116 protein-coding genes and 1 pseudogene (2 of these 117 only partly in view) are annotated in these 115343 nt (G+C 35.7%); 90 read left to right on the forward strand and 27 right to left on the reverse strand.

The features are described 5' to 3' along the window. Nucleotides 1-209: the 5' end (the start) of a M20 peptidase aminoacylase family protein gene (locus M1D66_RS09090; RefSeq protein ID WP_000253677.1), read on the reverse strand. The gene continues 937 nt to the left of window position 1, outside the view; 209 of the gene's 1146 nt are visible here — the first part of the coding sequence; the start codon lies at nt 207-209; the stop codon falls past the left edge of the window. A gap of 139 nt (nt 210-348) precedes the next feature. Continuing rightward, on the reverse strand, nt 349-1257 hold the full coding sequence (locus tag M1D66_RS09095) for an EamA family transporter (RefSeq protein ID WP_000947043.1): 909 nt from the start codon (nt 1255-1257) through the stop codon (nt 349-351). Between the two features lie 322 nt (nt 1258-1579). On the opposite strand from M1D66_RS09095, the gene M1D66_RS09100 reads away from it, so the two are divergent. The 3 genes from M1D66_RS09100 to M1D66_RS09110 all read left to right on the forward strand — a co-directional run bounded on the left by M1D66_RS09100 (nt 1580) and on the right by M1D66_RS09110 (nt 3050). Then, complete coding sequence (locus M1D66_RS09100) at nt 1580-1729, forward strand: peptidase T (protein ID WP_071732505.1); 150 nt, start codon at nt 1580-1582, stop codon at nt 1727-1729. A gap of 16 nt (nt 1730-1745) precedes the next feature. Next, a complete protein-coding gene (gene ccdA / locus M1D66_RS09105; RefSeq protein WP_001152676.1) occupies nt 1746-2453 on the forward strand; it encodes a cytochrome c-type biogenesis protein CcdA in 708 nt (235 codons plus the stop codon). A gap of 90 nt (nt 2454-2543) precedes the next feature. Continuing rightward, on the forward strand, nt 2544-3050 hold the full coding sequence (locus M1D66_RS09110; RefSeq protein WP_001028439.1) for a CcdC family protein: 507 nt from the start codon (nt 2544-2546) through the stop codon (nt 3048-3050). A gap of 70 nt (nt 3051-3120) precedes the next feature. Here the strand turns inward: M1D66_RS09110 and M1D66_RS09115 are convergent, their stop codons facing one another. Together M1D66_RS09115 and M1D66_RS09120 are read right to left on the reverse strand one after the other, a co-directional pair. After that, nucleotides 3121-3552: a DUF2621 domain-containing protein gene (locus tag M1D66_RS09115; RefSeq protein WP_000889373.1), complete on the reverse strand. Its 432-nt coding sequence runs from the start codon at nt 3550-3552 to the stop codon at nt 3121-3123. Between the two features lie 103 nt (nt 3553-3655). Next, nucleotides 3656-3952, reverse strand: a complete 297-nt coding sequence (locus tag M1D66_RS09120; protein WP_000262401.1) for a hypothetical protein — start codon at nt 3950-3952, stop codon at nt 3656-3658. 245 nt (nt 3953-4197) lie between these two features. On the opposite strand from M1D66_RS09120, the gene M1D66_RS09125 reads away from it, so the two are divergent. Together M1D66_RS09125 and M1D66_RS09130 are read left to right on the forward strand one after the other, a co-directional pair. Beyond that, on the forward strand, nt 4198-4785 hold the full coding sequence (locus M1D66_RS09125) for an AAA family ATPase (protein ID WP_041184001.1): 588 nt from the start codon (nt 4198-4200) through the stop codon (nt 4783-4785). Next, nucleotides 4782-5354: a DJ-1/PfpI family protein gene (locus M1D66_RS09130; protein ID WP_000722197.1), complete on the forward strand. Its 573-nt coding sequence runs from the start codon at nt 4782-4784 to the stop codon at nt 5352-5354. The genes M1D66_RS09125 and M1D66_RS09130 overlap by 4 nt, the downstream gene beginning before the upstream one ends. A gap of 13 nt (nt 5355-5367) precedes the next feature. Here the strand turns inward: M1D66_RS09130 and M1D66_RS09135 are convergent, their stop codons facing one another. Further along, a complete protein-coding gene (locus M1D66_RS09135; RefSeq protein WP_000166761.1) occupies nt 5368-6315 on the reverse strand; it encodes a class I SAM-dependent methyltransferase in 948 nt (315 codons plus the stop codon). A gap of 196 nt (nt 6316-6511) precedes the next feature. Here M1D66_RS09135 and hutP point away from each other — a divergent pair, with 196 nt between their 5' ends. From hutP to M1D66_RS09195, 12 genes are all read left to right on the forward strand, one after another. Continuing rightward, nucleotides 6512-6952: a hut operon transcriptional regulator HutP gene (gene hutP, locus M1D66_RS09140; protein ID WP_000926516.1), complete on the forward strand. Its 441-nt coding sequence runs from the start codon at nt 6512-6514 to the stop codon at nt 6950-6952. Nucleotides 6953-7055: 103 nt separating this feature from the next. Next, nucleotides 7056-8573 (forward strand): histidine ammonia-lyase, encoded by a 1518-nt coding sequence (hutH, locus tag M1D66_RS09145; RefSeq protein ID WP_000631872.1) that lies wholly within the window; start codon nt 7056-7058, stop codon nt 8571-8573. A 23-nt stretch (nt 8574-8596) separates the two neighbouring features. Next, on the forward strand, nt 8597-10255 hold the full coding sequence (gene hutU / locus M1D66_RS09150) for a urocanate hydratase (RefSeq protein WP_000416944.1): 1659 nt from the start codon (nt 8597-8599) through the stop codon (nt 10253-10255). Between the two features lie 12 nt (nt 10256-10267). Beyond that, nucleotides 10268-11539, forward strand: a complete 1272-nt coding sequence (gene hutI / locus M1D66_RS09155) for an imidazolonepropionase (protein WP_000887539.1) — start codon at nt 10268-10270, stop codon at nt 11537-11539. After that, a complete protein-coding gene (gene hutG / locus M1D66_RS09160; RefSeq protein ID WP_000399850.1) occupies nt 11518-12489 on the forward strand; it encodes a formimidoylglutamase in 972 nt (323 codons plus the stop codon). The genes hutI and hutG overlap by 22 nt, the downstream gene beginning before the upstream one ends. Before the next feature lie 260 nt (nt 12490-12749). Continuing rightward, nucleotides 12750-13211, forward strand: a complete 462-nt coding sequence (locus M1D66_RS09165) for a CarD family transcriptional regulator (protein ID WP_170317877.1) — start codon at nt 12750-12752, stop codon at nt 13209-13211. A 563-nt stretch (nt 13212-13774) separates the two neighbouring features. After that, nucleotides 13775-14902 (forward strand): alkene reductase, encoded by a 1128-nt coding sequence (locus M1D66_RS09170; RefSeq protein WP_000204581.1) that lies wholly within the window; start codon nt 13775-13777, stop codon nt 14900-14902. A 67-nt stretch (nt 14903-14969) separates the two neighbouring features. Further along, on the forward strand, nt 14970-16544 hold the full coding sequence (locus M1D66_RS09175) for an FMN-binding glutamate synthase family protein (protein WP_000005162.1): 1575 nt from the start codon (nt 14970-14972) through the stop codon (nt 16542-16544). 111 nt (nt 16545-16655) lie between these two features. Next, nucleotides 16656-17144, forward strand: a complete 489-nt coding sequence (locus M1D66_RS09180; protein WP_016111168.1) for a cytochrome c biogenesis protein CcdC — start codon at nt 16656-16658, stop codon at nt 17142-17144. 298 nt (nt 17145-17442) lie between these two features. Further along, nucleotides 17443-18921: a sodium/proline symporter PutP gene (gene putP, locus M1D66_RS09185; protein WP_242555245.1), complete on the forward strand. Its 1479-nt coding sequence runs from the start codon at nt 17443-17445 to the stop codon at nt 18919-18921. A gap of 340 nt (nt 18922-19261) precedes the next feature. Continuing rightward, nucleotides 19262-20200, forward strand: a complete 939-nt coding sequence (locus M1D66_RS09190) for a ring-cleaving dioxygenase (protein WP_242555244.1) — start codon at nt 19262-19264, stop codon at nt 20198-20200. Nucleotides 20201-20224: 24 nt separating this feature from the next. Then, nucleotides 20225-20833 carry an alpha/beta hydrolase gene (locus M1D66_RS09195; protein ID WP_000975486.1) on the forward strand — a complete coding sequence of 203 codons (609 nt, stop codon included), beginning with the start codon at nt 20225-20227 and terminating at the stop codon, nt 20831-20833. Nucleotides 20834-20877: 44 nt separating this feature from the next. On the opposite strand, the gene M1D66_RS09200 is transcribed toward M1D66_RS09195, so the two are convergent. Next, nucleotides 20878-22410 carry a BA3702 family sensor histidine kinase gene (locus M1D66_RS09200; protein WP_000087652.1) on the reverse strand — a complete coding sequence of 511 codons (1533 nt, stop codon included), beginning with the start codon at nt 22408-22410 and terminating at the stop codon, nt 20878-20880. Between the two features lie 237 nt (nt 22411-22647). Here M1D66_RS09200 and M1D66_RS09205 point away from each other — a divergent pair, with 237 nt between their 5' ends. Then, a complete protein-coding gene (locus M1D66_RS09205) occupies nt 22648-23019 on the forward strand; it encodes a VOC family protein (protein WP_000800771.1) in 372 nt (123 codons plus the stop codon). A 19-nt stretch (nt 23020-23038) separates the two neighbouring features. Here the strand turns inward: M1D66_RS09205 and M1D66_RS09210 are convergent, their stop codons facing one another. Next, on the reverse strand, nt 23039-23878 hold the full coding sequence (locus tag M1D66_RS09210; RefSeq protein ID WP_002005544.1) for a YitT family protein: 840 nt from the start codon (nt 23876-23878) through the stop codon (nt 23039-23041). 96 nt (nt 23879-23974) lie between these two features. Here M1D66_RS09210 and M1D66_RS09215 point away from each other — a divergent pair, with 96 nt between their 5' ends. The 3 genes from M1D66_RS09215 to M1D66_RS09225 are packed head-to-tail and all read left to right on the forward strand — an operon-like array spanning nt 23975 to nt 25532. Next, nucleotides 23975-24796 (forward strand): protein phosphatase 2C domain-containing protein, encoded by an 822-nt coding sequence (locus M1D66_RS09215; RefSeq protein WP_041184000.1) that lies wholly within the window; start codon nt 23975-23977, stop codon nt 24794-24796. A gap of 15 nt (nt 24797-24811) precedes the next feature. After that, entirely contained in the window at nt 24812-25264 is a 453-nt protein-coding gene (locus M1D66_RS09220; protein WP_000404002.1) for a peptidoglycan recognition protein family protein, read from the forward strand. Nucleotides 25265-25283: 19 nt separating this feature from the next. Further along, a complete protein-coding gene (locus M1D66_RS09225; RefSeq protein WP_000981065.1) occupies nt 25284-25532 on the forward strand; it encodes a DUF2164 domain-containing protein in 249 nt (82 codons plus the stop codon). A gap of 23 nt (nt 25533-25555) precedes the next feature. On the opposite strand, the gene M1D66_RS09230 is transcribed toward M1D66_RS09225, so the two are convergent. Both M1D66_RS09230 and M1D66_RS09235 read right to left on the reverse strand, forming a co-directional pair. Next, nucleotides 25556-25768, reverse strand: a complete 213-nt coding sequence (locus tag M1D66_RS09230) for a CsbD family protein (RefSeq protein ID WP_000160410.1) — start codon at nt 25766-25768, stop codon at nt 25556-25558. Nucleotides 25769-25939: 171 nt separating this feature from the next. Then, nucleotides 25940-26749: a GNAT family N-acetyltransferase gene (locus tag M1D66_RS09235; protein WP_000214345.1), complete on the reverse strand. Its 810-nt coding sequence runs from the start codon at nt 26747-26749 to the stop codon at nt 25940-25942. 152 nt (nt 26750-26901) lie between these two features. On the opposite strand from M1D66_RS09235, the gene M1D66_RS09240 reads away from it, so the two are divergent. The 7 genes and pseudogenes from M1D66_RS09240 to M1D66_RS09270 all read left to right on the forward strand — a co-directional run bounded on the left by M1D66_RS09240 (nt 26902) and on the right by M1D66_RS09270 (nt 32905). Further along, nucleotides 26902-27105 carry a hypothetical protein gene (locus M1D66_RS09240; RefSeq protein ID WP_000810948.1) on the forward strand — a complete coding sequence of 68 codons (204 nt, stop codon included), beginning with the start codon at nt 26902-26904 and terminating at the stop codon, nt 27103-27105. After that, complete coding sequence (locus M1D66_RS09245) at nt 27102-27662, forward strand: GNAT family N-acetyltransferase (RefSeq protein WP_000582840.1); 561 nt, start codon at nt 27102-27104, stop codon at nt 27660-27662. Before M1D66_RS09240 ends, M1D66_RS09245 begins: the two co-directional genes overlap by 4 nt. Nucleotides 27663-27725: 63 nt before the next feature. Next, nucleotides 27726-27866, forward strand: a pseudogene (locus tag M1D66_RS09250) (helix-turn-helix domain-containing protein); the annotation flags it as partial. 112 nt (nt 27867-27978) lie between these two features. Continuing rightward, on the forward strand, nt 27979-29592 hold the full coding sequence (locus tag M1D66_RS09255) for a long-chain fatty acid--CoA ligase (protein ID WP_000980205.1): 1614 nt from the start codon (nt 27979-27981) through the stop codon (nt 29590-29592). A 123-nt stretch (nt 29593-29715) separates the two neighbouring features. Then, the gene (locus M1D66_RS09260; RefSeq protein ID WP_001093333.1) at nt 29716-30291 is read left to right on the forward strand and encodes a biotin transporter BioY; all 576 of its coding nucleotides are present in this window, start codon (nt 29716-29718) and stop codon (nt 30289-30291) included. Between the two features lie 66 nt (nt 30292-30357). Then, nucleotides 30358-31821 carry an acyl-CoA synthetase gene (locus M1D66_RS09265; protein ID WP_086385065.1) on the forward strand — a complete coding sequence of 488 codons (1464 nt, stop codon included), beginning with the start codon at nt 30358-30360 and terminating at the stop codon, nt 31819-31821. After that, nucleotides 31814-32905: an acetyl-CoA C-acyltransferase gene (locus M1D66_RS09270; protein WP_001078006.1), complete on the forward strand. Its 1092-nt coding sequence runs from the start codon at nt 31814-31816 to the stop codon at nt 32903-32905. Before M1D66_RS09265 ends, M1D66_RS09270 begins: the two co-directional genes overlap by 8 nt. Nucleotides 32906-32913: 8 nt before the next feature. Here M1D66_RS09270 and M1D66_RS09275 read toward each other — a convergent pair whose 3' ends face one another. Then, nucleotides 32914-33495, reverse strand: a complete 582-nt coding sequence (locus M1D66_RS09275) for a DUF6434 domain-containing protein (RefSeq protein WP_001247727.1) — start codon at nt 33493-33495, stop codon at nt 32914-32916. 104 nt (nt 33496-33599) lie between these two features. Between M1D66_RS09275 and M1D66_RS09280 the strand changes: the two genes are divergently transcribed. After that, on the forward strand, nt 33600-34043 hold the full coding sequence (locus M1D66_RS09280; protein WP_000432586.1) for an NUDIX hydrolase: 444 nt from the start codon (nt 33600-33602) through the stop codon (nt 34041-34043). Between the two features lie 44 nt (nt 34044-34087). Here M1D66_RS09280 and M1D66_RS09285 read toward each other — a convergent pair whose 3' ends face one another. After that, entirely contained in the window at nt 34088-35290 is a 1203-nt protein-coding gene (locus M1D66_RS09285; RefSeq protein WP_150987063.1) for an alanyl-tRNA editing protein, read from the reverse strand. Nucleotides 35291-35427: 137 nt separating this feature from the next. Here M1D66_RS09285 and M1D66_RS09290 point away from each other — a divergent pair, with 137 nt between their 5' ends. Beyond that, on the forward strand, nt 35428-35835 hold the full coding sequence (locus tag M1D66_RS09290; protein WP_000965149.1) for a hypothetical protein: 408 nt from the start codon (nt 35428-35430) through the stop codon (nt 35833-35835). 67 nt (nt 35836-35902) lie between these two features. Continuing rightward, nucleotides 35903-37141, forward strand: a complete 1239-nt coding sequence (locus tag M1D66_RS09295) for an MDR family MFS transporter (protein ID WP_000676812.1) — start codon at nt 35903-35905, stop codon at nt 37139-37141. A gap of 48 nt (nt 37142-37189) precedes the next feature. Here the strand turns inward: M1D66_RS09295 and M1D66_RS09300 are convergent, their stop codons facing one another. After that, a complete protein-coding gene (locus M1D66_RS09300) occupies nt 37190-37570 on the reverse strand; it encodes an Hsp20 family protein (protein ID WP_140335660.1) in 381 nt (126 codons plus the stop codon). A 124-nt stretch (nt 37571-37694) separates the two neighbouring features. Continuing rightward, nucleotides 37695-37817 (reverse strand): small acid-soluble spore protein P, encoded by a 123-nt coding sequence (locus tag M1D66_RS09305; RefSeq protein WP_000517649.1) that lies wholly within the window; start codon nt 37815-37817, stop codon nt 37695-37697. A 121-nt stretch (nt 37818-37938) separates the two neighbouring features. Here M1D66_RS09305 and M1D66_RS09310 point away from each other — a divergent pair, with 121 nt between their 5' ends. Then, a complete protein-coding gene (locus M1D66_RS09310) occupies nt 37939-38202 on the forward strand; it encodes a hypothetical protein (RefSeq protein ID WP_001146296.1) in 264 nt (87 codons plus the stop codon). 46 nt (nt 38203-38248) lie between these two features. Next, nucleotides 38249-38974, forward strand: a complete 726-nt coding sequence (pdaB, locus tag M1D66_RS09315) for a polysaccharide deacetylase family sporulation protein PdaB (RefSeq protein ID WP_061665781.1) — start codon at nt 38249-38251, stop codon at nt 38972-38974. A 41-nt stretch (nt 38975-39015) separates the two neighbouring features. Here pdaB and sspO read toward each other — a convergent pair whose 3' ends face one another. Beyond that, nucleotides 39016-39165: an acid-soluble spore protein SspO gene (gene sspO, locus M1D66_RS09320; RefSeq protein ID WP_000518057.1), complete on the reverse strand. Its 150-nt coding sequence runs from the start codon at nt 39163-39165 to the stop codon at nt 39016-39018. Nucleotides 39166-39456: 291 nt separating this feature from the next. Here sspO and acnA point away from each other — a divergent pair, with 291 nt between their 5' ends. Both acnA and M1D66_RS09330 read left to right on the forward strand, forming a co-directional pair. Beyond that, nucleotides 39457-42180 carry an aconitate hydratase AcnA gene (gene acnA / locus M1D66_RS09325; protein ID WP_000238566.1) on the forward strand — a complete coding sequence of 908 codons (2724 nt, stop codon included), beginning with the start codon at nt 39457-39459 and terminating at the stop codon, nt 42178-42180. A gap of 116 nt (nt 42181-42296) precedes the next feature. Next, nucleotides 42297-43955, forward strand: coding sequence for an ABC transporter ATP-binding protein (locus M1D66_RS09330; RefSeq protein WP_000141523.1), 1659 nt, complete (start codon nt 42297-42299; stop codon nt 43953-43955). 84 nt (nt 43956-44039) lie between these two features. Here M1D66_RS09330 and M1D66_RS09335 read toward each other — a convergent pair whose 3' ends face one another. Then, nucleotides 44040-44363 (reverse strand): YmzC family protein, encoded by a 324-nt coding sequence (locus M1D66_RS09335; protein WP_000503810.1) that lies wholly within the window; start codon nt 44361-44363, stop codon nt 44040-44042. A 20-nt stretch (nt 44364-44383) separates the two neighbouring features. Beyond that, nucleotides 44384-44599 (reverse strand): hypothetical protein, encoded by a 216-nt coding sequence (locus M1D66_RS09340; RefSeq protein ID WP_001047912.1) that lies wholly within the window; start codon nt 44597-44599, stop codon nt 44384-44386. Nucleotides 44600-44794: 195 nt separating this feature from the next. Here M1D66_RS09340 and M1D66_RS09345 point away from each other — a divergent pair, with 195 nt between their 5' ends. The 5 genes from M1D66_RS09345 to tlp all read left to right on the forward strand — a co-directional run bounded on the left by M1D66_RS09345 (nt 44795) and on the right by tlp (nt 47191). Then, the gene (locus M1D66_RS09345; RefSeq protein WP_000269084.1) at nt 44795-45370 is read left to right on the forward strand and encodes a redoxin domain-containing protein; all 576 of its coding nucleotides are present in this window, start codon (nt 44795-44797) and stop codon (nt 45368-45370) included. Between the two features lie 115 nt (nt 45371-45485). Beyond that, nucleotides 45486-46433 carry a 3'-5' exonuclease gene (locus tag M1D66_RS09350; protein WP_000528764.1) on the forward strand — a complete coding sequence of 316 codons (948 nt, stop codon included), beginning with the start codon at nt 45486-45488 and terminating at the stop codon, nt 46431-46433. A 139-nt stretch (nt 46434-46572) separates the two neighbouring features. Then, nucleotides 46573-46716, forward strand: coding sequence for an FbpB family small basic protein (locus M1D66_RS09355; protein WP_001254703.1), 144 nt, complete (start codon nt 46573-46575; stop codon nt 46714-46716). A 43-nt stretch (nt 46717-46759) separates the two neighbouring features. Further along, nucleotides 46760-46894: an acid-soluble spore protein SspN gene (sspN, locus tag M1D66_RS09360; protein ID WP_000527987.1), complete on the forward strand. Its 135-nt coding sequence runs from the start codon at nt 46760-46762 to the stop codon at nt 46892-46894. Nucleotides 46895-46993: 99 nt separating this feature from the next. Next, nucleotides 46994-47191, forward strand: a complete 198-nt coding sequence (gene tlp / locus M1D66_RS09365; protein ID WP_001133511.1) for a small acid-soluble spore protein Tlp — start codon at nt 46994-46996, stop codon at nt 47189-47191. 28 nt (nt 47192-47219) lie between these two features. Here the strand turns inward: tlp and M1D66_RS09370 are convergent, their stop codons facing one another. After that, nucleotides 47220-48512, reverse strand: coding sequence for a glycoside hydrolase family 18 protein (locus tag M1D66_RS09370; RefSeq protein WP_000614855.1), 1293 nt, complete (start codon nt 48510-48512; stop codon nt 47220-47222). 111 nt (nt 48513-48623) lie between these two features. On the opposite strand from M1D66_RS09370, the gene M1D66_RS09375 reads away from it, so the two are divergent. After that, a complete protein-coding gene (locus tag M1D66_RS09375; RefSeq protein WP_000495812.1) occupies nt 48624-49043 on the forward strand; it encodes an acyl-CoA thioesterase in 420 nt (139 codons plus the stop codon). Nucleotides 49044-49069: 26 nt separating this feature from the next. Here M1D66_RS09375 and M1D66_RS09380 read toward each other — a convergent pair whose 3' ends face one another. After that, nucleotides 49070-49360 (reverse strand): HesB/YadR/YfhF family protein, encoded by a 291-nt coding sequence (locus M1D66_RS09380; RefSeq protein WP_001054455.1) that lies wholly within the window; start codon nt 49358-49360, stop codon nt 49070-49072. Between the two features lie 108 nt (nt 49361-49468). Further along, nucleotides 49469-50065, reverse strand: a complete 597-nt coding sequence (gene plsY / locus M1D66_RS09385) for a glycerol-3-phosphate 1-O-acyltransferase PlsY (protein WP_000258974.1) — start codon at nt 50063-50065, stop codon at nt 49469-49471. 225 nt (nt 50066-50290) lie between these two features. On the opposite strand from plsY, the gene M1D66_RS09390 reads away from it, so the two are divergent. The 8 genes from M1D66_RS09390 (at nt 50291) to M1D66_RS09425 (ending at nt 61300) form a co-directional block, all read left to right on the forward strand. Beyond that, the gene (locus M1D66_RS09390) at nt 50291-52150 is read left to right on the forward strand and encodes an anaerobic ribonucleoside triphosphate reductase (protein WP_000940068.1); all 1860 of its coding nucleotides are present in this window, start codon (nt 50291-50293) and stop codon (nt 52148-52150) included. Then, nucleotides 52147-52599, forward strand: coding sequence for an anaerobic ribonucleoside-triphosphate reductase activating protein (gene nrdG, locus M1D66_RS09395; RefSeq protein WP_000867076.1), 453 nt, complete (start codon nt 52147-52149; stop codon nt 52597-52599). Before M1D66_RS09390 ends, nrdG begins: the two co-directional genes overlap by 4 nt. Before the next feature lie 18 nt (nt 52600-52617). Further along, entirely contained in the window at nt 52618-53295 is a 678-nt protein-coding gene (locus M1D66_RS09400; protein ID WP_001044679.1) for a response regulator transcription factor, read from the forward strand. A 203-nt stretch (nt 53296-53498) separates the two neighbouring features. Then, nucleotides 53499-54740, forward strand: coding sequence for a S1C family serine protease (locus M1D66_RS09405; RefSeq protein ID WP_000542646.1), 1242 nt, complete (start codon nt 53499-53501; stop codon nt 54738-54740). A 79-nt stretch (nt 54741-54819) separates the two neighbouring features. Next, nucleotides 54820-55233 (forward strand): CoA-binding protein, encoded by a 414-nt coding sequence (locus M1D66_RS09410; RefSeq protein WP_000151390.1) that lies wholly within the window; start codon nt 54820-54822, stop codon nt 55231-55233. 375 nt (nt 55234-55608) lie between these two features. Continuing rightward, nucleotides 55609-57573: a DNA topoisomerase IV subunit B gene (parE, locus tag M1D66_RS09415; protein WP_001062194.1), complete on the forward strand. Its 1965-nt coding sequence runs from the start codon at nt 55609-55611 to the stop codon at nt 57571-57573. Between the two features lies 1 nt (nt 57574). Further along, on the forward strand, nt 57575-59998 hold the full coding sequence (parC, locus tag M1D66_RS09420) for a DNA topoisomerase IV subunit A (RefSeq protein ID WP_001147468.1): 2424 nt from the start codon (nt 57575-57577) through the stop codon (nt 59996-59998). A 270-nt stretch (nt 59999-60268) separates the two neighbouring features. Beyond that, on the forward strand, nt 60269-61300 hold the full coding sequence (locus M1D66_RS09425; protein WP_000719783.1) for an oxidoreductase: 1032 nt from the start codon (nt 60269-60271) through the stop codon (nt 61298-61300). 24 nt (nt 61301-61324) lie between these two features. Here the strand turns inward: M1D66_RS09425 and M1D66_RS09430 are convergent, their stop codons facing one another. Further along, complete coding sequence (locus tag M1D66_RS09430) at nt 61325-61927, reverse strand: TetR/AcrR family transcriptional regulator (protein ID WP_002024578.1); 603 nt, start codon at nt 61925-61927, stop codon at nt 61325-61327. A 155-nt stretch (nt 61928-62082) separates the two neighbouring features. Here M1D66_RS09430 and M1D66_RS09435 point away from each other — a divergent pair, with 155 nt between their 5' ends. From M1D66_RS09435 to M1D66_RS09480, 10 genes are all read left to right on the forward strand, one after another. Then, nucleotides 62083-62976: an ABC transporter ATP-binding protein gene (locus M1D66_RS09435; RefSeq protein WP_000626577.1), complete on the forward strand. Its 894-nt coding sequence runs from the start codon at nt 62083-62085 to the stop codon at nt 62974-62976. Then, nucleotides 62969-63775, forward strand: a complete 807-nt coding sequence (locus M1D66_RS09440) for an ABC transporter permease subunit (RefSeq protein WP_001041419.1) — start codon at nt 62969-62971, stop codon at nt 63773-63775. The genes M1D66_RS09435 and M1D66_RS09440 overlap by 8 nt, the downstream gene beginning before the upstream one ends. A gap of 200 nt (nt 63776-63975) precedes the next feature. Continuing rightward, nucleotides 63976-64509: an RNA polymerase sigma factor gene (locus tag M1D66_RS09445; protein ID WP_000864730.1), complete on the forward strand. Its 534-nt coding sequence runs from the start codon at nt 63976-63978 to the stop codon at nt 64507-64509. 12 nt (nt 64510-64521) lie between these two features. Beyond that, entirely contained in the window at nt 64522-65520 is a 999-nt protein-coding gene (locus tag M1D66_RS09450) for a hypothetical protein (protein ID WP_000368242.1), read from the forward strand. Nucleotides 65521-65537: 17 nt separating this feature from the next. Further along, nucleotides 65538-66575: an LCP family protein gene (locus M1D66_RS09455; RefSeq protein ID WP_000526726.1), complete on the forward strand. Its 1038-nt coding sequence runs from the start codon at nt 65538-65540 to the stop codon at nt 66573-66575. A gap of 204 nt (nt 66576-66779) precedes the next feature. Then, complete coding sequence (locus M1D66_RS09460) at nt 66780-68042, forward strand: dicarboxylate/amino acid:cation symporter (RefSeq protein ID WP_242555243.1); 1263 nt, start codon at nt 66780-66782, stop codon at nt 68040-68042. Between the two features lie 346 nt (nt 68043-68388). Further along, nucleotides 68389-70092: a peptide ABC transporter substrate-binding protein gene (locus M1D66_RS09465; protein ID WP_000730161.1), complete on the forward strand. Its 1704-nt coding sequence runs from the start codon at nt 68389-68391 to the stop codon at nt 70090-70092. A 297-nt stretch (nt 70093-70389) separates the two neighbouring features. Continuing rightward, nucleotides 70390-72105: a peptide ABC transporter substrate-binding protein gene (locus M1D66_RS09470; protein ID WP_061457579.1), complete on the forward strand. Its 1716-nt coding sequence runs from the start codon at nt 70390-70392 to the stop codon at nt 72103-72105. Between the two features lie 441 nt (nt 72106-72546). Continuing rightward, nucleotides 72547-74241, forward strand: a complete 1695-nt coding sequence (locus M1D66_RS09475; RefSeq protein ID WP_000823448.1) for a peptide ABC transporter substrate-binding protein — start codon at nt 72547-72549, stop codon at nt 74239-74241. Nucleotides 74242-74323: 82 nt separating this feature from the next. Continuing rightward, nucleotides 74324-75043, forward strand: coding sequence for a class I SAM-dependent methyltransferase (locus M1D66_RS09480; protein ID WP_144596519.1), 720 nt, complete (start codon nt 74324-74326; stop codon nt 75041-75043). 40 nt (nt 75044-75083) lie between these two features. Here the strand turns inward: M1D66_RS09480 and M1D66_RS09485 are convergent, their stop codons facing one another. After that, nucleotides 75084-75479: a hypothetical protein gene (locus tag M1D66_RS09485; protein ID WP_000555000.1), complete on the reverse strand. Its 396-nt coding sequence runs from the start codon at nt 75477-75479 to the stop codon at nt 75084-75086. 134 nt (nt 75480-75613) lie between these two features. On the opposite strand from M1D66_RS09485, the gene M1D66_RS09490 reads away from it, so the two are divergent. The 6 genes from M1D66_RS09490 to M1D66_RS09515 all read left to right on the forward strand — a co-directional run bounded on the left by M1D66_RS09490 (nt 75614) and on the right by M1D66_RS09515 (nt 84233). Further along, on the forward strand, nt 75614-75949 hold the full coding sequence (locus M1D66_RS09490; protein WP_000842900.1) for a hypothetical protein: 336 nt from the start codon (nt 75614-75616) through the stop codon (nt 75947-75949). Between the two features lie 71 nt (nt 75950-76020). Further along, on the forward strand, nt 76021-76359 hold the full coding sequence (locus M1D66_RS09495) for a VOC family protein (protein WP_000511518.1): 339 nt from the start codon (nt 76021-76023) through the stop codon (nt 76357-76359). A gap of 255 nt (nt 76360-76614) precedes the next feature. Continuing rightward, entirely contained in the window at nt 76615-78711 is a 2097-nt protein-coding gene (locus M1D66_RS09500; RefSeq protein ID WP_000702067.1) for a vWA domain-containing protein, read from the forward strand. Between the two features lie 79 nt (nt 78712-78790). Next, complete coding sequence (locus tag M1D66_RS09505; RefSeq protein ID WP_000175122.1) at nt 78791-82153, forward strand: tubulin-like doman-containing protein; 3363 nt, start codon at nt 78791-78793, stop codon at nt 82151-82153. A gap of 57 nt (nt 82154-82210) precedes the next feature. Further along, nucleotides 82211-82351: a hypothetical protein gene (locus tag M1D66_RS09510; protein ID WP_001116192.1), complete on the forward strand. Its 141-nt coding sequence runs from the start codon at nt 82211-82213 to the stop codon at nt 82349-82351. A gap of 499 nt (nt 82352-82850) precedes the next feature. Next, nucleotides 82851-84233 carry an APC family permease gene (locus M1D66_RS09515; protein WP_000051651.1) on the forward strand — a complete coding sequence of 461 codons (1383 nt, stop codon included), beginning with the start codon at nt 82851-82853 and terminating at the stop codon, nt 84231-84233. 74 nt (nt 84234-84307) lie between these two features. On the opposite strand, the gene gerSC is transcribed toward M1D66_RS09515, so the two are convergent. Genes gerSC through M1D66_RS09530 form a run of 3 tightly spaced genes read right to left on the reverse strand, consistent with a single transcriptional unit; the run spans nt 84308 to nt 88077 of the window. Beyond that, nucleotides 84308-85444, reverse strand: coding sequence for a spore germination protein GerSC (gene gerSC, locus M1D66_RS09520; protein ID WP_242283361.1), 1137 nt, complete (start codon nt 85442-85444; stop codon nt 84308-84310). Next, nucleotides 85445-86542: an endospore germination permease gene (locus tag M1D66_RS09525; protein WP_000166518.1), complete on the reverse strand. Its 1098-nt coding sequence runs from the start codon at nt 86540-86542 to the stop codon at nt 85445-85447. After that, a complete protein-coding gene (locus M1D66_RS09530; RefSeq protein ID WP_000534517.1) occupies nt 86539-88077 on the reverse strand; it encodes a spore germination protein in 1539 nt (512 codons plus the stop codon). The genes M1D66_RS09525 and M1D66_RS09530 overlap by 4 nt, the downstream gene beginning before the upstream one ends. A gap of 366 nt (nt 88078-88443) precedes the next feature. On the opposite strand from M1D66_RS09530, the gene fdhF reads away from it, so the two are divergent. From fdhF to M1D66_RS09615, 17 genes are all read left to right on the forward strand, one after another. After that, nucleotides 88444-91383, forward strand: a complete 2940-nt coding sequence (fdhF, locus tag M1D66_RS09535; protein ID WP_242555242.1) for a formate dehydrogenase subunit alpha — start codon at nt 88444-88446, stop codon at nt 91381-91383. Between the two features lie 12 nt (nt 91384-91395). After that, entirely contained in the window at nt 91396-91878 is a 483-nt protein-coding gene (locus M1D66_RS09540; RefSeq protein WP_000729897.1) for a helical membrane plugin domain-containing protein, read from the forward strand. Nucleotides 91879-91993: 115 nt separating this feature from the next. Continuing rightward, nucleotides 91994-92338 carry a Na-translocating system protein MpsC family protein gene (locus M1D66_RS09545; protein WP_000039582.1) on the forward strand — a complete coding sequence of 115 codons (345 nt, stop codon included), beginning with the start codon at nt 91994-91996 and terminating at the stop codon, nt 92336-92338. Between the two features lie 16 nt (nt 92339-92354). Next, nucleotides 92355-93152 (forward strand): formate dehydrogenase accessory sulfurtransferase FdhD, encoded by a 798-nt coding sequence (gene fdhD / locus M1D66_RS09550; RefSeq protein ID WP_000802688.1) that lies wholly within the window; start codon nt 92355-92357, stop codon nt 93150-93152. Between the two features lie 16 nt (nt 93153-93168). After that, nucleotides 93169-94185, forward strand: coding sequence for a GTP 3',8-cyclase MoaA (moaA, locus tag M1D66_RS09555; protein WP_000844123.1), 1017 nt, complete (start codon nt 93169-93171; stop codon nt 94183-94185). Between the two features lie 191 nt (nt 94186-94376). Then, a complete protein-coding gene (locus M1D66_RS09560; RefSeq protein ID WP_242555241.1) occupies nt 94377-95156 on the forward strand; it encodes a formate channel in 780 nt (259 codons plus the stop codon). A gap of 24 nt (nt 95157-95180) precedes the next feature. After that, entirely contained in the window at nt 95181-96197 is a 1017-nt protein-coding gene (locus tag M1D66_RS09565; protein ID WP_242555240.1) for a molybdopterin-synthase adenylyltransferase MoeB, read from the forward strand. Nucleotides 96198-96214: 17 nt separating this feature from the next. After that, complete coding sequence (locus M1D66_RS09570) at nt 96215-97522, forward strand: molybdopterin molybdotransferase MoeA (RefSeq protein WP_242555239.1); 1308 nt, start codon at nt 96215-96217, stop codon at nt 97520-97522. Next, nucleotides 97503-97967: a molybdopterin synthase catalytic subunit MoaE gene (gene moaE / locus M1D66_RS09575; protein ID WP_000531881.1), complete on the forward strand. Its 465-nt coding sequence runs from the start codon at nt 97503-97505 to the stop codon at nt 97965-97967. Before M1D66_RS09570 ends, moaE begins: the two co-directional genes overlap by 20 nt. 4 nt (nt 97968-97971) lie before the next feature. Then, entirely contained in the window at nt 97972-98208 is a 237-nt protein-coding gene (moaD, locus tag M1D66_RS09580; RefSeq protein WP_000628500.1) for a molybdopterin converting factor subunit 1, read from the forward strand. 72 nt (nt 98209-98280) lie between these two features. After that, nucleotides 98281-99330, forward strand: a complete 1050-nt coding sequence (locus M1D66_RS09585) for a P-loop NTPase (RefSeq protein ID WP_242283374.1) — start codon at nt 98281-98283, stop codon at nt 99328-99330. A gap of 15 nt (nt 99331-99345) precedes the next feature. After that, a complete protein-coding gene (locus M1D66_RS09590; RefSeq protein ID WP_242555238.1) occupies nt 99346-99570 on the forward strand; it encodes a group-specific protein in 225 nt (74 codons plus the stop codon). Between the two features lie 42 nt (nt 99571-99612). Continuing rightward, nucleotides 99613-100011, forward strand: coding sequence for a hypothetical protein (locus M1D66_RS09595; RefSeq protein ID WP_242555237.1), 399 nt, complete (start codon nt 99613-99615; stop codon nt 100009-100011). Between the two features lie 183 nt (nt 100012-100194). Continuing rightward, a complete protein-coding gene (locus M1D66_RS09600; RefSeq protein WP_000871349.1) occupies nt 100195-100443 on the forward strand; it encodes a DUF1294 domain-containing protein in 249 nt (82 codons plus the stop codon). A 92-nt stretch (nt 100444-100535) separates the two neighbouring features. Further along, nucleotides 100536-101477 carry an EamA family transporter RarD gene (gene rarD / locus M1D66_RS09605; protein ID WP_000535539.1) on the forward strand — a complete coding sequence of 314 codons (942 nt, stop codon included), beginning with the start codon at nt 100536-100538 and terminating at the stop codon, nt 101475-101477. Nucleotides 101478-101556: 79 nt separating this feature from the next. Beyond that, nucleotides 101557-101982 carry a divergent PAP2 family protein gene (locus M1D66_RS09610; RefSeq protein WP_000447820.1) on the forward strand — a complete coding sequence of 142 codons (426 nt, stop codon included), beginning with the start codon at nt 101557-101559 and terminating at the stop codon, nt 101980-101982. Nucleotides 101983-102081: 99 nt separating this feature from the next. Then, nucleotides 102082-103935 carry a terpene cyclase/mutase family protein gene (locus tag M1D66_RS09615; RefSeq protein WP_000928143.1) on the forward strand — a complete coding sequence of 618 codons (1854 nt, stop codon included), beginning with the start codon at nt 102082-102084 and terminating at the stop codon, nt 103933-103935. Nucleotides 103936-104008: 73 nt separating this feature from the next. Here M1D66_RS09615 and M1D66_RS09620 read toward each other — a convergent pair whose 3' ends face one another. Further along, nucleotides 104009-104158: a YfhD family protein gene (locus M1D66_RS09620; RefSeq protein WP_001035815.1), complete on the reverse strand. Its 150-nt coding sequence runs from the start codon at nt 104156-104158 to the stop codon at nt 104009-104011. Nucleotides 104159-104290: 132 nt separating this feature from the next. Here M1D66_RS09620 and fabG point away from each other — a divergent pair, with 132 nt between their 5' ends. Further along, complete coding sequence (gene fabG, locus M1D66_RS09625; RefSeq protein ID WP_000395036.1) at nt 104291-105031, forward strand: 3-oxoacyl-ACP reductase FabG; 741 nt, start codon at nt 104291-104293, stop codon at nt 105029-105031. A gap of 50 nt (nt 105032-105081) precedes the next feature. Here fabG and dhaS read toward each other — a convergent pair whose 3' ends face one another. After that, nucleotides 105082-106566 carry an aldehyde dehydrogenase DhaS gene (dhaS, locus tag M1D66_RS09630; protein WP_000080281.1) on the reverse strand — a complete coding sequence of 495 codons (1485 nt, stop codon included), beginning with the start codon at nt 106564-106566 and terminating at the stop codon, nt 105082-105084. Nucleotides 106567-106839: 273 nt separating this feature from the next. Here dhaS and M1D66_RS09635 point away from each other — a divergent pair, with 273 nt between their 5' ends. The 6 genes from M1D66_RS09635 (at nt 106840) to M1D66_RS09660 (ending at nt 113348) form a co-directional block, all read left to right on the forward strand. After that, nucleotides 106840-107118 carry a YhdT family protein gene (locus tag M1D66_RS09635; protein ID WP_000656239.1) on the forward strand — a complete coding sequence of 93 codons (279 nt, stop codon included), beginning with the start codon at nt 106840-106842 and terminating at the stop codon, nt 107116-107118. A 3-nt stretch (nt 107119-107121) separates the two neighbouring features. After that, nucleotides 107122-108555, forward strand: coding sequence for a sodium/pantothenate symporter (gene panF, locus M1D66_RS09640; RefSeq protein ID WP_001104820.1), 1434 nt, complete (start codon nt 107122-107124; stop codon nt 108553-108555). A 123-nt stretch (nt 108556-108678) separates the two neighbouring features. Next, entirely contained in the window at nt 108679-109611 is a 933-nt protein-coding gene (locus M1D66_RS09645; protein ID WP_000756457.1) for a nucleoside hydrolase, read from the forward strand. Nucleotides 109612-109728: 117 nt separating this feature from the next. Beyond that, nucleotides 109729-110838 (forward strand): serine hydrolase, encoded by a 1110-nt coding sequence (locus M1D66_RS09650; RefSeq protein ID WP_000751366.1) that lies wholly within the window; start codon nt 109729-109731, stop codon nt 110836-110838. Between the two features lie 101 nt (nt 110839-110939). Next, nucleotides 110940-112448 carry an argininosuccinate lyase gene (gene argH / locus M1D66_RS09655; RefSeq protein WP_000813987.1) on the forward strand — a complete coding sequence of 503 codons (1509 nt, stop codon included), beginning with the start codon at nt 110940-110942 and terminating at the stop codon, nt 112446-112448. A 66-nt stretch (nt 112449-112514) separates the two neighbouring features. Further along, entirely contained in the window at nt 112515-113348 is an 834-nt protein-coding gene (locus tag M1D66_RS09660; protein ID WP_000615382.1) for a GNAT family N-acetyltransferase, read from the forward strand. Between the two features lie 35 nt (nt 113349-113383). Here the strand turns inward: M1D66_RS09660 and M1D66_RS09665 are convergent, their stop codons facing one another. Then, nucleotides 113384-114133, reverse strand: a complete 750-nt coding sequence (locus M1D66_RS09665; RefSeq protein WP_001271056.1) for a (S)-benzoin forming benzil reductase — start codon at nt 114131-114133, stop codon at nt 113384-113386. 116 nt (nt 114134-114249) lie between these two features. Between M1D66_RS09665 and M1D66_RS09670 the strand changes: the two genes are divergently transcribed. Further along, nucleotides 114250-115343: the beginning of a DUF7507 domain-containing protein gene (locus M1D66_RS09670; protein WP_242555236.1), read on the forward strand. Its footprint extends 6364 nt past the window's final position; the window shows 1094 of its 7458 coding nt (coding positions 1-1094); its start codon is at nt 114250-114252; the stop codon falls past the right edge of the window.

The following is a 115343-nucleotide window of genomic DNA, read 5'->3' on the forward strand; positions in this document are numbered from 1 at the left end:
GCTACAATTGGCCCGTTTTTATTACCAGACACTTCAGCGATAATTCCTGTTTCTAAATTGGAGTCAATGATAGTAATGTTTTTTTCTTCTAACCAATTTTTTATTGCTTTTGTTGTTTCGAACTCTTCATATGATAGTTCTGGATACTCATGTAAATGTCGACGGATGGAAATAAGTTTTTCTTTTAGTTGATTTGAAATAGATACCATGTAGTATGCCTTCTTTCTTCAGCAAAATATTTATCATAAGTATACAACAATAAAAGAGAGGATTCTCAAATGAAAATCCTCTCTCGTTTATCCCGTATTAATGGGCAGTCCGATTGGTTCAACTAATTAAAGTTTCGCTTTATGCTGCGACTTTTTTATGCGTATGATGTTTACGATAACGTCCACGCATTGCGTATGCAATTTGCGGGATTGCAATCCCGATTAAAATAAGTGATACACCGAACCATTGTGAAGATAGTACAGCCTCTTTTAAAACGAATACGGACATAATTGTTGTAACTGGTAGTTCCGCTGCACCAAGAATAGTTGCTAAGCCAGAACCGATTTTTGGAATACCGATTGTAAAGGCAATAGATGGAATTACGATACTAAATGTTCCTAATCCTAAACCGTATTTCCAAAGACCTTGAGAAATGGCACCATTAAAAATAAATGTTGGTGGGAATACAATCATGACTAAAGTTAAAGCACCAGTCATTAAGAGAACACCGCGCGGTAATGAAGGTACTTCAACAGCAACTTTTCCGCTCACGAAAATGTATGTTGCGAATGTAACAGCAGATAATAAACCTAAAATGATCCCAGTCGTATCGAAAGCACCTGCTGATTGTTCAAGTAAACCACTTGATAAAAATGTCCCTACAAGTAAGAAAATAACAGAAATAACTTTTTCTCTTGAAGGTAATGTTTTTGTTGCGACTGCTTCAATGATAATTCCGACCCAAACAAATTGGAATAAAAGAATAATTGCAATAGAAGCTGGTACAGTTTTTAATGAAGCATAATAAAAAATTCCGGTAAAACTTGCAGATGTTCCTGCAACGAATAAAAGTAATGCTTGCTTTAAAGGAACGCGATGTCTAGAAAATAGAAGTGTAATAGCAAGCAAAATAATCCAACCGAACAAATATTGGCTGCCAATTACCTCTCCAAGTGAAAATCCTTCTGCATATGCAAGCTTAACAAAAATAGCTAAAATTCCATAACTACACGCTCCTAATAAAACTAAAAGAGAATAACGAAGCATGAAAAATTCCTCCCATCTATATGAAGTTGTTCCGTATCGAAAATATATAACTAGAGGGAAGTATACAAAATTAGAAATAAAGGGTCAAATGAAAGAAAAGTATGACATTTTATAGAATAATAATAAAAGTATGATATTTATGCATAATCTTGAAATTATTAATAGTAGAAGTATTATAAAATCAACTTTGCATTGTATAGAGTTAGCATTTGAAAAAAATATTTTTTAAACCAATATGTATATAGACGTACTAGTAACGTGCTAATTATTTGAGAAACTATGTTACCTTTGTTATGGTAGTGACAATTAAAGGAGTTTCATAATCCATTTGAGTTTTTTCTATATAATAGAAGGAAATGAAAACGTTTTATTAGAAACTGTGAGGAAGTACGGTTTTTCTTATTGCCACGTTGTAAAAGTGATTTCACGAATTGTTCATAGTATTTTTATGTGTTTTTGTTACAATATTTAGGGAGAGGAGTGGAATGATGCAAGATATTAGTATTTTTTTAGCGTTTGGCGCCGGGTTCTTATCATTTATTTCCCCATGTTGCTTACCGCTTTATCCGGCATTTTTATCGTACATAACAGGTATGTCGGTTTCTGAATTGAAAGAAGAAAATGCAATGCTTCGCAAAAGAAGTATGATACATACAGCGTTTTTCTTACTTGGATTTTCAATTATATTTATTGCAATTGGATTTGGTACAAGTTTTATTGGAGGAATCTTTACTGACTATAAAGATTTAATCAGACAGTTAGGTGGTATATTTATCATCGTGTTCGGCTTAATTATTGTCGGGGTGTTTAAGCCGAAATTTTTAATGCAAGACCGTAAATTTACATTTAAAAATCGTCCAAGTGGCTATTTTGGATCAGTACTAATTGGATTAGCCTTTGCAGCAGGGTGGACGCCATGTACCGGACCAATTCTAGTGTCCGTAATTGGATTAGCAGCAACAAACCCAGAATCAGCAATGATTTACATGATTGCTTACATACTTGGATTTGCTATCCCGTTTTTCGTACTGTCATTCTTTATTACGAAAATGTCTTGGATTAAAAGAAATAGTATGGCCTTCATGAAAGTCGGAGGATATATTATGATTGTTATGGGTGTCTTCCTATACTTTAACTGGATGACGAAAATTATCGTATATTTCTCAAGTTTATTTGGTGGTTTTACCGGTTTTTAGTATTATTCTGCGAAAATGTTGGAAATACTAACGGAAAAGCATATAATGAAAGTATATTTTGCATATAGCCACAAAAAAGGATGAGAAAATATGAACATAGTTCTTTTATCAAGTATCGTTGCTGTTTGTATGGCTGTCGGTGCGATGTTTATTCGTTTAAAAGCAGCTAAGAAACCTGCAACATTGAAAAAAATTATACTTCCGCCATTTTTTATGAGCACGGGAGCATTGATGTATGTTTTTCCTGAATTTCGATTAACTCCAGCGGAAATGTTAGAAGCAATTGGCGTCGGTTTGTTTTTCTCTATTTTTCTTATTAAAACATCTAAATTTGAAATTAGAGGACAAGAGATTTATTTGAAGCGTTCAAAAGCCTTTGTTTTTATATTAATTGGATTACTTGTCGTGCGGATTGTATTTAAAACATACTTAAGCCAATCTCTTGATTTAGGACAACTTAGTGGCATGTTCTTCTTACTGGCGTTCGCGATGATTGTGTCATGGAGAATTGCCATGTACCGTTCCTTTACGAAATTACAAAAGGAAATGGAAAAAGAAGATGGTTTTTATAATGAAAAAGATATGAAGCTAACTTAAAAACTGTATATGTACCAAATAAAAAGACAGCGTCAAAGGCGCTGTCTTTTTTATCGAAAATAATATGAAGTTACTTTGCGAGTAAAGATCGATAGTTAGAATAATCAATCTTTTTTTCTTGTAGTTTTTTAATTAAAAATTTATGATCACGCTTTGGTGTGGCAATGATATATCCTTTAATAATTAAGTCTTGTGTAATTTGAGAGGCATTTTCTTGTAATGCAAGTTCCCCGATTTTTCCAGCAATCTTTGATTTTGCAACATCGCGAAATAGTTCTGGAACAGGACTTACAAGCTCTTCTAACAATTGTTTTTGTTCGTCAGCCCATAAATGTCTCGTTTTATTTATGTAGTGTTCTTCCCAATCCAAAATGGACATGCCGTCTTCTTTTGGTAAACGTTTTAAAAATTTTCTGAACATAAAGTATCCACCGATAGACATAAGCCCTAATAAAATAACCGTCCATAATACAATGAACCAACTGAACCATCCTTCGAGCAAGCATATCCCCCCTTAATGATAGCGGTTTTCTTTTATTCATATTATATACAGTGAGATTCATAGAAAGCAAGAACGCTTGGTCATTTTGACCAAGCGTTATCATTTAAACAAAGTATAGTTGTTCCACATGTAAATTATTATTATCATCTTCTACATATTCAATGATTAATGTGCCAACTTTACGATCTTTATCTTCAGTTGTGAAAATAGAGTAAGAAGTAAAACGTGTTTTTGATAGGCCGCTTATGTGTGTAGGTAAAGAAATGTAGTCGTTATCGCGGAAGAATTCCATCAGTTCAATATCCTCAAATTCTTTTCGGTCAACTTGTTTGTTTGTATAGCGGCGTTGAAGTTGTTTTAAAGATTCATTCCAAGAAATTGCTTTTGTGTCGTATACCATTGTTCTATCTCCTTACTGTATGTAATTATTAAGAACATACGTTCTAATTTAGTATACTCTTTTTATTAGAAAAGGGAAAGCAAAAAATAATGTAAGCTTGGATTTCCAAGCTTACATTATTGATGCGTCCGTCATAATCTCTATTTTTCATTATAAGTTAGATAAGAATAAGAAACAAGATGATATATATAATGTTGAGAGTTTTCAAGATTCTGTATATTATAGGTGTACTAAAGTGTAAGGGAATGAGAGGTGTGACATACGTAATTTCACTGCAAGGGCCGATGGCTAGCGGAAAAACAACATTAGCAAAAAGGTTAGAAAAGAGAGGGTTTCGAGCTATATATGAAAATCCATATCCAATTGTAGAGAAGCGAAAAAAATTGAATTTAGATATGAATTCAAAAGTAGGGTTTATTATGAATCAAAAAATGTTTATGGAAGCAAAAATAAAGGAGTTTCAAAATGTGAAAGATTCAGTCGTAATTTTTGATCGCGGACCAGAAGACATTGAGTTTTTTACACTCTTTTATCCAACGATTATAGGAGAAGAGTGGGATATAGAAACTGAATTGAAAGATGAATTATATAAATTAAGAGAATGCCGTTCGGATGTGATTTTTTACTTAGATGTTACGAAAAAGAATGTATATGATAGAAAAAATAATGATAGAACAAGAAACAGAAGTACATTTGAGGAACAATTTAAATTAGCAGAAACTGAAAAAGACTGGTATAAACAATTTCCTGTAACTTATGTGGACACGAATAGATTAATAGTGGACGATTTAGAGGTATATTTTATGGATTGGTTAAAGGAGAGAGGGCTATGAAAAAAATACTTTTATTTGTATACCCAACATTTGCAGAGTTTGAAATAACAGTAGCGACGGCATTGCTGAAAAATAAATTTGAAATCATTACAGCGGGCTTAACAAAAGAATTGATTATAAGTGAAACAGGTTTGCAAGTGCAGCCACATATAGAAGTAAGTGAAGTACGTGTAGATGAGTATGAGGGGATACTTATTCCAGGTGGAGAAGAAGTACAGTTGGAAGATGCAAAACCTCTTTTTTCAATCATTCGTCAATTTCATGAACAAGAAAAATTAGTGGCGGCAATTTGTGCTGGACCGTATGCGCTAGCAAAAGCAGGGTTATTTAAAGAGATTTCTTATACTGCGACTATAGATTATCAAAAATTCGATTGTTTTCCAGTAGAAAATTTCGTGTATGAAGAAGTTATGCAACACTCAAATATTATTACAGCACAAGGGCATGCATTTGTACCATTTGGAATAGCAATTGCCTCTTATTTTGGAGTGGCAGACGAACATAATACAGATTTTTATTGTGGTAAAGGTAATGTAGTAATGGAGAAACTTTTACGAGAAAACGTGTAAAAGCTAGCAAACGCTAGCTTTTTTCTTTTTTACACCGATAAATTACTAACGTTTTTGGATCGCGCCATATACCGTTATGGAGCGATAATTCCTTGTTGATTTCTTCTGTTAGCCATTCTTTCATCTCGGCTTGAAGATACATATTATCGGGTATATTTAGCGATGGAAACATGCTGGAAATATAGTTTACTATTGGGGTAGCATGATGAAAAACGAGCGCATTATGAATAACTGTTTCTTCAACCGTTGGAAAAGCAGATGCTACTATCTCTTTACCATTTTCTAAACAAAACGGAGAGACTGCTGGTGATGTTTTCGGTAGATCAAATGCGTCAAGCATGTTGTTACACATTTCAACTATACGAGGTAATGAAACTTTAGAATTTGTTGTAGCTAAAAGTGTTCCGCCAGGACGAATGACTTTATAAAAGCCTTGAATTGTTTTTTCAACATCTTTCACATGGTATAACATATGTCTTGCAATTATTAGGTCATAACAATTTGTTTCGAAAGGAAGTTTACTAGCATCCCCTCGTTTCCATTCTATTAAGTTATTTATTTTAACAGCTTCAGCAAGCATAGCTTCGGATTGATCAAACCCGGTTAATGGGCCTTTATGACCATTTGTTTGTAAAAGGGAAAGGAATTTTCCACTAGCGCACCCAACCTCTAATATGTTTTCATCCCCTTGAAGGTGTAAATGTTCAATGACGATCTTATCTAAATCTACGTGTTTTTCTTCGTAATGTGTATGTGTGTCGATGCGTGTTTGTAAATGGTTGCTAACGTTATATTGTCGTTTTACATCATTCATTTTGTCACATTCCACCTTTGTGCAAAATTGTTGGATTGCATGTGTTAATACATCTGTTTTCTTTAAACCTTCGTAATGGAGTGCTGATTCAAACCTTTCAAGTAATTTCTCTTCAATTCGAAAATGAATATCTTTTCGTTTTGTCACTGAAATTTCGCCCCTTTGCATCTGTTAGTGAGACTATAGCACGTCTGGAAATTTTGTGTAAATCATTTGTGTACACAAAATTAGGGGGATGAAAAAAATGTTTGAATATGATTTTAAACTATTGACGATTTAACCGTTTTCATATATTCTTAAATTAAGTAATATTCAAATAATTCAAAAGAAATGAGAGAGTCACATGCTTCTTCAAGGAACACATCGAATTGGTCGTATGGCCATGCTGTTGGCACTTGCGGATGAGAATGAAAGTCCTGTATTATCCATTCCAAAAGGTTGGAAGTATTGTACGGGGAAAGTGGGTTCGATGAATTCGCAAAAGGTTGTCGCAGCAATGGAAACAGCGGCTAAAAGCAACCAAGTTATTGAAACAGACGTTTACAGAGAAACACATGCACTTTATCATGCAATTATGGAAGCTTTGTACGGAGTGACGAGAGGTCAAATTCAGTTAGCAGACGTTCTTCGTACAGTAGGACTTCGTTTTGCGATTGTGCGCGGTACACCATACGACGGGAAAAAAGAAGGCGAATGGGTTGCTGTTGCATTATATGGAACGATTGGTGCACCTGTAAAAGGATCTGAGCATGAGGCGATTGGTTTAGGAATTAATCACATATGATTTGCCCATAGTCTATTAGTTAGAAGGGGGCCTTACTTTTTTAGGACAGAAGTCTGTCTTAAAAAGATAAGGTCCCCTTTTGCCTTTTTAAGGAGGAAAAATGATGATTACGTTAACAGGACATACATTGACAGTTGAAGAAATGAAGAGGTTATTACTGGAAGGAGAAGGTGTAACAGCTTGTCCAACTAGTATGCAAAAGGTAGCGGAGTGCCGTGAAGTAGTTGAGAAAATTGTAGAGGACGGAAAAGTCGTTTACGGTATTACAACTGGATTTGGAAAGTTTAGTGATGTGCTTATCCAAAAAGATGATGTAAAGGCACTTCAACATAATTTAATTCAGTCACATGCATGTGGAATTGGTGATCCATTCCCGGAAGAAGTATCGCGCGGAATGTTAATTTTACGAGCGAACACGATGCTTAAAGGAGTATCAGGCGTAAGGCCGCTCGTTGTAAATATGCTTCTTGAGTTTGTAAATCGTAAAATTCATCCAGTCGTTCCGCAACAAGGTTCACTTGGTGCAAGTGGAGATTTAGCACCTTTATCTCATCTTGCGCTCGTATTATTAGGCGAAGGTGAAGTGTTCTATAAAGGGAAACGCGTTCATGCAATGGTTGCTCTTACAGAAGAAGGGCTTGAGCCAATTGAACTTGAAGCGAAAGAAGGTCTTGCGTTAATTAATGGTACGCAGGCGATGACAGCACAAGGAGTTCTTTCTTATATAGAAGCAGAAGCAACGGCGTATCAAGCTGAACTAATTGCTTCGATGACAATTGAAGGGTTACAAGGCATTATTGATGCATTTGATGAAAATGTTCATAAAGCACGTGGTTATAAAGAGCAAGTGGATGTAGCAAGCAGAATTCGTGACATTCTTCATGATAGTAAGTTAACAACAAAACAAGGAGAACTACGTGTACAGGATGCCTATTCACTTCGTTGTATCCCGCAAGTACACGGTGCTTCTTGGCAAGTTTTGAATTATGTGAAAGAAAAATTAGAAATTGAAATGAACGCCGCAACAGATAATCCGCTAATCTTTGATGGCGGGGAAAAAGTAATTTCAGGTGGTAATTTCCATGGTCAACCGATTGCGTTTGCGATGGACTTCTTAAAAGTAGGAATGGCGGAACTTGCAAACATTTCAGAGCGTCGTATTGAGCGTTTAGTAAATCCGCAGTTAAACGATTTACCACCATTTTTAAGTCCAGAACCAGGACTTCAGTCTGGTGCAATGATTATGCAATATGCTGCAGCGTCGCTAGTTTCTGAAAATAAAACGTTAGCACATCCGGCGAGTGTTGATTCAATCCCGTCATCAGCTAACCAAGAAGATCACGTAAGTATGGGAACAATCGCTTCACGTCATGCACATCAAATTATTCAAAATGTAAGACGTGTTCTTTCAATTGAAATGATTTGTGCGATGCAAGCGGCAGAATATCGCGGAATTGAAAACATGAGTACAGTGACGAAGAGCTTCTACCATCAAGGTCGTCAGCAGGTGCCATCTATTAAAAATGACCGTATATTCTCAACGGATATTGAAAATATTGCGCACTGGTTAAAAACGAATTATTCAATAAAAGAAAGATTAGACGTAAACGCAGCACTATAAAATGAGAAAAGGGAGAGATTGAAATGGAAAAAGTACAACAAACAATTCGCGCGCCAAGAGGTACAGAGTTACAAACGAAAGGGTGGGTGCAAGAAGCTGCACTTCGTATGTTAATGAACAATTTAGATCCGGAAGTTGCTGAAAAACCAGAAGAATTAGTTGTGTATGGCGGAATTGGCCGTGCAGCTCGTAACTGGGAAAGCTATCAGGCGATTGTAGATTCATTAAAAACGTTAGAAAGCGATGAAACGTTACTTGTTCAATCAGGAAAACCAGTTGCTATTTTTAAATCACATGAAGATGCACCTCGCGTTCTGTTAGCGAACTCAAACTTAGTACCAAAATGGGCAAACTGGGATCACTTCCGAGAACTAGAGAAAAAAGGTCTTATGATGTACGGACAAATGACAGCTGGTAGCTGGATTTACATTGGAACACAAGGGATTCTACAAGGAACATATGAAACATTTGGTGAAGCAGCTCGTCAACATTTCGACGGTTCATTAAAAGGTACATTAACACTTACTGCTGGTTTAGGTGGTATGGGTGGTGCACAACCTCTTGCTGTAACGATGAACGGCGGTGTTGTCATTGCTATTGATGTTGATAAGCGCAGCATCGATCGTCGTATTGAAAAGAGATATTGTGACATGTATACAGAATCATTAGAAGAAGCATTAACTGTTGCGAACGAGTATAAAGAGAAGAAAGAACCAATTTCAATTGGCTTGCTAGGAAATGCGGCAGAGATTTTACCAGAACTAGTGAAGCGTGATATTACGCCAGATTTAGTTACAGATCAAACATCTGCTCATGATCCATTAAACGGTTATATTCCAGTAGGTTACACATTAGAAGAAGCAGCGAAACTTCGTGAAAAAGATCCAGAACGTTACGTACAATTATCAAAAGAAAGTATGACAAAACATGTGGAAGCGATGCTTGCGATGCAAGAAAAAGGTGCAATTACATTTGATTATGGAAATAACATTCGCCAAGTTGCTTTCGATGAAGGTTTGAAAAATGCTTTCGATTTCCCAGGATTCGTTCCAGCATTTATTCGTCCATTATTCTGTGAAGGAAAAGGGCCATTCCGCTGGGTAGCACTTTCTGGTGATCCAGAAGATATTTATAAAACAGACGAAGTAATTTTACGTGAGTTCGCTGATAATGAACATTTATGTAACTGGATTCGTATGGCACGTCAACAAGTTGAGTTCCAAGGACTTCCATCACGTATTTGTTGGTTAGGTTACGGTGAGCGTGCGAAATTTGGTCGCATCATTAATGAAATGGTTGCAAATGGTGAATTATCAGCACCGATTGTTATTGGTCGTGACCATTTAGATTGCGGATCAGTAGCATCTCCAAACCGTGAAACAGAAGCGATGAAAGACGGTAGTGATGCAGTAGCTGACTGGCCAATTTTAAATGCATTAATTAATAGTGTAAACGGTGCGAGCTGGGTATCTGTTCACCACGGTGGTGGCGTTGGTATGGGTTATTCACTTCATGCGGGAATGGTTATCGTTGCAGATGGAACAGAAGCAGCAGCAAAACGAATTGAGCGCGTATTAACTTCTGATCCTGGTATGGGTGTTGTTCGTCACGTGGATGCAGGGTATGACTTAGCTGTGGAAACTGCGAAAGAAAAAGGCGTTAACATTCCGATGATGAAATAAGGAGGAGAAAACATGCTGGACACTTTACTAATAAATATCGGTCAATTACTAACAATGGATCAAGAAGATGGCTTGTTAAGACGGGAAGCGATGAACACGCTTCCTGTTATCGAAAACGGTGCGGTTGGAATTGAAAATGGTGTAATTACTTTCGTTGGAACAGCGGAAGAAGCGAAAGGATTACAAGCGAGAGAAGTTATTGATTGCGGCGGGAAAATGGTTTCTCCTGGTCTTGTTGACCCGCATACTCACCTTGTATTTGGTGGATCTCGTGAAAATGAAATCGCACTAAAACTACAAGGAGTTCCGTACTTAGAAATTTTAGAACAAGGCGGAGGCATACTTGCAACTGTAAATGCAACGAAACAGGCGTCGAAAGAAGAACTTGTTCAAAAAGCGAAATTCCATTTAGACCGTATGCTATCTTTCGGAGTTACTACTGTAGAAGCGAAGAGTGGTTATGGATTAGATGATGAGACGGAATGGAAACAATTAGAGGCAACAGCACAATTACAAAAAGAGCATCCAGTCGATTTAGTTTCCACATTTTTAGGTGCTCATGCAGTTCCGAAAGAATATAAAGGTAGATCGAAAGAGTTTTTACAATGGATGTTAGATTTATTACCAGAAATGAAAGAGAAACAATTAGCAGAGTTCGTTGATATTTTCTGTGAAACAGGTGTGTTCTCTGTGGAAGAATCAAAAGAATTTTTATTAAAAGCGAAAGAGCTTGGCTTTGATGTGAAAATTCATGCAGATGAAATCGACCCTCTTGGTGGTGCGGAAGCAGCGGCAGAAATCGGTGCAGCATCAGCGGACCATTTAGTTGGAGCTTCTGATAAAGGGATTGAAATGCTTGCAAACTCGAATACAGTAGCAACATTATTACCAGGAACAACTTTCTATTTAAATAAAGAAAGCTTTGCTCGTGGTCGTAAAATGATTGATGAAGGTGTTGCAGTTGCGTTAGCTACAGACTTTAACCCAGGTAGCTGTCCAACTGAAAATATTCAGCTTATTATGAGCATTGCGATGCTAAAACTGAAAATGACACCAGAAGAAGTTTGGAATGCCGTAACGGTTAACTCATCATATGCTATTAACCGTGGTGATGTAGCTGGGAAAATTAGAGTTGGTCGTAAGGCAGATTTAGTTTTATGGGATGCTTACAATTATGCTTACGTACCGTATCATTACGGCGTAAGTCATGTGAATACAGTATGGAAGAATGGTAATATTGCATATACAAGAGGTGAACAATCGTGGAGCACGGCCACTATTTAAAGAAAAATGCAAAGTTTATTGATCGTGAAGTGACAAAATGGAGTGAGATGATTAAAGATTGGGAGGAAGGCGTAGAAATATTCGGTGCTGCCTTAATTGGAGCACCCCTTTCTAAACCATCTATTAGTCATTCAGGAGCAAGTTTTGCTCCAAAGACAATTCGTGCGATGTTAGATGCATATAGCACATATGCAATTACAGAAAAACACGATATGAAAGAAAGTGTCTTATATGATTGCGGCGATATTACGATGCATGTGACGGATATAAAAGAAAGTCATAAACGAATTGCGGAAACAGTTGGTCATGTAACGAAAGTAAACCCGAACATGATACCAATCGTTCTTGGCGGTGACCACTCGATTAGTTTTCCGAGTATAACAGGTTTTGCAAACAGTAAAGGAAAGGTCGGAATTATTCAATTTGATGCTCATCATGATTTACGTAATTTAGATGATGGAGGCCCGTCAAATGGTACACCATTCCGTAGTTTACTAGAAAATGATGTCATTACAGGGAAACAACTTGTTCAAATTGGAATTCGTAATTTTTCTAATGCACGTGCGTACCATGAATATGCAATAGAGCATGGTGTAACAGTGTATACAATGAAAGACGTACGAGAGCGAGAAATAAAAGATATTATCACGGAAAGTATTGAATTATTAAGAAATCAAGGTGTGACTTCTATTTATATTTCTCTTGATATGGATGTGCTAGACCAAGCGTTTGCACCAGGTTGTCCAGCAATTGGGCCTGGTGGAATGGATAGTACGACTTTACTAGATGCGATTGAATTCCTTGGTAAAGAACCGCTCGTTCAAGGGATGGATATAGTAGAGATTGATCCAACTCTTGATTTCAGAGATATGACGAGTAGAGTAGCAGCGCAAGTGATTATGAGTTTTCTTTTAGCGAGGGAAACGGTTAGTAAGCAAGTTAGTATATAGACGGAAAAGTAGATCTTTATTTATGCCTTAACAAAAACACATCACTACTTAAATGTAGTGATGTGTTTTTGTATTAAAAGAGAATGAATGTGTGTGGAACCGTTAATGGAATTGCGATTTTTATAGTGTATTGTGTAAATTTAATTTCTTGCTTCTGAAGTGTTGACGTGTAAAATAATTTTATGATAAAATAAAAATTTTGATAAAAAACTAAAAGTATGTTAAGCTTGAGAAGGTTACCATATATGGAGGTGGATTATTTGTTTCAAATTGGCGATAACATTGTTTATCCAATGCAGGGAGCAGGTATAATTAAAGCCATAGAAGAGAAGGAAATCTCAGGAGAAAAACAACAGTATTATGTTATAAAAATGTCGGCTAGTAATATGGAACTAATGATTCCAGCAGGGAGAATATTGAATTCGAATATACGTCCAGTTACGGATATAACCGCATTAGCACACATAATGGATATTTTTCAACATGGGGAATCAGATAGATTACTTACATGGAAACAAAGGTATAAATTGAACACTGATAAAATAAAGACGGGTAAAATGCAAGAAGGTGCTGAAGTTGTGCGTGATTTAATGCGTATACAGAAAGAAAAAGCACTTAATGCAAGCGAAAAGAAGATGTTAGATAACGCATATGAATTTTTGATTAGTGAACTGGGATTAATTGAAGGTATCACAGAAAATCAGATAAAAAGCTTTTGTTAAGGTTCATTACAAATAATGTATTATATCCCAAAAAAGATCTTGAATTTTTTGGGAACATAATTATAGAAAATTTATCATTTCAAAGACATTCAACTCTTTCAAACCACTTTTAGAGCATTACCTCTATTGTTATTACTACAACCAAATCCATTTTTATTTGTTAATTTCATTTATGAATGTTCGAAGTTTAATTGAATACTTCGATAAAATAGTTACTTGATTTTTGCAATCCTGATTCACACTGGCACGGACGAGGAGCCGTAAGGATGAAAGAGAGGTAGGGCTTTCATTGTTTTAGGTATATAAGTTATTATTTTTAGAAGAATACTGAACCATTTTTACTTCTATTGATAAGGTGTTTTTTTTATTAAAGAGATAAACGAATTGACAGCCATATATGGTCAACAAAAAAGGTTTCCTCTTAAGGAAACCTTTTTAATATTATTTATAGCATTTTATTTTTTGGATATTCGAATTTTTTATTGCAAAGTCGTAAAAATTGACGTTACTATCTAAAAGTAAGTATGATGCGATTATAGTAAGATTTTTTAGGGGGAAGAAAAATGACAAGTTCAAGTAATAAAGCAGCGAGTATTTATGAAGGAACAAATGTAAATGCTGGGGGATTTTTTGAAAACGTTGAAGAAACAAAGTTGTTTGATCCAATTCAAGTTGGAGCTTGGTCTCTTCGTAATCGTATAGCGATGGCACCGATGACAAGATGCTTTGCAGATAATGAGACTGGAGTAGTTGGTGCGGATGTAGTGGAGTACTACAGAAAACGTGCTGCGGATGGAATTGGACTAATTATTACAGAGGGAATTGTCATTAGTCCGAGAGCAAAAGGAAACCCAGGAGTACCAGGTATTTATACACAAGAGCAAATCGATTCTTGGAAACCTGTTACAGAGGCGGTACATAAAGAAGGTGGGACGATTATTGCTCAAATATGGCATGTTGGGCGTATGAGTCATCATGAAATAATTGGTGGTCAAATGCCACAAGCACCGTCGGCTATCGCTGCAGAGGGAAATGTTCCACGCTTTCGTAAACCGTTTGATACGCCAGAAGCAATGACGTTAGAAGAAATACAAGAAGTGATCGGGCAATACGCACAAGCTGCGAAAAATGCGATCGAAGCTGGATTTGATGGAGTAGAAATTCACGGTGCACACGGATATTTAATCGATCAATTTACGTATGAGTTTGCAAATAAGCGAATAGATAAATATGGCGGTGATTTAAAACAAAGGTTAACGTTTATGAAAGAAGTAACGGCGGCTGTAATAGAAGCTGTTGGAGCTAATAAAACACTTCTTCGTTTCTCTGCTTTCAAAGGTGATAATCCTACTTATATGTGGGAAAACCCTGAGTTTGCAATTGAAACGTTCATAAATATGTTTAAAGAGGTTGGGTTAACGATGATCCATCCTTCAACGATGAATTATACCCAAGAGATTGCTGACGGAAAGAATTTTCATCAACTAGTAAGAAAATATTGGGATGGTACGATTGTTGGGGTTGGTAATTTAAATCCGAAAGAGGCCGAAGAAGCGTTGCAAGAAGGAACGATTGATGTAGCGGCATTCGGAAGACCGTTAATTGCTAATCCAGACTTTGTTCATCGAATTAAACACGCTGAAAGTTTAGTTGAATATGACGCGAAAGAGCATCTTGCTACGTTAGTATGAATAAAGATAAAAGGAGAGCACATCTAGTGTTCTCCTTTTATTATGGAATTTCATAGGGGGAAGCGGGATGAGTGAAACGCTACTCGTTATTATTAGTATATTACTATTTTTAATGTTGCTTTTAATCGTCTTTTTTATCATTACATTTTTTATAAAAAAACGAACACACCATTCTATTTTAAAATTACATCCGTACTTAGGAAGAATGCGCTACTTACTGGAAAAGATAGGGCCTGAATTTCGACAATATTGGTTTGATCATGATACGGATGGAAAGCCTTTCTCACGTTATGATTTTCAAAGTGTTATGTTTTTAGCGAAATATCGCTCTGAAATACTTGGTTTTGGATCAAAACGAGATTTTGAAGCTTCTGGATATTATATTGCTAATACATTATTTCCGATATTAACTGAGGAATTAAGTGTGAATCTCACGCAAGAGCGGGAAGGTAAAAAGTACGTGATTCATAAAGAAGGGTTATTTTCAAGAAGAGAAAAATTGACAGCGGATACAACGAATCTTTGGCTGTACGAAGAAGATGATGCAATTATAGTCGGTGAGAACCGTAAATATCCGTGGAAGCTACATGGCATGTTTGGTGCATCTGCGACTTCTTACGGTGCGATTGGAGAAAATTATATTTTAGCGAGTGGTTTTGGAGCAAAAATGGCAGGCGGATCGTGGATTAATACGGGTGAAGGTGGCGTTATTCCAGAACATTTACATACAGGAGCGAATATCGTTGCGCAAATTGGTCCAGGGTTATTTGGATACCGTGATGAAGACGGTAATTTTTCAATGGGAAAATTCATGGAGAAAGCGAAAGAAAGTAATATTAGAGCATTCGAATTGAAATTTGGGCAAGGTGCTAAAATACGTGGTGGTCATTTAGAGGGGCAAAAAGTAAATGAGAAAATTGCTTCTGTTCGCAACGTCCGAAAGGGAGAGACGATTAATTCACCGAATCGATTTTCATTTTTAAAGAATGCAGCGGATACACTTTGTTTTATTCAACAGTTGCAAGAAAACAGCGGTAAACCAGTTGGAATGAAAATTGTAATTGGTCAGCAGGAGCCTTTGGAAGATTTAATAAAAACAATGAAAGAACTAAACATTTACCCAGATTTTATTACAATCGACGGTTCAGAAGGCGGGTCAGGAGCAACGTATAAATCGATGGCAGATTATATGGGACTGCCGCTTATTCCAGCATTACTTACATTTATTGATACAGCAAACCATTATGGTGTCCGTAACAAGTTTAAAGTATTTGCAGCGGGTAAATTAATCACACCAGATAAAGTGGCGATTGCTTTAGCGATTGGGGCGGATGCTGTAAGTTCAGCCCGTGGGTTTATGATGGCAAGTGGCTGTATTATGGCCCTTCAATGTAATTCTGGTCAATGTCCATCTGGTGTAGCCACGACGAATCCGCATTATCAAAAAGCGTTAGATCCGTATGAGAAGAAGTGGCGAGTCATGAATTATATTATTAGTATGAGATATAGTTTATTTTCATTAGCGGCAGCGGCGGGAGTGAAGAGCCCGCGCCATTTAACTAGAGAGCATATTGTGTTTAAAGACGAGGTGGGGAGAGTAGTTCCTCTTTCGGAATTGTTTCCTATAGTAAATCAAACCTAAAAGTATATTTGATGTGTAAGATTTTTTAGAGGAATAATTATATTTTTGGAAAAATTAGGAGTATAATAGGGGAGTATTTTTGAAAATGACTATTTTTAGGGAGAGATTCACTTGCAGCAAGGTTCGTACAGTATTACAATTTTTTTACTCGTCATAGGGCTCGTTATATTTAGACGCATGCGCTCTATGAATCGACCAATTAATAATAAAGGAAGACGACTACTATTGCCATTATTCTTCTTATTACCAGGTTTTTCTTTATACGCAGCACCGATACAACTTGCTGGTTGGCAAATTGGTATAGCTGCTGGGATCGGACTGTTATTGTCAATTCCACTTATTATTTTAAGTGGGTATGAAGTCAGAGAAGATGGTCAAATTTATGCAAAAAAAAGTATCGCTTTTATTGCTACATTTTTAGTTATCGTTCTTTTACGTGCTTATTTTAGAAGACATTTACAAGGTCTAGATCCAAAGTCAATCGGCATTCTTTTCTACACTCTTGCGGTTTGTTATATAGTACCTTGGCGTATTGGATGCTATATGAAATTTCGTAAAGTATATGTAGAGAAAGCGAAAATTGAGACGTCAATAAGCTAAAAGTCATACATTTGTATGGCTTTTTCTTTTAAAATTTATCGGGTAAACGAATGTAAATAAGGTGTGAAAAAACACTATATAATTTTCTGAATATTTTTTACTTTAAATTCTTGAAAAATCATTGTAATCCACTGGGATAAAGGCGTTTATAAAGGTTTTCACATGTAATGAAAAGTGCTCGTTCACTTGAAAGAACAAAAAATGTTTGTTAAGGTAGGGAACCATGAGCGAAAACAAGAAAATAGAAAAAGTCATTTTTCGAAATTTTGAATGGCTTATGGACTAAGGGAGAGATTTGGTGAAGATTGAAATTATGGTTTCGCTTGCTATTTATATGGCAGGTATGTTGTATATCGGATATTGGTCTTATAAGAAGACATCCGATTTATCAGATTATATGTTAGGCGGGAGGGGACTCGGCCCAGCAGTTACAGCTTTATCAGCTGGTGCTTCTGACATGAGTGGTTGGATGCTAATGGGATTACCTGGTGCGATGTATGCAACAGGATTATCAAGTGTATGGATTGCGATAGGTTTATTGATAGGTGCGTATGCAAACTATTTAATCATTGCCCCGCGTTTACGAACGTATACAGAAGTGGCAAATGATTCAATTACGATTCCAGACTTTTTAGAGAATCGGTTTAAAGATCGTACGAAAATACTTCGTTTTTTCTCCGCTATCGTCATTTTAGTATTTTTCACATTTTATGCGTCGGCTGGTTTAGTTTCAGGTGGACGTTTGTTTGAAAATTCTTTTAACCTTGATTATAAAATTGGTTTATTTGTAACAGTAGGTGTTGTTGTTGCGTATACACTATTTGGTGGCTTTCTAGCCGTAAGTTGGACGGACTTTGTGCAAGGTTGTATTATGTTTATTGCGCTTGTACTAGTGCCAATTGTTGCTGTTACGGATGTCGGTGGTGTAACAGAAACATTTAATACGATTAAGCAAGTCGATGCATCGCATTTAGATATGTTTAAAGGGACCACAATACTTGGTATTATTTCATTTTTAGCATGGGGCCTTGGATATTTTGGTCAACCACATATTATTGTCCGCTTTATGGCAATTACCTCTATTAAAGATTTAAAAACTTCTCGTAGAATCGGTATCGGTTGGATGACGATTTCAATTATAGGTGCAATGCTTACTGGTCTAATTGGTATCGCCTATTATGCTAAAAATAATGCGACATTACAAGACCCAGAAATGGTCTTTGTAACATTCTCAAATATTTTATTCCATCCGTATATTACAGGATTTTTATTATCAGCTATTTTGGCTTCGATTATGAGTAGTATTTCCTCACAATTACTTGTTATTTCAAGTGCAGTAACGGAAGACTTTTATAAAACATTTTTCCGTCGTAACGCAAGTGACAAAGAACTTGTATTTATCGGTAGATTGTCAGTATTAGTAGTAGCTATGATCGCAGTTGTTTTAGCGTATCATCCAAGTGATACAATTTTAACACTTGTCGGTTATGCTTGGGCTGGATTTGGTTCAGCATTCGGACCAGTCATTTTATTAAGTTTATATTGGAAAAGGACGAACAAGTGGGGTGTTCTTGCAGGTATGATTGTTGGTGCAGTAGTTGTTATAGCATGGGTACAAATTCCAAGTTTAAAAGCAATTATGTATGAAATGGTACCGGGATTCTTCTGTAGTTTATTAACTGTTATCGTTGTAAGTTTATTAACGAAAGAACCCGTTAAGGCAGTTCATCGTGAATTTAATGAGATGGAAGCAGTACTGGAAGAAGAAACGAAATGATTAGCGAAGAGAGTAAACGAAACTGGCGTTTACTCTTTTTTTATTTAAAGTGAAAATAAGGAACTTATTGACAACTAAAAGTAAGTAACTTATAATAAATTTGAGTTCAAGTTAATTTGTACTTTGAATAAAGATTTTAAATGGAATAAATATTTTTTGAAAACTATCTCGAATTTGAGATGAATTGACAAGCTGGAAGTTAATGTGTATTTTTATAATCAATATCTCGAATTCGAGATAAAATTATTATAACGGATTTTACTTTGTAGCATGGACAAAATGAATAATGAATTTAAATGTAAAAGAATTTTTATAATGAAATAAAAAAGGAGTGGAAGAAATGGAAAAGAAAACAATGGGAATCCATCACATTACAGCGATTGTAGGGCATCCACAAGAAAATGTAGACTTTTATGCTGGTGTATTAGGGTTACGTTTAGTGAAACAAACAGTGAATTTTGATGATCCAGGTACGTACCATCTTTATTTTGGAAATGAAGGAGGAAAACCTGGAACAATTATTACGTTTTTCCCATGGGCAGGTGCTCGTCAAGGTATTATTGGGGACGGTCAAGTAGGAATTACGTCTTACGTTGTACCAAAAGGTGCAATGGAGTTTTGGGAAAATAGATTAGAAAAATTCGATGTTTCGTATACGAAAATGACTCGTTTTGGAGAGCAGTATTTAGAATTTGATGATCCGCATGGTTTGCATATAGAATTAGTTGAAAGAGAAGCAGGCGAATTAAATAATTGGAGTTTTGGAGAAGTTACACCAGAAGTAGCAATTAAAGGGTTTGGAGGTGCTGTTCTTTTATCTACACAGCCTCAAAAAACTGCTGAATTGTTAGAACATATTATGGGTCTTGAGAAAATTGGAGAAGAGGGTGAATTTGTTCGATGCCGTTCTTCTGCTGACATTGGAAATATTATTGATTTGAAATTATCAACAATCGGTCGTGGCCAAATGGGCGTTGGCACAGTTCATCATATTGCCTGGAGAGCGAGTGACGATGCTGATCAGCTAGACTGGAAAGAGCATGTGTCGCGTTTTGGATATCACGTAACTCCTGTACAAGATCGAAATTATTTTAACGCGATTTATTTTAGAGAACATGGTGAAATCTTATTTGAAATTGCAACAGATCCTCCTGGTTTCGCTCATGATGAATCGTTAGAGACGATGGGTGAGGAATTAAAGTTACCGGAACAATATGAACAACATAGAAAACAGATTGAACAAACGCTTTTACCATTTGAAGTGAGAAATTTAGATTAAAGTGATTGAAGGGGGAAAAGGATTATGATGAAACATGTTTTTCAAAAAGGAAAAGATACGTCAAAACCAGTGTTGTTATTACTTCATGGCACAGGTGGTAATGAATTAGATTTACTACCACTTGCAGAAATAGTTGATCCGGAAGCGTCGGTATTAAGCGTTAGGGGAAATGTGTTAGAGAATGGGATGCCGCGTTTCTTCCGCCGATTAGCAGAGGGCATTTTTGATGAAGAGGATTTAATTTTCCGTACGAAGGAATTAAATGAATTTTTAGATGAAGCGGCTAAAGAATATAAATTCGATAGAAATAACATTGTAGCTATCGGTTATTCGAATGGGGCAAATATCGCAGCAAGCTTATTATTCCATTACGAAAATGCATTGAAAGGTGCTGTGCTTCATCACCCAATGGTGCCTAGAAGAGGAATGCAATTAGCAAATTTAGCAGGGAAATCTGTGTTTATTGCTGCTGGGACAAATGACCCAATTTGTTCATCAGCAGAGTCAGAGGAATTGAAGGTACTATTAGAAAATGCAAATGCGAAGGTAACAATGCATTGGGAAAATCGAGGGCATCAATTAACGATGGGTGAAGTAGAAAAAGCAAAAGAGTGGTATGACAAAGCATTTTAAAAAAAGAAGCATCTGCTAACGATTAGCAGATGCTTCTTTTTTATTTAAGACTGGATTGCAAGATGAGATGAAGAAAGTGGTAGCTCAATATCAACAATCGTACCTTTATTTAATTCGCTTGAAATGTGTAATCTACCATGATGTTCTTCAATTATTTTGTAACACATCATTAATCCTAGTCCTGTGCCTTTTTCTTTTAAACTATAAAAAGGTTCGCCTAGACGGGAGATACGATCTTCAGGAATGCCGCAACCTTCATCGATAATTCGTATTAAGATGAAATTATCCTCTAATGGTTTTGTTTGGATGAAAATATTTCCGCCATTTGGCATTGCTTCTATCGCATTTTTTAATATGTTTATAAACACTTGTTTTAATTGGTTACCGTCACATTGAATATCATATACGTAATCAAAATGATCCATGATGATATGAACGCTATGCATAATTGCAGTCGGTAAAATAAATGTAACTACCTCTTCAATTAAAGTTTGTATGTTACAAGTTTGGATAGATAATACTTGTGGCTTAGACATCGCCATAAATTGACTCGTGATGGATTCCATTTGTGAAATCTCACTTAACATAACATCGATATACCATTTCTGCTCCTCACTTATTTCAGGGAGGAGCAACGTTAGAAAACCTTTTAGAGAAGTGAGTGGATTTCGAATTTCATGGGCAATTCCAGCTGTCAGTTGTCCGACTACTGCGAGCTTCTCTGATTTTCGTAGTAACTTTTCAGTTTCTTTTAGCTCAGTAACATCTCTCCCCATCACGATAAGACCTTTGCGAGAACCATCAGGATGATAAAGCGGAACTTTTGATATACTTAAGATTAGATCGAAATCATCTCTATGTATAATAAATTCCTCGCCATGAAGAATTTGTCTTTGTTGCCATGCTAGTTCATCGATTTCTTCACAATGTAAAAAAGCTTCTCGGTATGCTTCATTATATTGAATGAGTTCGCTATCTTTTTTCCCGTGGTAAGGTACATGATGGAAATTGAAGCAAGAAAGTGCGTAATCATTTGCCTCAAGCCAGCGCCCTTCATGATCTTTAAAAATAACAAACGCAGGCATGGAGTTTACTAATGTACGTAATCTCTTCTCACTTTCTTTTAGCATATTCTCAATTCTTTCTGATTTTTCAAGCGGCTTCATAATAGCATATACGCCAGTAAGACGATTTTGAACAAAAATAGGAACTAGTTTTGTCACAACATCTAATAAGAATCCATTTTTATGATAAATAGATAAGATATACTCTTGTTGATTATCCGCTTCAGTATTCTTTATATTTTGTAATACTTGCTCAGAAATATGGGCTTCTAAAATAGAGGTAATATTTTTCTGTTCTAATTCTAAAGAAGTGTAACCTAATATTCTTTCGGCAGAAGGATTTATATGTAGAATAACTCCTTCTAAATTTAATGAAATAATACTATCAGGATTGTGTTCGAACAGAGATGCGTACATTTCTGTTAATGAACGATCTTGTATATGGTTTCGCAAACGTCTAGAAATGTTCGGATGACGTTTTTTTTGAGTTGGTGAATATTTTTTACGACTCATAATAGTTCCTCCGTACAAATAGCATCTAAAAAGATTTGTCTATTCATAACTATAATATAGATGTAATGTGTATTTCTATAAAAAATGGAAGTTATAGAATAAATTTTGTTTTTTTTTATTTTTTGCAAGGTGAATGCAGGATGGTAATAAGGGGGGCTTATATTGTTTTATAAACCTTTTGTAAGTTACAGACGGCTGTTTTCCGTATAACATTAGGGTAGAGGAGGGGGAGAGAAAATGAAAAATTATATTCAAGGGATTGATCACGTGCAAGTAGCTGCACCTGTAGGGTGTGAAGAAGAGGCGCGTGATTTTTATGGGAATACGATTGGTATGGAAGAAATTCCAAAGCCAGAAGAGTTGAAAAAACGAGGTGGATGTTGGTTTAAATGCGGAAATCAAGAAATCCATATTGGTGTCGAGCGGAACTTTATACCAGCTAAAAAGGCTCATCCAGCTTTTTATGTGAATGAAATTAATGAATTTAAGCAAACACTTATAGAGCAAGGTGTTAAAGTGATTGATGATTATGCACGGCCAGATGTAATTCGATTTTACGTGTCAGATCCATTTGGAAACCGAATTGAATTTATGCAAAATAAAGACTAGGTGGATTCCCACCTAGTCTTTAACTTCTTCTGAAAAGTCCTAACACTTCTACAGTTTCTGTAATATTAACGAAAGCATTCGGGTCAATTTCAGAAATTGTTAGTTTCATACTTGCTAATTCTTCACGAGAAACGACGGTCATAAGTACACGCTTTTTCTCGCTTGAATAAGCACCTTCGCCATCAAGTAACGTTATTCCACGTACAACAGTTGAAAGAAGTTGTTTTTTCATTTTCTCTGCTTCATTTGTTACAATCATAAGTGTAACTTTACGATGTTTTGTATGAACAGCATCGATTACTTTACCAGTTACATAAATTGAAAGTAAGCTTGTAAGTGCAACATCCCAGGTGAAGAAGAATCCTGCGATTATTACAACGACTGCATTTAAAATAATAAGGAATCCGCCAAGTTTAATGTCTCGCTTGCGGGATAAAAGCATACCGATAATATCAAATCCACCAGTAGATCCATTACAGTTAAAAACAAGACCAATACCAGCTCCGGCGATGACACCTCCGAAGATAGAAGATAACAATGGATCTGTTGCTACGACTTTTACTGGAACGTAGTATAATGCAACAGATAATACAACTACAGAGACAACTGTGTTAAAAATTACTTTTTTTCCAAGACCTATGTACCCTAAAATAAGGATAGGTAAGTTTAATACAAAGTTAATAATGCCTGTGTTTACAGGGGTTACAATCCCTAAAATAATAGCAATTCCGCCAATTCCACTACTTAAAATTTTGTGGGGGATAAGGAAAAGATTAAAGGCAACCGCAATAATAATAGAACCGATAATAACACCAAGGAATCTGACCATTTCTTTCCCGTCCTTCACTGAAAAATTCATATTATTTCAAGATTATATATGATATTGAAAGTTTTGGGTAAAAACAGTTTATTTTGGTAAATTAGATTAATCGAAAGAATTTGAGTATTTTATCATTTGAAAGGGGATACAGTTGTGAAGATAAAAACATATCAACAGAAAAGCCCGTTGAAGCAAGAATGTGAGGATTCTTATTTTTGTAATAAAGATAAAAAGATTTATGGTGTATGTGACGGTGCAACACCACTTGTCCCGTTTCGTGATGAAAAGGGACATAATGGAGCATACATCGCTTCGCATTTATTTGCAAGTTATTTTACTGCATTACGAGAGAATCATAGTTTACAATTTGCAGTTGCCAAAGCAAATGAAGCATTGCAAAGCAAAATGTTAGAATATGAAGTAGACACGAGAAAAAAAGAGCATTTGTGGTGCACATGTATCGCGGCAGTCCAAATAGTTGGTGAGAAAATTGAATATGCGCAGCTTGGGGACTGTATGATTGTCGCAACTTTTCAAAATGGAATGATGCAAGTATTAACGAAAGACACAGTTGAAGGAATTAGTAAAAGAGCAAAAAAGAAGAGGGAAGAAGATCGTAAAAAAGGGTTATCTGTACCAGAAGAATATGTTTTTCAAGATGTTCGAGAACAGTTAAAATACAATCGTTATCTTGCAAATATGCCAAATGGTTATTCAGTTGCAAATGGAATGAAAGAAGCGATACATTATTTACAACATGGTGAATTACATACAGATGAAGTGAGTGGGATTTTTATTTGTTCAGACGGGTTATTTCACCCAGATTGGTCATTAGAACAAACCGTTGCATATATAAGAAAGAATAGTATAAACGAATATGTAGCAATCATTGAAGAGCTAGAAGGCGAAAAAAGAATAAGGCCAGATGATAAAACGATTATTATGATTGATTTTTAAGAGGAGGCAGTTCAAATGGAAATTAAACGTGTCAATCTAACATTTCAAGATGAATTAGTTCCTTTAGAAAAAGTAAACAAACTGATTATTCACCATACAGCTGAAGATGGATGGGACGTGTATAAAACGCATGAATTTCATCAAACCGTAAGGGGGTGGAGCGGAATTGGTTACAACTATTTTATCGAAAAGGACGGAACTGTAGTGGAAGGGCGAGGTTTACATATTGGAGCGCACGCGAAAGACCATAACCGTCATACAATTGGAATATGTATGACGGGAAATTTCGATAAATACGATCCCACTCCCCCGCAAGTGAATGCATTATATTCTTTATGCAAAATGTTTATGAAGCAATTTGCTATAAAGAAAGAAAATATACTAGGTCATAGGGAGTTAGAAGGAGTTACAAAAAGCTGTCCTGGTAATCGTTTTTCTATGGTAGAGTTAAGGAAGATATTATCTTAAATATAGAGGAGTAACAACGATGATGAATATAAAAATACCAAATGATAAAAAAGAAGAGCTTGTAGCGCAAATTCAGCAATTTTTCATGGAAGAAGATCTAGATGAAATTGGACGTTTCCAAGCAGAGCGTTTAATAGAAGAAATGATTAAATTAGTTGGACCATTTGCATACAATCAAGCAATTGGAGATGCAAGAAAGCTTGTAAGTGAGAAATTAACGAATATGGAAGAAGATTTATACGTGTTAGAGAAAAATGAAGCGAAATAAAAAAAGAGCCGATGGGCTCTTTTTTATTTTTCTTTCTTATGTTCCTTATATTCATGTACTTTTTCTTTCACATTACCAACTGTATCTTTAGCAGTGCCTTTCACCTTATCCCATTTTCCTTCAGCTTGTAATTTCTTATTGTCAGTTACTTTCCCAACAACTTCTTTTACTTCACCTTTTACCTTATCAATGGCACCTTCTACTTTTTCTTTTAAACCATGATCATGTTTAGTCATACATTTCTCCTCCTTGTAGTTTGATTAGAATTCTCTTTTCATATTGCAAGTTGAATGATGTATCTAGTAATAGCGTAACAAATCTAGTTTGAATATTCAAATGATTAATAGGATAGAAAAGGAATTGTCATAAAATGTTTAAAAATGTAACGGAAGGAGAAATAAAGTAAATTATAATATGTCTTTTGCGGTCCATATTGATTTTGTATAAGCAATTTTCATGTGGGCACGTTCCATGTTATTTTGACTGCCGCTACCGAACCTTGCTTGTCCAACTATTAAAGTACAATTGGATTCAATAGCTGTCTTAATTCGTTTTTGAATTAATGCAGTATGACAGCCTTTACGCTGAAATTCTGGCAAAGTAGCAGAAGCAGCTAATGATGCGACACCCTTATTTATATACAGGACACCAATACCAGCAGGGATATTTTGAACTTCAGCTATGAAAAAATGCCATCCTGGTTCATTGTAAAGAATTTCATTATTTTGGCGCACGCTATCTTTTGTAAAGGATGGCATATTAAATCCACGTACATAAATGTCTGCAAAAATATCAAACTCATTTTCTTTTAGTTTTCGTATTGTAATATTAGAAGGAAGAAGTGATGAACCCTCTCTCGGTATACTATACAAAGCAGTATGGAAGCTAGATTGATAAAACCCTTTTTGAGATAAGTATTGAAATAATTCAGTTGTACCTTGTGCTGGGGTAATTTCAAAACGACAAGGGATTTGTAGTGATTCATAATAAGAAATGATTGCATCAATCGCATCTGCATTTGTAATACCTTTTACCGTATTAAAAGCAGGACCAGCAATTATTTTTGATGAAAAGGCAGTGGTGCTACCGAATTTTTTCATTTGCACTTGCATTGGGTTTCCGCTTATTGTTTGTAGTCTCTCTAATCTAGAAGAGAGCATATCAATTTCTGCATTTTCAATTTCTGTTGCTATATCGAGTGTCATAACAGTAGTCATAAAATTCCTCCGTTAATAAATATATTTCATAGTACATATACGATTTTTGTTTTGAGATTCCTGTTGAAATGTGAGAGAATAAGAGGTTTTTTGGAAGGGAAATGGAAGTGAACTGTCGAAGGGAGTGGAAACAGATTAAAGGTGGTGCTCTCATGAAACAAAAAACCGTGCAGACATGCTCTAATTGTGGTTCTCAAAACATAGGAGAAGGTGAGTTTGTCGGATATGCACAAATACGGAAAAAGGAAACGATGTTCACATCTTCACCAGTGGATGCTTATATTTGTACAGATTGCGGGAATATCCTTCTATTAAAAGTACGACATTATGAAAAGTTTAAGCAGAAGCCGTTATGATCATTGAGAAATGGTCATATCCAACGTTGTATACGAAACGACTTATGTTAAGGAAAATGAATATGAGTGATAGTTTACATATATATGAGTATGCTACAGATAAAGAGATGACAACTTTTACTGTATGGGATGCTCATCGATCGTTATGTGACACATATAACAATGTAGAAGAAATTGTGGGGCAATATAATGAAGGGCAAGTAGCACCTCTTGGAATTGTATTAAAAGAGGAGAAAAAACTTATAGGCACGTGTGGATTTATAAAATATGATTTGGTCACACATACAGCAGAAATTGCATACGCCTTATCTCGAAAATATTGGGGAAGAGGATTAGCCAAGGAGGCTGCATTAGCTTTTTTCTACTATGGTTTTCATGAGTTGCATCTTAATAGTATTGAAGCGGGATGTGATTCAGAAAATGAAGCATCTGAAAAATTAATGAAACGTTTGAATATGGAGTACAAATATACAATTCAGAAGGATATGTTTATTAAAGGTAAGAATCGCGATACAAAAAGATATTGTATATCTAGAGAAGGATATATGAATCAATGAAATATCTTACATTGAAAACTCCTTTAAATGAATCAAGGAGTTTTTTTATTTTGATAACAACAAATCGGAGTTTATCTCTTTGTTCGTGTGTTAGGAGTATGGGAGATATATTGGATTTTAGTAGAAAATAAGGAATACAGTAATCGTTTTATTTTTAAACTGAAAAAGAAAGTAAGAAAAAAGATAGATAGTTTATCGTTCTGAATTATTTCCAAAGAAATAATTCAGAAAATACAGAAAAATGTCGTAATCATTTGCGGAAGTCTGTTATAATAAACGAAAAAATGAAAACGTTTTAAAGGGGGACATAACCAATATGATGATGAATGTACCGCTAACAATTAGTTCTATGATGGAAAGAGCAGAGAAACTGTTTTCGAAGAAAGAAATTGTTTCACGGACGCATGATACAGTTACAACGTTAACGTATAAGCAGTTAGGGGAAAGGACGAGAAGACTCTCCAGTGCGTTGAAAAAGCTTGGAATTAAAGAAGGTGAACGTGTAGGAACATTAGCGTGGAATCATCATCGACATGTGGAGGCGTATTTTGCTATTCCTGGTATTGCTTCCGTTTTGCACACAATTAACATTCGTTTATCTCCTCAACATATTTCATATATTATTCAGCACGCAGAAGACCGAATTCTACTTATAGATGAAGATCTCGTACCGCTTGTTGAAAATATTCAATCACAATTATCAACTGTACAAGCTTACATTATTATGACTGATAAAGATGAACTCCCAAACACTACGCTGAAGCCTGTATATCATTATGAAAAGCTATTAGAAGAAGGCGATCCAAATTTCCAATTTGTAAAAGATATTGATGAAAATACACCAGCTGGTATGTGTTATACGTCAGCGACTACAGGAAATCCGAAAGGTGTTGTATATACGCATCGTAGTACTGTATTACACTGTATGGCACTCGGTTTAGCGGATACAGCTGCTTTATCGGAAAGTGATGCTGCAATGGCGATTGTACCGATGTTCCATGTGAACGCTTGGGGACTTCCTTTCGCTGCTACTTGGTTTGGGTCAAAACAAGTTCTTCCAGGACCGATGTTTACTCCGAAAATTTTATTAGAGATGATTCAATCAGAAAAAGTGACGTTAGCTGCGGGTGTGCCGACAATTTGGCTCGGCGTATTACAAGAGTTAGAAAATAATAGTTACGATTTATCTAGTATGACGAGAATACTATGCGGAGGTGCAGCTGCGCCAAAAAGTGTTATTAAAGCATTTGAACAGAAACATAATGTTCCGTTCATACATGCATATGGTATGACTGAAACGAGTCCACTCGTAACACTTGCGCGTTTAAAAAGTTATGAAACGGAAGTATCGTATGAAGAGCAACTAGAAATTCGCTCTAAACAAGGATATCTTGTACCTGGTGTCGAGATGAAAGTAGTCGGTACAAATGGTGACGTGAAGTGGGATGGTACTGAGATGGGAGAATTATGTTTACGAGCACCTTGGATCGCTGAAAGCTATTATAACGATGATCGTACTGTCGAAGGTTTTCGCGATGGATGGTTATATACTGGTGATGTTGTCACAGTGGATGAGGAAGGTTGCGTGAAAATTGTTGACCGTACGAAGGATGTTATTAAAAGCGGGGGAGAATGGATTTCTTCGGTCGATCTTGAAAATGCTTTAATGGCACATGATGCTATATTTGAAGCGGCTGTCGTTGCAGTTCCTCACCCTCAGTGGCAAGAGCGACCAATTGCCTGCGTTGTTCAAAAGAAAAATAGTACGGTTACAAAAGAAGAAATATATGAGTTTTTAAAACCACAGTTTGCGAAGTGGTGGTTGCCAGACGATATTGTCTTTATGGAAGAAATACCGAAAACATCTGTTGGGAAGTTTTTAAAACAGGCGCTTCGGAAAGAACTAGAGCATTTGCATAGAGAGAAATAAGTGAACTTCTATTTGTAAACTCTAATACATTAACGGTTGACAAAAGAGGGGTGGAAAGATAATATAATTTTTGCAATATGTTATCTAAAAACAATTTTAAGTTTACAAATAGGAGAAGCAAATATGAATACAAAAAATTTAGTTTTCGTCGCTTTATTTAGTTCTATTATGGGAGTGTTAGGGTTAATACCTCCGATTGCTCTTTCTATTACACCAGTTCCAATTACATTGCAATCACTCGGTGTTATGCTTGCGGGTGGGTTGTTAGGATCACGTCTAGGTGCGTTAAGTCAGCTTATTTTCTTACTTATTGTAGGAGTTGGAGCACCATTGCTTGCTGGTGGACGTGGTGGCCTTGGTGTATTTGTTGGACCAAGTGCAGGATATTTACTTGGTTACATCATTGGGGCGTTTGTTATTGGTTATTTAATTGAGCGTTTACGTGAAGTTTCTATTATAAAAGTATTATGTATTAATATAATTGGTGGTATTTTCGTAGTTTATGTATTTGGTATTACTGTACAAGCGTTCTTAATGGATGTTTCTGTATGGGAGATAATGAAAGTGAGTGCTGTGTTTTTACCAGGGGATTGTATAAAAGCAATTATTGCGGCAGTTCTCGTAACAAAATTACATCGTTCATTGAAACATATTATTACGCCCGCTTTAAAGAATGGAAAATATACAAATGCGGGATGATAAAGGGAAGAAACACGTTCATTGCGTGTTTCTTTTTATTATTTTTGTAAAGAAAGGACGTCTCATATGGGGATTACAAAAGAATATAAAAAGCATGCCTCTCTACAACCAAATAAAATAGCGATAAAGGAAAATGATAGAGTTTTAACATATGAAGAGTGGTTCGAATCAGTTTGTAAAGTAGCAAGCTGGTTAAATGAAAAAAAATCGAAGAATAAAACGATAGCAATCCTATTAGAAAATCGTATAGAGTTTTTACAACTATTTTCTGGTGCCGCTATGGCCGGGTGGGTTTGTGTTCCGTTAGATATAAAGTGGAAACAAGATGAGCTCAGAGAAAGAATTGAAATTAGTAATCCGGATATGATTGTGACAGAACGATATAAGGTGAATGATCTATTGGATGAAGAAGGAAGAGTAATTGAAATTGATGAGTGGAAAAGAATGATAGAGAAATATCTTCCTACATATTCCACTGTAGAAAGTGTACAACATGCTCCTTTTTATATGGGATTTACATCAGGATCAACAGGAACAGCAAAAGCATTTTTACGTGCACAACAATCGTGGGTTCATAGTTTTGATTGTAATGTACATGACTTTCATATGAAAAGGGAGGATTCGATTTTAATAGTTGGGACGCTCGTTCATTCTCTTTTCTTATACGGGGCAATAAGTGCATTATATGTAGGACAAACAGTGCGCATTATGAGAAAGTTCTTTCCAAATCAAGTATTAGATAAGTTAGAAACCGAAAATATATCAGTTATGTATACAGTTCCAACAATGCTTGAATCTTTATATAAAGAAAGTAGATTAATAGAAAATAAAGTGAAAATTATTTCGTCAGGAGCGAAATGGGAAGCTGAAGCGAAAGAAAAAATAAAAAATATATTTCCTTATGCAAAAAGATATGAATTTTATGGTGCATCAGAGTTAAGTTTTGTAACAGCACTAGTCGATGCAGAAAGCGAAAGAAGGCTAAATTCAGTAGGAAAACCTTGTCATAATGTGCAAGTTCGAATATGTAATGAAGCAGGCGAAGAAGTACAAAAAGGTGAAATAGGAACTGTTTATGTGAAAAGTGATCAGTTTTTTATGGGATACATAATAGATGGGGTTTTAACACGGGAGTTGAATGCAGAAGGCTGGATGACAGTGCGAGATGTAGGCTATGAAGATGAAGAAGGCTTCATATATATTGTTGGTAGAGAGAAGAATATGATTTTATTTGGAGGAATCAATATTTATCCAGAAGAAATAGAAAGTGTATTACATGAACACCCAGCTGTTGATGAAATAGTTGTAATTGGTGTGAAAGATAGTTACTGGGGTGAAAAGCCGGTCGCGATCGTAAAAGGAAGTGCTACAAAACAACAATTAAAGAGTTTTTGCTTACAACGATTATCCTCGTTTAAAATACCGAAGGAATGGCATTTTGTAGATGGAATACCTTATACAAATAGTGGGAAAATCGCTCGTATGGAAGCAAAAAGTATGATTGAAAATCGGGAGAAAATATATGAATAGAGCAGTTATTGTAGAGGCGAAAAGAACACCTATTGGTAAGAAGAATGGGATGTTAAAAGAGTATGAAGTTCAGCAATTAACAACGCCGCTTCTTACGTTTTTAAGTAAAGGGATTGAGAGGGAAATAGATGATGTCATATTAGGTAATGTTGTTGGGCCAGGAGGGAATGTTGCGAGACTATCTGCTTTAGAGGCGGGACTTGGCTATCATATTCCTGGTGTAACGATTGATCGGCAATGTGGTGCTGGTTTAGAAGCAATTCGAACTGCGTGTCATCTCATTCAAGGCGGGGCAGGTAAGTGTTATATCACCGGGGGAGTAGAGAGTACAAGTACGTCACCTTTTCAAAAAAGAGCACGATTTTCCCCTGAAACAATTGGTGATCCTGACATGGGAGTAGCGGCTGAATATGTTGCGGAGCGTTATAATATAACGAGAGAAATGCAAGACGAGTATGCTTGTCTTAGTTATAAGCGGACACTGCAAGCGTTAGAAAAAGGATATATACATGATGAAATATTTTCTTTTAATGGATTATTAGATGAATCTATAAAGCCAGAAATGAATTATGAACGAATCATTAAAAGAACAAAGCCCGCATTTTTACAAAATGGAACAGTGACGGCAGGTAATTCATGTGGTGTAAATGATGGGGCATGTGCTGTTCTTGTAATGGAAGAGGGACAAGCCCGAAAGTTAGGGTATAAACCTGTCCTTCGTTTCGTTCGTAGTGCTGTAGTGGGAGTGGATCCTAATCTTCCAGGGACTGGTCCGATATTTGCGGTGAACAAATTATTAAACGAAATGAATGTAAAAGTAGAGGACATCGATTATTTTGAAATAAATGAAGCATTCGCCTCAAAAGTTGTTGCTTGCGCAAAAGAGTTACAAATTCCGTACGAAAAAGTAAATGTAAATGGTGGAGCAATTGCGCTCGGTCATCCGTACGGCGCATCTGGTGCTATGCTTGTAACACGTTTGTTTTATCAGGCACAAAGAGAGTCTATGAAATATGGGATTGCTACATTAGGAATTGGAGGCGGGATAGGGATTGCGCTATTATTTGAGAAAGTAGAAGACTAGCCAGGTAACTAGTTTTCTACTTTTTGAGGAACATAAACATTACTACCAGGCTTCGCTTTCATTTCGTTCCAAGCAGCAATCGCATCAGCTTTTGCTTTCCCTTTATTATTTGGATCTTCGAAAAAGTCACGAGTAAAGCGATTGTATTCAAATTGTGCACCGATAGTTGTTTTGTATGCAGGGTCTTTTTTTCGTTTGTTTTCTTCATGCCAAAAAGCTACCGCGTCTTCATATGTTTTTCCAACATTGTCTTTAAAAAACTTTTGAAGAGCTACTGTAAAGCGGAAGTTTGCTCCGATTTTTTCTTTGAAAAAAGCACGAACCTCTTCGCTACAGCGGTGATTGTTAGTAATAATCGTTTGAAGAGAAAGGTCTTTATAGGATAGGGAAGCTTTACTCACCTTTTGAATAGAGCTGTTTTTTAATATTTTACCAGTAGTTAAATAATGTGAGATACGCTCGGTTATTTCGATCTTAGAGCCACTAGCTGGCAACCCATGCTCACGACAAAATGTTTGGAGTTCTGCTTTTAACCAATAATAGTTTTGGAAATCTTCAATTGATATAGACTTTGTTAAAGGTGGACGCATGAATGTAACAACTACTTTCTTCCATAATTTTCTTTAATTATAAAACGTACGTTCTTTTTATGGAAGGGTTAATTTGTAAATATAATGGGAAGAGGAGATTATATATGGAAAATGTAATGCAAGTTCGTGTTACGGGAATTTTAATTGAAGGTAAAAAATTATTGCTAGTAAAGCAAAAAGTTGCTAATAGGAATTGGTCTTTACCTGGAGGAAGAGTGGAGAATGGTGAAATGTTAGAAGAGGCGATGATTAGAGAAATGAGAGAAGAAACGGGATTAGAAGTTAAAATTAAGAAGCTACTCTATGTTTGTGATAAACCGGATGCCAGTCCATCTTTATTACATATTACATTTTTACTTGAAAAGATTACAGGGGAAATTAGGTTACCCTCAAATGAATTTGATCATAATCCGATTCATGATGTGCAAATGGTGCTGATTAAAGATTTAAGTCACTATGGTTTTTCGGAAACTTTTATAACTCTTATAAGTGAAGGTTTTTCAAATGCAGGGAGTTACCAAGGATTGAAACAAAATATTGGCCTGTAACTATAGAGGAAGGATAGCTATTAGCTATCCTTCCTAAAAATGTTTTACACCGCCGACTGTAAAGAAGAAACAAGCTGATTTATAAATTCATCTCCACTCATAATTGCTTTCCCGCCACCGCGGGCACTCTTCTTATTTCCGCCACCTTTTCCTTCGATTGTAGGAAGAGCGTCTTTTAAAAGAGCATTCATATCGAGCGATACTGATTTTCCGCAAGCGAGAATACATTGTAGTTTGTCATCATTTTCGATGACGAAATACGTAATTGCATGCTCTTGTTGTTCTGTAATAATAGCGGAAAGCTTTGCGATTTCTTGCATAGAACGATTTGTAAATACTTTAGAAATAAGTATGCCGGCATGTATTTCCGTAGGGTGTTGAAGGAGTTCATTTGCCTCTGCAAATAATAATTTTTCATTCATTGTTTGTATTGCTTTTTCGTTTTCTTTTTGAGAAGTAAGCAGTTGCGCCACTTTTGCTGGAATATCAGTTTCGCTACTGTTTAATTGTTTAGAAACATTTTTCATAATTTGTTGCTGTTGTCCCATTAATTTAAGTGTACGCCAACCAGCGATAAACGTTAAGCGTATACCACCTTTATTGCGCTCCCATCCTAGTACTTGAATAGGACCAACTTCACCAGTTCGTTTCGGATGCGTTCCACCACAGCCGTTGTAGTCAAAGTTTTCGATCATAACAACGCGTATATTTTCTGTCATAGTTGGTTCTTTACGAAGGGGCAACCTTTTCGCTTCTTCTAAGTTCATCCACTGGATGCGGATTGGATGGTTTTCAAAAACAATTTTGTTTGCAATTTGTATTGCTTTTTCAACCGTTTCTGCATGAAGATTTTCTGTTTCTAAATCAATTGTTACTGTTTCTTTGCCAAGATGGAATCCAATTGTAGGCATGTTAAAATGGTCCCAAAAAGCAGCAGATAAAATGTGCTGAGCTGCATGTTGTTGCATATGATCAAAACGGCGCTCCCAATTGATTTTACCTTCTACGTCTTCTGTATGTAATTGTTCTGCAATGTAGTGACGAATTTCTCCGTTTATCTCTTCTACATTGATTACATTGATATCATTTAATGTACCAGTATCATATGGTTGTCCGCCACCTGTCGGATAAAATGCTGTTTCATTCAAAACAACGTATAAGTTACCGTCTTTATCATAATCTTGCTTTATAATTTTAGTAGTAAAGTCTTGCTTATAAGCGTCAGTGTAATATAATTTGTGCTCCAATTTTCTTTCTCCTCTCGCATTAACTAGTTTCATTGTAAAGCAATTGAAATTAGTTTCCTAATATTTCAGAAGAAAGAAACTATTTTTAGAATTTTCTTGCTATAATAAGAAAAAGAAAATGCGGGGGTGGAATGAATATGTTATATGAAAACGGCGTAGATAAACTGCTTAGTTTAAGCAGAAATATTTCTGAATTATATCGAGAATTAAATGAAATGACCCGGATTTTAACGGATTGTAATCGAGAAAGTGTGAAGTTTGATCGGTTATATGTAAAAGAGTTACTTTGGAAGAAAGAAGATGTAATAGAGAAATATGACCAGCTACTTGTACAACTTTGTATTAACGAATGCTTTGATCTAAAAAGTGTCATTACAGGGGAATATAAGTATACATATGAAGAAGTAGAAAACATAGTTTTACAATTTAATGAAAAGTATAATGTCGCAATCTTAATTAAAGATGTGTGTAAAGAATTACAGTTCACATATGGAATTGATATGGACATAACGAGAACAACTCGGGTATCAACAGCTCAAGTATAGAAAAAGGAAAAGAAAGCAGATCCTTTGCTTTCTTTTTTTTGTGAAAATAGAGAGAGTAGGTTTAACGATGAAGGGGAAGCTACAGCATATTCATCCGCTTGGAATGAGTATTATTTTAGGGACATTGTTTGCTAGGTTTGCAACTTCAATGAGTATCCCTTTTTTAGCGATTTATTTAACGACTGTTAAAGGTGTATCAGCTGGAATGACTGGTGCTATTATCGGAACGAGTGCACTTGTTGGTGTTTTTGCTAGTTTTATCGGAGGGAATTTATCAGATCGATTTGGCCGGAAAACAATTATGCTCTGGTCCATGATCGTTTGGATTTTTGTGTTTATAGGTTTTTCACTTGCGGATCATGTTTTAAGTTTCTTTTTATTAAACGCTTTAAATGGATTATGTAGGTCGTTTTTTGAGCCAACATCAAGAGCATTATTATCAGATTTAACAAAGCCTGAGTATCGGTTACTCGTCTATAACTTACGATACGGTGCAATAAATGTTGGAGTTGCTATTGGACCAATTGTTGGATTACAGATTGGAAGTGCAAAATCAACAATTCCTTTTTTAGTAGCAGCTGGGGTATATATTCTATATACAGCTATATTAGCGTTCCAATTTAAGAAGTATCCAATGGAAAAAAAGAAAGTGAGTACAGAAAAACCTGTTACAATGTTAAATGCAATGCGTATATTGCGAAAAGATATAGTATTTTTAGTTGCTTTAGTCGGTATTATTTTGAGTAATTGCGGTTTTTCACATTTAACGACGACAGTATCTCAATATTTTGCAAATGCACATATATTTGAGGATGGGGTGAAGCTATTCTCATATATGCTCGCTTTAAATGCAATTGTTGTAGTGATTATCCAATACCCTGTTATTCAAATGTGCAAAAAGTATACACCGTTAACATCCATTATGGTTGGGACTTTATTTGTGAGCGGGGGATTATTTGGCTTTGGAATAGTAGAATCTATGCTAGGTGCTGCCGTTTGTACAATTATTTTTACAATTGGAGAAGTCTTAATGTTTTCGATGACGGATGTATTTATTGATGATATTGCTGTTGCGCATCTAAAAGGAACATACTTCGGTGCGATGGGCTTTTCGGGAATTGGAGCAGTAATAGGTCCGTGGTTTGGAGGAGTACTTCTCGATTACTACGGGTACCAAAATGGGTTTGCAGTATTTTCAGCACTAGCTATATTTTCAACTGTGGCATTTCCTGTGCTTTTAGTTACAAAAGGTTTATCGAAAAAAAGATATGATAGAAATTCTAATATAGAAATGCATGCGAAATAACATAAGCCCCAGTAACCAACTGGGGCTTAGTGTGTATTATATTAACTCTTAATTTGAAAAAAGAACTTTTTTTTCATGCTTATCAGCAACTTCATTTTTGGAAATATGAATGGCTAAATATCCATTTTCTAAGCAGGCTAGCATCTTCTTATAAATAATATTATCGGGTAAAGGAATAATCCGCTGTAAAGAAATATTTTTATGAAGTATGCAAATGGTTAGGCCTGTCTTCATCTTTTTAATGACTACATTTTGTTCAGTTACATTTGGTACATCTGTTTCCAAAATGTATTCTTGTTCCGTTTCGCAAAGGTCAATATGAATTTGATTTGGGAAACTAAAGTTACTACAAGAGTCAGAACAAAATTGATCCATCCATTCTTCGAAACCATCAACATGAAAAAGACAATCCTTCTTTTTCTTGCCCATGTAAGACACCCTCCGTAAAATCTCAATTCATACTATGTTATGCATGAATGAATTAGGGGTGAAGAATAAATGGAAAAATATAAACAGTGTATGTGGAAAAGATAGCTAGTGTGCACTTTTTGTTTTACATATCATGATGCGCATGATGTTTTTGGCGTGAATGGTTACGGTTTTTTACTTTATGAGATCCGCTTAATGGTTCAGGTTGTCCTTTTTTTTCTTTCGCTTCACGATTGTTTTTTCCCATTGTATGTGACACCTCCTCTTCCTCTTTAGAATGAGAGAAGTTTGCAAATTTATACGAGAATGTTTTTAGAAAAAAAGGTAAAGATAATTGGGACTAACTATTACAGAAAGGGGATTATATAATGCCATATCATAAAGATAAACAACAAGCGTTTCAAGCAGCGCAGCAAGGCGTTACACAAGCAGAAAATGCATTTAACAACATTGTGAAAAATGATCCAAACTACGGTCATGATTTAAAAGAATTACGCCAAGAGGTTCAGGAAGCATATGAACAAATTCAAAATGCACTAGAGGTAGCTTCAGAAACACAACGTCCACAACTTGAGCAATATGAAAATAATCTCCAAAATATAATGCGAAATGTAGATCGATTAGAAAAGTAAATGAGGTTGTTGTTTATTCGACAACCTTGCTGCTTTAGTAAACGTTATGCTAAAACAGAAAATTTTTCTATTAGTTTTTTCTTTGCTATGTGCAGTACATATATTTCAAGTGGAAAAAGTGGAAGCAAAAATGTTGCTCAGAAAAGAGTTAGAACCAACTGGTTATGTAACATGGGAAGTACCTAATAATGAAAAAATTATTGCAATTACATTTGATGATGGACCAGATCCAACGTATACACCACAAGTTTTAGATTTATTACGTCAATATAAGGCTGAAGCGACATTTTTTATGATTGGATTTCGAGTTCAGCGCAATCCATATTTAGTGAAACAAGTGTTAAAAGAGGGACATGAAATTGGAAATCATACGATGAATCATTTGTATGCGAGTAATTCATCAGATGAAAAATTAGAAAATGATATTTTAGATGGAAAGAAATTTTTTGAAAAATGGGTGAAAGAACCTTTGTTATTCCGTCCTCCTGGCGGATATATTAACGACGCTGTATTTAAAACAGCGAAAGAAGCTGGTTATCAAACTGTTCTATGGTCGTGGCATCAAGATCCACGTGATTGGGCAAATCCAGGGGTTGAATCCATTGTAAATCATGTAGTGAAAAATGCTAAAAGTGGCGATATTGTATTGTTACATGATGGAGGAAATGATCGTAGTCAAACGGTAGCAGCACTAGCAAAAATTTTACCTGAGCTGAAAAAGCAGGGCTATCGATTTGTAACGGTTTCGGAATTACTACGTTATAAACATTAGAAAAAATCCCAAAAGGAAAATAGACCTTTTGGGATTTTTCTTTACTGGTTCTTTTTACGTTTCTTATTATTTTGTCGCTCTGCTGGAGTTAAAGGCTCGTTTGCAAATTCTTCATTGTAACCAGTTCCTTGTCCTTGTGCAGATGCAGCATTCATTCCTGAAATAGTATGATTTGCTTTTCTTTTACCCATTTTATTTCACCTCTATAACATTTTTTGTATGTTGAATGATGAGCAGTTCATAGTATGTATGAACTGTAAGTAAACCGCTGATAGAGCACTTTACTTTATGATAATAGTATTCATAAGGAGTATGAAAGCTATTCAAATTTAGAAACATAAAGAAAACTTATGATAATCTATAAGTTTCTTATTATTTACTTATTTAGAAAGTTGTAATAAGATATTATCGTAAGGTATTGAAAAGTTTGTCTACATTTTATATTCAGACAACTTAGTCACGTTTAACAGGGGGGAAACATAATGGTCAAACATAATCCATTTCAATCACGTGCAACTTTTGAAGTAGATGGAAAAACGTATCATTATTATGATTTGAAAGCGCTTGAAAATGCAGGGGTTGGCAACGTATCTCAATTACCATATTCCGTGAAAGTTTTACTTGAATCAGTACTTCGTCAAGTAGACGGACGTGTAATCACAGAAGAGCATGTTACAAATTTAGCGAAATGGGGAACGAAAGATGTTCAAGATATCGATGTTCCATTTAAACCATCTCGTGTAATTTTACAAGATTTCACTGGTGTTCCAGCTGTTGTTGATTTGGCTTCGCTTCGTAAAGCAATGGCAGACATGGGCGGAGATCCTGACAAAATTAATCCTGAAATTACTGTAGACCTTGTAATTGACCACTCTGTACAGGTTGATAGAGCGGGTACGGCAGACGCGCTTGCATTCAACATGGACTTAGAGTTTAAACGTAATGAAGAACGTTATAAATTTTTAAGCTGGGCACAAAAATCATTTGATAACTACCGTGCGGTTCCACCAGCTACAGGTATTGTACACCAAGTAAACCTTGAATATTTAGCACCAGTTGTTCATGCTGTGAAAAATGCTGAAGGTGACTTAGTTGCATACCCAGATTCATTAGTTGGAACAGACTCACATACAACAATGATTAACGGTATCGGCGTTCTTGGATGGGGCGTTGGTGGTATTGAAGCAGAAGCAGGGATGCTTGGACAACCTTCATACTTCCCAGTACCTGAAGTAATCGGTGTGAAATTAACTGGTACACTTCCAAGTGGTACTACAGCGACAGACGTTGCATTAAAAGTAACACAAGTATTACGTCAAAAAGGTGTAGTTGGTAAATTCGTTGAGTTCTTCGGTAATGGACTAAAGAGCATGCCTTTAGCTGACCGTGCAACAATTTCAAATATGGCACCAGAATACGGCGCAACTTGTGGGTTCTTCCCAATCGATGATATTTCATTAGAATACTTACGTTTAACAGGTAGAGATGAAGAACAAATTCGTGTTGTTGAAGAATACTGTAAAGCGAACGGTTTATTCTATACAGCAGACAGTAAAGATCCAATCTATACTGATCTTGTTGAAATTGATTTAAATACAATTGAATCTAACCTTTCTGGACCGAAACGCCCACAAGATTTAATTCCACTTTCAGATATGAAAGATGCGTTCCATAAAGCTGTTGTAGCACCAGTTGGAACACAAGGACTTGGATTTAATGAGCAAGAGTTCGATAAAGAAGTGAAGGTTACATTAGAAGATAAAGAAGTAACGATGAAAACAGGTGCAATTGCAATCGCAGCAATTACAAGCTGTACAAATACATCAAACCCATACGTATTAATTGGAGCAGGTCTAGTTGCGAAGAAAGCAATTGAAAAAGGACTTGTAGTACCTGAGTATGTAAAAACATCATTAGCACCAGGATCTAAAGTTGTTACAGAGTACTTAGATAAGTCTGGTTTAACAACATATTTAGATCAATTAGGTTTCCAAACAGTTGGTTACGGTTGTACGACTTGTATCGGTAACTCTGGTCCATTAGCGCCAGAATTAGAAGAAGCAATCGCAGCAAACGACTTACTAGTAACATCTGTTTTATCTGGTAACCGTAACTTTGAAGGGCGTATCCACCCACTTGTAAAAGCAAACTACTTAGCATCACCACCACTAGTTGTGGCATATGCACTTGCAGGTACTGTTGATATTGACCTGAAAAATGATGAAATCGGTAAAGATGCAAATGGCAATGCTGTTTACTTCAACGATATTTGGCCATCAGCTAAAGAAATTGAAGATGTAGTTCAAAGTGTTGTTACATCTGAACTGTTCAAGAAAGAATATGCACAAGTATTTAACAGCAATGAGCGTTGGAATGAAATCCAAACTTCAAATGAAGCGTTATATACTTGGGATAATGATTCAACATACATTCAAAACCCACCATTCTTTGAAGGATTATCTAAAGAGCCAGGTGAAGTTGAAACATTATCAGGCCTACGCGTAGTTGGTAAATTTGGTGACTCTGTAACGACAGACCACATTTCACCAGCAGGTTCAATCGGTAAGCATACACCAGCTGGACGCTACTTATTAGAAAACGGCGTACAACCAGTTGACTTCAATTCTTACGGTTCTCGTCGTGGTAACCATGAAGTTATGATGCGTGGTACATTCGCGAACATCCGTATTAAAAACCAAATCGCACCAGGAACAGAAGGCGGATATACAACATATTGGCCAACAGGTGAAGTAACGTCTATCTATGATGCTGCTATGAAATATAAAGAAGATGGCACAGGCCTTCTAGTTGTTGCTGGTAAAGATTATGGTATGGGAAGTTCTCGTGACTGGGCTGCGAAAGGAACAAACTTACTAGGTATTAAAGCAGTAATTGCAGAAAGCTTTGAGCGTATTCACCGCAGTAACTTAGTGTTAATGGGTGTACTACCACTTCAATTTAAAGATGGCGAAAGTGCTGAAACGTTAGGTCTTGTTGGTAACGAGTCATTTGAAATTCAAATCGACAAAACAGTTAGACCACGTGATCTTGTAAAAGTAGTTGCAACTGATTTAGATGGCAACGAAAAACAATTTGAAGTAGTAGCTCGTTTCGATAGTGAAGTTGAAATTGATTACTACCGTCACGGTGGTATTCTGCAAATGGTTCTTCGTGAGAAAATTGAAGAGTCTAAAGTGTCGAACTAAATAATTGAAATGAACAATAAGGAAGCTAACAATAGTTAGCTTCCTTATTTTATGGAAAGGGATGAAACCATTTGGTTTCATCCCTTTCTTTTTACTATAAAAATGGAGGAAACGTCATGACAGAGTATAAAAGAATATTGTTGCCGTTACGACAAGAGAAAATATTAGTAATAGCAGCTGTATGTAGTGGGATAATTGCTGCCATTTTAAATTTATCACGCCCAATTTTCATGGGATTAATTGTAGACAATCTTATTCAAAGAGAGCTAAAAGGTGCGTATTTATATATAGCTTTGTTTGCGGGTAGTCGCTTTTTAATGTGGGCGAACAATCTTTTATTTGATTATATAAGTTCAAAAGCGAGTCAACGTATATTACAAACGAAACGTATAGAATTATTGCGTCACTATTTCTCATTACCGTTTGAAGAGAGTGAGAAGATTAAGCAAGGGGAGTTAGAAACTTTGGTCGTATCTGATATTCCGAACTGGGTCAGATTATATGGCTCTATATTAATAGAGTATATACACGCTATTGCCCAATTTATTGGAGCTTTCATAGCACTACAACATATAGATTTGCAGTTTATATTGTGGGTAACTCCGTTTTTATTTTTAAGTGCAATTGTTCCAATATTGATGGGAGGAAAGGTAAGGGATATTGCAAGCATTGCTCAAAAAAATCAATCGAGTGTTGTAGAGATGGTGTCACAGTTTGTAAAGGGTATACAAGATTTACGTAGTTTACAAAAAGAAAAATGGGCCATTCGCTTATTTAAAGGAGTAACGGCACAATCTTATAAATCGGAAGTAAAGAAGACGATGATGCAACATTGCATTGGAGTAGTTGGAACGGTGATTGAAACAGGAGCATATATCCTTGTTCTCATTATAGGTGCACAAAAAATAATGAGGGGAGAAATAGAAGTTGGTTCACTCATTGCAGTGTTAGCTACAATTGAAATGCTCTTTTTCCCAGTCCGTTACGTGGGCGATTTATTAATGATGACACAAGTTGCAGTCGCTTCGGCAAATAGAGTTTTTTCCTTTTTAGATAAAAGAGTGGCAGATAGTAATGTAGAAAGAGCGATGGGGATGATAATAACAAATGTTTCATTTCAGGAGAGTGAAGAAGAGAAATGTAGAATTAATAATATTGATTTGCAAATTAATCCTGGTGAATTCGTTATCATTGTCGGAGAAAGTGGTGCAGGAAAAACAACGCTTTTAAAATTAATGACAGGTTTGTATAAACCATCTAACGGTAGTGTTGTTTATTATGGTCAAAAGGCTCGAATGACTACAGTGTGGCAAGAACCACGTTTTTTCCGAACGACGGTAACAGAGAATATGTATTTCGGGGAAGAGGGTTTAGAAAATCAGTTAGAAAAAAATAGTGAACTTATAAATGCAACGCCGATTATTAGAGGGTTACCTGAAGGGAGTCAAACTGTGCTACATAAAAGCGGTGAAGAGTTTTCAGGAGGCGAAAGAAAACGTCTTGCATTATTACGAGCAATTGGTTCAAATCCGAATCTTATTATTTTAGATGAACCGACGGCTGGGTTAGATCCAGGCAATCAAGAACTGGTTTGGAATATGATTGAAGGGATAGGAAGAGATGTAACGAGAATTGTGGCAACACATGATGTAGAGAGAGCGATGATAGCAGATTGTGTTGTTGTCATAAAGAATGGGACTATTGTGGAATGTGGGAATCCTAGAGAATTATTAAATTGCAACTCATTGTACAAAGAGTTGCAAACAAAAAGATAAGAGATAAGAGATATGTAATGCCCTTATCTTTATTCCGCTATTTGCCGGGCAGCCCGATTGGTGAGGGCTGATTAAAGTTTCACTTTATTCGTTCTCATTAAGTTGATAAGTATAAGAATTCGGATCACTAGAATTAACTTCTTTGACGAGAGTAAGTTGATTTGTATCTGGATTATATTTGAAAATCTTAATTGTATGTTCGCTACTTAGTAATGGATTATATTCTTGAATAGCGAATGTATTTTCCGCAATTTGTGTCATATTACTGGTGGGAACATTTTCTATGGAATCATGATTTGTAGAAATTTCAACGACTTTTTCACTGTTGAAAAATAAAAGAACGATTACTAAAATAACTAAGCATATTCGTATATAGCGTAGCTCTTTGGTGATAGGGTGTTCTCCCAAAATAATCGTCCTTTCTATAACTATTCTATAGTAGTAATGGTAGTCATCGTGAAAAAAGTAATAATGCCGAGGCCTGCCCAAAGGATAAATGAGATTAATGCGATATAGAGACAAATACGTCCAACTTGTTTTTTTTCAGGGTCTTTACTAAATAGTGAGATAATCCATGTGATAATTCCGATTGGGGAAAATATAAAACTAAGAATATATAGAAGTATTTTTTCAAATAAATTCATGAGAGCTCCTTTCATTGTAAAATATTCTATTTATCTCTAATTATATGAAGGAAAGGTAAATATTCCATCACAGTTATAAAAATTCTGATTATTTAGAATGTGAATATTTCCAAGCTTGTCCGTATAAGCTAAAATAAGGTATATAGTATTTTGATGAATGTGTTAAAAGAAGATAATACGTTAGGGTGATATAAAATGTGGCGGAAGCTTACGATTATTGTAGTGTTACTTTGTTTAGCGGGATATGCAGCTTATGAACAGTTTGGTAATAAAGAGCAGGCGGTAAAAGTGAAGCAAGAAAAAAGTGAAGCTGCGATGAAAGAGATTATCGCAAGGAATGGTATTGAAATAGGGAAGAGTGCGCCAGACTTCGAATTAACGAAGTTAGATGGAACGAATGTAAAGCTATCAGATTTAAAAGGAAAGAAAGTGATTTTAAACTTTTGGGCAACGTGGTGTGGACCTTGCCAACAAGAAATGCCTGATATGGAGGCTTTCTATAAAGAACATAAAGAAAACGTAGAAATTTTAGCAATCAATTATACGCCTTCAGAAAAAGGTGGGGGGGAAGAAAAGGTAAGCAATTTTATTAAAGAAAAAGGAATTACTTTTCCTGTTTTATTGGACAAGAACATTGATGTGACAACAGCGTATAAAGTAATTACGATTCCAACTTCGTATTTTATAGATACAAAAGGTGTCATTCAAGATAAGTTTATTGGGCCGATGACGCAAAAAGAGATGGAGAAAAGGGTTGCTAAATTAAAATAATGGTGAAAAGGTAGAGGTGGAGAGTTCCCATTTCTGTCTTTTCTTTTTCAAGTAGTAATCACTTCATGATATGATGTAAGAAATATAACCGTTTAGAGATAAAGGAGTGTATGGAGTGGGGAATGTATCCTTACCGTTAGATTATGTTGTAATTGATTTTGAAACAACAGGATTTAACCCTTATAATGATAAAATTATTCAAGTTGCAGCAGTGAAATATCGTAATCATGAATTAGTAGATCAATTTGTTTCATACGTGAATCCAGAGCGGCCAATTCCGGACCGAATAACGAGTTTAACAGGTATTACTAATTATCGCGTTTCAGATGCTCCGACGATTGAAGAAGTGTTACCTTTATTTTTAGCATTTTTACATACAAATGTTATTGTGGCCCATAATGCTTCTTTTGATATGCGCTTTTTGAAAAGTAATGTAAATATGCTTGGGTTGCCTGAACCTAAAAATAAAGTAATTGATACTGTATTTTTAGCGAAGAAATACATGAAGCATGCGCCTAATCATAAACTTGAAACGTTAAAACGAATGCTTGGAATTCGTTTAAGCTCTCATAATGCATTTGACGATTGCATTACGTGTGCTGCTGTTTATCAAAAGTGTGTAGCTATTGAAGAAGAAGGGAAACGAAAAGTAAATAAGGCTATGCTTGATGAAACTGCGGTATATGAAGCGGTGAAAGAAATACTTGCATGTAATAAACGGAATGTAGAATGGCTACGTTGTATGAACGTAGGAAGTTATTTAGATATAAAAGCTTTTTATCCAGTTATGAGAGTAAAGGTAAAAGGGCGAAAGAAATATGTATTAACAGAGATATTAGAAGAAGATGTGAAAGAAATATGTACAAGCTTAAAATGTGAACCAGCGTTAAAAAGTGAAGTTGGTAATACGAGAATTATGCTTAATAGCTTAGAGGATGTTATGAGATTAGAAAGTTATATTTTAGAACAGTATGATTTTGTATTACAGGCGCTTCATGATTATAAAGAAAATGAAATGAATGCAGATGAAAAGTTGAAAGAGTATTTAAATATTATGGTATGAAAAACTCCGTGTGCAATATATTGTACACGGAGTTTTTTTAGGAGTACTAAAACATAAAATTTTCTTGCAAATCTGATTAAAGAGTTTTTTGTTTGCTCATACTATGTAATAAGAAAGCGAAGGAGAGAGGGTGAACAACATGAGAAGAAGTCGCCGTAAATCGTTTGAAGAACTTGTAAATGAAAATAAACAACAATTATTAAGCGATCGTGAGGCAATTGATCGCATTGAAGAGCGCATTGAAAAACGTTATGAAATGAAACTTTTTAAGCAAGCTGAATAATTCTTAACACTAGTACGATACTAGTGTTAAGGAGGCGATAGTAATGGGTAATCCGAAAAAAAATTCAAAAGATTTTGCACCGAATCATATTGGAACACAATCAAAAAAAGCTGGTGGAAATAAAGGAAAGCAAATGCAAGATCAAACAGGTAAACAACCGATTGTTGATAATGGTTAAAGAAAAGGAGAATATTACATTCTCCTTTTTTATGTATAAATTTGAGGAAAGATAGGTAATTTAAGATGGTGTGTATATACAATATTAGGAGGGAAGTACATGCCAAATCCAGATAATCGAAGTGACAACGCTGAAAAGTTACAAGAAATGGTGCAAAATACAGTTGATAACTTTAATGAAGCAAAAGAAACAGCGGAACTTTCTAATGAAAAAGATCGTGCTGCTATTGAAGCAAAAAATCAAAGACGTTTAGAAAGTATTGACTCATTAAAAAGTGAAATCAAAGATGAATCTTAACAAAATGTACAAAAAGGGCTGACTTTTGTCAGCCCTTTTTCGTAATCGTAAAGTTTTCAACAAGTAAACGCCAATTTTGTGGGAATGGTAAACCGATTTTCCAGTAACTAATACCACCTATACCTTGTTCTTTCATTAAATTGAATTTACTTTGAACAGACCGTGAATCTTCAAACCAAACTTCGTGTTGCACGCCGTTTTCATCAAAATAATTAAAATGAGGAGCTTGGGCTGTGAAATCATAACGAATAGGGACATTATATTTACGAGCTAGTGCAACAGCTGCGACAGAGCTAATTGCTTTTGCGGGTGGATTTCCTTGTTTAAATGGAAGCTTCCAATCAAACCCGTATAAATTTTGCCCCATCATAATTTTTTGGGGAGGCATTTGAGATTTTGCATATTGAAGTACTTCTTTCACCGGACCGATAGGAGAAATCGCCATCGGTGGCCCGCCCTGCCATCCCCAGTCATATGTCATAATGACGACGAAATCAACAATTTGCCCTTGCGCTTTATAATCGTGAGCTTCGAAAAATTTTCCCTTTTGATTTGAACTTGTTTTCGGTACGAGAGTTGTGCTCAATGTGTACCCGCTAGGTAAGCGTGTTTTTACATTTCGTAAAAAACGATTATACGCTTCGCGGTCTTCAGGTGCTACACTCTCGAAATCGAAATGAATGTCTCGCATGCCATATTTCTCAGCTGTTTGCAAAATGTTTGTAATAAATTTGTTTTGAATCGTTGCGTCGCGTAAAATAACCGATGTTAGATCGGCACTGAAATTACCATTTTCAATATTTGTAATAACGAGCATAGGGATTGTTTTACCTTGCGTTGCAATATTAGCGATTTTAGCTGTTTCAGTAGGTTCTTTTAATGTGCCATCTCTTTTTGCCTCAAAACTAAAATAAGCTAAGTATGTTAAAAATGGATTGATGGCACGTGTAGCATTAACTAAACTCTCTTTAATCGGTATAGTTGAAGGTTGTAAATAAGCGATGGATTCTACAGCCCGTTTTGTACCTTTTGGTACATATAATTGTTGTCCGACATGGAGAATAGATTTTAAAGATAAATTATTAACTTTAGCTAAACTAGCGAGGGGGACATTATATGTTTGAGAAATTCGATATAGGCTGTCACCAGGCTGTACATAATAATTATTCCCTTTCGTATTAACGATAAGTGCCTGACCAACAACGAGCGTTTCAGCTGGATTTAATCCATTGTCTTTTACTATTTCGTCAGGTGTTGATCCATATTTTGATGCCAAGCTATATACGCTATCACCACTACGAACCGTTACAATTTGAATCATATGCTTGCTCCTTTCGGGAAAAGATTCACTATTTTTATTTTATTTTTGATGTCACTGTATTATGATTAAATGTATGCAAGGTAGCAGAAGTGAAAGAAGGCGAATATACATATGTTTGTAGCAGAACATGAAGTTGAAATCCGTTATGCGGAAACAGATCAAATGGGTGTTGTTTACCATTCAAACTACTTAGTGTGGCTTGAGTTAGGTCGCACGAAACTTATACAAGATTTAGGTTTTTCATATGTTGAAATGGAGAAAGAAGGAATTATTTCTCCTGTGTTAGATTTACAAATTTCATACCGTAAAGCGATGCGTTACGGAGAAAAAGCAATCGTAAAAACATGGGTAGATACTGTGAGCCCACTTCGCGTTGTATATGGATATGAAATATATAATGGTGATGGTGAACTGTGTATTACTGCAAGCACAACGAATATTTGTGCGAAAAAAGAAGGGTTCCGCCCTGTATCATTTAAAAAGTTATATCCTGAGTGGTATGCGAAATATGAGGAAATTAAGAAAAAATAAAAAAGCGTGGCAGAAGCCACGTTTTTTTATTTTTCATAATTAAATTGTGGGAAGTCGTCACCTTCGTTAAGTGTAACAGATAAATTATGTCCATCGAAGAACCATTCATCATCGCCTTCAATAAAGAAATTAATACCTTCTTCTTGAATTTGAACAGCAGGATGTGCAGGATCATCTTTACGAATACCTAAAGAAAGTCCTTTTTGCACAGTACTGCAACCACCGTATTGTACGAAAAAGCGTAGTGTTTCATTTGATTGTAAGTTTAATTCAGTTTTATACCATTGTGCTGCTTCTTTTGTTACGGAAAGATTCATGTATAGTTCCTCCAAATTATGTTGCTTTTTCTTTAGTATAAAAAATAACGCAAAAAGACGCTATTAATATGCTTCACGTTTTCTTTTTGCGTTATGTGGGTTACGATCTTATTTTTGCTTTTTTGAAAAGTTTGCTTTTGGTTCAGTTTTATTTATAATTCGTCCGATATTTGCACGGTGTTTATAAATAACCATACCTGCTAATAAACACATCGCAATAATGAAGATTTTATCCCCGCTAACAATGGATGCAATAACAGCAACAACTGCTGTTACCATAGAAGAAAGTGATACGTATCTTGTTGTAAATAAAAGGGTGAAAAATACAACAGCCAATATTGCAAAAACAACTGGTGAATAGCATAATAGCACCCCAGCAGAAGTTGCAACTGCTTTACCACCGCGGAATTTCGCGAAGATTGGATAGACATGTCCAAGAACAGCCGCTAACCCGAACCATAGTGGATGAATATCTAACCCGAAAATCATTGGTAGACTTGTTGCTAATGTCCCTTTTAAAATGTCAGCAATTGTAACGGTAAAACCTGCTTTTTTCCCTAATGTGCGGAATGTGTTTGTTCCGCCTAGATTACCGCTCCCGTGCTCACGAATATCGATTCCGTAGCCGATTTTTCCAACAACTAGTGCAAATGGAATCGAGCCAAGTAAGTAGGCAACGATAAATAAAAGATATGTAGTAACCATAAGTTCAGTCTCCTTTATTCAAATGTGTTGATAAAGGGTAAAAAGAGTTTTTCCCGTATATTGTACCATACATTTGTAAAGAGCACATTTCTTTTTTGTAAATGAAAAATTCATTATTTCGTGAAAAAAATTTCACAGTAATGTTACATTTCTCACAGAAACAGTAAGACTATATGTAGTAACATTTTAATCAAAAGACAACAACATATTGGTGGAGGGTTATAAATGTTACAAAATAATACACGTGGAGAAGAAGAATTAATGAAAGTGTTTGAGACAATAGTCCACGGCAATGAACAAGATTTGATGCAAGAAAATGCAAATGTAGACGGCCGCTCTCCAATGGGCGTAATGGGAACGTTCGCATCTGAGAGTGCAAAATATTATGCTGTTGAGAATTTATTGTCAGATCAAGTGAAAAAAGCGATAAATGAAAATATATTATATCCACATGATTTAGATTTTTATGCAACAGGAACGACGACTTGTTCACAAATTCCGTTAGCGCAAATGCTTGCTAATGGTTTTCATACTGGACATGGACATATGAGACAACCGCAAGACATTAAAAGTGCATTGGCTCTTTCGTCTATTATTTTTCAAGCGAATCAAAATATGCAGCACGGTGGTCAATCGTTTGCACTCTTTGATATTGATTTAGCACCTTATGTACGAAAAACAATTGAGAGACATAAAAAACGATTACAATCATATCCGCTTACGAAAGAACAAATAGAAGAATTTGCATGGAAAGAAACGGAAAATGATACGTATCAAGCGTGTGAGGCTTTCGTTCATAATTCGAATAGTATGCATAGTAGAGGCGGAGGACAAGTACCGTTTATTTCTATTAATTATGGAACAGATACATCAAAAGAAGGAAGAATGTTAATTAAACAACTTTTAAAAGCGACACAAGCTGGACTTGGTAAAGGAGAGACACCGATTTTTCCGATTCAAATTTTCAAGATGAAAAAAGGTGTGAATTTTGAAGAAAGTGATCCGAACTACGATTTATTTGAATTAGCATTAGAGACAACCGCAGAGCGATTATTCCCTAACTTTTCATTTTTAGATGCTCCGTTTAATGCAGTGCATTATGATGGAAGACCAGAAAGTGAAGTATGTTACATGGGATGTCGTACCCGTGTTATGTCTAATATACATGGAGAAGAAACAGCGATTGGTAGAGGGAATTTATCATTTACGTCTATTAATTTAGTGAAATTAGCGTTAATTAGTGGTTCAAAAGAAGCGTTTTTTGAAGCGCTAAACTATTATTTAGATTTAGGAATTAAGCAGCTATTAGAAAGATATGCGTATCAATGTACGAAGCGAGCAAGAGATTTTCAGTTTTTATATTCACAAGGTGTATGGCGTGGTGGAGAAACGTTGCAGCCTGAAGACTCCGTAGCCTCGATTTTAAAACAAGGGACGTTAAGTATTGGTTTTATCGGTCTTGCGGAATGTTTAGTAGCTTTAACAGGAAAGCATCATGGGGAAGATGAAGAATCATGGAAACTTGGGTATGAAATTATTTCCTTTATGAGAGATAGAATGGATAAAGCGACAGAAGAACATCAACTGAATTTCTCAGTAATTGCAACTCCAGCAGAAGGATTATCAGGGAAGTTTGTGAAAAAAGATAGAGAAGAATTTGGCATGATTAGCGGTATAACGAACCATAATTACTATACGAATTCATTCCATATTCCAGTTTATTATAACATTCAAGCGATAAATAAAATCCATTTAGAAGGCCCGTTCCATGCTCTCTGTAATGGAGGACATATTACTTATATTGAACTAGACGGAGCAGCAATGCATAACAAAAAGGCATTAAAACAAATTGTACAAGCCATGGCAGAACATGGCGTTGGATACGGTTCAATTAATCATCCTGTTGACCGTTGTAAGTGCTGTAGTTATCACGGGGTTATTGGGAATGAATGTCCAAGTTGCGGGAATGAAGATGAGGCTAATATAGAAAGAATTCGCCGTATAACAGGCTATCTTGTAGGAGATATGTCGAAGTGGAATAGTGCGAAACGTAGTGAAGAGATAGATCGGGTGAAACATAAATGAAAGTGATGAATATTATTCATGATAGTGTAGTAGATGGAGAAGGGTTGCGGACAGTCGTGTTTTTTGCGGGCTGTCCGCATCGTTGCGTTGGTTGCCACAATCCGAAATCGTGGAATATTTGCAACGGAACGGAAATGACAGTAGAAGAAATTGTGAAAGAGATTGCAAGTAATCCATTAACTGATGTAACATTTTCAGGTGGAGATCCATTTTTTCAAGCTGCTGAAGTGAAAAAGGTAGCAAAAATCGTGAAAGATTTGAAAAAAAACCTATGGATGTATACAGGTTATACGTTAGAAGAGATACAGAGTTCTCAAAATAATGATATGATAGAGTTGTTACATTATGGGGATGTTTTAGTCGATGGAAGGTTTGAAATTGAGGAAAAAGATTTAACACTTCCATTTCGCGGAAGCTCCAATCAACGTATTATTCGATTGAAAGAGTAAAAAGGCGGGATAGATTATATGAACAAAACGGTATTGCTTGTTGAAGATGAAAGAAGATTACGTGAAATTGTTAGTGATTATTTTCGTAATGAAGGCTTTGAAGTAATCGAAGCAGAAGATGGAAAAAAAGCGTTAGAGTTATTTGCAGAGCATGAAATTGATTTAATTATGTTAGATATTATGTTACCGGAAATAGATGGATGGTCTGTTTGTAGAAGAATTAGAAAAGAATCAGCAGTACCAATTATTATGTTGACAGCACGTTCGGATGAGGATGATACATTGCTAGGTTTCGAATTAGGTGCAGACGAGTATGTAACGAAACCATTTAGCCCGAAAGTATTAGTAGCTCGTGCAAAGACGTTATTGAAACGTGCGGATGGTGCGGTAGGAGTAGCGGAAGAAAATGCTATGTCTTTAGCTGGAATAGAAGTGAATCGTCTATCTAGAACTGTTTTAGTAGATGGAGAAGAAATTATATTGACACATAAAGAATTTGAACTTCTTGTGTATTTAATGGAGAACAAAGGAATTGTGTTATCACGTCAACATTTATTAGACCAGTTATGGGGATATGACTATTACGGTGATGACCGAACGGTTGATACCCATATTAAAAAACTTCGAAATAAGCTAGGAGATAAAGCGAAGCATATCGGTACTGTTATTCGAGTTGGTTATAAATTTGAAGAATAATCTAGAACGATTTGTGTAATTTAGCATAGGGAAATGGTAATTTTATACTCTCTTTTGAAGGTAAAATGTACAAAAAATACTTTTTTTGTCTACAATGTTAGATAAGTGTATTTTTTTAATTGGATTTCACGATGAGTTCACAAGAAGGACACAAAACGTGACTATACTGAAAATACGAATTCACCAGAGAGGGGAAATAAAACATGGGATATTACGACGGACCAAATTTAAATGAAGAGCATAGTGAAACGAGAGAAGTGAGAAAATCAGGTAGTAAAAAAGGCTATTTCTTCACAGGTTTAGTGGGAGCTGTAGTCGGAGCGGTTTCGATTAGTTTTGCAGCACCATATATGCCATGGGCTCAAAATAATGGAGCGCCAGTATCATCATTTAGTTCGGATTCAAAAGTAGAAGGTACTGTAGTTCCTGTTGTAAATAAAGCGAAAAATGAAACTGATTTACCTGGTATGATTGAAGGGGCGAAAGATGTTGTTGTAGGTGTTATTAATATGCAACAAAGTGTTGATCCATTTGCAATGCAACCGACAGGTCAAGAACAACAAGCTGGTTCAGGATCAGGTGTTATTTATAAAAAAGCAGGGAATAAAGCATATATTGTAACAAACAACCACGTAGTAGATGGAGCAAATAAACTTGCTGTGAAGCTGAGCGACGGAAAGCAAGTTGATGCGAAATTAGTTGGTAAGGACCCTTGGTTAGACTTAGCAGTTGTTGAAATTGATGGATCTAATGTAAATAAAGTTGCCACTTTAGGTGATTCAAGTAAACTTCGTGCGGGTGAAAAAGCAATTGCAATCGGTAATCCACTAGGGTTTGATGGAAGTGTAACGGAAGGTATTATTAGTAGTAAAGAACGTGAAATTCCAGTTGATATTGATGGCGATAAACGACCAGATTGGCAAGCACAAGTTATTCAAACAGATGCAGCGATTAACCCTGGTAACAGTGGTGGTGCATTATTTAACCAAAATGGTGAAATAATTGGGATTAACTCAAGTAAAATTGCACAACAAGAAGTTGAAGGAATTGGTTTTGCTATTCCAATTAATATCGCAAAGCCAGTTATTGAATCACTTGAAAAAGACGGAGTAGTGAAACGTCCAGCGCTTGGAGTAGGTGTCGTTTCATTAGAAGATGTGCAAGCTTATGCAGTCAATCAATTGAAAGTACCGAAAGAAGTAACTAATGGTGTTGTATTAGGTAAAATTTACCCAATATCACCGGCTGAAAAAGCTGGTTTAGAGCAATATGATATTGTAGTAGCATTAGATAATCAAAAAGTAGAGAATGCTCTTCAATTCCGTAAATATTTATATGAAAAGAAAAAAGTAGGCGAGAAAGTAGAAGTTACATTCTACCGTAACGGTCAAAAAATGACGAAATCGGCTACTTTAGCAGATAATTCAGCTACAAAGAATCAATAATCGAAATAAAAGAAAGTCTCTTTCATATTGAAAGAGACTTTCTTTATCGGCTATACTAAAGGAATAGGAGGGATTAATTATGACAATTGAAAACCCAACTCGTACGGAAATTGGTGAAGTGTTAAAGAAAAGCAAAACAATTGCGGTTGTTGGATTATCAGATAAGCCAGAACGTACATCGTATATGGTTTCAAAAGCAATGCAAGATGCTGGATACCGCATTATTCCAGTTAATCCAACAGTAGATGAGGTGCTCGGAGAAAAGGCAGTTTCTTCACTAAAGGATATTAAGGAACACGTTGACATTGTAAATGTATTTCGTCGCTCAGAGTTTTTAATGGATGTTGCAAAAGAATTTGTAGAGATTGATGCAGATGTTTTTTGGGCACAATTAGGAGTACAAGATGAGGATACATATAAACTTTTAAAAGAAAAAGACTATACTGTAATAATGGATCGTTGTATTAAAGTAGAACATGCGATGACAAAATAGTATAGATTTAAAAGTAGAAAGATTGATTCAGCCCTCATTATAGATAAGTAGGGCCGATGAACGAGGTGTTCATCATGAGATTTTTTAAAGGCTGTTTTTGGGGATTGTTATTTGTAATCCCATTTTGGATCTTGATCATTTGGATCATAATAAAGGTTTGGAATGTGTAATCTTGGAATACATATCCATTTCTCGTTGACAAACGATTATTTTTCTGAAATAGTAGCCTAGAGGAATCCTTGTGAGAAAACAAGGATTTTTCTATTGAAGATGGTATATAAAAGAGATAAGATAACTTGCCAAAACGATAGTCGAGGCGTTATTCTATAATAGAAACATATGTTCTGATTTTGGATTAGGAAAGGGGCAAGGAGTTTGGCGAAGCATCAGTTCCAATATAATGAAGATGCGATTCAAGTGTTAGAAGGACTTGAAGCCGTTCGAAAACGCCCGGGTATGTATATCGGGAGTACGGATAGCCGTGGATTGCATCATTTAGTATATGAAATAGTAGATAACTCCGTTGACGAAGCGTTAGCGGGATTTGGCGACGAAATTTCAGTCGTAATACATAAAGATAATAGTATTAGCGTTATAGATAAAGGGCGAGGAATGCCTACGGGAATGCATAAACTTGGGAAACCTACACCTGAAGTTATTTTAACTGTACTTCATGCAGGTGGTAAGTTTGGTCAAGGTGGCTATAAAACGAGTGGTGGTTTACACGGTGTTGGGGCATCAGTTGTAAACGCTTTGTCAGAATGGTTAGTAGTAACAATTAAGCGTGATGGTAACATTTATGAACAACGTTTTGAAAATGGTGGCGTTCCTGCAACAACGTTAGAGAAAATTGGGAAAACAAAAGAGTCTGGTACGACAATGCACTTCAAACCAGATACAACGATTTTCAGCACGACAAATTACAATTATGAAACATTATGTGAGAGATTACGTGAATCTGCATTCTTATTAAAAGGAATGAAAATCTCGATAAAAGACGAACGTAATGATTTAGAAGATATATTTCATTATGAAACAGGAATCGAAGCTTTCGTTTCATATTTAAACGAAGAAAAAGATTCAATTCACCCGGTTGTATATTTCACTGGTGAACAAAACGGGATTGAAGCAGAACTAGCATTCCAGTTTAATGATGGTTACTCAGAAAATATTCTTTCGTTTGTAAATAACGTACGTACAAAAGATGGTGGAACACACGAAGCTGGATTCAAAACAGCGATGACGCGTGTGTTTAACGAGTATGCTCGTAAAGTAGCACTATTAAAAGAAAAAGATAAAAACTTAGAAGGTACAGATATTCGTGAAGGTGTAGCGGCTATCGTTTCGGTACGTGTACCAGAAGAAGTGCTTCAGTTTGAAGGGCAAACGAAGGGCAAACTAGGTACAAGTGAAGCGCGTTCTTCAATTGATGCCATTGTATCTGAGCATTTAGCATACTTTTTAGAAGAAAACCCTGATGTAGCTACACTTCTTGTGAGAAAAGCAATTAAAGCAGCACAAGCCCGTGAAGCAGCCCGTAAAGCAAGAGAAGAAGCGCGTAGTGGTAAGAAAAAGAAAAAATCAGAAGGTACGTTAAGCGGGAAATTAACACCTGCACAATCACGTAACCCGCAAAAAAATGAACTGTACCTAGTAGAGGGTGACTCTGCCGGTGGTTCTGCGAAACAAGGACGAGACCGACGTTTCCAGGCCGTATTACCGTTACGTGGTAAAGTAATTAATACAGAAAAAGCAAAGCTTGCTGATATCTTTAAAAATGAAGAGATTAATACAATCATTTATGCGATTGGCGGCGGTGTAGGAAATGAATTTGATGTTGAAGATATTAACTACGATAAAGTTGTAATTATGACCGATGCCGATACGGATGGGGCTCATATTCAAGTATTGTTATTAACGTTCTTCTACAGATATATGAAGCCACTTATCGAAGCTGGTAAAGTATTTATCGCACTTCCTCCTTTATACAAAGTAAGTAAAGGAAAAGGTAAGAGTGAGGTAATTGAATACGCTTGGTCAGATGAGGAATTAGACGGTGTAACGAAAAAAGTTGGAAAAGGCTATATGTTACAACGTTATAAAGGACTTGGTGAAATGAATGCGGATCAATTATGGGAAACAACAATGAATCCTGAAACGCGTACATTAATTCGCGTGAAAATTGATGATGCAGCAAGAGCAGAGCGTCGCGTTACAACATTAATGGGCGATAAAGTAGAACCGCGCCGTAAATGGATTGAACGTAATGTGCAGTTTGGTATGCAAGAAGAAGGAAATATTTTAGAAAATGAAATGATTATGGAGACGGAGGTGGAATAACATGCAAGCAGAGAAGTTTCATGACCTCCCGCTTGAAGACGTGTTAGGTGATCGCTTTGCACGTTATAGTAAATATATTATTCAAGATCGTGCACTTCCAGATGCACGTGATGGCTTAAAGCCAGTACAAAGACGTATTTTATATTCTATGTATGTAGAAGGTAATGTACATGATAAAGCGTTTCGTAAATCAGCTAAAACAGTAGGTAATGTTATCGGTAATTATCATCCACATGGAGATTCCTCTGTATATGAAGCAATGGTACGCTTAAGCCAAACTTGGAAAGTACGTAATGTTTTAGTTGAAATGCATGGTAATAACGGTAGTGTTGATGGGGACCCAGCGGCAGCGATGCGTTATACGGAAGCTCGTTTATCACCAATCGCATCTGAATTATTACGTGATCTTGATAAAGAAACAGTTGAATTCGTGTCAAACTTTGATGATACGAGTGAAGAACCAGTTGTATTACCAGCAGCGTTCCCGAATTTATTAGTGAACGGATCTACAGGGATTTCCGCTGGTTATGCAACAGAAATTCCTCCGCATCATCTTGGAGAAGTTATTGATGCTACAATGATGCGTATCGATAAGCCAAATAGTACTGTTGACGATTTATTAACAGTTATGAAAGGACCAGATTTCCCAACAGGCGGTATTATTCAGGGGATTGATGGTATTAAAAAGGCGTATGAAACAGGTAAAGGTAAAATTATTATTCGCGGAAAAGCAGAAGTTGAAACAGTGCGCGGTGGGAAACAACAAATTGTAATCACTGAAATTCCTTACGAAGTGAATAAGGCAAACCTTGTAAAGAAAATGGATGAATTACGTCTAGATAAAAAGTTAGATGGTATTGCTGAAGTGCGTGATGAGACAGATCGTACTGGTTTACGAATTGTTGTTGAATTAAAGAAAGAAGCAAACTCCGAAGGTATTTTAAATTATTTATATAAAAATACAGATTTGCAAATTCCATATAACTTTAATATGGTAGCGATCAATAATCGTCGTCCAACACTTATGACATTACCGAAAATTTTAGATGCTTATATTGGACATCAAAAAGAGGTTATTACGAGACGTTCGCAATATGAATTAAGAAAAGCAGAAAATCGTCAACATATTGTAGAAGGTTTAAAGAAAGCATTATCGATTTTAGACCAAGTAATTGAGACAATTCGAGCTTCAAAAGATAAACGTAACGCGAAAGATAATTTAAGTGCAAAATTTGGCTTTACAGAAGCACAGGCAGAAGCAATTGTTTCCTTGCAATTATATCGCTTAACGAATACAGACATTACGGCGTTACAAGAAGAAGCAGATGAGCTTAATAAGAAAATTATTGAGCTACAGGCAATTTTACAAAGTGAAAAAAAATTACTTCAAGTAATTAAAACAGATTTAAAGAGAGTTAAGAAAACATATAGTGATGATCGACGCGCGATTATTGAAGATCAAATCGAGGAAATTAAAATCGATGTAGAAGTGATGATCCCACAAGAAGATGTCATCGTTACTGTAACGAAAGAAGGATATGTGAAACGTACTGGATGGCGCTCACATAATGCCTCAAACGGCAAAGACTTCGGTATGAAAGAGGGTGACATCTTACTTGAACGATTCGATACGAATACGACAGAGACAGTCCTCTTATTTACGAATAAAGGAAACTATATATATCTGCCAGTATACGAAATGCCAGATATTCGTTGGAAAGATTTAGGTCAGCACGTTGCTAATATCGTTTCACTCGACCGGGATGAAACAATCATTTGGGCAACGGTTGTACCGAACTTTGAGGAAGAAAAACGATTTATCGTATTTGTAACACGAAATGGTATGATAAAGAAAACAGAATTAAATCAATATAAAGTTCAGCGTTATTCAAGGGCATTCGTTGCTGTAAACTTGAAAAAAGATGATGAAGTTGTCGATATATTTGCGACAGATGGAACGAGTGATATTGTTCTTGCTACACACGGTGCATATGCACTTATTTTCCATGAAGATGAAGTAAGTCCAGTCGGTGTAAGAGCTGCTGGTGTTAAAGCAATTAATTTAAAAGAAGATGACTATGTCGCTTCTGGTAAACCGTTAAATGGTGACAAAGATCAACTTATTCTCGTAACACAGCGCGGTGCTGTAAAACGTCTAAAAGCATCAGAAATTGAAAAGTCAACGAGGGCGAAACGCGGTCTTGTTATTTTCAAAGAATTAAAACGTAATCCGTACCGCATTGTCGGTATTGAAATTGTTCGGGACGATGAATTAGTTTACATGAAGACAGAGAAAAACATTGTAGAAGAGATTGATCCGAAAGCGTATCGAAATAAAGACCGGTATAGTAATGGTAGCCTTGTGCTAGATGTTAATGATACTGGTGAAGTAGTAGAAACGTGGACGAAGAAAAGACCAGAATAAAGAGGGCATCTTGCTATGAATAGTAGCAAGATGCTTTTTTCTAGGCAATTTATTATGTAAATAATAATAATCTTGTTATAATAACTGAATGAAATCGTTCTCATAAAGTGAAACTTTAATCAATGGGGAGTTTCTTCATCCTCACTGATTATTAGTTGAACCAATCGGGCTTTAACAAGCAGTTGATTCCTCACCTAATGCCTTAGTTTTCACTGAATTTTGAGTTAGGAATCTTACTGCCCGTTAAAGCGGGACAAATGGAGGGGCAACATGAAAAAAATAGGTGTAGGGATTGTAGGATATGGTTTTTCTAGTACGACATTTCATATCCCACTATTACAAACAATAGAAGAATATGATATTCGTGCTGTATTATCCTCAAAAGAAGAGGTAGTAAAAGAAACATTACCAAACGCTAATGTTGTTAGTACAATTGATGAGTTGGTGAAGCGAGCTGATGTTGACTTAGTTGTTATTACATCACCTAATACAACTCATTTTCCATATGTAAAAGAAGCAATTTTAAAAGGTAAGCATGTTGTTGTAGAAAAACCATTTGTTGTCTCAATTGAAGAAGGAGAAGAGCTTATTTCATTAGCAGAGCAGCATAATGTAATGTTAAGCGTATATCATAATCGTCGTTTTGATAATGATTTCTTAACAATTAAGAAATTGTTAGGAGAAAACAGAGTAGGGAATGTATACGCATATGAATCGAATTTTGATCGTTTCCGTCCACATGTACGTGATCGATGGAGAGAAAAAAATCTACCAGGATCCGGTATATTATACGATTTAGGATCGCATTTAATTGACCAAGCGTTATCAATATTCGGGAAACCAGATGCGATAAGTGCAGATGTAATAAAACAACGACCAGGTGCAGAGGTGGATGATTATTTCCACATAGTACTTCATTACGGAGTTAAACGTGTCATTTTACGTAGTAGCAGTTATGTGAAAAAAGCTGGACCGCATTTTATAGTGCATGGAGAGAAAGGTTCTATCGTGAAGTACGGTATGGATTCGCAGGAAGAGCAATTAAAAAATGGAATGAAGCCAGGTGATAACGGTTATGGAGTAGACGATGAAGAGAATTTTGCTACTTTAGAAACAGAAGAAAGCTTAGAGCGTATTCCAACAGAAGTCGGTTGTTATGACAATTATTATAAAGGTGTACGAGATAGTATATTAAATGGTGAGGAACTACCTGTAACAGCAAAAGAAGGTTTAGATGTTATTAAACTGATTCAATTAGCGATTGAAAGTAGTGAAAAGGGTAGAGTCATTTCTATAAAATAAAAAAGACACGAAATTCGTGTCTTTTTATTTTTGTGGAACAGAAAGACCATAGAAGAACATCGTAACGATATCTTTTATATGTTTTTCCCGATCTCCTTCAAGAAGTTGTGCTCCAAATTCATCACCTAATTTTGTAAACATTTGAATGTAAAGTAACATCATTTCTTTAGTAAGGTGTGGATTAATTTCGTTTTTGCGCTGAGCTCGTTCTAATATTTCTAAATACCAGGGTAGGATTTTTTCATTTTGATAACTATAAATAAACTTACGGAGTTCTTCGTCCCTTTGCATCATTTGTAGTAACATATCAGGTTGAAATAATCCGCCAGTATTCATTTTTCTTACAATCATTTTTTGCATCATATCATGAAAAGGTAATTTTTCTTCTGCAAGCTCTTTATAATATTGAAATTCAGATATGATAAATTCTTGTATAAGCTCCCTAAATAACGCATCTTTACTTCCGAAATGATTATAAATTGTAACTTGAGAAACGTTTGCTTCTTTTGCGATATGTTCTATTTTCACTTCATTAAATCCACGTTCTGAAAATAATACGAATGCTGCTTCTTTAATGGCACGCTTTTTCTTTTCTTTTACTCTTTCAAAGCCGTTCAATGCAATCACCTCACTTAAAATATACAAGAAAAAATAATGGAAAACAATAATTTTGAAATATGGACTAATAAATATTTCAAAAAGTTGTTGCGGATATGGAAGATGAGGAGTACAATAATTTTGAAATATCACACATTAAATATTTCAAAAAATGAGGTGGAATTATGATTTCAGTTCAAGATGTCACAAAACAGTTTTCGAACGGAAAAGGTTTGTTTCATATTACATTTGATGTAAAAGAGGGAGAAGTATTTGGTTATTTAGGACCGAATGGTGCCGGGAAATCAACGACGATTCGTAATTTAATGGGATTTATAAAACCGACGACTGGTAAAGCGACAATTTTTGGATTAGATTGTTGGAATGAAGCGGCGAAAATTCAAAGGGAAGTTGGTTACTTGCCAGGTGAAATTTCTTTTATTGAAGGAATGAACGGATTAGAGTTTTTAAAATTAATGCAAGGAATGCGAGGATTAAAGGATACGAAAAGACGAGATGAACTGATAGAGCGTCTGCAATTTGATGTGAAAACACCGATTCGCAAAATGTCTAAAGGAATGAAGCAAAAAGTAGGGATAGTCGCTGCATTTATGCACGATCCAGAGGTGTTAATTTTAGATGAACCAACATCTGGACTTGATCCACTTATGCAGCAAGTATTTATAGATTTAATATTAGAGGAAAAGCAAAGAGGAAAAACAATCCTAATGTCATCACATATTTTTACTGAAATTGAGAGAACTTGTGATAGAGTAGCTATTATTAAAGATGGTCGACTCGTAACGGTTGAAAATATTCACGATTTACAAAGTATGAGAAGACAGGTGATAGATGTAACAGTATCATCACAAGAAGAGATTGAGTCCCTTACAAAGTGTAATTTGCAATTTGAAGCGGTAAAAGGCAGAGAGGCATCTATCATTGTACAAGGAAACTATCAAACTGTTTTACAAACACTTTCAAACTATAATGTAACGGCACTTCAAACGAGAGCGATGGATTTAGAACATTTATTTATGCATTATTACGATAAGAAAGAAGGGGTAACGCATGAATAAGCAACTATTTTTAGCAAGTTTGAAAGAAACACAAAAAAATATTTTGAGTTATGCGTCTGGTGCAGCTTTATATCTGTGGTTATTAATTTGGATATTCCCGTCAATGGTATCAGCGAAAGGGCTAAATGAATTAATAGCTGCCATGCCTGATAGCGTGAAAAAAATCGTTGGTATGGAAAGTCCGATTCAAAACGTAATGGATTTTCTAGCGGGCGAATACTATAGTCTATTATTTATTATCATTTTAACAATTTTTTGCGTAACAGTTGCGACACATTTAATTGCTCGTCATGTAGATAAAGGAGCAATGGCATACTTGCTAGCAACACCTGTATCTAGAGTGCAAATTGCGATTACACAAGCTGCTGTTCTCATATTGGGACTTCTAATTATTGTATCTGTTACGTATGTAGCTGGGTTAGTAGGTGCAGAATGGTTTTTACAAGATAATAACTTAAATAAAGAATTATTTTTGAAGATAAATGTAGTCGGAGGGCTCATATTTTTAGTCATTAGTGCGTATTCATTTTTCTTTTCTTGTATATGTAATGACGAAAGAAAAGCACTAAGTTATTCAGCGAGTTTAACTATCTTATTTTTCGTATTGGATATGGTAGGGAAGTTAAGTGATAAGTTAGAATGGATGAAAAACCTATCATTATTCACGCTGTTTCGTCCGAAAGAAATTGCTGAAGGATCATATAATATATGGCCGGTAAGTATAGGTTTAACTACTGTAGCGCTTTGTATTTTTATCGTAGCGATTGTAGTATTTAGGAAGAGGGATTTACCGTTATAGAGTAGAAAGTCCACTGAGAAAGTGGGCTTTTTTTATTTGTAAATTTAAACTAGTATGTTTATTGCATCCTTATAAAGGATATTTATCTTCTCAGTTACAAAAATATTCAAAAAAGTGAACCTTTTTCTAGGCTCATACGTCTAATATATGTAAAGTTAAATTGGAAGTGATGAAGTGAGGATGAAACAGGAGGAGCAATTGTGAAAGTAATCCCTTTATATAAAATGATTGTAAAAGAAGAAACGGATGTTTCTTTAGCGAAAAAAGGTGATCATGAAGCCTTTATAGCGCTTATACATACAGAAAAAGCGAAGATGTATCGAATAGCAAAGGCGATGTTACGTGATGAGACAAATATAGAGGATGCGATACAGACAACAATTTTAAAAGCCTATGAAAATATAAAAAAATTAAAAAAAGAAGAATTTTTTCAAACTTGGTTAATTCGAATACTAATAAATGAGTGTAACAATATTATTAGAGCGTATAAAAATGTAATTGTGACAGAAGAGAATGATTACATTATGAGTGCGTGTGATCAGTATGAAGATATAGATTTGTGTAATGCGATTCAATCGTTACATGAAGAATTAAGAGCTGTTACGGTGCTTTATTACTATGAAGACATGAATCAAGAGAGTATAGCAAAGCTGTTAGAAATACCGAAAGGAACAGTGAAATCAAGATTATCACGTGCGAGGGAACAACTACAAAAACGATTAAAGATGGAATAGGGGGTGTAAAGGATGGATAATGAAAAATTATTTGATGAGAAATTAAAAAAGAGAATAAAAGATGAAAATGTTATAGTACCTCCAGAGTTAAATGAAAAGATTAATGGCACGCTACATAATCTTAAGGTAAAAAAGAAGAGTTACAAAATTCATATGATGATAATTAGTGCAGCGGTTTGTATACTTTCAGTGGTATCTATGTCTGAGTTTTCTATACAAAGTTTTGCGCAAAATGGTGGAGTATTTGAATATGTAAAGAAAAAAGCGTTTTCTGATTATGAAAATGAAGAAGAAATAAAATCGAATGTACATTATCCAGATAAAGAAAAGATTCATCAAAAAATGCTAGATTCTATTGATTATTTTAAAAATATTTCAGGACAATTTGAGGAATATTCTAGCTCATCAAGAATTGCTACAACATATAAGTATGCGATTGATACGGAGAAACAAAGAGGTATCTCTTCGAAAGAAGATAAACTAGCCAAAAAACGAACAATTATATATAACGAGGGGAAGAAAAAAGAGTTTGATGATGAGAAGTATACCTATAAAGAGACAAAATGGAACCCGAAAGAAAGAAACAATGAACTATTAAAATTAAATCCTACGGAAAGGTTAGTGAGAAAATCAGATGAGAAAAAGAGATATGATGATGAATATGTAGGGCTAGCTAAATATAGTATTCAATCAGAATTCGCAGATTTATTAATTCGATATAAAGATTGGAATTATAAAGAAACGAAATATCTTGGATTAGATTGTTACAAAATTGAAGGGGTTATAAACATAGAGATGCCTGTTAGCACCTCTGAAGATTTAAGAGGGAAATTCGAAATGGTTGTGGAGAAAAATACAGGGATTATGTTGAAATTTCTTAGTTTTCAAGAAGGCTTGATTCAATATTCAGTTACGACTGAATGGATACAAATAGATAAGGGATTGAAAGAAAGTATGTTTCAAAAGGATAGCGCTAAATATGAAAAAATGAAAAACATATTGGATGAATAGAAACAGGAGGAGAGTAAATGGGGAATCATTCATCTTTAAGAGAAGAGAAAAATAAGCAAAAATATAAAAAGAAAAAGATAATAAGTTTACTACTGGCGGTATTACTATTTGGTGGAATTGGCTATGGAGCCTATGTATATATGAAAACTTCTAGTCTTGTACAAAAATCTAATTTGAATTTAGCACGAGGTGAAAAATCCAATTTACGTGAGAAATCTGTAAAGCCAATTGCAAATCATGTTTCACTTTTAATTATGGGAATTGATGAAAATCAAGAACGACAAAAGGAATATAATGGTGCATTTCATACAGATGCATTATTGTTAGCGACTTTTAATAAAGACGATAAAACAGTGAAATTAACGAGCATACCGCGTGATACATATACATATGTTCCAGTTGAAAAGAAAAAAGATAAAATAACCCATGCATATGGAAGTGGTTTCGTTAAAAATGGTAAAGATGGAGGACCGCAAGCTTCTGTGGAAGCGGTAGAAAAATTGTTACAGGTGCCTGTTGATTATTTTGTGAAATTTAATTTTGGTTCCTTTACTAAAATTGTTGATGGGTTAGATGGTATTGAAGTGGATGTCCCAGTTGAATTTACGGAGCAAAATAGTAAAGATGAACCTGATGCGATTCATTTGAAAAAAGGATTACAAAAATTAAATGGGGAAGAAGCACTTGCACTAGCAAGAACGCGGCATATTGATAGTGATGCAATGAGAGGGCAGCGCCAACAACTTGTTATTGAAGCGATTTTAAGTAAATTAAAAAGTGTAGGATCGATTACGAAGCTAGAAAAAATAGTTGAGGCGGTTGATGGTGATTTTAAAACAAATTTAGTAATGGATGATATTTTATCTTTTTATAAATACGGTTTAAACGGTTCAGTTGAAAAAATACAATTAGCTGGTGATGATTTATACTTACCTAATGGCCCAAACGGGCAACGTGTATATTATTATAATCCTAATAAAAAAGATCTACAGAGTTTGAGTAATACTCTTAGAACACATCTAGGATTAAGTGAAAAACAGATTGAGGAGAATTAAAGCAGATGTAATGTCTGCTTTTTTATTATGTTAAATAGTATGTCTTTTATTCGTAAATGTTATATGCTATTTTAAATTTTAAGATAATAGTGTAACATAAAGTTATAGTTTAAGTTAAATAACAGGGGGGCTATTACATAGAATATATCATTAGCAATTATTGAAATAGTATGGGAGAAATGAAAATACAGGGGAGTATCAAAAATGAGAATCGTAAAGAATTTAACATTCCAAGTTATTGTGGCCATTATTTGTGGTATTGCAGTAGGGGCAATTTGGCCGAGTGTTGGACAACAAATGAAGCCAATTGGTGAAACATTCATCAATATGATTAAAATGGTTATTGCACCGATTATCTTTTTAACAATTGTGCTCGGTATTGCAAGTATGGGAAGTATGAAAAAGGTAGGCCGTGTTGGTGGGAAGGCACTATTATATTTTGAAATTGTTACAACAGCGGCTTTAATTATTGGTATCATCGTAGCGAATGTTGTACGTCCAGGAGATGGATTAGATCCCTCAAAACTAAAAGGCGGAGATGTTTCACAATATGTACAAAGTGGGCAAGAAATGAAATGGATGGATTTCTTTTTACATATCGTGCCGTCTAACATGTTTGAAGCATTTGCCAAAGGTGATATTTTACAAGTTCTGTTCTTCTCCATTTTATTCGGAGCAGGGTTAACGATGTTAGGAAAAAATGGACAACCGGTTATTGACTTTTTTGAAAGATTATCGAAAGTGTTTTTTAACATTTTATCAATTGTAATGAAATTAGCACCAGTTGGAGCATTCGGTGGGATGGCATTTACAATTGGGAAGTATGGTTTAAGTACGCTCATACCACTTGGTAAATTAATGATTTGTGTATATGCGACAATGGCATTATTTGTTTTTATTGTTTTAAATTTTATTTGTAAATTGTATAAATTTAGTTTGTGGAAATATTTAGCGTATATTAAAGAAGAATTACTTATTGTTCTCGGGACATCATCGTCAGAATCAGTACTGCCGCGGATGATGACAAAGATGGAAGACTTCGGGTGTTCGAAACCGGTAGTAGGTTTAGTCATTCCAACAGGCTATTCTTTTAACTTAGATGGAACAACAATTTATTTATCGATGGCTACTATATTTTTAGCGCAAGTTTTTCACGTCGATCTTTCACTAGGTCAACAATTAACTATAATAGCTATTTTGTTAGTTACATCTAAAGGAGCAGCAGCAGTAACCGGCGGGGGATTCATTGTACTAGCATCTACTCTATCTGCAATGAATGTTATCCCATTAGAAGGTTTAGCGTTATTACTTGGTGTAGATCGTTTCATGTCAGAAGCACGTGCTATCGTTAATTTAATTGGTAACGGTATTGCAACTGTAGTTGTTGCGAAAAGTGAAAATGAATTTGATGATGAGAAGTATACGAGAGTAGTAGAGGGAATGAAAAGAGAAAAAATGGTCGGGTAAAAAGTCAGCTTTGCTGACTTTTTTATTTTTGTAGAAAAGATGTTTTTAGATATATGCATTATTTATTAGCAATAATTAACAAGTATTCAAGTGGTAAATGAGATGAAAGTGATTAAAACAACGAATGTGTATGAATGCGAAATAAGGTTTGAACAAAATATGGAATTTTTATGAATATTACTGTAAAAAAATAATTTTTTAAAAATTTTCAATAATAATACTTTACAAAAATTAAAAAATTAGTAGAATAAGAATTAGTAAGAATCGTCTGATAAATATATAGAGAAAAACAGAATTATCAGAAAATTCTTTAATAGCTATCGTTAAGAATTAGGGAGGGTACAAAATGAAAAAGAAACAAATGAAAAAACTAACAGCAGTTGTAGCACCGGTTTTAGCAATGAGCATGGCGTTAACAGCATGTTCTACATCAGGTGGAGATAAGAAGACAAGCACAAATTCTAGCTCTAGTGGAGATAGTAAATCAGGGGAAAAATTAGCAGCAAAACAAGTGTTAAATCGTACAGAAACAAATGAGATCCCAACAATGGATACTTCAAAAAATACAGATACATTAGGTTCTCAAATTTTAGGGAACACAATGGAAGGGTTATATCGATTAGATAAAGATAATAAACCAATCCCAGCTGCAGCAGAATCTAGTACGAAAAGTGAAGATGGTAAAAAATATACATTTAAACTACGTAAAGATGCAAAATGGTCAAATGGTGATCCTGTAACAGCAAAAGACTTTGCTTATGCATGGCAACGATTATTAGATCCAAAAACAACTGCAGAATATGCGTTTATCGCATTCCCAATTAAAAATGCAGAGGCGATTAATAAAGGTGAAAAACCAGTAACTGAACTAGGAGTTAAGGCGGTAGATGACTATACATTAGAAGTTGAATTAGAACAAGCGGTACCATACTTCTTAAACTTAGTAGCGTTCCCATCGTACTATCCATTAAATGAGAAGTTCGTAAAAGAAAAAGGTGATAAATACGGTTTAGAGTCTGATACAACAGTATATAACGGACCATTCGTTCTTACTGATTGGAAGCATGAGCAAGGCTGGAAACTAAAGAAAAATGATCAATATTGGGATAAAAAGACTGTAAAATTAGATGAAATCAACTATAGTGTAGTAAAAGAAATAAATACAAGGGTCAACTTATTTGATACAGGTGCAATTGATTTCGCACTTCTATCAGGTGAATTCGTTGACAAATATAGAAATAACAAAGAGGAGTTTGGCACATACTCACAAGTAAGTACATTCTTCTTACGTATGAATCAAAAACGTGGTGGACAAGATACACCATTAAAGAGTCAGAAATTACGTGAAGCAATCGCGCTTTCTATCGATAAGAAAAACCTAGCAAACGTTATTTTAAATGACGGATCTAAACCAGCAGACTTCTTAGTACCGAAAGGGTTAGCGACTGGACCAGACGGAAAAGACTTCCAAGAAACATTTAAAAATGGTATCAAACCAGATGCGAAAAAAGCTGCTGCAGCCTGGGAAGAAGCGAAAAAAGAACTTGGTAAAGACCAAGTTACAATTGAGTTATTAAACTATGATACTGGTAATGCGAAAAAAGTAGGGGAATATGTAAAAGACCAAATTGAGAAAAATTTAAAAGGTGTAACAGTTAATATTAAACTTCAGCCATTCAAACAAAAACTAAAACTAGAAACAGAGCAAGATTATGATTTATCATATGCTGGTTGGGGACCTGACTATGCTGACCCAATGACATTCTTAGATATGTTCCAGTCTAAACATTCTCATAACCAAATGAGCTTCGCTGATCCAAAGTATGATGATATGATCAAAAAAGCTGGCACTGAATTAATGGGTGACGCGAAGAAACGTTGGGAAGAGCTAGGAAAAGCTGAGAAATTACTTCTTGAGAAAGATGTAGCACTTGTACCTTTATACCAACGTGGTGATGCATATGTTCTAAAACAAAATATTAAAGGTATTGTAAAACATAATATCAGTCCGGAATATAGCTTTAAATGGGCATATGTAACTGAAAAATAATAAAGTTAAAAAAGCATTTCAAAGTAGCTTAGCTACTTTGAAATGCTTTTTTTGTGAGCTTAAAATACTAATTTTTAGTATGGTTAAATAGAGGAGAATAAGGTGTATAGTATGTACATATAGTAGATGGGGGATAAATCCTACTAGAATAAAAAGTCAGAATATTTAAAATTAAACTATTTACAAATGCGAAAAAAAGAGTAGAATAACATTAGTTGTAATTTTCTGAAAAACGAATCTTTAGTAAGGGGTCTCTCAAGGGTTGGTAATGTACATATAATTAGGGAGGGTACAAAAATGAAGAGAAAAAAGATGAAAAAGTTAACGGCAGTTGTAGTACCAGTTTTAGCGATGAGTGTTGCATTGACAGCATGTTCTGGGTCAGGTGGGGAAAAGAAAACGACTACTACATCAAATAGTGGGGAAGAAAAAAAATCTGATATTAAATATGCAGCGAAACAAGTATTAAATCGTACGGAAAACCAAGAAATTCCGACGATGGATACTTCTAAATCTACTGATACATTAGGTGCGCAAATTTTAGGGAACACGATGGAAGGCCTATATCGCCTTGATAAAGATAATAAGCCAATTCCTGCTGCGGCAGAGTCTAGTACGAAAAGTGAAGATGGTAAAAAGTATACGTTTAAACTGCGAAAAGATGCAAAATGGTCAAATGGTGATCCTGTAACAGCGAAAGATTTCGTTTTCGCATGGCAGCGCTTACTTGATAAGAATACTGCGGCAGAATATGCATTTATTGCTTACTATATTAAAAATGCAGAAGCGATTAATAAAGGGGAAAAACCTGTAACTGAATTAGGAGCGAAGGCGGTAGATGATTACACGCTAGAAGTAGAATTAGAAAAACCGGTACCGTATTTTTTAAATTTATTAGCATTCCCATCATACTATCCATTAAATGAAAAATTCGTAAAAGAAAAAGGTGATAAGTACGGTTTAGAAGCAGATACAACTGTGTATAACGGTCCATTCGTTATGTCTTCATGGAAACATGAACAAGGTTGGCAGCTGAAGAAAAATGATAAGTACTGGGATAAAAAGACTGTGAAATTAGAAGAAATTAACTATAGTGTAGTAAAAGAGGTTGCAACGAAAGTAAACTTATATGATACAGGATCAATTGATTTTACATTACTATCAGGAGAGTTTGTAGATAAATATAAATCGAACAAAGAAGAATATGGTGAGTATGCGGAATCAAGTACATTCTTCTTACGTTTAAATCAAAAACGTAACGGACAAGATACACCTTTAAAGAGCAAAAAACTACGTGAAGCAATTGCATTATCAGTTGATAAAAAAGGATTGGCAAATGTAATTTTAAATAATGGATCAAAAGCAACAGATCAATTGGTTCCAAAAGGACTTGCGACAGGGCCAGATGGTAAAGATTATCAAGATACATTTAAAAATGGTCTGAAATATAATCCGAAAAAAGGAGCAGCAGCTTGGGAAGCGGCGAAAAAAGAACTTGGAAAAGATCAAGTGACAATTGAATTACTAAGTTATGATGATGGAACTGCGAAAAAGATTGCTGACTATGTAAAAGATCAAATTGAGAAAAATTTAAAAGGTGTAACGATTAATACAAAAATTCAGCCGTTCAAACAAAAATTAAAATTAGAAACTGCGCAAGATTATGAAATTTCTTATGCAGGTTGGAGTCCAGACTATGCGGATCCAATGACATTTATTGATATGTTTGAATCGAAGAGCCCGTACAACCAAATGAGTTATTCAAATCCAAAATACGATGAAATGGTAGGAAAAGCAGGTAATGAATTAATGAGTGATGCGAAAAAACGCTGGGAAACGTTAGGGAAAGCTGAAAAGTTATTCCTTGAAGAAGATGCAGGGTTAGTTCCTTTATATCAAACAGGAAGATCGTACGTAATGAAACCGAATGTAAAAGGAATTGTGAAACATAACATCAGTCCAGAATATAGCTTTAAGTGGGCGTATGTAACTGAGGATGGCGGAAAAAAATAAAGTGAAAGCATTTCAAAAGTGGCTGAGCTGCTTTTGAAATGCTTTTTAGTATGCATAAGGGAATAAATCTCGTTAGCCTATTGAGAATCGGGTAGGTAATTAGGAAGGTTCTATCGGAGGAAAATAGAGAGGTCAGTAAGTAGTAAGACAGATGAATGATAGTAAGAGACCTCATGCTAATAAGAAAAATATAGAACGTAGTAATAGATTGGAATAAGGGAAGGGATGTTTACATATAGTAGACGGGGGATAATTCATATAGTAGTTAAAACAGCAAGTTACTATAATAAAAAAATAAATATTTAGAAAATTTACAAAAATACTTTACAAAATTTTAAAAAACAGTAGAATATTAATTAATAAGAATTTTCTGATAACAAAAGTTAGTAGAGAATTTCTAAATGTTAATATCGTACATATAATTGGGGAGGGTACAAAAAAATGAAGAGAAAAAAGATGAAAAAATTGACAGCGGTTGTAGCACCAGTTTTAGTAATGAGTATGGCATTAACAGCTTGCTCTGGATCAGGAGATAAAGAGAAGGCAAGCACAACACCAAAAAGTGGTGAAAAAGAAGGCGGAAAGCTAGCGGCGAAGCAAGTGCTTAATTTAACAGAGTCTCAAGAGATTCCATCTATGGACTCTGCTAAAGCGACAGACCAAGTATCGTTTCTAGCTTTAAACAACGTAATGGAAGGTTTATATCGACTTGATAAAGATAATAAAGCAACACCAGGAGTTGCTGAATCATATAAAAAGAGTGATGATGGTAAAAAATACACATTTACATTAAATAAAAATGCAAAATGGTCAAATGGAGAGCCTGTAACAGCGAAGGATTTCGTGTTTGCTTGGAAACGTGCGGTAGATAAAAATACAGCAGCAGAATATGCATACATTATGTTTGATTTGAAAAATGCACAAGCGATTAATGAAGGAAAAGCTGAACTAGATACGTTAGGAGTAAAAGCTGTAGATGACTATACGTTAGAAGTAGAATTAGAAAATCCAGTTCCTTACTTTGTAGAATTAACTTCATTTGGAACATTTTATCCATTAAACGAGAAATTTGTAAAAGAAAAAGGAGAAAAGTACGGTTTAGAATCAGATACGACGTTATACAACGGACCGTTTACATTAACAGACTGGAAACATGAAGAAGGTTGGAAGTTAAAGAAAAATGCACAATATTGGGATAATAAAACAGTTAAGTTAGATGAAATCAACTTTAACGTAGTAAAAGATAGCGGTACACGTGTTAACTTATATGAAAGTGGACAAATCGATCGTTCAGGACTTACATCTGAATTTGTTGACAAATATAAATCAAGCCCCGACTTCTTTACACAAAAAACACCGTCAACGTACTTCTTACGCTTAAACCAAAAACGTGGTGGGCAAGATACAGTGTTAAAGAGCAAAGATCTACGTTTAGCGATTGCAAAAGCGTACGATAAAAAAGGCTTAACGAATGTAATTTTAAATGATGGTTCTACACCTGCAGATTATTTAGTGCCAAAAGAATTTGCTAAGAGCCCAGATGGAAAAGACTTCCGTAAAGAAAATGGAGATATTTTAAAAACAGATGTGAAAAAAGCAAAAGAGCATTGGGAAAAAGCGAAAAAAGAGCTTGGAAAAGATGCAATTACAGTAGAACTATTAAACTATGATGGTGATGGTGCGAAAAAAGTAGGAGAATTCTTAAAAGGAGAACTTGAGAAAAACTTACCAGGTTTAACGGTGAATTTGAAAAACCAGCCATTTAAACAAAAGTTAAAATTAGAATCAGATCTAGATTATGATTTATCTTACGCTGGTTGGGGGCCTGACTACTTAGATCCAATGACATTCATTGATATGTTTGTTACAAATGGCCCTCATAACCAAACAGGATATTCAAATCCTAAATATGATGAAATTGTACAAAAAGGTAAAGGTGAGCTATTAACGAAAACGAAAGAGCGTTGGGATAGCTTACTGAAAGCGGAGAAAATGTTATTGGAAGATGCAGCAATTGCACCATTATATCAACGTGGTGATGCTATCGTTCAAAGACCTAAAGTAAAAGGTATTGTTCACCATCCAGTTGGTGGAGACTACAGCTATAAATGGGCATATATTACAGAGGATAAGTAAGATGAGGGGCGTACAATACGCCCCTTTTTCTATGCACTTTTCTTCCGTCCTCGAATATATAAAATAAAAAAGGGAGAATCCCATGAAACGAAACACATACATCGATTTCCTAGCTTATTACGGAATAGGAAGTGCTCATCCTGGTGGTTTTACGTTAACAAAACAATTGTTAGCACGACTGCCTTTTAAATATGGAGCGAATGTCCTTGAGATAGGTTGCGGTACGGGGAAAACAGCGGCATATATGACAAGGGAATTTGGTTATCAAGTAACAACGGTTGAAAAGAATGAAATTATGATTCAAAAGGCAAAAGATAGATGGTTGTTTGAAGGGTTAGATATACAATTAATTGAAGGAAATGTAGAGCAATTACCGTGTTTGAATAACTCATTTGAGTTCGTACTTGGAGAATCAATCATCGCTTTTACAGACAAAGAAAGGGTTATCTCGGAGTGTTATCGTGTATTACAGCAGGACGGTAAGCTTGTTGTCATTGAAATGATTATTGATAGGCACATTGATAAGGGTGAGGAAGAAAAAATCGCCCAATTATATGGTATGAAAGAATTATTAACTGAGAATGAGTGGGTACAATTATTTCAGAAAGCAAATTTTAAAAGAATTACAATTGCTGGCGGTGGCACGATTGCAGAAACGATCTCTGGCTATGTAGAAGAGCCAGAATGGAATGTATCCTCACATATTCCGAATGAGTTATATGAGGCGTGGGTACAGCATGAAAATGTACGGCTTATGTACCAACACATTTTAGGGCATCGTATTTTTATATGTGAAAAATAAAGAAAAAGAGTTGGCTAAAGGTAGCCAACTCTTTACTATGTTAAATGAAAAATAATGCAGCTAATGTAATTCCGAAGATGAAACCAAATCCGAGTTCAACACCCCAGCCACAACCGCCGCCACCCCAGCCACCGCAACCACAACTACTACAACCACGACCACCACATCCGCAGCTGCTGAATCCACCACCGCATCCGAATCCACAACTATCACACCTGCTAAGGCCTCCACAAAGGTCACAACCACCGTTTGCATAAGCGTCATAGTAGCCGAATCCTGAATCAAAAGATGAGCGCTGTTGCACCGGTTCAATCCATACAGAGCTTTGTGTCACATCGATTATTTTTCCTAAATGTATACGGCCATCACGGTCTTCAATCCGAACAACTTTTCCGAAGTAACGTCGGCATGTATCATAACATTTTTGTCTATGCATGTTCTTTCCTCCTTCCGCATTACAGTAATACGATATGTAAGGGGGACAAGTGCGGCTTGTACGAATGCCCTATCTATCATAATTGTTATAGGAAAGGGGAAATATAAGAAGAGGATATATAAGGAGGAAAAGGCATGAAATCTACAGATCAGTTTCAGACATACGAAGTACCGTGGGAAGAATTTATTGAAGCGTTGCGAGAGGAAATGAAGAAGCAAGTAGGGGCAGATATTATTGATACAGTAGTTTGCAATTTAGAAGATGGTTTTGAAGTGTATACATATGTGCAGGGGGATTTAGATTTTGAATATAAGGAAGCGCTTGAGAGAAAATACGGAAGTGATGCGAAGACACCTAATGTGTTAACGATAATGTTATTAGCTAGTATTTATAATACAGGTGAAGAGAATATACGCTTGCATGCGGATCATAAAGAGAATCCGATTGTTGAAGTGTATGTAAAGCAATGAAACACGCTGTGAAAGGCGTGTTTTTTAATTGTATGATAAAATGTTAGAAAATTAAGAAAGAAGGTGATGAGTTGGGAATTAAACATCTTAATTTAACAGTTGCAGATGTAGTAGCTGCAAGAGAGTTTTTAGAAAAGTATTTTGGCTTAACTTGTAGTGGAACAAGGGGGAATGCCTTTGCAGTTATGCGTGATAATGATGGATTTATACTAACGTTAATGAAAGGGAAAGAAGTTCAGTATCCAAAAACATTTCATGTAGGATTTCCACAAGAAAGTGAAGAACAAGTAGACAAGATAAATCGAAGATTGAAGGAAGATGGATTTTTGGTCGAGCCTCCTAAGCATGCCCATGCGTATACGTTTTATATTGAAGCACCTGGTGGATTTACAATAGAAGTGATGTGTTAAGTCAAAAATCAAACTTTTTGTTATGTGTTTTTAAAATAAAAAGTAGGAAAAGTCTGTTTTAAGTGTGGAGCTTAAACAGGCTTTTTACTTATATAATTGGATAGAGAATGCTAGAAGGAATATTACCAAGTGTCTGATCTGTTTACATAATAAAGTTATGGTGGGTTAGTTGTCCTAAAATACAAGTCATATATCTTGTTTCCTCTCATAAATTTAAACATAGGAATTTGTCTACAAAGGTGGCGAAGCCTCATCATGAAAATCCGAATTTGTGCCACGTTCATGTTGTTTCTATTTATATGTTTACCTTTATCAGCTTTTGCAAAAGGAGAGGAGGCAAAGGAAAGGGTCGTTTCACTTGTATATGACGATTCGGGCAGCATGAGAAATAACGATCGCTGGAAATATGCCAATTATGCTTTGCAAAGTTTAGTTGCGCTATTGGATGAAAAAGATAAATTTTCTTACGTTCCAATGAGTAAGCCGAATGATCCATTAAACATTTCGTTAACGAAGGATAAAAGGCAAACAGAAATTGAGGGAATTGGAGCGTGGAAAACGTATTTAAATACTCCATTTAGCGCGGTAGAAACGGCGATGCAATCTATAAAAAAGGAAGCAGATATAGATGGAAAACGTGAATTTTGGCTTATTGTATTAACTGACGGGGCATTTAATGATTTAGAAAAAGATAAGGTTGGCGGAAAAGAACAAATTTTGTGGAAATTAGCCCAGTTTAAGAAAGAAATGGATGCAAAAAAGATATCGTTACATCCAGTCTTAATTACGATGGAAGAAGATTTAGGACAACAAGAAAAAGAACAACTAAATACGTTCAAGGAAATATGGAAGAAAGAGATAAATGGCGTTACGATGCCGTCAAGCGGAGAAGATGGCATTGTAAAAAGTGTAAATCAAGTGGCAGCATTAGTTGCAAATCGTGATCCATTCTCCTCTGTTGAATCGATTGTAAAAACGAAAGTATTGGGGAAAAGAGTAGAGATTACAACACCATTTCCGTTAAAGCGTATGACGCTTGTACGACAATCGCCTTCTCTGCCCGATTATCAAGTCACACAAATTTCTAAACCATTACAATTACAATCTTCTTTTTCCATACATACACCAGGAGAAGCAAAATTGTTCGGAAATATAGTTCATATAAGTACGGAAAATGAGGAAGTTATTAAACCAGGAACTTATACGATAGAAGTGGACCAGGACATTGAGAAAGAAGGACTACAAGTATTAGTTGAACCAGCGCTTAATTATACGGTTTCTACTTATGACAAAGATGATAGTAGTCAAAAAAATGTAGAGAAAATGTACGAAGGTGTTACTGCTGTTATTGAAGCAAAGCCTACGGAGTTGCCAGTTCAGTCTTCTTACTTTCAGGCAGAAGTAGAAATAGATGGAAAACAATATGCAATGAAGTGGAACGATAAAAGGCATGTGTTTTATTACGAAACGAAGCTTGGTAAAGGGTTAGTACGCGGGAAAGTTCATATGAATATAAAGGGGTTTTATAGACAGACGAAAGAATTTAAAATTGAAACAGCTGAGAAACCGAAATTATCACTTCAAACTGTTACAAAAGATTATGAAGAAAAAGTGACAAATTTAGAGAATAGTAAACCATTTGTTTTACAACCACAGTTAGATGGTAAGTTAATGACGGAAGAAGCTGTAAAAAAACTATTAAAATCTACTGGTGTCACATCTAAACAATCAATCAATTATGAAATAAAGCAACATGGAAATCAAATCTATGTTTATCCTCGTCCCTATTACTCCGACACATTTAATTTTACAGATACCGGCACCGTAGAAGCTACCATCGTAATGCAGGATTCAAAGTTACAAGAAGTAAAGAAAAACATAACATTCCATATTCAAGATGCTCCGTTTTATGAAAAATATGCGCTTATTTTTAAGTTTGTCATTCCTATCACTTTATTACTACTAGTAGTAGGAATCATTGTTTTAGGATGGATTGTTCGGCCAAGATTTCACCGGAAAGCACTACTGTATTATGAATGGGATCAAGAGGTAGCGAAAGATTGGCTATATCAATCTGAACCAGAATTACTTCGAAATAAATGGTGGAACCATTATTTTGGTATCCCATTTAGAGCAGAAAGAAAAACCGTGCAATCCGTTACGTTTATAGCGAAGAAAGGTTCGAAATCTGTCTTTGTAGCGAAAGAATCACAAGTAGTTGGAATGATTATTGATGGAATGTTTATAGCAGAGGATGAAGTAGGAATGGAACATAAGACACTATATCCAAATGAACTTTTACTAATTGATAGAGGATATGGTAAAGAGATTTACAAGTACGAATGTGAATAGTAGGTAGGGATAAGAAGGGGATGGAGTATTGATCCTCTTTCCCTTTTTTCAAACAAGCAAGAATAGGAAGGTGGTTCACATGACATTACAAGTTCCAACAATATTAATTGGTTTAGGTGGAATCGGTAGTACTGTGACGCATCAAATATATGAAAAACTGCCTGAAGAGCGCCGGAAAAAGGTAGCAATGCACGTATTTGATACAGATGTGAATACATTAAGTAAATTCGATCATATTCGAAAGTTTAAGACACAAACAAGTTCTAGTAAAACGCCAAGGGAGTATATTGCGGGAGATCCAACGATCCCAGAGTGGTTTCCGATGGATCCGACTATACTTGATAAACCATTAACAGAAGGAGCAGGACAGTTACGCGTCATTTCACGTTTAGCGTTACGTGCTGCGATGAAAGAAGATAAATTGACGTCTTTTTGGCAAGAAATCGAGAAAATCTTTCCGGTTACAAGTGATCAAACGGAATATGGTGTGCGTGTCATTATAGTAACATCACTAGCAGGCGGAACAGGTTCAGGGATGTTTCTGCAAATTGCTTTATATTTACGTGAAATGCTTCGGAAGAAATTGCAGCATCATAACATTTTAATACGCGGTGCGTTTTTAATGCCGGATGTTTTAGTAAAGACGAGAACGGTTAGCGCGAAAGAATTTGAAACGGTGCAAGCAAATGGCTATGCATCGTTAAAAGAATTACATGCTATTACGCTCGGGTCTACTGGAGAATTATCAAAACGCGGCGGTGTAACAATTGAATTAGAGTATCGCCCTGATCAAGTAGATGAAGACGGAAGAACGAATCATACAATTAAACAACATCATTTACCGTACAATTATTGTTTCTTATACGATTACGAAAACCTACATGGACACCATTTACACAATTTATCAGACTATATGGAACAGATGGCAAATACAATTTATTTACAGTTATTTAGCCCGATGTCCACAAGTCATTTTGCACAGGAAGACAATCAAATTCAGCAATTAGCAGAATCAAGCGGAAAAGGACGATATTGCGGGGCAGGAACGGCAAAACTCATTTATCCATATGAACATGTGTTAAAATATTGTGCTTTAAAATGGGCTGTGCAAGGTTTAGATGAATCGTGGCTTCATTTAGATCAACTGTTTCAAGAGAAGAAGCAAAGATACGATCAAGATGTAAAACGTGGGATGCAACGTGAAAAACCGGAGAGAGGTAAAAGTTATTTAGAGGACTTGGAGCATCTTGCTACCCGTCCAGAGCAAGCTCATATTTTCTATAGACAAATGTACAATGAAACACGTGAAGGAGCAGAGGGTGGTAAGCTCGGAGTTGCGAAATCAAAACTGTTTTTAGAAGCTGTAGAAAGTTATGTACAACGAACGGTGCAAAAAGATGAGGAATTAAATCGTCTGCAACATGAGTGTAAAATTTCAGCTACGAAACTGAAAATGATGGAACAAATGAAGGGTGAAGTGGCAAGAGTGGATCATGCGGTTCGTTTATATGCGTATGCGATTCCGAGCCGGGTACATGAACATGTAACGACACTTTTATATGACATGATTGAATCAGACCGCTTTTCACCAAGTGGTTCTGAAGGGCAGTCCTATCAATTAAATACATGGTTTTTAAAGAAAACAGATCCCGTTCACCCAGTAGCAGCACGTTTTATGTTATATGAAATTCGAAAGCAGTTAGTAGAAAAAATGAATCGACTACATGAAAATAATGAACAAAAGCGTAATGTAATTCAAAATTACGATAAAAAATTTAATGTGGGTAATATTGATGGAACGGTAACGGCTGTACGCCGAGTAGAAATTGCTCAACAACAAGGCTGGTTCGGAAAAATGATTAATAATCAGCAACGTTTATTCAAAAGAGAATTTGAAGACATCGTAACGCAATATGTACACAAATTAAATGAATATCGAAAAGAAATGCTATTAGAACTTGTATATCAATCGCTATATCAAGCAGTTAATAAAATGATTCAATATTGGGAAAGATTTTTTGATAATTTACATGAAACACGTGAAAATTTACTGTTTGAAATCCAAAAGCGCAGTAAGGAATTTGAAGGGAAAACAAACCCGACGAATGTATATGTATTAGCTGAGGAACAGCTGCAAGAAAAGATATGGCAAGATATGCAGCAACATTTAAATTTAGGTGTACTACCGAAAGATATATCAGCGGAAATTTATATGAGTTTGTACGGGGAATATTGTCGTGATGCGAAAACAGAAGAGATTCAGTCGAAAAAGGTAGAGGATTTCTACCGAGAACATATACTGAGCTATTGTTATGACGAACTGCAAGTACGCTATCGTGATAAATTAGAACTGAATATTATTGAAGCGCTGCGAAAAGAAGCAGATTATAAGAAACGTGATCGCGATGAATACGTTCGTGAAAAAATTGAAGACCTGTTCCATTTAGCGAGTCCATTCGTTCCGAAAGTTGCTCATCATAGGGAATTACAATATTGGGGTATACATCCTTCTTTAAAGAAAGAGTTGCAAGAGGAATTAATTCAAGAAATGTTTAAAGAAAAAGATACAGTACATGAAGCCTTTTCGCCATTTGAAGTGATCTGTTATCGAGCGCATTACGGCTTATCGCTGCAAGACTTTCCTAAATTATCATCAGGACATATTTCAAATGGATTTATGAATGATAAAGGTGACTATTTCCAATCGTATTATCGCCGTGTAAACAAATTAAATAGTAAAAAATCTAGTTTAACGCCGCATTTAGATAAGTATTGGCACTTACCAGCCTTTATGCCAGATTTAAACGCGACTCAAACAAAATTAGATTATGATAAATGTAATCGTGCATTACTATACGCATATATGTATCGCTGGATTAGTTTAGTTGCTGTTGATGGACAGTTTGTGTATCAATATAACGGTGTAGGACGTAGCTTTTTAATTCAGTCGATGGGGAAAAATATTTCAAGCGAAAGTTATAAATTACACAGAGCGTTGCTTCATAATCCGTTTATTTATGAAAACATCTTGTCACGATTTGAAGAAGAGCAAGAAAAGGCGATGATACAAGGTGGACATTTATATACACATCCGTTCGTATTAGGAGCCCAAGATGTAAGATGGCTTAGAAAAGAACATGTCCACAATCTTTTAGATATGATTTTAATGTATGACCGTGAAGCGAAGTATGATCCGACGTTAGAAGAAACATCAGATGAATTATTAAGACTATTCCTTGATGAAATCGAGTTGTATTTCCAGAACTATTACGGTACAGGTGCCGATATGGTGGCAAAGAAAGAGAAAGAATTGTTTATTAAACAATTGTGGGATCGCTCGCATGCAAAAGGATATGTAGATCCAAATAGCGCTCCGTATAAAAAATGGCAAAATTTATTAGGTGTTCAAGATGAAGAAGAAACGTCAAAAACGAATGTATAATGAATGAAAAGGGAATCCTTAAAAGTGGCAATACAACTTTAGAAAAGAGGGATTCTGATGCCGTTTTTAGGAAGTGTATATCAAATATTTGGGTTATATCCGGAACTTTATTATGGGATGATTTCAGCGGAGCTGCAAGAGGAAGCTCAGAAGGAGCATCTTGAAAATAGTAGTGCAGAAGCTGAAGCGGAAGAATAAAAAAAGTGCAGATGAAAATCTGCACTTTTTTGTTAGTATTAAAATGGTAAAATAACCTCAAATGAATTATTATTTTTAAATAATAATTCATTTGAGGTTATTATGATTTTCATTGCATTGTATGCAATGAAAATTGTATGAAAATCAATGTAATAAAATGTGTATGAATATTAAGGTGGAAAACAACAATGTTTTTGAGAAAATAATTATGTATAAAAATAACATTTGATACATAATCAACCGATTATTTTCGATTGATTTATTATTGACAATATAATTAATTGTATGATAAATTCAATCAGCATTCTTAATGGTTTTTTTGTACCATTAATATTTTGAAAATTCAATATGCCATAAGGAGATTGATTTTTCTGTTTTTTTTGAGGTGGGTTACTAAGTCTATAGGGGAAGTGAACTATGTATATTTTTATTTTTAAAATAGAACAGTAATAAAGAATGTAACAAGTAAGAGATAAACTTGAAAAAGAGGTTTCAAAGAATGAGTCTTTTCATAAAGAAAGCAATGGATGAAGAAAAGAAAAAAGTATTGAATCAAACTTTAGGAGCGATTGATCTAACTCTTTTAGGGATTGGAGCAATTATTGGTACAGGTATTTTCGTATTAACTGGTATTGTAGCAGCGAAACATGCTGGTCCGGCGATTGTATTATCTTTTGTATTAGCGGCAATTATATGTGCATGTGTAGCTTTCTGTTATGCTGAATTTGCATCTACAGTTCCAGTTTCGGGAAGTGTATATTCATATACATATATGACACTAGGTGAGATTTTTGCATTTATAGTTGGCTGGTGTGTTATGCTGGAGTATTTATTAGCGACTTCTGCGGTTGCAGCAGGCTGGTCAGCATATTTTCAGTCATTGCTACTAGGTTTTAATATTCACATTCCTACGATTTTTGCTTCGGCACCAGGAATGGGGAAGGGTGGAATCATTGATTTACCAGCAGTTCTTATTATTTTAGTTGTTACATTTTTATTAAGCCGTGGTGCAAAAGAAAGTGCACGAATAAATAATATAATGGTTATTATTAAACTGGCTGTTATTGTAGGATTTATTGTTGTAGGGACACAATATGTAAGACCAGAGAATTGGCAACCATTTCTACCGTTTGGTTTTCACGGTGTGGTAGGAGGCGCTGCTACTGTATTTTTTGCTTTTTTAGGATTTGATGCAGTTGCAACAGCCGCAGAAGAAGTGAAGCGTCCACAACGTAACGTGCCAATTGGGCTACTTGTTTCCTTGTTCATTTGTACGGTTCTATATGTAGGTGTTTCATTCGTGTTAACTGGAATGGTTCCGTTTACGGAATTAAATGTTGCTGATCCGGTTGCATATGCGTTGCGCACTGTAGGAGAAGATAGAATTGCTGGGTTGTTATCGGTGGGAGCGATAGCAGGGCTAACAACAGTTCTGTTAGTAGCTATGTTTGCATTTGTTCGTGTATCTTACTCGATGAGTCGAGATGGATTGTTACCAAAAAGACTTTCAAGTGTCCATAAACGTTTACAAACTCCATTTTTTAATACATGGGTTACAGGTATACTAGCAGCTTTATTAGCGGGATTAGTGGATTTGAATTTATTAGCTAATTTAGTGAATATGGGAACGATAACAGCATTTGTGTTTGTATCTATAGCTGTCATTGTATTAAGAAAGGCACATCCTAATATGAAGAGGCCATTCCGTGCTCCTCTAGTACCTTTTTTACCTATCGTTTCGATAGTAAGTTGTATATATTTAGCTTTGAACCTTTCTAAGCTTACTTTAATTAGTTTTGTGGCATGGATTATAATAGGGGTTTTCATATATTTTGTATATGCTAAAAAACATAGTAATGTTAGAAATAGAAATAAAGTATAGTCCATTGAAATAATACTTGTAATGGAAATGAAAACACGCTACTTATTCATATAAGAACAAGTAGCGTGTTTTTTCTATTTAATAATCCCATTTTCTAAAATTTTAATAGTTGGTGCCACTTTCACATTAGCTTTTGAAAAGGCACTCGGCCAATCATCTTCGACTTGTTTCCATTCTTTATATTGAAACGCTCTCGCATAATCACCAAATCCGAATGGATCAAGTTGCTGTTTTTGAATGTTGTGGATTAAATCGTTCAAATCTTTGTTTAGTTGTTTTGTAATAAGAGAAGTTAATTTCTTTCTATCTTTGTCTATATCCATATTGAATGTAAGTTCAGAGACAGCAATTTTCAAATCCATTTTAACATGAAATTTGAAGTGGTTATCGCTATAATCTGTATCGATATCACGATTCATGCTAAGAACATTTATTGTTACGAAATCGCGGCCATCGGTATCTTTTAAATCACTATTACTTTCAACTGAAGTAGAAGGGATTTTCAATGTAAGCGAAACCGGTGTATTCGCTTTCTTTTGTAACAAAAGAAGAAGGGCGCTTTCATAACGATTTAATGACATTTTATAAATTCCGCGAGAAGTTAATAGCGCGGAACCAGTAACGATAACATCCTTTTTACCTTTTTTTATTTCTGAAATAGCAGGTGTTATACCTTTATTAAACGTTTGCCTGTGAAATTCATGGAATGTCGTAAAAACGGTCCGATTGTACAGTTTGTTCGTGTTAATTAAATCTGTTAAATACTCGGGAAGGGCAGGCTTATCTTTAAAGTTATTATATATAACTGAAGAAATTGGACCGTCTACTGCAACCATGCGCATGTTTCCAGTGTTTTTAGGATCACGATACCAAACATCAAGGTAAGGCATAGCCCCTTCTTGTTTTAAAAAATTTGTGCTAAATAAAATGAGCTGTAACTTTTCTGTAGATACTAAACCGCCACTTGAACTATTAAACGTTGCTTTTGCTTCTCGAGGTGTACGTACTTTCGCTTCATGTGTTTCGTACTTTTTTTCTACGTCTTCATTAAAAATAGGATTTACGTGGTACACAATTAATTTTCCTTTTGCTTTTGCGTCAAAGCCGTAAATTAATGAAATCGATTGTTTTTCTAAGTCGAGTCGATCTCCACAGCCTGTTAAAAAGGTTATGAGAAAGTAAAGTATAGTGAAATGAATAAAGCGCCTCATTTAAACTCTTCTCCTTTTCCAATGCTGATAAAGTGTCATGTATAAGAGAAATACGACTGGGAATAGAAAAACGATAAAATAACTTGCAGTTCCCCAAAATTCTCGCAACGAACTTATTTGGTAAGAGGAAGGGATATAAAAGAATAAGATGAAAATACACCCGAATAATAAAACATAAATAGGTAATGAACTGCTTTTTTTGTTAAGTAATTGATTAATTCCATCTGAAGCAGTGAAAATATAAGGAATACAGGAATCAAAAATAATAAAGAGATAAAATGACAAAAAGATAATTTCAAATCGCTCAAGAAATGAGAAGTGAAATGGTGTAACAAGAGAAAGAGTCGGCCATAAAAACTTTGTTATACCATCTGGACTAAAATAAACAAAAGAGACAAACGTGACTTGAAGATAAATAAATAGCGTAATCAAATTCGCAAGAACAATTCCTTTTTTTGCAGATGATTTATTACTGAGATAAGGATAAAGGACAAATGCAAACTCAAATCCGAGAAACGCAATGATAGTTGATTTTACTGTGTTTAAAACTGGTATCCAGCCTTCTTTAAGAAGAGGAAGAAGATAAATCCAATGCCCATCTTTAAGCGGAATAAACAATAGAAAAGGCATCCATAGTGTGAAAAATACAGTGAAAACAGCATAGCGACTTATAATAAGAACGCCTTTACATGCTAGCATTAACATTGGAATAGATAGTAAAATCATAATTAAAAACATTGGAGTTCTAGGTAAAATCCAAATGTGAATAACGTATAAGAGGGAAAAAATTAAGGAAATAGCTGCAAGGACAGCATATAAAATCCAAAAAATCATTCCTACTCTTCCTAGCCACTCCCCAAGATAACGAGTCAGCACATCGAGTAAAGTATATCCAGGATGATTTTCCATAATTTTCACAATACATAAACTGACTAAAGTAGTGAGAGCACATCCAATAATAATAGACATCCAGCCATCTGTATTTGCCCCTTGTGCAACTTCACGCGGAAGTGTAAGGACACCGAATCCTACTTGAACACCACTAATCGTTAAAATGTATTGAAATAAACTAATCTCCCTCTTTGCACGTTTTGTCACTTATTATCCTCCTTTTCCTCAACATCTCTTTGCCGGTTATCTTGTTTTAATTGTAGAGATAGTGGTCGTTTCTTCATAATTTTCCATGGGAAACGTACAAGGGTATCTTTTAAATCCGAAGCAAATAACGGAGAAAAAGGACTACCATAAGGAACACCGAGAGATTCCATAGAAAGTATATGAATAATAATGATTGCCATCCCAACCATAATTCCAATGACGCCAAATAAAGAGGCGGCTATCATCATTGGGAATCGAAGAAGTCGAATTCCTGCTGACATTTCTAAGTTAGGAATAATGAAGGAGGCAACCGCAGTAATTGATACGACGATAACCATAACGTTACTAACAATCCCAGCTTGAACGGCAGCTTGTCCAATTACAATTCCTCCTACGACGCCGATTGTTTGTCCAACAGGCCCAGGAAGCCGAATCGCTGCTTCTCGGAGCATTTCGAGAACTAATTCCATTAATAAAGCTTCTAATATGGGAGGAAAAGGAATTTTGGCTCGAGATTCTCCAATCGTTAACAACAATTTGAGCGGAATCACTTCATAATGGAAGGAAATCATAGCAATATAAAGAGCAGGAGCAAATATTGCAATAAATAGCCCAGTGAAACGAAGAAGTCGTATAAAAGATGGAATCATGGGTCTGAAGCTGTAATCATCTATCGTCTGAAAAAAGGATGAAAAGGTCATAGGTCCTATTAATACGCCTGGTGAGCGATCTACAACAACGGCAATTCGCCCATCTAGAATATGATGTGCTGTTGTGTCAGGGCGTTCAGTTATTGATAATTGCGGAAAGAGAGTAAAGGAATTATCTTCAACAAACCCCTCTAATTCACCAGTAGTAAGAATCGCATCAACTTTTACTGACTCGATACGGGATGCCATTTCTTTTACGACATTTTCGTTCGCAACATCTGCTAGATAAAGCAAAAAAACCTTTGAAGTAGCTCGTTCACCAACAGTGAATTCCTTCACTTTCAATTCGCGATTTGGAATATATCGACGAATAAGTGCAAGGCTGTCGCTCGCTACTTCATTAAATCCTTCGTGTGAGCTTTTTATGGAGCTCTCTGTTGTAGGTTCTTCAATGCTCCTTTTTGGTGCCGCTTGCGTATCAAGCTCTAAAGCGGATAGTTGTCCGTTTATAAATAAAATACTTTTGCCGTGTAAAAGAGATTGTTCAATGTCTGTCCACTGTTGAACTTTTTTAATATTTCCGATAGAAACAGAGGCTTCCCAAAAATCGTCTTCATTCCACTCTTTAAATAAGAGAGGACGAAGAATGTTTACGTTAATAACAGTTTTGTCTACAAGTCCTTCCATATATATAAGTGCAGCTTCCTGTCCGTTTTTTAATGGAAAAGTGCGTGTTATTAATTCTGGAATACCGCTAAACATTTTGGACAAGTGCTTTAAATTAAGGGAAAGGGAAGAAGAGATAGATTTATTTAATGTGTAATCAGCTTGCTCTTGGGTAGAAAAAGATTTTTCACCACGAATCCATTTATTAAAAGACCCCATTTGTTCGCTTACTCCTTGTTATGTTTTATCCCGATTGGTGAGGGCTGATAATCAGTGGGGGATGAAGAAAACCCCCCACTGATTAAAGTTTCACTTTATATGGGTTATTATGGATAGTTACAAGCTGACATATGCGTAGTTTAAATTTTATATTGTATATTTTTAACTTTAACGCTATAATTATAGTGTTAAAGATGGAATCGTGATATGACCTGTTATGACTCTATCGTTTTATTTATGAATAAATGGATTGGTATTTTAGCAAGATGTGCTAATAAACTACTCCACCATGATAATAACGTGCCGAAATGCGGTGCGTATATTTTCGTGGTGGAGTTTTTTTATTCTCAAAAAGGGGGAAAGACCATGAATAACAACATGGTTCATATTACAATTGACGGAAAAAAGTATACAGCGGAGCCCGGTTCAACGATATTGGGTGTCATTAATGAGAACGGGATTGAACATCCGCAAATTTGTTACGTGCCAGAAGTAGATCCTATTCAAACATGTGACACTTGTATTGTAGAAGTTGACGGAAAGTTAATGCGATCTTGTTCGACAGTAGTGATGGAAGGTATGAACATTGAACGTGCTTCTGTTCGCGCAAAAGAAGCACAAACAGAGGCGATGGATCGGTTACTAGAAAATCATTTATTATACTGTACAGTATGTGACAACAACAATGGGAACTGTAAACTGCATAATACAGCAGAATTAATGGAAATTGAACATCAAAAATATCCGTATGAACCGAAAGTAGATGTAAGTGAAGTTGATATGACGCATCCGTTTTATCGCTATGATCCTAATCAATGTATTGCATGCGGTCAATGCGTTGAGGTGTGTCAAAACTTACAAGTAAATGAAACGTTATCGATAGACTGGGAAGCGGAACGCCCACGAGTTATTTGGGATGAAGGAGTAAATATTAATGATTCTTCATGCGTTAGCTGTGGTCAATGTGTAACGATTTGTCCTTGTAACGCTTTAATGGAGAAAACGATGCTCGGTGAAGCTGGATTTATGACGGGATTAAAACCAGATATTCTTGAACCGATGGTAGATTTAATTAAAGAAGTTGAGCCTGGATATAGCGGTATTTTTGCGGTATCAGAAGTGGAAGCGGCCATGCGTGATACTCGTACGAAGAAAACGAAAACAGTATGTACATTTTGTGGTGTAGGTTGTTCGTTTGAAGTGTGGACGAAGGGGCGTAAAATTCTTAAAGTACAGCCATCTTCAGATGCACCAGTTAACGCAATTTCCACTTGTGTAAAAGGGAAATTTGGTTGGGATTTCGTAAATTCTAAAGAACGAATAACAAAACCTTTAATTCGTAAAAATGGAACGTTTGTTGAATCTACATGGGAAGAAGCACTGAATGTAGTTGCAAATAAATTAGGCGCTATTAAAGAAGAGTACGGTAAAGGTTCTATCGGATTCATTTCTTCCTCTAAAATTACAAATGAAGACAATTATGTAATTCAAAAATTAGCTCGACAAGTATTTGGAACGAATAATATTGATAACTGCTCACGTTATTGCCAATCACCAGCAACGGATGGTTTGTTCCGTACAATTGGTATGGGCGGTGATGCCGGAACGATTAAAGATATTGCGCAATCTGGTCTTGTTATTATTGTAGGATGTAATCCGACAGAAGGTCATCCTGTTCTAGCTACACGTATTAAACGTGCACATAAATTACACGGACAAAAGTTAATTGTAGCTGATCTTCGTAAAACCGAAATGGCAGAGCGATCAGATGTCTTTATTAGTCCAAAACAAGGAACAGATCAAGTTTGGTTAATGGCTGTTACGAAATATATGATCAATCAAGGTTGGCATGATCAGGAATTCATTAATGAGAATGTAAACTTCTTTGAAGATTTCAAAGAAAGCCTAGAGGAATATACACTTGAATATGCAGAAGAAGTAACAGGCATTTCAAAAGAAACACTTATTCAAATGGCTGAAATGATTCGTGATGCAGATGGTACATGTATCCTTTGGGGTATGGGGGTAACGCAAAATACAGGTGGTTCTGATACTTCCGCTGCAATTTCAAACTTACTTCTTGCAACAGGGAACTATCGTCGTCCAGGAGCAGGTGCATACCCACTTCGAGGCCACAATAACGTACAAGGTGCTTGTGATATGGGGACTTTACCAGGATGGCTTCCAGGATATCAGCACGTTACTAACGAAATGGAACGTGCGAAATTTGAAACTGCTTACGGAGTGAAAATTGATAGTGAACCAGGTCTTAATAATATCGAAATGCTTCACGCAATTGACGAAGGAAAAATGAAAGCAATGTATCTTGTAGGAGAAGATATGGCTCTTGTAGATTCTAATGCAAATCATGTACATGAAGTGTTATCGAGCCTTGATTTCTTCGTTGTGCAAGATGTTTTCCTTTCTAAAACTGCTCAATATGCAGATGTTGTATTACCAGCAGCGCCATCTCTTGAGAAAGAAGGTACTTTCACAAATACAGAGCGCCGTGTCCAAAGATTATATCAAGTTCTTCCTACGCTAGGAGATGCGAAACCAGACTGGTGGATCGTCCAGGAAGTTGCGAATAAACTAGGTGCAAACTGGAATTATAGCCACCCAAGTGAAATCTTTGCTGAGATGGCAAGTTTATCACCATTGTTCTCGCAAGCGAACTATGAAGTGCTTGAAGGATGGAACAGTTTCCATTGGGGAAGTTTTGATGGAACGAATACACCACTTCTGTTCCAAGACGGATTTAACTTCCCAGATAAAAAAGCTCGTTTTGCGATTGCTGACTGGGTACGTCCAGCTGAATTTCCAGCTGAGTTTGACCTTCACATTAACAACGGTCGTATGCTTGAGCATTTCCATGAAGGGAATATGACAAATAAATCAACAGGTATTCAAACGAAAGTACCTGGTGTTTTCGTTGAAATCTCTCCAGACCTTGCAAAAGAATGTGGCGTAAAAACAGGTTCGTTAGTTCGTCTTGTCTCTCCTTTTGGAGCATTAAAATTACGTGCACTCGTTACAGATCGTGTAAAAGCGAATGAGTTATATTTACCGATGAACTCTACAGATAACGAAACGGCAATTAATTTCTTAACAGGTCCTGCTGTGGATGTACGTACGAATACACCTGCGTATAAACAAACAAAAGTACGTATGGAAGTATTAGAAGTTGATGGCGAAAATCCGATGCCAAAAGCGAACCCACGCAATAAAAAACGTCACCCTCAAGCTGGAATTGAGGTACATCGTAAGTGGGCACGTCCAGGGTATGTGCATTTAACGGATAAGTAGGAGGAGAAAACTATGGCTGCACCTATAAAAATGATTCAAAAACAAGAATTAACTGAGGAAGAAATAAAACAGCAAAAGTTAGATGATTTAAAAGAGCTTCTAACTAATAATGAAGAAGCTCTAAATCAGATGTTTAATATAGTAGGGGAATTAAATGACATTGGAATGCTAGAAGCTGCAAATTCAATGCTAAAAGCGAAAGAACCAATTGCGAAAATTGTTCTAGGTCAAGTAACTCGTGAGCCTGTTACAAATTTAATTAATAATATGATGGGCGCTGCAGGTGCGTTAACTGAACTTGACCCAGAACTTACGAAAAAGCTTATAGGTAGTTTATTAGTCGGGCTAGAAGAAGGTAATGAACATCTAGAAAGTAATAAAAAAGTAGGGGTATTCGATCTTATGAAAGTATTGAAAGACCCAGATATTAACCGTGCTATCGGGTTTGGGCTTCACTTCTTAAAAGGTATGGGGAAAGGGTTAAAAGACGAATAAACTTCATGAAGTGAACCTTTCCGCCCAAATATTTGTAGGAAATAGTTTGGGCGGAAGGCTCATTTTGGTAAAATATATAATAGAGTAAAATGAGGCTTTTGGGAGGTATAATTGTATGTCAAAAAAAGTACATGAATTTAATGATATGATACGAAAACTTCGAAAGGAACTTTTCGGAAAAGGACCAGAACGAATTCATACTGTTTTTGCGGAAAATATGGCTATAGCGACTCTTTATGGAAACTTAACACCTACTGAAAAATTTATTTCAAGTACGATGGACGGTGCGGAAATGGTTCATATGGCTAGAACGAAAATGATTCAAGAAGTGTATGCTGCGAATTCCCGTGAACATTTGGAGGAACTTGTTGGAGCGAAATTAGTGAATTTGTTTTCCGATATGAAAGTAGAAGAAGATATTGCAGTTTCTGTATTTGTTTTTGATAAAAATATAACGTGAGAGAAGGATACTGATCGTGAAACCGATACAGGTAGAAAGAGAAATCTTTCGTTATGAACAAGGAGCATTTAAACATATAGAGGACAGCATTGTAACAGAGTTTCCTGTCACCATTAAAATGAACGGACAGGAGTTTGTTACAATGGTTAGTACTCCAGAATATATAGAAGATATGGTAATAGGCTTCTTAGCGTCTGAAGGAATCATTCGGAAGTATGAAGACATTGATAGTGTATGGGTGCAGGAGAAAGAAGGATTTGTGCATGTAACAACGACAAAAGTAAATCCGTATTATGAACAAATGCAAAATAAACGCTATATTACGTCTTGTTGTGGTATGAGTAGGCAAGGGTTTGTTTTTGCAAATGATGCACTAAGTGCAAAAAAAATGAAGGGTGTCCATGTACAGGTTGCTGCCGATGATTGTTTTCGGTTAATGAAAGAAATGCAGCAATCTGCGGATACGTTTCATCGTACTGGTGGGGTTCATAATGCAGCTTTATGTGATGTTAATGGTATTATTTTAAGCCGAATGGATATTGGTAGGCATAATGCACTAGACAAAATTTACGGTTATTGTTTAAGAAACGATATTTCTATAAAAGATAAAATCATTGTTTTTAGTGGTCGTATTTCTTCGGAAATATTATTGAAAGTTGCAAAAATCGGTTGTGAAATTATACTATCAAAATCAGCTCCAACTGAGTTAGCTTTGCAACTAGCGGAAGATTTAGGTATTACGACAATAGGATTTATTCGTAATCACTCCTTAAATGTATATACCCATCCAGAACGTGTTTTAAATATAAAATAAAAGTGAGGCAATGAAGATGAAATCAGTTACATTAGACAAGTTGCAACGTCCGTTAAAGGATTTACGTATTTCAGTTACTGATCGCTGTAATTTTCGCTGCCGATATTGTATGCCAGAAGAAATATTTGGTCCTGATTACTCGTTTTTGTCTAATGATAAAATTTTATCTTTTGATGAAATTGAAAGGATAACACGTATTTTCGTTTCTTTAGGTGTGAGAAAATTACGGATTACAGGCGGAGAACCGTTACTTCGAAGAGGGCTTCCAAAGCTTATTGAGCGTCTTAATAAAATTGATGGTGTAGAAGATATCGGTTTAACAACCAATGGATCGTTACTTAAAAAGTTTGCTCCTGATTTATATAAGGCGGGACTATCACGTGTAACAGTTAGCTTAGATTCCTTAGAAGAAGAGCGGTTTTTCTATTTAAATGGTAATAGGAGCAAAGTGCAAAGGGTTCTGGAAGGAATACAGGCTGCAGCTGAAGTTGGAATGAAAATTAAAATAAACATGGTCGTTCAAAAGGGAAAAAACGAACAGGACATTTTGCAGATGGCGCAATATTTTAAGGAAAATAAGCATATTCTTCGTTTTATTGAGTATATGGATGTTGGAAATTATAATGGTTGGGATTTAAAAGAGGTCGTCTCTAAACAAGAAATAGTAGATAGGATTCATCAAGTTATGCCGTTAGAACGGATAGAAGCAAATTATTCTGGTGAAGTGGCTACTAGGTATCGTTATATAGGAAGCGATGAGGAAATAGGTATTATTTCATCAGTAACAGATTCTTTTTGCTCATCATGTACGAGAGCTCGTATTTCTGCAGAAGGAAAATTATATACTTGCTTATTTGCTTCTAAAGGAAATGATTTAAGAGAATTGCTTCGTTCTGAACATACAGATGAGGACATTACAGATGTAGTACGCGATATATGGAATAATAGGGAAGATCGTTATTCAGATGAACGCTTAAATCATACAAATAAGAAAACAATACCTAAAATTGAAATGTCACATATCGGTGGTTAATATATAAAGCTAGCGTCATAGTGAAAAATGGAAAATTTACAAGAGTTGTGGATTTTCTATTTTATAGTAAAAGTGATGATTGATATCTCTGTAAAAGATGTGCAGAGAAATTAAGCAGCATTCAAAAACCTTTATTTTGAGGAGGTTTTTTGAAGCTGCTTTTTTATTTGGAGAAAATGGAGGAATGGGTAATGGCATTTCATAAGCCGGAACAAATTGCTGAGCTTGTCATTGAGGCCGGTGTTCAAAAAGTAAGACAGACATTGCCAGCGATGCTTATTCTCGGTTTTTTAGGAGGAGCGTTTATTGCGATAGGTTTTTTACTTAACATTCGAGTTTTAGGGAATTTACCTGAGCGCTGGGGAAGTCTAGTGAATGTTTTAGGAGGAGCAGTATTTCCTGTTGGACTCATGCTCGTAGTATTAGCAGGAGGAGAATTAATTACGGGAAATATGATGTCACTGTCTATGGCGCTTTATGCAAAGAAAATTACATTGATAAGTGTACTGAATAACTGGGTTTGGATTACTCTCATGAACTTTATTGGGGCAATTTTCGTTGCGTATTGCTTTGGACATCTTGGCGGATTAACAGAGGGAGAGTATTTAAATAAAACGGTAGCGATAGCGGAAGGGAAGTTACATGAATCATTTGGGAGAACTTTGATTTTAGCAATTGGGTGTAATTGGCTCGTTTGTCTTGCTCTTTGGCTCGCTTACGGGACGAGTGATTTTGTCGGGAAAATCATCGGAATTTGGATTCCAATTATGGCATTTGTAGTGATTGGATTTCAGCAAGTAGTAGCAAATATGTTTGTCATTTCCGCTGTTATTTTTGCTGGTCATCTAACGTGGATGGATCTGGCTAAAAATTTTGTTCCTGTTTTTATCGGAAATGTAATTGGAGGAGCTGGGTTTGTTGGTTTTGCTTACTTTGCTTGTTATCAGAAACAACATTTTAATATGAAATAGAGTTCTTGAGAGGAAGGGTATGTAATGGCTGATCGGTATTCACGACAACAGTTGTTCAAACCAATTGGGAGTAAAGGACAAGAAAAAATTCGAAATAAACATGTGTTAATTGTAGGGGCAGGCGCATTAGGAAGTGCAAGTGCCGAAAGTTTCGTACGTGCAGGTGTTGGCAAGTTGACGATTATCGATCGTGACTACGTTGAATGGAGTAATTTACAAAGGCAACAATTGTACTCTGAACAAGATGCGAGAGAGAAAATGCCGAAAGCAATCGCTGCAAAAAATCGGCTAGAACAAATTAATTCGGAAGTACAAATACATGCTTTCGTAATGGATGCAACTTCAGAAAATATGGAAGGTCTATTAAAAAATGTAGATGTAATCATTGATGCAACAGATAATTTTGATATTCGATTTGTAATAAATGATTTATCACAAAAACATAATATTCCGTGGGTATATGGTTCTTGCGTTGGATCATATGGTATGAGTTATATAATTATTCCGCAAGAGACACCGTGTTTACATTGTATGCTGAAAAATATCCCTGTTACAGGTGTGACGTGTGATACTGCTGGGATTATTAGCCCGACTGTTCAAATCGTCGCAGCATATCAAGTGGCAGAAGCGCTCAAAATTTTAGTGGAAGATTTCTCAGCAATTAGAAAAACATTTTTCATGTTTGATATATGGAGTAATCAAAATCATTTTATAAAATTAGGGAAAATAAAAACAGACGCTTGTCTCTCATGCGGTTTGAATCGAACTTATCCTTATTTATCATACGAAAGTCAAACGAAAGCTGCTGTTTTATGCGGAAGAAATACAGTTCAAATTAGAACAGTAGACAATAGGAAATACAATTTTGATGATATAGAAAAAGTATTAAAAAAACTGGGAAAAGTAGATCGGAATCCGTATTTACTATCTTGCCAATTCGATGATTACCGCATCGTTTTTTTTCGGGATGGTCGTGTTTTTATTCATGGTACAAATGATATTTCGAAAGCGAAACAACTATATTATCGCGTATTCGGTTAATAGAGAGGGTGTCAACAATGGAAAGAAGAGTGCCAATTACGGTTGAAGAAGCTGTTCGTAAAGTGATGGGATTTGCTGATAAGGGCTTAAAGGAGCTATTACCAATTGAATTAGCTTATGGACGTATATTAGCAGAGGATTTAGTAGCTGACCATGATGTACCGTCATTTAATCGTTCGCCGTATGACGGATTTGCTATTCGAGCAGAAGATACTAATTTAGCAAGTTATGAAACGCCAATTGTATTTGAAGTAGTGGGTGAAATTGGTGCAGGATCGCTATTCCATGAGAAAGTAGGTCCATTTCAAGCAGTTCGAATTATGACAGGAGCACAAATTCCGAATGGGTGTGATGCGGTTGTTATGTTAGAGCTGACTCGTCAATATGAGAAGAATGGCAACAATTATATGGAAGTGAAGCGATCATTCAAAACGGGCGACAATATTTCTTTTCAAGGTGAAGATGCTCGTAAAGGAACAGTTCTTGCAAAGAAGGGATCGTACATTAATCCAGGTATTTCAGCTCTTCTTGCTACATTCGGTTATAGTGAAGTACCAGTTGCGAGAAAGCCTGTAATTGGACTGTTAGCGACTGGGAGTGAATTACTGGATGTCAATGATTCATTACAGCCAGGGAAAATCCGAAACAGTAATACGTACATGATATTGTCTCAAATTCGAAGAGCGGGCGGAAGAGTAAAATATTTTGGGAAGTTTAGTGATGATTTTAATACGTGTTTTACAGCTGTGAAAGAAGCGCTTGGCCAAGTAGATATGTTAATTACAACGGGCGGTGTATCAGTAGGAGATTATGATTATTTACCAGCTATTTACGAAAAGTTAGGTGCATCTGTTCTTTTTAATAAAGTTGCAATGCGACCAGGAAGTGTTACGACTGTAGCACAATTAAATGGCAAGTTATTATTTGGTTTATCAGGGAATCCATCAGCTTGTTACGTAGGGTTTGAATTATTCGTAAGACCGTGTATTCGGACGTATATGTTTAGTGAAAAAGTACATTTAAAAAGAGAAAAAGCGTTGGTAGGAGAAGATTTTCTAAAACCGAATCCATTTACAAGATTTGTACGAGCAAAATTGCAATATGATGAGGGGAAATTAATCGCTTATCCATCAGGGTTTGATAAATCTAGCTCAGTTTCTTCATTGGCAGAATCCAACGCGTTTATCGTATTGCTGGGCGGGACAAGAGGATATAAAAAAGATATGTTTGTCGATGTTCTTTTATTAGAAGATAACGAAGGTAGTGAATGGCCTTGGACATTTCATAAAGTGAGAGGTGGTTTTAATGGGACAAGTGCTATTTGAGATTGTAGATAAACCGATTTTAGTTGAAGAAGTAACGAATAAAGTCGCAAGAAGGGAAGCAGGTGCGATTACAACATTTATTGGTACGGTGAGAGAATTAACAAAAGGAAAACGAACGCTACATTTAGAGTATGAAGCATATAAACCGATGGCAGTAAAACAACTTATGAGAATTGGTGAAGAAATTAGTGAAAGATGGCTGGATGCAAAAGTAGCAATTACACACCGTGTAGGGCGGCTAGAGATAATGGATATTGCGGTAGTCATTGCAGTTTCATCACCGCATCGTAAAGTAGCTTATGAAGCGAATGAGTACGCGATTGAACGTATAAAACGAATCGTTCCAATTTGGAAAAAAGAATTTTGGGAAGATGGAACGATGTGGGTTGGAGATCAACTTGAAAACACACCTTATCCAGAAGGAAAACCAAAGAAGGAAGAATGAGAAAATGATTACAATTTTACTGTTTGCAAATTTGCGTGAGGAAGTTGGATCGGATCGATTAGTAATTTCAGAAAAGCAAGAAATGACAGTGCAGCAATTAAAAGAATGGCTCAAAGCCAGCTATTGTTTACAATCGCTGGATAAAGTGATGGTGGCTGTTAATGAAGAGTTTGTAATGAATGAAGAGATGATAAAAGCCGGAGATATAGTCGCATTAATCCCACCCGTTAGCGGGGGATAATAAGCTTTTTCACCAGATGAAGTGCCAAGAAAATGTTGTATATAAATTAGAATAAGAGAAGGGATGAGTTCCATGCTTACTCAAGAACAAATAATGAATGCATTAAAACATGTAGAGGATCCAGAGTTACACAAAAGTGTTGTAGAATTAAATATGGTTAGAAATATACAAATGAACGGAACAGAGGTTAAACTTGAAGTAGTACTAACAATCCAAGGTTGTCCGTTAAAAGCAAAAATTCAACAAGATATTGAAGAATCGCTTCACGCAATTGGTGCCTCTAAAGTGGGGGTAACATTTGGTTCTATGACACAAGAAGAACGTGCAGCTTTAACAGAGAAGTTAAAGCGAAATACTAGAACAAAAACTGGTATGCCGAGCATGCTTCGCCCGGATTCAGGAGTACGTTTTATTACTGTAACGAGCGGAAAAGGCGGAGTTGGAAAATCAACGGTGACAATTAATCTTGCAACTGCACTAGCTCGTATGGGCAAAAAAGTGGGAATATTAGATGCAGATATATATGGTTTTAGTATTCCGGCTATGATGGAAACGAATAAGAAACCAACGATGATTGATCAAACGGCAATTCCAGTCATTAGTCACGGTGTTAAAATCATGTCGATGGGATTCTTTACAGAAGGAAATAACCCAGTGATGTGGCGCGGACCGATGCTAAATAAATGGATTCAAAATTTCCTTGCGAATACGCACTGGGGAGAATTAGATTATTTATTACTTGATTTACCACCAGGTACAGGAGATGTTGCGATTGATGTTGCAGCGATGATTCCGCAAGCGAAAGAAATAATTGTTACAACTCCGCACAATGTAGCTTCATTCGTTGCTTCAAGAGTCGGTGTAATGGCAAAACATACGAAGCATGAGATTTTAGGTATTGTGGAAAATATGGCTTATTATGAAGAGCAAGATGGATCGAAAAATTATCTCTTCGGAAAAGGCGGCGGCGAAATGCTTGCAGAACAATTGCAAACAGAAGTAATTGCCAAAATACCTTTTGCGAAACGTGAAGAAAATAATGGTTCATCTGTATATGATGAAGATTCTCTTGTTGGAGAAGTGTTTACATCGTTAGCTGAGGATATTATTTATAGAGGATAGAGGGGGAAGTTTAGTATGGCATGTAACATTGATCATTCTATTGAAGATGTGATGAATAAGCTTGAAAGTCAAAAGAATTTTTTACCTGAAGGGATCTTTAAAGAGTTAAAGAGTTTTTTGCAAGGTATTCATTCACAGAAATTATTAAATGATGTTTTTCACCTCCTAAAAAAGTATGATTTAGTCAGTGGGGAAGAACGAGAGACGAGAAACGCACAATTGTTGTACATTTTGAATTAAGTACTCTTTGGCTTTAGAATTTTTTCAGAAGGGGTGAATGTGATGGATATGAAAAAGATGATTGAAACGATAGAAGTAACTAGAGTGACTGACGAGGAATTATCGATTTCGAATTTACATCCAAAGCTTGTGAAGTTGTATAGTCAAAAAGATAGTGCAGAGTATACGAAGCTATTAAAATATATTTTATCATTATCCGTACAGCTGAAGCTGAATCTTGTATTGAAATATTTTGGTGTACGTCCCATTGTTGCTGTAGACGAGCGGGTGCAATTTCAAGAAATATTTAAATGCTTAGCTAAGAAAGATGAGAATGGGGAATGGTTTCTAAATTTTGTTTCTTTATATGTAGGGCTAATTGTAGTTCTTCGTTTTGATGAGAAAGTGATTGAGAGCAATTTTTTTGATGATATGGTAGTGGATGAATGTAATGAAATATAAGATTCTGCTCATAACATTTTTCTATATTAAATGCTTTAACTGCGATTTTAGTTGGTTATGTAAATATGAGGGTAACTAATTAAGAAAAAGGAATGAAACTAGTTGGATAAAAAGAGTTCTTCAGTTGTTTCCGTCGTTTTTTCGTGTTACTATTAATCGAATTTTTCATAAGGAGAGAAAGCGATGAAATGGATTTATTTTCTTATTATTAACGTTATAGCTTTTAGCCTTATGGGGCTTGATAAACGAAAAGCAAAGAAGAAACAGTGGAGAACGCCAGAAAGTACGTTGTTTTTATCGGCGGCAGCTGGAGGAGCAGTTGGAGCTTGGATCGGCATGTATATGTTTCATCATAAAACTCATAAAAAGAAATTTGTTTTCGGCATACCGTTACTTGTTGTAATAACGGTATGTTTATTATTCGTTGTATGAGAAATGTCGAAAGAAATGCAGATTGATTATTGGTAAAGTGAGCATGTGAGACCGTATAATGGAGAAAAAATGAGAAGAGGAGAAAAAGGAAGATGGGGAGTCAATCAGCAGAGCAAAAAAAAGGGATACTATACGCGGCTGGTGCTTACACGATGTGGGGAATCCTACCGATTTATTGGAAATGGGTTGAGGAAGTTCCAGCAGATGAAATATTAGCACACCGCATCGTTTGGGCGTTTGTTTTTATGTTACTCGTATTAGGTGTTACGAAGAGGTTTCGTCAGTTTATTGGGGAATTTGTGAATCTTTTTAAACGACCTAAATTATTAATGTCATTAACAATAGCTTCAGTCTTGATTAGCGGAAACTGGTTTGTTTACATATGGGCCGTTAATCATAATCATGTTATTGAAGCGAGTCTTGGCTATTATATTAATCCGCTTATTAGTATTTTACTTGGTACAGTCGTTTTAAAGGAAAAGTTAAACTTCTGGCAATATGTTGCAGTTGGTTTAGCTGGAGTGGGGGTTATCATTTTAACAGTGCGTTTCGGATCTATTCCGTGGGTTTCTCTTTCACTTGCCTTTTCATTTGGATTATACGGATTAACGAAAAAACTGTTAAACTATGATGCTACAATTGGACTTACGATGGAAACGATGTTAGTGACACCGCTTGCAATCATTTACCTTGTTATGACAGGCGCCCATGGTTTCGGCTCATTTGGATCTATTTCAATGTTATCGACATTATTATTAATAGGAGCGGGCATTGTTACAGCATTGCCACTTTTTTATTTTGCAAAAGGAGCCCAACTTATTCCGCTTTATATGGTAGGTTTTTTACAATATATTGCACCAACAATTAGCTTAATTTTAGGTGTATTCGTATTTGGTGAACATTTCACATCTACTCATATGATTGCATTTTTCTGTATATGGGTTGCATTATTTGTATTCTCGGTAGCGAAGACTAAGTTTTTAGTGCAGAAACAACCGAAATTTATAAAAAATAAATCAGCAAAAGTATCATAATGCGTAGTATTTTCTACGCATTTTTCTTTATACTTATATTATATAGAATTTCCATTATAGTCAGTAAGGAGCTGAGAACATGGAAACAATTTTACATAATGATCCGCTTATGGCAGCTGTAATTTCATGGTTTTTAGCACAATTAACGAAAGTAGTCTTCAAATTAGTTAAAACAGGTGAATTTGATTTTGCAAAGTTTTTTGCTTCAGGTGGGATGCCAAGTTCTCATGCTTCAACAGTTACAGCGCTTGCTACAGGAGTTGGAGTAGTGGAAGGTGTGGAAAGCTCGATGTTTGCGGTTGCTACAATTTTTGCCATTATTGTTATGTATGATGCTTCAGGAGTAAGGCTTGCAGTAAGTAAACAAGCAAAAATATTGAATGATTTTTTTCACGGTAGAGAAACAGAATATAAGAAGTTAAATGAACTTGTTGGGCATACACCGTATGAAGTAGTAGTCGGTGCTTTATTAGGGATTATTGTCGGAGTAGGGTATTGTTTATGAGCAGAACATTTTATATGTTCTGCTTTTCTTTGTTTTTATACATATTCAGCTACCTTTTTGAATATCGTTATACGGATTTCGAAAGGGTGGGTGAGCAACTTGTTATTATATGAAAAAGTGCATGAAGAAATAGCGAGAAGAACAACTGCACTTCAAACAATGCAACGGCAAGATGGTACGTGGCGGTTTTGTTTTGAAGGAGCGCCACTAACAGATTGTCATATGATTTTTTTATTAAAATTATTAGGTAAAGATAAAGAGATAGAACCGTTTGTAAAAAGATTAGCATCACTCCAAACAAATGAAGGAACATGGAAATTGTATGAAGATGAAGTGGGTGGTAATTTATCTGCTACAATTCAATCTTATGCTGCCTTACTTGCATCGGAAAAATATACAAAAGAAGATGCGAATATGAAGCGAGCGGAAATGTTTATAAATGAGCGCGGTGGGGTAGCGCGTGCTCATTTTATGACGAAGTTTTTATTAGCGATTCATGGAGAATATGAATATCCTTCTCTCTTTCATTTGCCAACACCAATTATGTTTCTGCAGAATGATTCCCCTCTCAGTATTTTTGAACTGAGTAGCTCAGCACGTATTCATTTAATTCCGATGATGTTGTGTTTAAATAAAAGATTCCGAGTAGGGAAAAAGTTATTGCCAAATTTAAATCACATTGCAGGCGGGGGCGGAGAATGGTTTCGGGAGGATCGGTCTCCAGTTTTTCAAACGTTAGTAAGTGACGTGAAGAAAATTATAACGTATCCACTTTCTTTGCATCATAAAGGATATGAGGAAGTAGAACGTTTTATGAAAGAGCGTATTGATGAAAATGGAACATTATATAGCTACGCAACTGCCTCGTTTTATATGATTTATGCTTTACTTGCATTAGGACATTCTATTCAATCACCAATTATTCAAAAAGCTATAACGGGAATCACATCTTATATATGGAAGATGGAGAGAGGGAGCCATTTGCAAAACTCTCCATCAACTGTATGGGATACAGCTTTACTCAGTTATGCTTTGCAAGAAGCTCAAGTTCCGAAAGCAAGTAAAGTGATTCACAATGCATCAGCATATTTATTAAGAAAACAGCAAACGAAGAAAGTAGATTGGAGTGTACATGCACCGGATCTCTTCCCAGGTGGTTGGGGCTTTTCGGATGTGAATACGACGATTCCAGATATTGATGATACAACTGCTGCGTTAAGAGCATTGGCGCGAAGTAGAGGGAACGAAAATGTAGACACTGCTTGGAAGCGAGCGGTTAATTGGGTTAAAGGATTGCAAAATAATGATGGTGGTTGGGGGGCTTTTGAAAAAGGGGTAACGAGCCGTATATTAGCAAATTTACCAATCGAAAATGCAAGTGATATGATTACAGATCCTTCTACACCAGATATTACAGGAAGAGTATTAGAATTTTTCGGAACGTATACGCAAAATGAATTGCCCGAGAAACAAAAACAAAGTGCGATAAATTGGTTAATGAATGTACAAGAGGAAAATGGATCGTGGTATGGGAAATGGGGAATTTGTTATATATATGGTACGTGGGCAGTGTTGACTGGTTTACGGTCACTAGGAATACCATCTAGCGATCCATCAGTGAAACGAGCAGCTTTATGGCTTGAACATATACAGCATGAAGATGGTGGCTGGGGAGAATCTTGCCAAAGTAGTGTGGAAAAAAGATTTGTTACTTTGCCATTTAGTACACCATCCCAAACAGCATGGGCGTTAGATGCCCTCATTTCTTACTATGATAAAGAAACGCCAGTTATTCGAAAAGGTATTTCATATTTGCTCTCCAACTCTTATATAAATGAAAAATATCCTACTGGAACAGGTTTACCAGGTGGGTTTTATATTCGTTATCATAGTTATGCTCATATATATCCGTTGCTTACTTTGGCTCATTATGCAAAAAAATATAGAAAATAAACCGAGAGATGTCTCTCGGTTTATTTTGTTGGGTAGTAGGTCCCTTTTGAAAAGAATAAGGTTGTGATGTACCTTATTTTTCGGTTGATTGGCGCTTTTGACGTGCATCAGCGGCATTTGCACGTGCGTTTGCTTCTAAGTCATTGTGGTCAGCAAGTTCGCGAGAGAACTCAACATCAATGCCATCCGTTGCTTTGCTTTGTTTGAAATTCTTTTTGTTCATTCGACACAATCTCCTTGCGTTTATGCGACGTTGCAAAGTTAGTTTGACACAAATAGACTTTTTTATACAAAGAGGAATTGGAAAGCAAGGAGCCGAAATATACAGTATAAGTAATAGAAATGGGGGATAGGAATGGAGTTTTTAAATGGGAAAACAGCTGTTGTAACAGGAGCTGCACAGGGAATTGGAAAAGAGATTGCAAGGGTTTATGCAAAACTAGGGGCGAAAGTATTAATTAGCGATGTAAATGAAGAGAATCTACAAAAAACGACACATGAGTTATCAGATGAAGGATATGAAGTGTGCTCATATCGATGTGATGTGAGTAATCAAAATGAAGCAAAGTCGTTAATTGAATATGCGGTTCAAAAATTTGGTACATTACATATTTTGGTGAATAATGCTGGAATTACAAGAGACGCAATGTTACATAAAATGGAGAAGTCTGCTTGGGAACAAGTATTACAAGTGAATTTAACTGGAGTTTTTTATTGTATGCAACCCGCGCTTCTTTACATGAGACAACAAGGGTATGGACGCATTATTAATATATCTTCAATTAGTAGAGAAGGAAACATAGGTCAAGCAAATTATGCGGCTACAAAGGCAGGAGTTGTAGGATTAACGAAAACAGCAGCGAAAGAAGTTGGAAGTTTCGGTATTACTTGTAATGCGATTTGTCCGGGGTTTATGGATACAGATATGACCAAAACGATACCAAATAAAGTGAAAGAAAAGATGGTTGGCGCTATTCCAGTTGGTAGAATTGGAACGCCAGAAGATATTGCGAACGCAGCAGCCTTTTTAGCATCAGAATACGCATCTTATATTACAGGTGAAGTATTAAATGTGAGCGGAGGACTGCAAGTTTAAAGGAATACATAATGAAAAGAACCTGACCAGGTAGGTCAGGTTCTTTCTCATTAATTTAAGTTAAGCCAAACGCTCTTTACTTCTGTATAGTTATTTAATGCGTAAGATCCCATTTCACGGCCAAGACCAGATTGTTTAAATCCTCCAAATGGAGATGCTGCATCAAAGACGTTATAACAGTTTACCCATACTGTACCTGCACGTACTTTACTTGCAACATAGTGTGCTGTTTTAACATTTTCTGTCCACACACCAGCCGCTAAGCCGAATTGTGATTTATTTGCACGTTCAATTACTTCGTCAATATCGTTAAACGGTATTGCAGAAATAACTGGACCGAAAATTTCTTCTTTTGCGATCGTCATTTCATCATTTACGTCAGCGAATACTGTAGGAGAAACGAAGTAGCCTTGATCGAATGGATTACTTCCTCCGCAAAGTACTTCAGCGCCTTCTTCAATCCCTTTTTCAATGTAGCCCATTACACGTTTTTGTTGTTCTTCGGAAACGAGAGGGCCAATTGTTGTTTCAGGGTTAAGACCGACACCTTGATTTAGTTTTTTAGAATAGAGGACGAGATCAGCCATGACATTATCATACATTTTCTTCGGAACAAATAAGCGTGATCCAGCAGAGCATACTTGTCCTTGGTTAAACATAACACCAGAAAGTGCACCAGGAATCGCGCGAGATAAATCAGCATCTGGCAATATGATATTTGGTGATTTACCGCCTAATTCAAGTGTAACGCGTTTTAATGTTTCGGATGCTTGTCGCATAATTTGTTTACCGACAGGAGTAGAACCGGTAAATGCAATTTTGTCAACGAGTGGATGATTAACGAGAGCTTGTCCAGCTGATTCACCGAATCCAGGTACGATATTAATAACACCTTTCGGGAATCCAGCTTCTTCAATTAATTCAGCTAAGTATAGAGCAGATAGTGGAGTTTGTTCTGCAGGTTTTAAAACGATTGTACATCCTGTAGCAAGCGCTGCTCCCATTTTCCACATTGCCATAAGAAGCGGGAAGTTCCAAGGGATAATTTGACCAACGACACCAACAGCTTCATGGCGTGTATAGTTAAAGTAATCACCGGAAACAGGAATTGTTTGACCAACGATTTTCGTAGCCCAACCAGCGTAATAGCGCATATGCTCAATTGCAAGTGGTATGTCTGCTGCCATTGTTTCACGGATTGGCTTTCCGTTATCTAATGTTTCGAGCTGTGCAAGCTCTTCTTTATGTTCTTCCATTAAATCAGCTAACTTGTACATGAGACGGCTTCGCTCAGCGGTGCTCATACGAGACCAAGGACCTTCGTCAAAAGCCATACGAGCTGCGACTACAGCTTTATGAATATCTTCGCGACCAGCTTCAGAAACGACGGCAAGAGTTTCACCAGTTGCTGGGTTAGGTGTTTTAAATGTTTTACCGGAAGCGCTTTCGATGAAAGATCCATTCACATATAACTTTTTTGTACCTTGAAGAAATTTCTCTACCTTTTCATGAAGATTTACAGCTAGTTGACTCATTGTATAACCCCCTTGAAAATATAATGTAAACGCAGTACGAGACGGCGCTTATTCCGAAATCAAGGATGTGGAAACTAGATGGAAAGCCTCTAATTAAAATCATAATTAAGAAATACTGAAAATTCAAATTTCATTTGTGTTACAATTGTAAAAAATATGTAATGTAAGAGAAGCTTCTATATGATTATAAAAAATCCTGCTTGTTTTTGCTTTCTAGTAGGAAAAACTAGAAGAACAATGGTACAATAATACATCGTGAGAGGAGGGGTAAAAATGAAAGATTATCATGATGATCCACGCTTTCGAATAGCCCATAGAGAAGCGTTAATTGGTCTTGGACTTGCTATTATTAATTTTATAATATGGTACGGATTTGCTTATGGGCTTGGTAGTAAAAATCCGAATGAATATACATATGTATTAGGTTTTCCCGCATGGTTTTTTTATAGCTGTATCGTTGGATTTATCGTTATGGTTATTTTACTTAGTTTAGTTGTTCGTTTTGTATTTCAAGATATTTCACTCGATGAGGAAGAAAAAAGTGAGGAATAATAGATGAATTGGTATGTAATCATTCCAATGATAATTTCGTTTATCGTTGTATTTTTAATTGGTGTATATGCTTCAAGACGTGTGCAAGCAACTGCTCATAATAAATTTTTACAAGAATATTTTCTTGGTGGGCGTGAGCTAGGCGGTTTATTATTAGCGATGACAATGATTGCTACGTACGGTAGTGCAAGTAGCTTTATTGGTGGCCCTGGTATTGCTTACAATATGGGGCTTGGATGGGTACTGTTATCTGCGATTCAAGTTGTAACAGGCTATATCGTTTTAACGGTTATCGGTAAAAAGTTTGCAATTATCGCTAGGAAGATGGAAGCAATTACTCTTATCGATTATTTAAAAGGGAGATACAATAATAAAGCAGTTGTTATACTTTCTGCGTTATGTATTATTATCTTTTTATTTTCAGCGACAGTAGCCCAGTGGGTCGGTGGTGGACGATTAATCGAGTCACTAACGGGTCTATCGTATACAACAGCACTATTTTTATTTACTTTTTCTGTACTTGTGTACGTATTAATTGGTGGATTTCGTGCAGTTGCTCTATCAGATACATTATTAGGAATCATTATGTTAGTTGGAACGACAATCATTTTAATTGCTACTGTCATTGCTGGTGGTGGAATTGAAAAGATTATGCAGGAACTTGTTCAAATTAATCCAAAGTTAATTACACCATTCGGAGCAGATGGCAGTTTAACGAAATCATATGTTACATCATTTTGGATTTTAATTGGAATTGGCGTTGTCGGCTTACCGCAAATTAGCGTGCGTGCCATGTCTTATAAAAATTCAAAAGCGATGCATCAAGCTTTAATAATTGGAACCGTTGTCGTTGGCACAATTATGATCGGTATGCATTTAACTGGTGTATTTGCAAGAGTAGTACTTCCAGGTATAACGGTACCAGATAAAGTAATGCCGCTACTTGCGATGGAAGTGTTACCTCCTTGGTTAGCTGGAGTTTTCTTAGCTGCACCGATGGCAGCGATTATGTCTACAGTAAACTCTTTATTATTACTTGTAAGCTCGTCAATTATTAAAGATATATACGTAAATTACATAAATAAAGATGCAGCAGACAGTACGATAAAAAAAGGAAGTTTATGGATTACTGGTATTGTAGGACTACTCGTTTATGCAGCGGCGATTAAACCACCAGATTTTTTAATATGGCTAAATTTATTTTCTTTCGGTGGATTAGAAGCAGCATTCATTTGGCCAATCGTATTAGGGTTATATTGGAGGAAAGGAAATGCTACAGGAGCGCTTGCGTCTATTTTAGTTGGGGTAGGCTCATATATGTGTATTCATCTTTTCTATCCAAATCCATTCGGTATACATACAGTTGTCTTCCCGATTTGTTTTGCGTTTATCGCTTATGTTATTGGAAGTATGAGTGCTGTAAAAAAAACAGTATAGGTTAGCTGAAGAACGTAGTCCTTATAAGACTGCGTTTTTTCTTATGAATTTGTTCTTTTTTTATTCTGTATATCCACGGTTATTCATAAATTAATAACAACTGAGGGGATGGAGTTGAGGTCGATGAAAAAAGTGTTATTTTTAGGAGACCCAGGAATTGATGACTCTTTAGCAATTATGTATGGATTGTTGCATCCTGATATTGATATTGTTGGTGTAGTAACGGGATATGGAAATGTAACACAAGAAAAGGCGACAAGTAATGCCGCATATTTATTGCAAATGGCAGGACGGGAAGATATACCTGTTATTAATGGTGCGAAAATTCCTTTATCCGGAGATATTACGACGTATTATCCAGAAATTCATGGGACAGACGGTTTAGGGCCAATTAAACCTCCAAAAACTTTTTCACCAAATATAAAGCCTTTTTGTACATTTTTTGATCTTCTTGAAAAATATAAAGGAGAATTAATAATAGTCGATGCTGGTAGATCAACAACATTAGCGACAGCATTTATTTTAGAAAAGCCGATGATGAAGTATGTGAAAGAATATTATATAATGGGCGGTGCTTTCTTAATGCCTGGCAATGTAACACCAGTCGCAGAGGCGAATTTTCATGGTGATCCCATTGCGTCACAATTAGTTATGCAAAATGCCAAAAATGTGACATTAGTGCCACTTAACGTTACATCTGAAGCAATTATTACACCGGAAATGGTAAAATATATTACGAAACACTCTAAAACGAGTTTTAATAAGTTAATCGAGCCGATATTTACGTATTATTATAAAGCATATAAAAAGTTAAACCCGAAAATAACAGGTAGTCCAGTACATGACGTCGTTACAATGATGGTTGCGGCAAATCCATCCATTTTAGATTATGTATATCGTCGTGTCGATGTAGATACAGTTGGAATTGCAAAAGGAGAGAGTATTGCTGATTTTCGGCCTCAACCTGATGCAAAAGCATTAAAAAATTGGGTGCGAATTGGTTGGTCGTTACATTATAAAAAGTTTCTTGAGGATTTTGTGAAATTTATGACGTAGACATAATAGGAGCATACAAGTTAAAATAATGGAGATGGTTATTTAAATGACCATCTCCATTATTTTGTTTTTAAATGATAAATAGAGAAGAGTTACACAATAGGAGAGGAATTTTACTTGAAAAAAACTATAGTATGCGCAGTAATTGTGGGTATTTTTGTTTTGCTAATATCGGGTAACTTTTTAGTGAAAAAAGTGTGGAGTTCAAATAATGATGATGCACAGTATATTGCATCTTTTATTGAAGAACATAAAGATGAAAAAAATAGTGCGCTTCTAGTAAAGAGAAATGATAAAGTTGTTTATTCTGTAAACCCAAATGTTGTATTGCCAGTTGCTAGTACGATGAAATTAATTGTGGCGCTTGAATATACGAAACAAGTTACTGAAGGGAAAATTGATTCTTCTAGTTTCGTGTCGATTAATGATGTGAATCGTTATTATGTGCCGAATACAGATGGTGGTGCACAAGATAGATGGCAAAAGTATTTGGAGAAGACGGGCAAGATAACTGAAGGAGCGGTTTCTTTAGAAGAAGTGGCAAAAGGAATGGTTAAGTTTAGTTCGAATGCAAATGCTGAATACTTAATGGAATTGTTAGGATTAGATAACATCAATCGAAATTTACAAAGTTTATCACTTCCTGCACATCAACCACTATTTCCAATCGTTTCATCTTTGTATATCCCGGGATATTTGCATAAAGAATTACATGTTCCAAAATATAAAATAGAGAAAAAGTTAAAAGAAATGTCTCAAGAGCAATATCGTGAATATGCGATGATTATTCATGAACGCTTAAAGAAGAAGGGACCATTATTACAGAAGGAAATTCCGCTTTATTTAGAGGAACGTTACGACAAAATTTGGTCAGATAGATTACCAGCAGCTTCTGCAAATGATTATATGGTATTACTTCAAAAGGCAAACCATAAAGGTGGCTTGACAGAGGCTGAAGAAAAAGTGTGGGCAAATATCGTTGAAACAGACATGAGTGCCAAGAAATACCGTAAAACATTCAGACATGCGGGGCAAAAGAATGGTTACACACCATGGACGGTTACAAAAGCAGTTTACGCTATGGATAAACGTGGAAACTGTACGGAGATTGTGTTTTTGGCGAATAATTTAAATGAAGACGATAGTGCAGAAATACGGAAACATTTAGCAAACTTACATTTCCAAGTGTTGCAAAGTGATAAGTATGATGCGACTTTTATTAAATAAACTCGGTGCAGAGAGCACCGAGTTTATTTTTATGTACAAGCACTTTTTTTCTATCTCTGGGTATGATGGGTAGTAATACTTAGGTGAGAGGGGAAAAGGTGATGAAACAAAGTAAAGAAGAGTTTATAAAGAGTGAAGGCGCTGATTTCCCTGGGAAAACATATGTGGATTGTGTATTACAACATGTATTTCATTTTCAAAGAAATTACTTATTGAAAGATATGTTTCAAGTGCATAAAGCACATATTACGATGCTGACGGAAGAAAATTTAATGAAAAAGGAAGAAGCTAAAGTTATATTACACGCATTAAAAAAGGTAGAGGGAATTCCAGAAGAGCAATTGCTCTATACAGAGCAGCATGAAGATCTCTTTTTTTTAGTCGAACATTTAATTTCTCAAGAAGCGAAATGCGATTTTGTAAGTAATATGCATATTGGTAGAAGTAGAAATGATATGGGCGTAACGATGTATCGCATGAGTTTAAGGCGATATGTATTACGATTAATAGAACATCATTTGTTATTGCAAGAAAGTGTACTGCAACTTGCCGTTGATCATAAGGAAACGATCATGCCAGCTTATACACATACACAACCAGCACAGCCAACAACATTTGGTCATTATACGTTAGCAATTTATGATACGATGCAAAGAGATTTAGAACGAATGAAAAAAACGTACCAGCTTTTAAATCAGTCTCCAATGGGGGCAGCTGCACTCTCTACAACAAGTTTCCCGATTAAACGAGAACGAGTTGCTCATCTACTTGGATTTACAAATGTAATTGAGAACTCATATGATGCTGTTGCTGGAGCGGATTATTTATTAGAAGTTAGCTCGCTACTTATGGTAATGATGACGAATACGAGTAGATGGATTCATGACTTTTTGTTGTTAGCAACGAAAGAATATGACGGTATTACTGTTGCAAAGCCATATGTACAAATCAGTAGTATTATGCCGCAAAAACGAAATCCGGTTTCAATTGAACACGCTCGTGCAATTACGAGTAGTGCTTTAGGAGAAGCATTTACAGTATTTCAAATGATTCATAATACACCATTTGGTGATATTGTCGATACGGAAGATGACTTGCAGCCATATTTATATAAAGGGATTGAAAAGGCAATTCGTGTTTTTTGTATGATGAATGCAGTGATCCGAACGATGAAAGTAGAAGAAGAAACGTTAAAAAGTCGTTCCTATAAACATGCAATAACGATAACGGATTTCGCCGATGTTTTAACAAAAAACTATGAAATTCCATTTCGGCATGCTCATCATGCAGCAAGTGCTATTGCAAATATGTTATTGGAGCAGAAAAAAGAACTACATGAATTACACTTCAAAGAGGTAAATATGTACTTGCAAGAACATTTTAAAATAAATTTATTAGAAAAAGAGTGGAAAGAAATTATAGCGCCAGAAGCTTTTATTCAAAAAAGAAATGTATACGGTGGACCGAGTAAAAAAGAAATGAATCGTATGATTAAAAATCGACAAGAGTCATTTCGAAAAGAAGAAGATGTATTTGAAAAGGAAAAACAGAGAATTTTACAAGCTGAAAATGCTTTGAATACATTAGCTTTGAATATTATTGAATCGTAAAAGAGGGATTTAATGAATTAATCGCCAATACTTAATTAAAATATAAATAGAGAGAAGAGATTGTCGATGATTCAATTACATGTATATGAAGAGATTTTTCATTTTAAAGAAGATGTTACACCATTTCTAGAAAAGAATGAGCAGGAAAACAATCTCATATTAGGTGTATTACAAATGGTCCAACAACCAACATTTATGGGGATAGCGAAACAAGGAGAAGAAATTGCGGTTGTATTTCTGCAAACAGAAGAGAAGAAACAAATCATTGTTGCAACTTCTGAAATTGCGGGAGTAACTATTGAGGAACTTGCAAAAGAATTAACGAAAGTATATCCGGATATTCCTGGATTGATCGGTAATAAGAAAATTGTACAGAAATTAGCGGAAGAGATTGCAGTATTAGAAAATAAAAAAACGCATGTTGCAATGGAGCAAGGTGTGTATGAGTTGAACAGAGTAAAGAAGAAGTGTAATGCGAATGGACTTTTTCGAGCGGTAAATAATGATGAATTACCATTAATAGAACAGTGGATATATCAATTTTGTGAAGACGTAAAGCTTCCTACTACGAAAGAAGAAGCAAAACAAACTGCGTATACATTAATAACTACAAATCGACTGTTTGGTTTGGAAGTGGATGGGAAACTCGTTTCTGTAGCTGCAAAAACGAGACCAACTAAAAATAATATAACAGTTAATTTTGTATATACGCCGAAAGAAGCAAGGAAAAAGGGATACGCATCTAAGTGTGTAGCAGCACTTAGTCAACGTATGTTAGATGAAGGGTATAAGACGACTACGTTATATACTGATTTAGCGAATCCGATATCGAATAAAATTTATCAAGAAATTGGTTATGAGAAAATTGCGGAGTCTGTGCTTATATTTTTAGAGAAGTAAAACAAAAAGGTGTGCTATTTTAGCACACCTTTTTGTTATTCATCAATTCTAATAATCTCGCCTTGAGGGAAGTCCTCAGTTTCTAGTAAGTTACGAATAGCTTTCGCAACATATTCAGGTGATAATAGTTTTCCTTCTTCTTTTAATGCAATGAAGCGGTCCAAGTTTATGAAATCTTCTTTATTTGTTTCACGAATTTGTGATTGCATATTAGTATCAACAACGCCAGGTGCAAAAGCGACGATTTTTACTGGATATTCTTTTTCTGCTTCTTCAGTTGCTACGCACTGTGTAAACATATTTACACCAGCTTTCGTTGTACAATAAGCGCCCCAGCCAAAGTAAGGATTTTTTCCTGCACCAGATGAAATGTTAATAACGCGTTTATCTACTTTCCAGTCTTTCGTATGTTTCATAAATGTAGATGTAAGAATCATAGGTGCAAGTAAATTAATGTGAACGTTCGTAATGAATTGTTCGCTTTCAGCTTTTTCGATTGGCTTCATAGGTGCAACTGTACCCGCATTATTAATTAAATGAATAGAGGATACATTGTCTTTTTTAATAGATGAAATGATCTCTTTAAAGTTAGTTTCTAAGTTATGTACATCTTGAAGATCTAGGGAATGAAAAATGCAATTGCTGTTATATTGCTCTGCAAGTTTCGTAAGCTCTTTATTTTCTCTTCTAGAAATAGAGATGACAGTTGTATTTTTTTCTAATAATTGCGTAGCGATTGCCTCACCTAAACCTTGTGAAGTTCCTGTTATGATAACGTAGCGCATAGTTTTATAAACCCCTCTCATATGTGCGGAATTTTGTTGGACAACGTACATTGTATAGTTTGTCTACATTTTATAGTATAGAGCACTTTTTACTATAATTGAAATGAGATGATTGTGTGCCTTTTATAAATAGGTTTACGACAACAGTACCTGGTGCCGTCACGTTTACTGGGAATACGCTGGGACTTAGCCCTACATCACCTGCACCAGGTAATATTTTTGGTACACTTGCTGTGTTTACGACAGTAAATACAGCATTGCAAGTACCAGGGTTCCCAGCAGGGACAACAGATGAATGGCAATTGAATTCTTCAAGTGCAATTTTAAATCTTCCAGCGGGAAGCAGTGTATTATATGCAGAATTAGTTTGGGCTGGTACTTTCCGGACTGATACGGAAGATGTGTTACCATTTTTAAATGATAACATTACATTTACAACGCCAGCAGGGACGTTTTCTGTTACGCCAGATCCTGCTACCGCGCAGCAAGGTTCAGTAGGAAATCAGTTTTATTATGCTCGCTCTGCCAATGTAACGAATCTTGTTAGTGCAGGTGGGGCAGGCACATATACAACGGGTGCTGTGCCAGCTGCAAGAACTTCAGCCGACCCAACAATCAGTCGTTCAGCTGGATGGACGCTTGAGGTTGTGTATCAAAATGCAAGTTTACCACTTCGAAATTTGTCAGTATATGCAGGTCAAGAAATTATCGATGCTTCATCCCCGCCAGTTGATGCTACAATTTCAGGTTTTGCTACGCCGGCAACAGGAGCTGTTACAGGAAGAGTGCTCGTAACTGCTCAAGAAGGTGATTCTAACATTGTTGGAGATCAACTTCGCTTTGGGCCGAATGCAAATGCTACAGTTGCATTATTCGGACCGAGAAATCCTGCGAATAATTTCTTTCAGTCACAAATTTGTAATGACAGTGGAAATTTAGATACGAGCGGCACGTTTGGAGATTTGAATCAGCCGTTAGGGGTAGCTTTGGCCGTCCGAAGACAGGGGTGGGATATTACGAATGTAGATGCCTCCTCATCTTTAGTAAACAGTCAAACATCAGCAACGGTTCGATTTGTTACAAATGGAGATGGATACGCTGCAGCTGGTTTTGGTGTTCAAATTGATGCAACAGGTCCAATTATTAATCCTGTTAAATCAGTTAATAGAACAGTCGCGGGGGTAGGGGATACTCTCACTTATACAATTAC

Source organism: Bacillus sp. PK6-16, from assembly GCF_056530295.1.

Bases quoted from the DNA above. Each gene is read 5' to 3' on its own strand.
- M1D66_RS09475 (WP_000823448.1), top strand. From the start codon at position 72,547: ATGAAGAGAAAAAAGATGAAAAAATTGACAGCGGTTGTAGCACCAGTT.
- hutI (WP_000887539.1), top strand. From the start codon at position 10,268: ATGCTGGACACTTTACTAATAAATATCGGTCAATTACTAACAATGGAT.
- M1D66_RS09465 (WP_000730161.1), top strand. From the start codon at position 68,389: ATGAAAAAGAAACAAATGAAAAAACTAACAGCAGTTGTAGCACCGGTT.
- M1D66_RS09435 (WP_000626577.1), top strand. From the start codon at position 62,083: ATGATTTCAGTTCAAGATGTCACAAAACAGTTTTCGAACGGAAAAGGT.
- sspO (WP_000518057.1), bottom strand. From the start codon at position 39,165: ATGGGTAAAAGAAAAGCAAATCATACTATTTCAGGAATGAATGCTGCA.
- M1D66_RS09255 (WP_000980205.1), top strand. From the start codon at position 27,979: ATGATGATGAATGTACCGCTAACAATTAGTTCTATGATGGAAAGAGCA.
- M1D66_RS09570 (WP_242555239.1), top strand. From the start codon at position 96,215: ATGGAAAGAAGAGTGCCAATTACGGTTGAAGAAGCTGTTCGTAAAGTG.
- M1D66_RS09345 (WP_000269084.1), top strand. From the start codon at position 44,795: ATGTGGCGGAAGCTTACGATTATTGTAGTGTTACTTTGTTTAGCGGGA.
- M1D66_RS09210 (WP_002005544.1), bottom strand. From the start codon at position 23,878: ATGAATTTTTCAGTGAAGGACGGGAAAGAAATGGTCAGATTCCTTGGT.
- M1D66_RS09560 (WP_242555241.1), top strand. From the start codon at position 94,377: ATGGCATTTCATAAGCCGGAACAAATTGCTGAGCTTGTCATTGAGGCC.
- moaD (WP_000628500.1), top strand. From the start codon at position 97,972: ATGATTACAATTTTACTGTTTGCAAATTTGCGTGAGGAAGTTGGATCG.
- moaA (WP_000844123.1), top strand. From the start codon at position 93,169: ATGAAATCAGTTACATTAGACAAGTTGCAACGTCCGTTAAAGGATTTA.
- M1D66_RS09175 (WP_000005162.1), top strand. From the start codon at position 14,970: ATGAGTGAAACGCTACTCGTTATTATTAGTATATTACTATTTTTAATG.
- M1D66_RS09275 (WP_001247727.1), bottom strand. From the start codon at position 33,495: ATGCGTCCACCTTTAACAAAGTCTATATCAATTGAAGATTTCCAAAAC.
- parC (WP_001147468.1), top strand. From the start codon at position 57,575: ATGCAAGCAGAGAAGTTTCATGACCTCCCGCTTGAAGACGTGTTAGGT.
- M1D66_RS09510 (WP_001116192.1), top strand. From the start codon at position 82,211: ATGCCGTTTTTAGGAAGTGTATATCAAATATTTGGGTTATATCCGGAA.
- M1D66_RS09450 (WP_000368242.1), top strand. From the start codon at position 64,522: ATGGATAATGAAAAATTATTTGATGAGAAATTAAAAAAGAGAATAAAA.
- M1D66_RS09120 (WP_000262401.1), bottom strand. From the start codon at position 3,952: ATGGTATACGACACAAAAGCAATTTCTTGGAATGAATCTTTAAAACAA.
- M1D66_RS09515 (WP_000051651.1), top strand. From the start codon at position 82,851: ATGAGTCTTTTCATAAAGAAAGCAATGGATGAAGAAAAGAAAAAAGTA.
- M1D66_RS09130 (WP_000722197.1), top strand. From the start codon at position 4,782: ATGAAAAAAATACTTTTATTTGTATACCCAACATTTGCAGAGTTTGAA.
- M1D66_RS09355 (WP_001254703.1), top strand. From the start codon at position 46,573: ATGAGAAGAAGTCGCCGTAAATCGTTTGAAGAACTTGTAAATGAAAAT.
- M1D66_RS09490 (WP_000842900.1), top strand. From the start codon at position 75,614: ATGAAATCTACAGATCAGTTTCAGACATACGAAGTACCGTGGGAAGAA.
- nrdG (WP_000867076.1), top strand. From the start codon at position 52,147: ATGAAAGTGATGAATATTATTCATGATAGTGTAGTAGATGGAGAAGGG.
- M1D66_RS09590 (WP_242555238.1), top strand. From the start codon at position 99,346: ATGGCATGTAACATTGATCATTCTATTGAAGATGTGATGAATAAGCTT.
- M1D66_RS09400 (WP_001044679.1), top strand. From the start codon at position 52,618: ATGAACAAAACGGTATTGCTTGTTGAAGATGAAAGAAGATTACGTGAA.
- M1D66_RS09600 (WP_000871349.1), top strand. From the start codon at position 100,195: ATGAAATGGATTTATTTTCTTATTATTAACGTTATAGCTTTTAGCCTT.
- M1D66_RS09305 (WP_000517649.1), bottom strand. From the start codon at position 37,817: ATGGGAAAAAACAATCGTGAAGCGAAAGAAAAAAAAGGACAACCTGAA.
- M1D66_RS09505 (WP_000175122.1), top strand. From the start codon at position 78,791: ATGACATTACAAGTTCCAACAATATTAATTGGTTTAGGTGGAATCGGT.
- M1D66_RS09390 (WP_000940068.1), top strand. From the start codon at position 50,291: ATGTTACAAAATAATACACGTGGAGAAGAAGAATTAATGAAAGTGTTT.
- M1D66_RS09270 (WP_001078006.1), top strand. From the start codon at position 31,814: ATGAATAGAGCAGTTATTGTAGAGGCGAAAAGAACACCTATTGGTAAG.
- M1D66_RS09280 (WP_000432586.1), top strand. From the start codon at position 33,600: ATGGAAAATGTAATGCAAGTTCGTGTTACGGGAATTTTAATTGAAGGT.
- M1D66_RS09635 (WP_000656239.1), top strand. From the start codon at position 106,840: ATGAAAGATTATCATGATGATCCACGCTTTCGAATAGCCCATAGAGAA.
- gerSC (WP_242283361.1), bottom strand. From the start codon at position 85,444: ATGAGGCGCTTTATTCATTTCACTATACTTTACTTTCTCATAACCTTT.
- fdhF (WP_242555242.1), top strand. From the start codon at position 88,444: ATGAATAACAACATGGTTCATATTACAATTGACGGAAAAAAGTATACA.
- M1D66_RS09290 (WP_000965149.1), top strand. From the start codon at position 35,428: ATGTTATATGAAAACGGCGTAGATAAACTGCTTAGTTTAAGCAGAAAT.
- pdaB (WP_061665781.1), top strand. From the start codon at position 38,249: ATGCTAAAACAGAAAATTTTTCTATTAGTTTTTTCTTTGCTATGTGCA.
- M1D66_RS09610 (WP_000447820.1), top strand. From the start codon at position 101,557: ATGGAAACAATTTTACATAATGATCCGCTTATGGCAGCTGTAATTTCA.
- M1D66_RS09205 (WP_000800771.1), top strand. From the start codon at position 22,648: ATGAAAAATTATATTCAAGGGATTGATCACGTGCAAGTAGCTGCACCT.
- M1D66_RS09545 (WP_000039582.1), top strand. From the start codon at position 91,994: ATGTCAAAAAAAGTACATGAATTTAATGATATGATACGAAAACTTCGA.
- M1D66_RS09125 (WP_041184001.1), top strand. From the start codon at position 4,198: ATGAGAGGTGTGACATACGTAATTTCACTGCAAGGGCCGATGGCTAGC.
- M1D66_RS09425 (WP_000719783.1), top strand. From the start codon at position 60,269: ATGAAAAAAATAGGTGTAGGGATTGTAGGATATGGTTTTTCTAGTACG.
- hutH (WP_000631872.1), top strand. From the start codon at position 7,056: ATGATTACGTTAACAGGACATACATTGACAGTTGAAGAAATGAAGAGG.
- M1D66_RS09265 (WP_086385065.1), top strand. From the start codon at position 30,358: ATGGGGATTACAAAAGAATATAAAAAGCATGCCTCTCTACAACCAAAT.
- M1D66_RS09095 (WP_000947043.1), bottom strand. From the start codon at position 1,257: ATGCTTCGTTATTCTCTTTTAGTTTTATTAGGAGCGTGTAGTTATGGA.
- M1D66_RS09455 (WP_000526726.1), top strand. From the start codon at position 65,538: ATGGGGAATCATTCATCTTTAAGAGAAGAGAAAAATAAGCAAAAATAT.
- M1D66_RS09260 (WP_001093333.1), top strand. From the start codon at position 29,716: ATGAATACAAAAAATTTAGTTTTCGTCGCTTTATTTAGTTCTATTATG.
- M1D66_RS09340 (WP_001047912.1), bottom strand. From the start codon at position 44,599: ATGAATTTATTTGAAAAAATACTTCTATATATTCTTAGTTTTATATTT.
- M1D66_RS09295 (WP_000676812.1), top strand. From the start codon at position 35,903: ATGAAGGGGAAGCTACAGCATATTCATCCGCTTGGAATGAGTATTATT.
- M1D66_RS09470 (WP_061457579.1), top strand. From the start codon at position 70,390: ATGAAGAGAAAAAAGATGAAAAAGTTAACGGCAGTTGTAGTACCAGTT.
- tlp (WP_001133511.1), top strand. From the start codon at position 46,994: ATGCCAAATCCAGATAATCGAAGTGACAACGCTGAAAAGTTACAAGAA.
- M1D66_RS09300 (WP_140335660.1), bottom strand. From the start codon at position 37,570: ATGGGCAAGAAAAAGAAGGATTGTCTTTTTCATGTTGATGGTTTCGAA.
- M1D66_RS09200 (WP_000087652.1), bottom strand. From the start codon at position 22,410: ATGAGTCGTAAAAAATATTCACCAACTCAAAAAAAACGTCATCCGAAC.
- fabG (WP_000395036.1), top strand. From the start codon at position 104,291: ATGGAGTTTTTAAATGGGAAAACAGCTGTTGTAACAGGAGCTGCACAG.
- M1D66_RS09665 (WP_001271056.1), bottom strand. From the start codon at position 114,133: ATGCGCTACGTTATCATAACAGGAACTTCACAAGGTTTAGGTGAGGCA.
- sspN (WP_000527987.1), top strand. From the start codon at position 46,760: ATGGGTAATCCGAAAAAAAATTCAAAAGATTTTGCACCGAATCATATT.
- M1D66_RS09595 (WP_242555237.1), top strand. From the start codon at position 99,613: ATGGATATGAAAAAGATGATTGAAACGATAGAAGTAACTAGAGTGACT.
- M1D66_RS09460 (WP_242555243.1), top strand. From the start codon at position 66,780: ATGAGAATCGTAAAGAATTTAACATTCCAAGTTATTGTGGCCATTATT.
- M1D66_RS09190 (WP_242555244.1), top strand. From the start codon at position 19,262: ATGGAAAAGAAAACAATGGGAATCCATCACATTACAGCGATTGTAGGG.
- hutP (WP_000926516.1), top strand. From the start codon at position 6,512: ATGCTTCTTCAAGGAACACATCGAATTGGTCGTATGGCCATGCTGTTG.
- M1D66_RS09405 (WP_000542646.1), top strand. From the start codon at position 53,499: ATGGGATATTACGACGGACCAAATTTAAATGAAGAGCATAGTGAAACG.
- M1D66_RS09530 (WP_000534517.1), bottom strand. From the start codon at position 88,077: ATGGGGTCTTTTAATAAATGGATTCGTGGTGAAAAATCTTTTTCTACC.
- M1D66_RS09330 (WP_000141523.1), top strand. From the start codon at position 42,297: ATGACAGAGTATAAAAGAATATTGTTGCCGTTACGACAAGAGAAAATA.
- acnA (WP_000238566.1), top strand. From the start codon at position 39,457: ATGGTCAAACATAATCCATTTCAATCACGTGCAACTTTTGAAGTAGAT.
- moaE (WP_000531881.1), top strand. From the start codon at position 97,503: ATGGGACAAGTGCTATTTGAGATTGTAGATAAACCGATTTTAGTTGAA.
- M1D66_RS09585 (WP_242283374.1), top strand. From the start codon at position 98,281: ATGCTTACTCAAGAACAAATAATGAATGCATTAAAACATGTAGAGGAT.
- M1D66_RS09375 (WP_000495812.1), top strand. From the start codon at position 48,624: ATGTTTGTAGCAGAACATGAAGTTGAAATCCGTTATGCGGAAACAGAT.
- M1D66_RS09225 (WP_000981065.1), top strand. From the start codon at position 25,284: ATGATGAATATAAAAATACCAAATGATAAAAAAGAAGAGCTTGTAGCG.
- rarD (WP_000535539.1), top strand. From the start codon at position 100,536: ATGGGGAGTCAATCAGCAGAGCAAAAAAAAGGGATACTATACGCGGCT.
- M1D66_RS09410 (WP_000151390.1), top strand. From the start codon at position 54,820: ATGACAATTGAAAACCCAACTCGTACGGAAATTGGTGAAGTGTTAAAG.
- M1D66_RS09620 (WP_001035815.1), bottom strand. From the start codon at position 104,158: ATGAACAAAAAGAATTTCAAACAAAGCAAAGCAACGGATGGCATTGAT.
- M1D66_RS09240 (WP_000810948.1), top strand. From the start codon at position 26,902: ATGAAACAAAAAACCGTGCAGACATGCTCTAATTGTGGTTCTCAAAAC.
- M1D66_RS09540 (WP_000729897.1), top strand. From the start codon at position 91,396: ATGGCTGCACCTATAAAAATGATTCAAAAACAAGAATTAACTGAGGAA.
- M1D66_RS09310 (WP_001146296.1), top strand. From the start codon at position 37,939: ATGCCATATCATAAAGATAAACAACAAGCGTTTCAAGCAGCGCAGCAA.
- plsY (WP_000258974.1), bottom strand. From the start codon at position 50,065: ATGGTTACTACATATCTTTTATTTATCGTTGCCTACTTACTTGGCTCG.
- dhaS (WP_000080281.1), bottom strand. From the start codon at position 106,566: ATGAGTCAACTAGCTGTAAATCTTCATGAAAAGGTAGAGAAATTTCTT.
- M1D66_RS09500 (WP_000702067.1), top strand. From the start codon at position 76,615: ATGAAAATCCGAATTTGTGCCACGTTCATGTTGTTTCTATTTATATGT.
- ccdA (WP_001152676.1), top strand. From the start codon at position 1,746: ATGCAAGATATTAGTATTTTTTTAGCGTTTGGCGCCGGGTTCTTATCA.
- M1D66_RS09485 (WP_000555000.1), bottom strand. From the start codon at position 75,479: ATGCATAGACAAAAATGTTATGATACATGCCGACGTTACTTCGGAAAA.
- argH (WP_000813987.1), top strand. From the start codon at position 110,940: ATGAAACAAAGTAAAGAAGAGTTTATAAAGAGTGAAGGCGCTGATTTC.
- panF (WP_001104820.1), top strand. From the start codon at position 107,122: ATGAATTGGTATGTAATCATTCCAATGATAATTTCGTTTATCGTTGTA.
- M1D66_RS09645 (WP_000756457.1), top strand. From the start codon at position 108,679: ATGAAAAAAGTGTTATTTTTAGGAGACCCAGGAATTGATGACTCTTTA.
- M1D66_RS09565 (WP_242555240.1), top strand. From the start codon at position 95,181: ATGGCTGATCGGTATTCACGACAACAGTTGTTCAAACCAATTGGGAGT.
- M1D66_RS09480 (WP_144596519.1), top strand. From the start codon at position 74,324: ATGAAACGAAACACATACATCGATTTCCTAGCTTATTACGGAATAGGA.
- M1D66_RS09110 (WP_001028439.1), top strand. From the start codon at position 2,544: ATGAACATAGTTCTTTTATCAAGTATCGTTGCTGTTTGTATGGCTGTC.
- M1D66_RS09440 (WP_001041419.1), top strand. From the start codon at position 62,969: ATGAATAAGCAACTATTTTTAGCAAGTTTGAAAGAAACACAAAAAAAT.
- M1D66_RS09170 (WP_000204581.1), top strand. From the start codon at position 13,775: ATGACAAGTTCAAGTAATAAAGCAGCGAGTATTTATGAAGGAACAAAT.
- M1D66_RS09195 (WP_000975486.1), top strand. From the start codon at position 20,225: ATGATGAAACATGTTTTTCAAAAAGGAAAAGATACGTCAAAACCAGTG.
- M1D66_RS09235 (WP_000214345.1), bottom strand. From the start codon at position 26,749: ATGACTACTGTTATGACACTCGATATAGCAACAGAAATTGAAAATGCA.
- M1D66_RS09660 (WP_000615382.1), top strand. From the start codon at position 112,515: ATGATTCAATTACATGTATATGAAGAGATTTTTCATTTTAAAGAAGAT.
- M1D66_RS09220 (WP_000404002.1), top strand. From the start codon at position 24,812: ATGGAAATTAAACGTGTCAATCTAACATTTCAAGATGAATTAGTTCCT.
- M1D66_RS09380 (WP_001054455.1), bottom strand. From the start codon at position 49,360: ATGAATCTTTCCGTAACAAAAGAAGCAGCACAATGGTATAAAACTGAA.
- M1D66_RS09245 (WP_000582840.1), top strand. From the start codon at position 27,102: ATGATCATTGAGAAATGGTCATATCCAACGTTGTATACGAAACGACTT.
- M1D66_RS09230 (WP_000160410.1), bottom strand. From the start codon at position 25,768: ATGACTAAACATGATCATGGTTTAAAAGAAAAAGTAGAAGGTGCCATT.
- M1D66_RS09370 (WP_000614855.1), bottom strand. From the start codon at position 48,512: ATGATTCAAATTGTAACGGTTCGTAGTGGTGATAGCGTATATAGCTTG.
- hutU (WP_000416944.1), top strand. From the start codon at position 8,597: ATGGAAAAAGTACAACAAACAATTCGCGCGCCAAGAGGTACAGAGTTA.